The sequence below is a fragment of the Microbacterium sp. 4NA327F11 genome (genome assembly GCF_005503465.1).
Classification (GTDB): Bacteria; Actinomycetota; Actinomycetes; order Actinomycetales; family Microbacteriaceae; genus Microbacterium; species Microbacterium ginsengisoli.
Map to the genome: position 1 here is coordinate 1 of NZ_SCOB01000011.1, position 109,211 is coordinate 109,211.

Annotated in this window: 103 protein-coding genes and 1 pseudogene; 30 read left to right on the forward strand and 74 right to left on the reverse strand. The window is 69.8% G+C overall.

Annotated features, from left to right (window positions below; all coding sequences use genetic code 11):
* The 6 genes from FFS51_RS08640 to pgl all read left to right on the forward strand — a co-directional run.
* Positions 1-570, forward strand: a 570-nt coding sequence (locus FFS51_RS08640) for a transketolase-like TK C-terminal-containing protein (protein ID WP_283205731.1), incomplete at its 5' end; no start/stop codon positions are given.
* Positions 567-1,685, forward strand: a complete 1,119-nt coding sequence (gene tal, locus FFS51_RS08645) for a transaldolase (RefSeq protein ID WP_045245684.1) — start codon at positions 567-569, stop codon at positions 1,683-1,685. The genes FFS51_RS08640 and tal, both read left to right, overlap by 4 nt.
* A complete protein-coding gene (locus FFS51_RS08650) occupies positions 1,682-3,301 on the forward strand; it encodes a phosphoglucose isomerase-related protein (protein ID WP_137878111.1) in 1,620 nt (539 codons plus the stop codon). The genes tal and FFS51_RS08650 overlap by 4 nt, the downstream gene beginning before the upstream one ends.
* A gap of 34 nt (positions 3,302-3,335) precedes the next feature.
* Complete coding sequence (zwf, locus tag FFS51_RS08655; RefSeq protein ID WP_137878112.1) at positions 3,336-4,886, forward strand: glucose-6-phosphate dehydrogenase; 1,551 nt, start codon at positions 3,336-3,338, stop codon at positions 4,884-4,886.
* A complete protein-coding gene (locus FFS51_RS08660; protein ID WP_045246554.1) occupies positions 4,883-5,818 on the forward strand; it encodes a glucose-6-phosphate dehydrogenase assembly protein OpcA in 936 nt (311 codons plus the stop codon). Before zwf ends, FFS51_RS08660 begins: the two co-directional genes overlap by 4 nt.
* A gap of 8 nt (positions 5,819-5,826) precedes the next feature.
* Positions 5,827-6,612 (forward strand): 6-phosphogluconolactonase, encoded by a 786-nt coding sequence (pgl, locus tag FFS51_RS08665; protein ID WP_048809358.1) that lies wholly within the window; start codon positions 5,827-5,829, stop codon positions 6,610-6,612.
* Between the two features lie 70 nt (positions 6,613-6,682).
* Here pgl and FFS51_RS08670 read toward each other — a convergent pair whose 3' ends face one another.
* The 11 genes from FFS51_RS08670 to FFS51_RS08720 all read right to left on the reverse strand — a co-directional run bounded on the left by FFS51_RS08670 (position 6,683) and on the right by FFS51_RS08720 (position 18,554).
* The gene (locus tag FFS51_RS08670) at positions 6,683-7,039 is read right to left on the reverse strand and encodes an RNA polymerase-binding protein RbpA (protein WP_045246550.1); all 357 of its coding nucleotides are present in this window, start codon (positions 7,037-7,039) and stop codon (positions 6,683-6,685) included.
* A 6-nt stretch (positions 7,040-7,045) separates the two neighbouring features.
* Positions 7,046-7,297: a preprotein translocase subunit SecG gene (gene secG / locus FFS51_RS08675; protein WP_045246548.1), complete on the reverse strand. Its 252-nt coding sequence runs from the start codon at positions 7,295-7,297 to the stop codon at positions 7,046-7,048.
* A 105-nt stretch (positions 7,298-7,402) separates the two neighbouring features.
* Positions 7,403-8,194 carry a triose-phosphate isomerase gene (tpiA, locus tag FFS51_RS08680; RefSeq protein WP_045246546.1) on the reverse strand — a complete coding sequence of 264 codons (792 nt, stop codon included), beginning with the start codon at positions 8,192-8,194 and terminating at the stop codon, positions 7,403-7,405.
* A complete protein-coding gene (locus FFS51_RS08685; RefSeq protein WP_056209877.1) occupies positions 8,182-9,399 on the reverse strand; it encodes a phosphoglycerate kinase in 1,218 nt (405 codons plus the stop codon). The genes tpiA and FFS51_RS08685 overlap by 13 nt, the downstream gene beginning before the upstream one ends.
* A 5-nt stretch (positions 9,400-9,404) precedes the next feature.
* Positions 9,405-10,415 (reverse strand): type I glyceraldehyde-3-phosphate dehydrogenase, encoded by a 1,011-nt coding sequence (gene gap / locus FFS51_RS08690; RefSeq protein WP_045246543.1) that lies wholly within the window; start codon positions 10,413-10,415, stop codon positions 9,405-9,407.
* Between the two features lie 147 nt (positions 10,416-10,562).
* Positions 10,563-11,189: a superoxide dismutase gene (locus FFS51_RS08695; protein ID WP_045246541.1), complete on the reverse strand. Its 627-nt coding sequence runs from the start codon at positions 11,187-11,189 to the stop codon at positions 10,563-10,565.
* A 161-nt stretch (positions 11,190-11,350) separates the two neighbouring features.
* Positions 11,351-12,328, reverse strand: a complete 978-nt coding sequence (gene whiA / locus FFS51_RS08700) for a DNA-binding protein WhiA (RefSeq protein ID WP_045246539.1) — start codon at positions 12,326-12,328, stop codon at positions 11,351-11,353.
* Between the two features lie 35 nt (positions 12,329-12,363).
* A complete protein-coding gene (gene rapZ / locus FFS51_RS08705) occupies positions 12,364-13,245 on the reverse strand; it encodes an RNase adapter RapZ (RefSeq protein ID WP_045246537.1) in 882 nt (293 codons plus the stop codon).
* A 24-nt stretch (positions 13,246-13,269) separates the two neighbouring features.
* Complete coding sequence (gene uvrC, locus FFS51_RS08710; RefSeq protein WP_045246535.1) at positions 13,270-15,165, reverse strand: excinuclease ABC subunit UvrC; 1,896 nt, start codon at positions 15,163-15,165, stop codon at positions 13,270-13,272.
* Position 15,166: 1 nt separating this feature from the next.
* Complete coding sequence (gene uvrA, locus FFS51_RS08715; protein WP_045246533.1) at positions 15,167-18,064, reverse strand: excinuclease ABC subunit UvrA; 2,898 nt, start codon at positions 18,062-18,064, stop codon at positions 15,167-15,169.
* Positions 18,065-18,107: 43 nt separating this feature from the next.
* A complete protein-coding gene (locus tag FFS51_RS08720; RefSeq protein WP_137878113.1) occupies positions 18,108-18,554 on the reverse strand; it encodes a MarR family winged helix-turn-helix transcriptional regulator in 447 nt (148 codons plus the stop codon).
* A 22-nt stretch (positions 18,555-18,576) separates the two neighbouring features.
* Between FFS51_RS08720 and FFS51_RS08725 the strand changes: the two genes are divergently transcribed.
* Positions 18,577-18,810: a hypothetical protein gene (locus FFS51_RS08725; protein WP_137878114.1), complete on the forward strand. Its 234-nt coding sequence runs from the start codon at positions 18,577-18,579 to the stop codon at positions 18,808-18,810.
* 64 nt (positions 18,811-18,874) lie between these two features.
* Here the strand turns inward: FFS51_RS08725 and uvrB are convergent, their stop codons facing one another.
* The 9 genes from uvrB to FFS51_RS08770 all read right to left on the reverse strand — a co-directional run bounded on the left by uvrB (position 18,875) and on the right by FFS51_RS08770 (position 31,080).
* Positions 18,875-20,947, reverse strand: a complete 2,073-nt coding sequence (gene uvrB, locus FFS51_RS08730; protein WP_056209881.1) for an excinuclease ABC subunit UvrB — start codon at positions 20,945-20,947, stop codon at positions 18,875-18,877.
* Between the two features lie 60 nt (positions 20,948-21,007).
* On the reverse strand, positions 21,008-21,604 hold the full coding sequence (coaE, locus tag FFS51_RS08735; protein WP_056209882.1) for a dephospho-CoA kinase: 597 nt from the start codon (positions 21,602-21,604) through the stop codon (positions 21,008-21,010).
* Positions 21,605-21,640: 36 nt separating this feature from the next.
* Positions 21,641-22,825 (reverse strand): nucleotidyl cyclase domain-containing protein, encoded by a 1,185-nt coding sequence (locus FFS51_RS08740; protein WP_137878115.1) that lies wholly within the window; start codon positions 22,823-22,825, stop codon positions 21,641-21,643.
* Positions 22,822-24,456 (reverse strand): sensor histidine kinase, encoded by a 1,635-nt coding sequence (locus tag FFS51_RS08745; protein ID WP_137878116.1) that lies wholly within the window; start codon positions 24,454-24,456, stop codon positions 22,822-22,824. Before FFS51_RS08745 ends, FFS51_RS08740 begins: the two co-directional genes overlap by 4 nt.
* A gap of 9 nt (positions 24,457-24,465) precedes the next feature.
* Positions 24,466-25,662 carry a UbiA prenyltransferase family protein gene (locus tag FFS51_RS08750; RefSeq protein WP_137878117.1) on the reverse strand — a complete coding sequence of 399 codons (1,197 nt, stop codon included), beginning with the start codon at positions 25,660-25,662 and terminating at the stop codon, positions 24,466-24,468.
* Positions 25,659-27,461, reverse strand: coding sequence for a sensor histidine kinase (locus tag FFS51_RS08755; protein WP_137878118.1), 1,803 nt, complete (start codon positions 27,459-27,461; stop codon positions 25,659-25,661). The genes FFS51_RS08750 and FFS51_RS08755 overlap by 4 nt, the downstream gene beginning before the upstream one ends.
* A gap of 53 nt (positions 27,462-27,514) precedes the next feature.
* Positions 27,515-28,735 (reverse strand): MFS transporter, encoded by a 1,221-nt coding sequence (locus FFS51_RS08760; protein ID WP_137878119.1) that lies wholly within the window; start codon positions 28,733-28,735, stop codon positions 27,515-27,517.
* A 91-nt stretch (positions 28,736-28,826) separates the two neighbouring features.
* Positions 28,827-30,281 carry a 30S ribosomal protein S1 gene (rpsA, locus tag FFS51_RS08765; RefSeq protein ID WP_056209902.1) on the reverse strand — a complete coding sequence of 485 codons (1,455 nt, stop codon included), beginning with the start codon at positions 30,279-30,281 and terminating at the stop codon, positions 28,827-28,829.
* 190 nt (positions 30,282-30,471) lie between these two features.
* Entirely contained in the window at positions 30,472-31,080 is a 609-nt protein-coding gene (locus tag FFS51_RS08770; RefSeq protein WP_137878120.1) for a hypothetical protein, read from the reverse strand.
* A 67-nt stretch (positions 31,081-31,147) separates the two neighbouring features.
* On the opposite strand from FFS51_RS08770, the gene FFS51_RS08775 reads away from it, so the two are divergent.
* Both FFS51_RS08775 and FFS51_RS08780 read left to right on the forward strand, forming a co-directional pair.
* On the forward strand, positions 31,148-31,762 hold the full coding sequence (locus tag FFS51_RS08775; RefSeq protein ID WP_137878121.1) for a MarC family protein: 615 nt from the start codon (positions 31,148-31,150) through the stop codon (positions 31,760-31,762).
* 193 nt (positions 31,763-31,955) lie between these two features.
* Positions 31,956-32,444 (forward strand): FBP domain-containing protein, encoded by a 489-nt coding sequence (locus tag FFS51_RS08780; protein WP_056209908.1) that lies wholly within the window; start codon positions 31,956-31,958, stop codon positions 32,442-32,444.
* Positions 32,445-32,457: 13 nt separating this feature from the next.
* Here FFS51_RS08780 and FFS51_RS08785 read toward each other — a convergent pair whose 3' ends face one another.
* Together FFS51_RS08785 and FFS51_RS08790 are read right to left on the reverse strand one after the other, a co-directional pair.
* A complete protein-coding gene (locus FFS51_RS08785) occupies positions 32,458-33,219 on the reverse strand; it encodes an SDR family oxidoreductase (protein ID WP_045246510.1) in 762 nt (253 codons plus the stop codon).
* Positions 33,216-33,716 carry a GNAT family N-acetyltransferase gene (locus FFS51_RS08790; RefSeq protein ID WP_171006148.1) on the reverse strand — a complete coding sequence of 167 codons (501 nt, stop codon included), beginning with the start codon at positions 33,714-33,716 and terminating at the stop codon, positions 33,216-33,218. Before FFS51_RS08790 ends, FFS51_RS08785 begins: the two co-directional genes overlap by 4 nt.
* 70 nt (positions 33,717-33,786) lie before the next feature.
* Between FFS51_RS08790 and FFS51_RS08795 the strand changes: the two genes are divergently transcribed.
* Together FFS51_RS08795 and FFS51_RS08800 are read left to right on the forward strand one after the other, a co-directional pair.
* Positions 33,787-34,542, forward strand: a complete 756-nt coding sequence (locus FFS51_RS08795; protein WP_171006149.1) for a phosphatase PAP2 family protein — start codon at positions 33,787-33,789, stop codon at positions 34,540-34,542.
* A 28-nt stretch (positions 34,543-34,570) separates the two neighbouring features.
* On the forward strand, positions 34,571-35,605 hold the full coding sequence (locus FFS51_RS08800; RefSeq protein ID WP_137878123.1) for an LLM class flavin-dependent oxidoreductase: 1,035 nt from the start codon (positions 34,571-34,573) through the stop codon (positions 35,603-35,605).
* A gap of 35 nt (positions 35,606-35,640) precedes the next feature.
* Here the strand turns inward: FFS51_RS08800 and arr are convergent, their stop codons facing one another.
* The 3 genes from arr to FFS51_RS08815 all read right to left on the reverse strand — a co-directional run bounded on the left by arr (position 35,641) and on the right by FFS51_RS08815 (position 38,525).
* Complete coding sequence (arr, locus tag FFS51_RS08805; RefSeq protein ID WP_045246504.1) at positions 35,641-36,063, reverse strand: NAD(+)--rifampin ADP-ribosyltransferase; 423 nt, start codon at positions 36,061-36,063, stop codon at positions 35,641-35,643.
* Between the two features lie 92 nt (positions 36,064-36,155).
* On the reverse strand, positions 36,156-37,706 hold the full coding sequence (locus FFS51_RS08810; protein ID WP_212742801.1) for a carbohydrate-binding protein: 1,551 nt from the start codon (positions 37,704-37,706) through the stop codon (positions 36,156-36,158).
* A 252-nt stretch (positions 37,707-37,958) separates the two neighbouring features.
* Positions 37,959-38,525 carry a ribonuclease H family protein gene (locus FFS51_RS08815; protein WP_045247271.1) on the reverse strand — a complete coding sequence of 189 codons (567 nt, stop codon included), beginning with the start codon at positions 38,523-38,525 and terminating at the stop codon, positions 37,959-37,961.
* A 58-nt stretch (positions 38,526-38,583) separates the two neighbouring features.
* On the opposite strand from FFS51_RS08815, the gene FFS51_RS08820 reads away from it, so the two are divergent.
* Complete coding sequence (locus FFS51_RS08820; protein WP_137878124.1) at positions 38,584-39,027, forward strand: GNAT family N-acetyltransferase; 444 nt, start codon at positions 38,584-38,586, stop codon at positions 39,025-39,027.
* Between the two features lie 31 nt (positions 39,028-39,058).
* Here FFS51_RS08820 and deoC read toward each other — a convergent pair whose 3' ends face one another.
* Positions 39,059-39,724 (reverse strand): deoxyribose-phosphate aldolase, encoded by a 666-nt coding sequence (gene deoC, locus FFS51_RS08825; protein ID WP_137878125.1) that lies wholly within the window; start codon positions 39,722-39,724, stop codon positions 39,059-39,061.
* Positions 39,725-39,756: 32 nt separating this feature from the next.
* A complete protein-coding gene (trhO, locus tag FFS51_RS08830; protein WP_137878126.1) occupies positions 39,757-40,713 on the reverse strand; it encodes an oxygen-dependent tRNA uridine(34) hydroxylase TrhO in 957 nt (318 codons plus the stop codon).
* Positions 40,714-40,763: 50 nt separating this feature from the next.
* On the opposite strand from trhO, the gene FFS51_RS08835 reads away from it, so the two are divergent.
* Positions 40,764-41,714, forward strand: coding sequence for an aldo/keto reductase (locus FFS51_RS08835; protein WP_056209922.1), 951 nt, complete (start codon positions 40,764-40,766; stop codon positions 41,712-41,714).
* 100 nt (positions 41,715-41,814) lie between these two features.
* Positions 41,815-43,440: an acyl-CoA dehydrogenase family protein gene (locus FFS51_RS08840; RefSeq protein ID WP_137878127.1), complete on the forward strand. Its 1,626-nt coding sequence runs from the start codon at positions 41,815-41,817 to the stop codon at positions 43,438-43,440.
* A gap of 38 nt (positions 43,441-43,478) precedes the next feature.
* Here the strand turns inward: FFS51_RS08840 and FFS51_RS08845 are convergent, their stop codons facing one another.
* From FFS51_RS08845 to FFS51_RS08860, 4 genes are read right to left on the reverse strand one after another with little or no spacing between them, the layout of a single operon-like run.
* A complete protein-coding gene (locus FFS51_RS08845; protein WP_056209924.1) occupies positions 43,479-44,528 on the reverse strand; it encodes a zinc-dependent alcohol dehydrogenase family protein in 1,050 nt (349 codons plus the stop codon).
* Between the two features lie 46 nt (positions 44,529-44,574).
* The gene (locus tag FFS51_RS08850) at positions 44,575-45,168 is read right to left on the reverse strand and encodes a nucleoside deaminase (RefSeq protein ID WP_212742802.1); all 594 of its coding nucleotides are present in this window, start codon (positions 45,166-45,168) and stop codon (positions 44,575-44,577) included.
* 42 nt (positions 45,169-45,210) lie between these two features.
* On the reverse strand, positions 45,211-45,603 hold the full coding sequence (locus FFS51_RS08855) for a PPOX class F420-dependent oxidoreductase (RefSeq protein ID WP_045247263.1): 393 nt from the start codon (positions 45,601-45,603) through the stop codon (positions 45,211-45,213).
* 16 nt (positions 45,604-45,619) lie between these two features.
* Positions 45,620-46,264 (reverse strand): SatD family protein, encoded by a 645-nt coding sequence (locus FFS51_RS08860; protein WP_056209925.1) that lies wholly within the window; start codon positions 46,262-46,264, stop codon positions 45,620-45,622.
* Between the two features lie 73 nt (positions 46,265-46,337).
* Between FFS51_RS08860 and FFS51_RS08865 the strand changes: the two genes are divergently transcribed.
* The 3 genes from FFS51_RS08865 to FFS51_RS08875 all read left to right on the forward strand — a co-directional run bounded on the left by FFS51_RS08865 (position 46,338) and on the right by FFS51_RS08875 (position 48,786).
* Positions 46,338-46,823: a hypothetical protein gene (locus FFS51_RS08865; RefSeq protein WP_137878128.1), complete on the forward strand. Its 486-nt coding sequence runs from the start codon at positions 46,338-46,340 to the stop codon at positions 46,821-46,823.
* Positions 46,824-46,831: 8 nt separating this feature from the next.
* Positions 46,832-47,776: an FUSC family protein gene (locus tag FFS51_RS08870; RefSeq protein ID WP_431463228.1), complete on the forward strand. Its 945-nt coding sequence runs from the start codon at positions 46,832-46,834 to the stop codon at positions 47,774-47,776.
* A gap of 107 nt (positions 47,777-47,883) precedes the next feature.
* Positions 47,884-48,786: a 5'-3' exonuclease gene (locus FFS51_RS08875; RefSeq protein ID WP_137878130.1), complete on the forward strand. Its 903-nt coding sequence runs from the start codon at positions 47,884-47,886 to the stop codon at positions 48,784-48,786.
* 41 nt (positions 48,787-48,827) lie between these two features.
* On the opposite strand, the gene trpD is transcribed toward FFS51_RS08875, so the two are convergent.
* Positions 48,828-49,889: an anthranilate phosphoribosyltransferase gene (gene trpD, locus FFS51_RS08880; RefSeq protein WP_137878131.1), complete on the reverse strand. Its 1,062-nt coding sequence runs from the start codon at positions 49,887-49,889 to the stop codon at positions 48,828-48,830.
* A gap of 177 nt (positions 49,890-50,066) precedes the next feature.
* Here trpD and ctaE point away from each other — a divergent pair, with 177 nt between their 5' ends.
* From ctaE to qcrB, 4 genes are read left to right on the forward strand one after another with little or no spacing between them, the layout of a single operon-like run.
* Positions 50,067-50,705: an aa3-type cytochrome oxidase subunit III gene (gene ctaE, locus FFS51_RS08885; protein ID WP_045247258.1), complete on the forward strand. Its 639-nt coding sequence runs from the start codon at positions 50,067-50,069 to the stop codon at positions 50,703-50,705.
* A gap of 16 nt (positions 50,706-50,721) precedes the next feature.
* Positions 50,722-51,534: a cytochrome bc1 complex diheme cytochrome c subunit gene (qcrC, locus tag FFS51_RS08890; protein WP_056209929.1), complete on the forward strand. Its 813-nt coding sequence runs from the start codon at positions 50,722-50,724 to the stop codon at positions 51,532-51,534.
* Positions 51,535-51,578: 44 nt separating this feature from the next.
* Complete coding sequence (gene qcrA, locus FFS51_RS08895; RefSeq protein WP_045247256.1) at positions 51,579-52,637, forward strand: cytochrome bc1 complex Rieske iron-sulfur subunit; 1,059 nt, start codon at positions 51,579-51,581, stop codon at positions 52,635-52,637.
* On the forward strand, positions 52,634-54,430 hold the full coding sequence (gene qcrB, locus FFS51_RS08900; protein WP_056209930.1) for a cytochrome bc1 complex cytochrome b subunit: 1,797 nt from the start codon (positions 52,634-52,636) through the stop codon (positions 54,428-54,430). Before qcrA ends, qcrB begins: the two co-directional genes overlap by 4 nt.
* Before the next feature lie 66 nt (positions 54,431-54,496).
* On the opposite strand, the gene FFS51_RS08905 is transcribed toward qcrB, so the two are convergent.
* On the reverse strand, positions 54,497-55,768 hold the full coding sequence (locus FFS51_RS08905) for an extracellular catalytic domain type 1 short-chain-length polyhydroxyalkanoate depolymerase (protein ID WP_137878133.1): 1,272 nt from the start codon (positions 55,766-55,768) through the stop codon (positions 54,497-54,499).
* Between the two features lie 208 nt (positions 55,769-55,976).
* On the opposite strand from FFS51_RS08905, the gene FFS51_RS08910 reads away from it, so the two are divergent.
* Positions 55,977-56,390, forward strand: a complete 414-nt coding sequence (locus tag FFS51_RS08910) for a rhodanese-like domain-containing protein (RefSeq protein WP_137878134.1) — start codon at positions 55,977-55,979, stop codon at positions 56,388-56,390.
* 8 nt (positions 56,391-56,398) lie between these two features.
* Here the strand turns inward: FFS51_RS08910 and FFS51_RS08915 are convergent, their stop codons facing one another.
* The 6 genes from FFS51_RS08915 to FFS51_RS08940 form a co-directional block, all read right to left on the reverse strand.
* Positions 56,399-57,196, reverse strand: coding sequence for a PP2C family protein-serine/threonine phosphatase (locus FFS51_RS08915; protein WP_137878135.1), 798 nt, complete (start codon positions 57,194-57,196; stop codon positions 56,399-56,401).
* A gap of 5 nt (positions 57,197-57,201) precedes the next feature.
* Positions 57,202-57,636, reverse strand: a complete 435-nt coding sequence (locus tag FFS51_RS08920; RefSeq protein WP_045247251.1) for a cytochrome c oxidase subunit 4 — start codon at positions 57,634-57,636, stop codon at positions 57,202-57,204.
* Between the two features lie 3 nt (positions 57,637-57,639).
* Complete coding sequence (gene ctaD / locus FFS51_RS08925; protein ID WP_056520048.1) at positions 57,640-59,403, reverse strand: aa3-type cytochrome oxidase subunit I; 1,764 nt, start codon at positions 59,401-59,403, stop codon at positions 57,640-57,642.
* Position 59,404: 1 nt separating this feature from the next.
* A complete protein-coding gene (ctaC, locus tag FFS51_RS08930) occupies positions 59,405-60,298 on the reverse strand; it encodes an aa3-type cytochrome oxidase subunit II (protein ID WP_045247249.1) in 894 nt (297 codons plus the stop codon).
* Positions 60,299-60,442: 144 nt separating this feature from the next.
* Entirely contained in the window at positions 60,443-60,808 is a 366-nt protein-coding gene (erpA, locus tag FFS51_RS08935) for an iron-sulfur cluster insertion protein ErpA (protein ID WP_056209937.1), read from the reverse strand.
* Between the two features lie 76 nt (positions 60,809-60,884).
* The gene (locus FFS51_RS08940) at positions 60,885-62,279 is read right to left on the reverse strand and encodes a dipeptidase (protein WP_137878136.1); all 1,395 of its coding nucleotides are present in this window, start codon (positions 62,277-62,279) and stop codon (positions 60,885-60,887) included.
* A gap of 45 nt (positions 62,280-62,324) precedes the next feature.
* Here FFS51_RS08940 and FFS51_RS08945 point away from each other — a divergent pair, with 45 nt between their 5' ends.
* Positions 62,325-62,900, forward strand: a complete 576-nt coding sequence (locus tag FFS51_RS08945; RefSeq protein ID WP_056209939.1) for a DUF3043 domain-containing protein — start codon at positions 62,325-62,327, stop codon at positions 62,898-62,900.
* 42 nt (positions 62,901-62,942) lie between these two features.
* On the opposite strand, the gene FFS51_RS08950 is transcribed toward FFS51_RS08945, so the two are convergent.
* The 5 genes from FFS51_RS08950 to dnaE form a co-directional block, all read right to left on the reverse strand.
* Entirely contained in the window at positions 62,943-63,977 is a 1,035-nt protein-coding gene (locus FFS51_RS08950; protein WP_056209941.1) for a quinone-dependent dihydroorotate dehydrogenase, read from the reverse strand.
* 52 nt (positions 63,978-64,029) lie between these two features.
* A complete protein-coding gene (gene nrdR / locus FFS51_RS08955) occupies positions 64,030-64,503 on the reverse strand; it encodes a transcriptional regulator NrdR (RefSeq protein WP_045247244.1) in 474 nt (157 codons plus the stop codon).
* A gap of 12 nt (positions 64,504-64,515) precedes the next feature.
* Positions 64,516-65,817 carry a histidinol dehydrogenase gene (gene hisD, locus FFS51_RS08960; protein ID WP_045247243.1) on the reverse strand — a complete coding sequence of 434 codons (1,302 nt, stop codon included), beginning with the start codon at positions 65,815-65,817 and terminating at the stop codon, positions 64,516-64,518.
* Between the two features lie 37 nt (positions 65,818-65,854).
* Complete coding sequence (locus FFS51_RS08965; protein ID WP_056520055.1) at positions 65,855-66,820, reverse strand: hypothetical protein; 966 nt, start codon at positions 66,818-66,820, stop codon at positions 65,855-65,857.
* Between the two features lie 66 nt (positions 66,821-66,886).
* Positions 66,887-70,405, reverse strand: a complete 3,519-nt coding sequence (dnaE, locus tag FFS51_RS08970) for a DNA polymerase III subunit alpha (protein ID WP_082486430.1) — start codon at positions 70,403-70,405, stop codon at positions 66,887-66,889.
* Between the two features lie 69 nt (positions 70,406-70,474).
* Between dnaE and FFS51_RS08975 the strand changes: the two genes are divergently transcribed.
* On the forward strand, positions 70,475-70,951 hold the full coding sequence (locus FFS51_RS08975) for an NUDIX hydrolase (RefSeq protein ID WP_056520058.1): 477 nt from the start codon (positions 70,475-70,477) through the stop codon (positions 70,949-70,951).
* A 9-nt stretch (positions 70,952-70,960) separates the two neighbouring features.
* On the opposite strand, the gene FFS51_RS08980 is transcribed toward FFS51_RS08975, so the two are convergent.
* The 20 genes from FFS51_RS08980 to FFS51_RS09075 form a co-directional block, all read right to left on the reverse strand.
* On the reverse strand, positions 70,961-71,533 hold the full coding sequence (locus FFS51_RS08980; RefSeq protein ID WP_056209945.1) for a GNAT family N-acetyltransferase: 573 nt from the start codon (positions 71,531-71,533) through the stop codon (positions 70,961-70,963).
* A 48-nt stretch (positions 71,534-71,581) separates the two neighbouring features.
* The gene (locus FFS51_RS08985; protein WP_056209946.1) at positions 71,582-72,502 is read right to left on the reverse strand and encodes an RluA family pseudouridine synthase; all 921 of its coding nucleotides are present in this window, start codon (positions 72,500-72,502) and stop codon (positions 71,582-71,584) included.
* A gap of 1 nt (position 72,503) precedes the next feature.
* The gene (locus tag FFS51_RS08990; RefSeq protein WP_137878137.1) at positions 72,504-73,208 is read right to left on the reverse strand and encodes a signal peptidase II; all 705 of its coding nucleotides are present in this window, start codon (positions 73,206-73,208) and stop codon (positions 72,504-72,506) included.
* A 9-nt stretch (positions 73,209-73,217) separates the two neighbouring features.
* A complete protein-coding gene (locus FFS51_RS08995) occupies positions 73,218-73,811 on the reverse strand; it encodes a DivIVA domain-containing protein (RefSeq protein ID WP_056209948.1) in 594 nt (197 codons plus the stop codon).
* A gap of 105 nt (positions 73,812-73,916) precedes the next feature.
* Positions 73,917-74,219, reverse strand: a complete 303-nt coding sequence (locus tag FFS51_RS09000; RefSeq protein WP_045247237.1) for a YggT family protein — start codon at positions 74,217-74,219, stop codon at positions 73,917-73,919.
* 5 nt (positions 74,220-74,224) lie between these two features.
* On the reverse strand, positions 74,225-74,686 hold the full coding sequence (locus FFS51_RS09005; protein ID WP_056209950.1) for a cell division protein SepF: 462 nt from the start codon (positions 74,684-74,686) through the stop codon (positions 74,225-74,227).
* Between the two features lie 30 nt (positions 74,687-74,716).
* Positions 74,717-75,406 (reverse strand): YggS family pyridoxal phosphate-dependent enzyme, encoded by a 690-nt coding sequence (locus FFS51_RS09010; RefSeq protein WP_056209952.1) that lies wholly within the window; start codon positions 75,404-75,406, stop codon positions 74,717-74,719.
* A gap of 71 nt (positions 75,407-75,477) precedes the next feature.
* Positions 75,478-76,629, reverse strand: a complete 1,152-nt coding sequence (gene ftsZ / locus FFS51_RS09015) for a cell division protein FtsZ (protein WP_045247234.1) — start codon at positions 76,627-76,629, stop codon at positions 75,478-75,480.
* A gap of 235 nt (positions 76,630-76,864) precedes the next feature.
* Positions 76,865-77,938: an FtsQ-type POTRA domain-containing protein gene (locus tag FFS51_RS09020; RefSeq protein ID WP_056520061.1), complete on the reverse strand. Its 1,074-nt coding sequence runs from the start codon at positions 77,936-77,938 to the stop codon at positions 76,865-76,867.
* 2 nt (positions 77,939-77,940) lie between these two features.
* Entirely contained in the window at positions 77,941-79,344 is a 1,404-nt protein-coding gene (gene murC / locus FFS51_RS09025) for a UDP-N-acetylmuramate--L-alanine ligase (RefSeq protein WP_056209954.1), read from the reverse strand.
* Positions 79,345-79,411: 67 nt separating this feature from the next.
* Complete coding sequence (locus FFS51_RS09030) at positions 79,412-80,485, reverse strand: UDP-N-acetylglucosamine--N-acetylmuramyl-(pentapeptide) pyrophosphoryl-undecaprenol N-acetylglucosamine transferase (protein ID WP_045247231.1); 1,074 nt, start codon at positions 80,483-80,485, stop codon at positions 79,412-79,414.
* Positions 80,482-81,762: a putative lipid II flippase FtsW gene (gene ftsW, locus FFS51_RS09035; protein ID WP_137878138.1), complete on the reverse strand. Its 1,281-nt coding sequence runs from the start codon at positions 81,760-81,762 to the stop codon at positions 80,482-80,484. Before ftsW ends, FFS51_RS09030 begins: the two co-directional genes overlap by 4 nt.
* The gene (gene murD / locus FFS51_RS09040) at positions 81,716-83,266 is read right to left on the reverse strand and encodes a UDP-N-acetylmuramoyl-L-alanine--D-glutamate ligase (protein ID WP_056209958.1); all 1,551 of its coding nucleotides are present in this window, start codon (positions 83,264-83,266) and stop codon (positions 81,716-81,718) included. The genes ftsW and murD overlap by 47 nt, the downstream gene beginning before the upstream one ends.
* Positions 83,263-84,372 (reverse strand): phospho-N-acetylmuramoyl-pentapeptide-transferase, encoded by a 1,110-nt coding sequence (mraY, locus tag FFS51_RS09045; RefSeq protein ID WP_045247228.1) that lies wholly within the window; start codon positions 84,370-84,372, stop codon positions 83,263-83,265. The genes murD and mraY overlap by 4 nt, the downstream gene beginning before the upstream one ends.
* Positions 84,369-85,781, reverse strand: a complete 1,413-nt coding sequence (locus FFS51_RS09050; protein ID WP_056520064.1) for a UDP-N-acetylmuramoyl-tripeptide--D-alanyl-D-alanine ligase — start codon at positions 85,779-85,781, stop codon at positions 84,369-84,371. The genes mraY and FFS51_RS09050 overlap by 4 nt, the downstream gene beginning before the upstream one ends.
* Before the next feature lie 4 nt (positions 85,782-85,785).
* The gene (locus tag FFS51_RS09055) at positions 85,786-87,576 is read right to left on the reverse strand and encodes a peptidoglycan D,D-transpeptidase FtsI family protein (RefSeq protein WP_056209964.1); all 1,791 of its coding nucleotides are present in this window, start codon (positions 87,574-87,576) and stop codon (positions 85,786-85,788) included.
* A gap of 4 nt (positions 87,577-87,580) precedes the next feature.
* On the reverse strand, positions 87,581-88,183 hold the full coding sequence (gene ftsL / locus FFS51_RS09060; protein WP_056209966.1) for a cell division protein FtsL: 603 nt from the start codon (positions 88,181-88,183) through the stop codon (positions 87,581-87,583).
* A complete protein-coding gene (rsmH, locus tag FFS51_RS09065) occupies positions 88,180-89,133 on the reverse strand; it encodes a 16S rRNA (cytosine(1402)-N(4))-methyltransferase RsmH (protein WP_056520068.1) in 954 nt (317 codons plus the stop codon). Before rsmH ends, ftsL begins: the two co-directional genes overlap by 4 nt.
* A 99-nt stretch (positions 89,134-89,232) precedes the next feature.
* Positions 89,233-89,664 (reverse strand): division/cell wall cluster transcriptional repressor MraZ, encoded by a 432-nt coding sequence (gene mraZ, locus FFS51_RS09070; RefSeq protein ID WP_045247224.1) that lies wholly within the window; start codon positions 89,662-89,664, stop codon positions 89,233-89,235.
* 204 nt (positions 89,665-89,868) lie between these two features.
* Positions 89,869-90,234 (reverse strand): SCO2097 family morphological protein, encoded by a 366-nt coding sequence (locus FFS51_RS09075; protein WP_056209968.1) that lies wholly within the window; start codon positions 90,232-90,234, stop codon positions 89,869-89,871.
* 65 nt (positions 90,235-90,299) lie between these two features.
* Here FFS51_RS09075 and FFS51_RS09080 point away from each other — a divergent pair, with 65 nt between their 5' ends.
* Positions 90,300-91,382, forward strand: coding sequence for a polyprenyl synthetase family protein (locus tag FFS51_RS09080; protein ID WP_056209970.1), 1,083 nt, complete (start codon positions 90,300-90,302; stop codon positions 91,380-91,382).
* 28 nt (positions 91,383-91,410) lie between these two features.
* On the opposite strand, the gene FFS51_RS09085 is transcribed toward FFS51_RS09080, so the two are convergent.
* Positions 91,411-91,761, reverse strand: coding sequence for an Rv2175c family DNA-binding protein (locus FFS51_RS09085; RefSeq protein ID WP_048809147.1), 351 nt, complete (start codon positions 91,759-91,761; stop codon positions 91,411-91,413).
* 176 nt (positions 91,762-91,937) lie between these two features.
* Between FFS51_RS09085 and FFS51_RS09090 the strand changes: the two genes are divergently transcribed.
* Positions 91,938-92,918 carry a LysM peptidoglycan-binding domain-containing protein gene (locus FFS51_RS09090; RefSeq protein WP_056209972.1) on the forward strand — a complete coding sequence of 327 codons (981 nt, stop codon included), beginning with the start codon at positions 91,938-91,940 and terminating at the stop codon, positions 92,916-92,918.
* A 70-nt stretch (positions 92,919-92,988) separates the two neighbouring features.
* Positions 92,989-94,935, forward strand: coding sequence for a Stk1 family PASTA domain-containing Ser/Thr kinase (gene pknB / locus FFS51_RS09095; protein ID WP_056209974.1), 1,947 nt, complete (start codon positions 92,989-92,991; stop codon positions 94,933-94,935).
* A 74-nt stretch (positions 94,936-95,009) separates the two neighbouring features.
* Here the strand turns inward: pknB and FFS51_RS09100 are convergent, their stop codons facing one another.
* Both FFS51_RS09100 and FFS51_RS09105 read right to left on the reverse strand, forming a co-directional pair.
* Complete coding sequence (locus FFS51_RS09100) at positions 95,010-96,347, reverse strand: class II 3-deoxy-7-phosphoheptulonate synthase (protein WP_045247219.1); 1,338 nt, start codon at positions 96,345-96,347, stop codon at positions 95,010-95,012.
* A 4-nt stretch (positions 96,348-96,351) separates the two neighbouring features.
* Positions 96,352-97,074 carry a lysophospholipid acyltransferase family protein gene (locus FFS51_RS09105; protein ID WP_045247218.1) on the reverse strand — a complete coding sequence of 241 codons (723 nt, stop codon included), beginning with the start codon at positions 97,072-97,074 and terminating at the stop codon, positions 96,352-96,354.
* A gap of 147 nt (positions 97,075-97,221) precedes the next feature.
* On the opposite strand from FFS51_RS09105, the gene FFS51_RS09110 reads away from it, so the two are divergent.
* Positions 97,222-99,069 (forward strand): AMP-dependent synthetase/ligase, encoded by a 1,848-nt coding sequence (locus FFS51_RS09110; RefSeq protein WP_137878139.1) that lies wholly within the window; start codon positions 97,222-97,224, stop codon positions 99,067-99,069.
* 51 nt (positions 99,070-99,120) lie between these two features.
* Here the strand turns inward: FFS51_RS09110 and FFS51_RS09115 are convergent, their stop codons facing one another.
* The 3 genes from FFS51_RS09115 to FFS51_RS09125 are packed head-to-tail and all read right to left on the reverse strand — an operon-like array spanning position 99,121 to position 104,534.
* Positions 99,121-99,612, reverse strand: coding sequence for a peptide deformylase (locus tag FFS51_RS09115; RefSeq protein WP_045247216.1), 492 nt, complete (start codon positions 99,610-99,612; stop codon positions 99,121-99,123).
* A 3-nt stretch (positions 99,613-99,615) separates the two neighbouring features.
* A complete protein-coding gene (locus FFS51_RS09120) occupies positions 99,616-101,076 on the reverse strand; it encodes a MinD/ParA family ATP-binding protein (protein WP_056209977.1) in 1,461 nt (486 codons plus the stop codon).
* Between the two features lie 50 nt (positions 101,077-101,126).
* The gene (locus FFS51_RS09125) at positions 101,127-104,534 is read right to left on the reverse strand and encodes a pyruvate carboxylase (RefSeq protein ID WP_137878140.1); all 3,408 of its coding nucleotides are present in this window, start codon (positions 104,532-104,534) and stop codon (positions 101,127-101,129) included.
* A gap of 92 nt (positions 104,535-104,626) precedes the next feature.
* On the opposite strand from FFS51_RS09125, the gene FFS51_RS09130 reads away from it, so the two are divergent.
* Positions 104,627-105,436: a ParA family protein gene (locus tag FFS51_RS09130; protein WP_045247213.1), complete on the forward strand. Its 810-nt coding sequence runs from the start codon at positions 104,627-104,629 to the stop codon at positions 105,434-105,436.
* Positions 105,437-105,543: 107 nt separating this feature from the next.
* Here the strand turns inward: FFS51_RS09130 and FFS51_RS09135 are convergent, their stop codons facing one another.
* From FFS51_RS09135 to FFS51_RS09145, 3 genes are all read right to left on the reverse strand, one after another.
* Positions 105,544-106,086, reverse strand: coding sequence for a MerR family transcriptional regulator (locus tag FFS51_RS09135; RefSeq protein WP_045247212.1), 543 nt, complete (start codon positions 106,084-106,086; stop codon positions 105,544-105,546).
* A gap of 97 nt (positions 106,087-106,183) precedes the next feature.
* The gene (ftsR, locus tag FFS51_RS09140; RefSeq protein ID WP_137878141.1) at positions 106,184-106,873 is read right to left on the reverse strand and encodes a transcriptional regulator FtsR; all 690 of its coding nucleotides are present in this window, start codon (positions 106,871-106,873) and stop codon (positions 106,184-106,186) included.
* Positions 106,873-107,364, reverse strand: coding sequence for an FHA domain-containing protein (locus FFS51_RS09145; protein WP_045247210.1), 492 nt, complete (start codon positions 107,362-107,364; stop codon positions 106,873-106,875). Before FFS51_RS09145 ends, ftsR begins: the two co-directional genes overlap by 1 nt.
* Positions 107,365-107,534: 170 nt before the next feature.
* Here FFS51_RS09145 and lpdA point away from each other — a divergent pair, with 170 nt between their 5' ends.
* Positions 107,535-108,935, forward strand: a complete 1,401-nt coding sequence (gene lpdA / locus FFS51_RS09150; RefSeq protein WP_137878142.1) for a dihydrolipoyl dehydrogenase — start codon at positions 107,535-107,537, stop codon at positions 108,933-108,935.
* A 62-nt stretch (positions 108,936-108,997) separates the two neighbouring features.
* On the opposite strand, the pseudogene FFS51_RS14675 reads toward lpdA, so the two are convergent.
* Positions 108,998-109,211 (reverse strand): annotated as a pseudogene (locus tag FFS51_RS14675) (CYTH domain-containing protein); the annotation flags it as partial.

Here is a 109,211-nt window from a genome sequence, read left to right on the forward strand (position 1 = left end):
TTCACCCTCGTCCGCCCCGCCGACGCCAACGAAACCGCCACCGCCTGGCTCGAACTCCTCACCCGCCACACCGGGCCCGCCGGCATCGCCCTCTCCCGCCAGAACCTCCCCGTGTTCACACGCGGAGAAGGCGACGCGACAGCAACCGAGCTCGCCTCCGCCGCCGGCGTCGTCAAGGGCGCCTACATCCTCGCCGACACCGACGACACCCCCGACGTCATCCTCATCGCGACCGGCTCCGAAGTGCAGCTCGCCCTCGCCGCCCGCGACCAACTCGCCACCGACGGAATCGCCGCCCGCGTCGTCTCCGCCCCCAGCCTCGAATGGTTCGCCGAACAAGACGACACCTACCGCGAACACGTACTACCCGCCGCCGTCACAGCCCGCGTATCCGTCGAGGCAGGCTCCGCCCTCAGCTGGCACGCGATCGTCGGCACCACCGGCCGCACCGTGGCGATCGACCACTTCGGCGCCTCGGCCGACTACAAGACCCTGTACGCGAAGTTCGGGTTCACCGCAGAGGCGGTCGTCGAGGCCGCCCGTCAGACCATCCAGGAGAACAACGCATGAGCACCCCCACCGAACAGCTCGCCGCAGCGGGCGTGAGCATCTGGCTCGACGACCTGTCGCGCGAGCGCATCGTGACCGGCAACCTCGCCGAGCTCATCCAGACGCGCACGGTCTCGGGCGTCACGACCAACCCGACGATCTTCGCGGGCGCCCTCTCGAAGGGTGAGGCGTACGCCGCTCAGGTCGCCGACCTCGCCGCGGCCGGGGCATCCGTTGATGAGGCCATCTTCCGCATCACGACCGACGACGTGCGCGACGCGACGGACATCTTCCGTCCGGTGTTCGACGCGACCGGCGGCGTCGACGGACGCGTCTCGATCGAGGTCTCCCCCGAGCTCGCCCACGACACCGAGGGCACCATCGCGCAGGCGAAGCAGCTCTGGGCGACCGTCGACCGCGCCAACGCGCTCATCAAGATCCCGGCGACCAAGGCGGGCCTCCCCGCCATCGCGGCCGTCATCGGCGCGGGCATCTCGGTCAACGTCACGCTCATCTTCAGCCTCGAGCGCTACGCCGAGGTCATCGACGCGTACCTGACAGGTCTCGCCGAGGCGAAGGCCGCCGGCATCGACATCTCGACGATCCACTCGGTCGCCTCGTTCTTCGTGTCGCGCGTCGACACCGAGGTCGACAAGCGTCTCAAGGCGATCGGCACCGACGAGGCCCTCGCGCTGGTCTCGAAGTCCGGTGTGGCGAACGCCCGACTCGCGTACGAGCTCTACGAGGGCGAGTTCGCCACGGCGCGCGCCACCGAGCTCGTCGCCGCCGGCGCCAACGTGCAGCGCCCCCTCTGGGCGTCGACCGGTGTCAAGGACCCGTCACTCCCCGACACCCTGTACGTCACCGAGCTCGTGGCCGCCGGCACCGTGAACACGATGCCTGAGAAGACCCTCGAGGCGACCTTCGACCACGGAGTCGTGACGGGTGACACCATCACCTCGAACTACGCGGACGCGCACGCCGTCTTCGCCGACCTCGCGGCCGTGGGCGTCGACTTCGCGGACGCCACGCAGGTGCTCGAGGACGAGGGCGTCGAGAAGTTCATCATCTCCTGGCACGAGCTCCAGGAGACCGTGCGCACCGCCCTCGCGGAGTCCGCTCAGGTCGCACGGTGAGCTTCGACATCCGCCTGTCCGGCGAGGTCGAGAGGATCGTCGCCCAGACGCTCCCCGGTCTCGTCGAGAGCCTGGTCGCCTCGGGCATCACCGCCGGGGACCCCACACTGTGGGGCCCGGCGGCGGAGGATGAGGCATCCCGTCGCCTGGGCTGGGTACAGGCGGTCTCGGTCTCGCGGCCGCTCGTCGCCGAAATCGAGGCGCTGCGCGCCGAGCTCGCCGAGCGCGGAGTGACCCGCATCGTGCTGGCCGGCATGGGCGGTTCCTCGCTCGCCCCCGAGGTGATCGCCGCGACCCTCGGGGCGCCGCTCGTGATCCTCGACTCGACCGCACCGGGTCAGGTGCTGGCGGCGATCGACGGGGACGCCGAGGCGGGCGGTCTCGCCCAGACGGCCCTCGTCGTCTCGTCGAAGTCCGGATCGACCGTCGAGACCGACTCGGCGCTGCGCGCGTTCGAGGCGGCCTTCGGCGACCTCGGCATCGACCCGGCCGAGAGGATCGTCGTCGTCACCGACCCGGGCTCCCCCCTGCACCAGAGTGCGGATGCCGCGGGCTACCGCGTCTTCGCGGCAGACCCCACGGTCGGCGGCCGGTACTCGGCGCTCACGGCGTTCGGACTGGTCCCCGCCGGCCTCGCCGGCATCGATCTGACCGAGCTGCTCGATGAGGCGGAGGCCACGCTGCTCGAGGTCGCGATCGACGATCCACGCAACCCGGCGCTCGTGCTGGCCGCGGCGATCGCCGCCGGCGAGGTGCGCCAGGACAAGCTCGGTCTGATCGCCGACGGCACCCATCTGCAGGGTCTGCCCGACTGGATCGAGCAGCTCGTCGCAGAATCGACCGGCAAGCAGGGCACGGGCATTCTCCCCGTCGTGCTGCTGCCCGTCTCCCCCGAGCTCGAGAGCCGTCCCGCCGACCTGCGCATCGTGCGCTTCGTCGACGAGGCCGACGGCGACCGCCTGTTCGAGCACCATCACGGGGAGATCCTCGTGAGCGGCTCGCTCGGTGCCCAGTTCATCGTCTGGGAGTATGCGACGGCGATCGCCGGTCGCATTCTCGGCATCAACCCGTTCGACCAGCCCGACGTCGAGGCCGCCAAGTCGGCCGCGCGCGCGCTGCTGGACGGTGCGCCGGATGCCACGCCAGCACTGTTTACCGAGAACGGCATCGAGGTGCGCGCCACCGACCCGTCGCTCGCGGCCTCCGGCACGGTGGCGGGCACGCTCGACGCTCTGTGGCAGCGCCTCTCACCCGACGGCTACGTCGCCATCCAGGCGTACGTCGACCGACTCGCGTCGCCCCAGCTCGCGGGCCTGCGCGAACTGGTCGCCGCGGATTCCGCGCGCCCCACCACCTTCGGCTGGGGTCCGCGCTTCCTTCACTCGACCGGCCAGTTCCACAAGGGCGGTCCCGCTGTGGGCGTTTTCCTGCAGATCACCGAGTCGACCGACGTCGACGTGGAGATCCCCGGCCGCCCCTTCACCTTCGCCCAGCTCATCGCGGCGCAGGCGGCCGGAGACGCCGCCGTGCTCGCCGAGCACGGGCGTCCGGTCGTGACGCTCACGCTCACGGACGCGCAGGCCGACGTGCTCGCGCTGTTCGAAGCCGCGCAGTAGCGACATCCCTTTCTGTACCCGGAGGACCCCTCACGTGACCGTGACCATCTCGCGCGACCACAATCCGCTGCGCGACCCCGACGATCGTCGCCTCAACCGCATCGCGGGGCCTAGCGCCCTCGTGATCTTCGGCGTGACCGGCGATCTGTCCCGCAAGAAGCTCATGCCCGCCGTCTACGACCTCGCGAACCGCGGTCTGCTTCCCCCGGGGTTCGGCCTCGTCGGGTTCGCTCGCCGCGACTGGGCGGACGAGGACTTCGCTCAGGTCGTCCATGACGCCGTGCGTCAGTACGCCCGCACCGAGTTCCGCGATGAGACATGGCAGCAGCTGCTGCAGGGCATCCGGTTCGTGCAGGGCGAGTTCGACGACCTCGAGGCGTTCCACGGCCTGCGCGAGACCGTCGAGCAGCTCGACGTCGAGCGCGGCACGATGGGCAATCACGCCTACTACCTGTCGATCCCGCCGAAGAACTTCGCCGTGGTCGCGCAGAAGCTGAAGGCCTCCGGCCTCGTGGACGACACGGCCGATGCGCCCGACCGCTGGCGTCGCGTGGTCATCGAGAAGCCGTTCGGCCACGACCTCGAGTCGGCGCGCGAGCTCAACGAATCACTGCGCAGCGCGTTCCCCGCTGACTCGATCTTCCGCATCGACCACTACCTCGGCAAGGAGACGGTGCAGAACATCCTCGCGCTCCGTTTCGCCAACGAGCTGTACGAGCCGCTGTGGAACCGCAACTACGTCGACCACGTGCAGATCACCATGGCCGAGGACATCGGCGTCGGCGGACGCGCGGGCTACTACGACGGCATCGGCGCGGCGCGCGACGTCATCCAGAACCACCTCCTGCAACTCCTCGCCCTCACCGCGATGGAGGAGCCGATCACCTTCGACGCCGCGCAGCTGCGCGCCGAGAAGGAGAAGGTGCTGGCGGCGGTCACCCTGCCCGCCGACCTCGCGTCGGCGACGGCCCGCGGCCAGTACGGCGGCGGGTGGCAGGGCGGCGAGCGGGTGCTCGGTTTCCTCGAGGAAGACGGGATGAACCCCGAGTCCACGACGGAGACATACGCCGCGATCAAGCTCGAGATCAACACGCGGCGTTGGGCCGGCGTGCCGTTCTACCTGCGCACCGGCAAGCGGCTCGGTCGCCGCGTCACCGAGATCGCCGTCGTCTTCAAGACCGCGCCCGAGCACCTGTTCAGTCGCAGCCAGACTTCCGGTCTCGGTCAGAACGCGCTCGTGATCCGCGTGCAGCCCGACGAGGGCGTCACCATCCGTTTCGGATCGAAGGTTCCGGGTGCCGGCACCCAGGTGCGCGACGTCACGATGGACTTCGGCTACGGCCACGCCTTCACCGAGGCGAGCCCCGAGGCCTATGAGCGCCTCATCCTCGACGTGCTCCTCGGCGACCCGCCGCTGTTCCCCCGTCACGAGGAGGTCGAGCTCAGCTGGAAGATCCTCGATCCGATCGAGCAGTTCTGGGCGGCCCAGGGCGGACCGCTCGAGCAATACAGCCCCGGTTCCTGGGGACCGCCGTCCGCCGACGAACTCCTCACCCGCGATGGACGCACCTGGAGGCGGCCGTGATCATCGATCTCCCCGAGACCACCGTCAGCAAGATCTCGCGGTCGCTCGTCGACGTGCGCGAGGAGGGCGGCGCTGTCGCGCTCGGCCGCGTGCTGACCCTCATCATCGTCTCCTCCGGCGGCGTCGCCGAAGAGGCGATCGAAGCCGCGAACGACGCGTCCCGCGAGCACCCGATGCGCGTCATCGTGCTGGTCGCGGAGCCGGACGCCGCCGAGCCCCGTCTCGACGCGCAGATCCGCGTGGGCGGCGACGCCGGTGCGAGCGAGGTCGTGCTGCTGCGCGCCTACGGGGCCGCGGCATCCAATGCGGAAAGCCTCGTGACCGGTCTGCTCCTGCCCGACGCCCCCGTCGTCGCATGGTGGCCGGGACGCACGCCCGGCGACCCGGCCTCGTCGGAGATCGGCAAGATCGCACAGCGTCGCATTACGGATGCCGCCTCCCAGGCGGACCCGGCGGCGGCCGTCGCCCGTCTCGGCGGCAGCTACTCCCCCGGCGACACCGACCTGTCCTGGACGCGACTGACGCGCTGGCGGGAACAGCTGGCCGCCGTGCTCGACCAGCCCCCGTTCGAGAACGTCACGGGCGTCGAGGTGCTCGGCGCCGCCGATTCGCCCTCGACGCCGCTGCTCGCAGCCTGGCTGCGACTCGCGCTCGACGTGGACGTCGCCTGGGCGTACCTGCCCGAGAGCGAGTGGGCGTCGGGTATCAAGTCGGTGCGACTGCGGCGGCCCGGCGGCGACATCCTGCTCGAGCGCCCCGAGTCCGCGGTGGCCACCCTCACGCAGCCCGATCAGCCCAGCCACGAGCTCGCGTTCCCCCGCCGCTCGCTGCGCGAGTGCCTGGCCGAGGAGCTCCGTCGCCTCGACGCGGACGTCCTGTATGGTCGAGTGGTCACTGAGGGGCTCGAACTGCTGAGCTCTCCCGCGTCTTAGGAGAAATCGTGGTCGATACCGCCGTCGACAAGCGCGTGGTCGTCCGCGCCACCCCGGCCGAGGTGGCCGCGGCCGTCGCCGAGCGTTTCGTCGCGCGGGTGGCTGCGCGCACGGAGAACCCCGGCAAGCTCGCCCACATCTCCCTGACAGGGGGATCGATGGGTCCGGCGGTCCTCGCGGCCGCCGCGCAGCTTCCGGCAGCGGCAACGGTCGACTGGAGCCGCGTGCATTTCTGGTGGTCGGACGAGCGATTCGTGCCCGCCGGCGATCCGGAGCGCAACGACACTCCGGTCTACCCGGTGTTCTTCGACGCCCTCGAGATCCCCCGCGAGAGCATCCACGCGATCGCGCCGAGCGACAGCGGGCTCGACCTGGATGAGGCATCCCGTGCCTACGCGGCGGAACTCGCTCGCTTCGCGGACCCCGGGGTCGGCGCCTGGCCGAGCTTCGACATCTGCTTCCTGGGCGTCGGACCCGACGGCCACGTGGCATCGCTGTTCCCCGATCGTCCCGAGATCCTCGTGACGGATGCCGCCACCCTCCCGGTGCGCGACTCGCCCAAGCCACCGCCGCTGCGCGTCACGGTGACCCGTCCCGTGATCAACTCGTCGAAGCGGGTCTGGCTCGTCATGACCGGAAGCGAGAAGGCGTCCGCACTCGGCCTCGCCCTCGCGGGCGCGAGCTACGCGAGTGTCCCCGCCGCAGGCGCCAAGGGCCGCAAGCGCACCGTGTTCTTCGTCGATGAGGCCGCCGCCGCCAAGGTGCCTGCGCAGCTCATCGACCGCGAATACTGACGCTCAACGACAACGCCCCGCTCCCGGATCCGGGGCGGGGCGTCGTCGTTCGTGAACGGATGCGGCCGAGTCAGGACTCGCCGCGGCGCTCGCGCAACTGACGCAGCGCGTCATCGAGGATCTGCTCGGCCTCTTCGTCGGAGCGACGCTCCTTCACGTAGGCCAGGTGGGTCTTGTAGGGCTCGGTACGGGCCAGCTCCGGCGGGTTCGCCTTGTCGCGGCCGGCAGGAAGCCCCGAATGCGGCGAGTCGATCGTGTCGGGGATCTCCTCGGGGGCGATACCCGCCGCGAAGTAACGCACGGTCTCGTTGCCCAGCGCGTCCCAGTACGACACCGCGACGCGCTCCGCGTGGTATCCGTGATCCTGCTCGCCCATCGGGCCCGCGCCGACGCGCGTACCCCGGATGGCGTTACCCCCAGCGGCCATGTTGTCCTACAGTCCCGAGTTGAACTTGGTGAGAAGGCCCAGTGCCACGATCGACACGAACCAGACGAGCGCCAGCACGACGGTGAAGCGGTTTAGGTTGCGCTCCGCCAGACCCGACGAACCGAGCGCCGAGCTCATGCCGCCGCCGAACATGTCGGACAGTCCGCCACCGCGGCCCTTGTGGAGCAGGATGAGGAGGGTCAGCAGCAGGCTCGTGATGCCGAGGAGCACCTGGAGCACGAACTCGAGGATCTGCACTTTCGAGACAACCTTTCCGAAGCGACCCGTCGGGACGCACAGACGTTCAGTATAACGGCGCGGTGACGCCCGCCAGGTGGCGGGCGTCACCGTGCGTCGTCGGGGTCAGACCCCGACGTGCTTCTGGAAGCGGATGATCGCCGCGAACTCGTCGGCCACCAGGCTCGCACCGCCGACGAGAGCGCCGTCGACGTCGGGCTCACGCAGGAAGCTGGCGATGTTCGAGGACTTCACCGATCCGCCGTAGAGGATGCGCGTGCGCGCGGCCGCATCGACGCCGAGCGCGTCGGCGATCACCGCACGCAGGGCGGCAGCGACCTCCTGCGCCTGCTCCGGCGTCGCCGCCTGGCCCGAGCCGATCGCCCAGACCGGCTCGTACGCGACGACGATGTCCGCGTCTGCGGACAGCCCCTCGAGTGCGATGCCGAGCTGCTTCACGGGCACGGCAGAGGCGCCGTACTCCTCGAGGTCGGCGGCCGTCTCGCCCACGCAGATCACCGGCACGAGACCGTGGCGCAGGGCCGCCTGGGTCTTGGCGGCCACGATGTCGTCGCCCTCGTGGTGGTACTCACGGCGCTCGGAGTGACCGATGATCACGTACGAGACATCCAGCTTCGCGAGGAACTGGCCCGACACCTCACCGGTGTACGCACCGGAGTCGTGGGTGGAGATGTCCTGCGCGCCGAGCGCGAACGGGATCTTGTCGGCGTCGATGAGGGTCTGCACGGGGCGCAGATCCGTGAAGGGCGGGAAGAGCGCGACCTCGACCGAACCCGACTCGTGCTTCGCGTCGCGCAGCGTCCAGTGGAGCTTCTGCACGAGTGCGACCGCCTGCAGGTGGTCGAGGTTCATCTTCCAGTTGCCCGCGATGAACGGGGTACGGGTCACTGCGCCCATCCGAGCACCTCCAGTCCGGGGAGTTTCTTGCCCTCGAGGAACTCGAGGCTGGCGCCGCCGCCGGTCGAGATGTGACCGAACGCGTCGTCGGAGAAGCCGAGCTGGCGCACGGCCGCGGCGGAGTCGCCACCGCCGACGACACTGAGGCCGTCGACCTCGGTGAGCGCCTGCGCGACGGCCTTCGTGCCGGCCGCGAACGGGGCGAGCTCGAAGACGCCCATCGGGCCGTTCCAGAACACGGTGCGGCTCGACCGGATGAGCTCCGCGAACTGCTCCGCCGTCTTCGGACCGATGTCGAGACCGAGACCCGAGGCCCCGAACGGGGTGTCCTCGAGAGCGTCGGCCGCGGCGACCACATGGTCGGCGTCGCCCGAGAAGGATGCCGCGACCACCGCGTCCACCGGGAGGACGAGCTCGACGCCCAGCTCCTGGGCGCGGGCGATGTAGCCCTTGACCGTCTCGATCTGGTCCTTCTCCAGCAGGCTCGAGCCCACCGGGTGTCCGAGCGCGACGAGGAAGGTGAACAGCATGCCGCCGCCCACGAGCACGCGGTCGACGCGCGGCAGCAGGTGGTCGATGACGCCCAGCTTGTCGCTGACCTTCGAGCCGCCGAGCACGACGGTGTAGGGCCGCTCCGGGTTCTCGGTCAGGCGATCGAGAACCTCGACCTCCTTCTCGATCAGGAAGCCCGCCGCGGACGGCAGCAGCTCGGCGAGGTCATAGACGCTCGCCTGCTTGCGGTGCACGACACCGAAGCCGTCGGAGACGAGCACGTCGCCGAGCGCCGCGAGCTGCTCGGCGAACGCACGACGGGTCGCGTCATCCTTCGCCGTCTCACCGGCGTTGAACCGCAGGTTCTCGAGCACCGCGACGTCACCGTCTGCGAGAGCGGCGACCGCTTCGGCCGCCGACTCCCCCACCGTGTCCTGCGCGAACGCGACCGGCGCTCCCAGCAGTTCGGAGAGACGCTGAGCGACGGGCTGCAGGCTGTAGGCGGGGTCGGGGGCGCCGTCGGGACGTCCCAAGTGGGAGACGACGACGACGCGAGCGCCCTGATCGATAAGGGCGTTGAGGGTCGGCAGCGTGGCCCGCACACGGCCATCGTCCGTGATGACCCCGTCCCGCAGGGGGACATTGAGGTCAGCACGGACGATGACGCGCTTGCCGGCCAGCGAACCCAGCGATGCGAGGGTGCGCAAGGCCATGACGATTACAGACGCTCGGCGACGTACTCGGTCAGGTCGACGAGGCGGTTCGAGTAGCCCCACTCGTTGTCGTACCAGGACGACACCTTGACCAGGTTGCCCGAGACGTTCGTGAGACCGGCGTCGAACACCGACGAGTGCGGGTCCTGCTGGATGTCGCTGGAGACGATCGGGTCGACGTTGTACTTCAGGATGCCGGCGAGGCGACCCTCGGCCGCCGCCGCCTCGTAGGCGGCGTTGATGGCCTCCTTGGTGAGGCCCTCGGTCGGGGTGATGATCGTCAGGTCGACGATCGAGCCGGTGGGAACCGGCACGCGGTAGGACGAGCCGCTCAGCTTGCCGTTGAGCTCGGGCAGCACGAGGCCGATGGCCTTGGCGGCGCCGGTCGAGGCCGGAACGATGTTGATCGCCGCGGCGCGGGCGCGGTGCAGGTCGCCGTGCGGGCCGTCCTGCAGGTTCTGGTCGGCGGTGTAGGCGTGAGCGGTCATCATGAAGCCGCGCTCGATGCCGAAGTTGTCGTTGAAGACCTTCGCGAGGGGGGCGAGGCAGTTCGTGGTGCACGACGCGTTCGAGATGATGTGCATCGTCTCGGGGTCGTAGAGGTCCTCGTTCACGCCGATGACGAACGTGCCGTCCTCGCCGGTGGCCGGAGCCGAGATGAGCACCTTCTTGGCGCCGCCCTGGATGTGCTTGCGGGCGTCGTCGGCCTTGGTGAAGCGGCCGGTCGACTCGATGACGATCTCCGCGCCGACCTCGCCCCACGGGAGGTTGGCGGGGTCGCGCTCGGCGAACACCTTGATGGCGGTGCCGTTCACGATGACGGAGTCCTCGGTGTACGAGACCTCGGCGTCGAGGCGTCCGCCCACCGAGTCGTACTTGAGCAGGTGGGCGAGGGTCTTGGTGTCGGTGAGGTCGTTCACCGCCACGATGTCGAGGTCCGCACCCTGCGCGAGAGCCGCGCGAAGGTAGTTGCGTCCGATACGGCCGAAGCCGTTGATGCCGATCTTGACAGACACGGTGTCTCCCGTTTTCTCGTCGCGCTGACGCGCATGTTTCCATCCGCGATCGGGTCGCGGAACGGGGTCGGCCCTGGGCGCCGATCCCATGGGAAGAGGATGCCGGAGCCCCCGCCAGAGCGAGGGCTCCGAGGCATCCTCACCTGGTCACGACACTACCAGCAGACCCGCAGTCTTCTCACGGGCGGTGGTGAAGCGCTGCTGCACGTCGGCCCAGTTGGCGATGTTCCAGAACGCCTTCACGTAGTCGGCGCGCACGTTCTTGTAGTCGAGGTAGTACGCGTGCTCCCAGACGTCGAGGAGGAGCAGCGGCACGGTGCCGGCGGCGAACTGCGCCTGCTGGTCGAAGAACTGCTGGATGATCAGGTTCTGACCGATCGAGTCCCAGAACAGACCCGCCCAGCCCGAGCCCTGCACGCCGAGGGCGGCCGCCGAGAAGTGCGCCTGGAACTTGTCGAACGACCCGAAGTGGTCGGTGATGGCCGACTCGAGCTCGCCGGTGGGCTTGTCGCCCCCGTCCGGCGACAGGTTGGTCCAGAAGATCGAGTGGTTGGTGTGTCCGCCGAGGTTGAACGCGAGGTCCTTCTCGAGCTTGTTGACGTAGGCGAAGTCGCCCTTGTCACGCGCTTCGGCGAGCTGCTCGAGGGCGGTGTTGGCTCCCGTGACGTACGCCTGGTGGTGCTTGTCGTGGTGCAGCTGCATGATCGTCGCGCTGATGTGCGGCTCGAGTGCTGCGTAGTCGTAGGGGAGGTCGGGCAGGGAGTACGTTGCCATGTTCTCTTCTTCCGAATCGGCGCCGGCCGTGTCCTCGGCGCGGCGAGGGTGACGAGTTCATCCTATTGAGGGGCAACGACGCCGCACGTCGGGTTGATTCCCGGGATGACGCGGTGTAACCGTTCGCGTGCGGCTCGCGGGGCGCCTCGCGCCCCGGTCGGTCACTCGATGGCGTCGGCGGGCACCGCCGCCTCGGTGCCCGGGACGCCGAGCTGCTCGGCCTTCTTGTCGGCCATCGCGAGCAGGCGGCGGATGCGACCGGCGACGGCGTCCTTCGTGAGCGGCGGGTCGGCGTGGTGGCCGAGCTCGTCGAGGCTCGCGTCCCGATGCGCGAGGCGAAGATCGCCGGCGGAGCGCAGATGCTCGGGCACGTCGTCGCCGAGGAGTTCCAGCGCGCGCTCCACACGCGCGCACGCGGCGACCGCGGCCTGCGCCGAACGGCGCAGATTCGCGTCGTCGAAGTTCACGAGGCGGTTCACGTCGGCGCGCACCTCACGGCGCTGCCGCAGCTGCTCCCACTCCGACGCCGCCTTGCGCGCGCCCATCTCGAAGAGCGCGAGTCGGATCGCGTCGCCCTCGCGGACGACCACGCGGTGCACGCCGCGCACCTCCCGAGCCTTGGACGCGATGCCGATGCGGGCGCCGGCTCCGACGAGCGCCATGGCCGCCTCGGACGACGGGCAGGCGATCTCGAGAGATGCGGACCGACCCGGGTCGGTAAGAGTGCCGGTCGCGAGGAACGCGCCCCGCCACACCGCGGCGAGGTCACCGCGGCTGCCGGTCGTCAGCTTGTTGGGAAGCCCGCGCACGGGACGTCGACGTTGGTCCAGGAGCCCGGTCTGGCGTGCGAGTGTCTCCCCCTGATCGATGACCCGCACGGCCACGGCGATCCCGGTGCGCCCACCCGACGCCTGCACGTGCGCCAGCTCGGGCCGCACGCCGTAGATCTCGGCGAGTTCGCGGGCGACGCGGCGCGCGAGGCGCTCGGAATCAACCTCGGCCTCCACCGCGACCCGGCCGGCGATGGAGTGCAGTCCCCCCGCGAACCGCAGCAGTGCGGTGAGCTCCGCGACCCTCGCCGTCGGGCGGGGGTCACGCAGCGAGACGAGTTCGGACTTCACATCGACCGTCAGCGGCACGGCACTCCTTCTGGGCTCGAGAACGACGTTCCAGCCTACTCGCGACCGAGGTCGCGGTGCGCCACGCGTGTCGTCACGCCCGGGACGTCGTCGAGGCGCTGGGCGATCTCGCGAGCCATGACGACTGAGCGGTGCTTTCCCCCGGTGCATCCGATCGCCACCGTCGAATGCCTTTTGTTCTCACGCTGGTACCCCTCGAGCACGGGGCGCAATGCTGCCGTGTAGGCGTCGAGGAACTCGCGCGCACCGGGCTGGGAGAGCACGTAGTCCCGCACCGACTCGTCCTCCCCGGTGAGGGAGCGGAGGTCCTCGACCCAGAACGGGTTGGGCAGAAAGCGCATGTCGGCGACGAGGTCGGCATCGGCCGGGAGCCCGTACTTGAAGCCGAAGCTCATCACCGTCACGGAGTGCCGCGCCGCACCGGACTCGGCGAAGAGGTCGGCGATCTTCGTCGTGAGCTGATGCACGTTCGAGTGCGAGGTGTCGACCACGAGGTCGGCGCTCTCCCTCACCCGGGACAGGCGCGCGCGCTCGCGACGGATTCCGTCGACCAGCGTGCCGTCCCCCTGCAGCGGATGCGGGCGACGCACAGCCTCGAACCGGCGTACGAGCACATCGTCCGACGCATCCAGGAACATGACGCGCAGGTGGCGGGCATCACGCAGCGATCGCGTGACCTCGGGCAGGCGCTCGAAGAGGTCGCGCCCGCGCACATCGAGCACGACGGCGACCCGCGGAACCGCCTCCTGAGCGAGCTCGGACAGCTCGAGCATCGGCTTGATCATCTGGGGCGGGAGGTTGTCGACGACATACCACCCGAGATCCTCGAGCGCGTTGGCGACGGTCGAGCGCCCGGCACCGGACATCCCGGTGACGACCAGCACTTCGCCGGTCACACCCGGTGCCGTCTGGTCCATCCGCGCCTCCCCGTCGTCTCCACCCTATCGAGCGATGAGGCGGGAATGGACGGCCGCGGCGAGCTTCGGCCCGATGCCGGGCAGGTGTGCGATCTCCTCGGGGCTCGCGGCGCGGAGAGCGGTGACCGAGCCGAAGTGTCGCAGCAGCGCCTTGATGCGCGCGTCGCCGAGGCCGGGCACTTCGGCGAGCACCGTGGTGATGTCGCGCTTGCGGCGCTTTCGCTGGTGGGTGATCGCGAACCGGTGGGCCTCGTCGCGCAGGCGCTGCACGAGGTAGAGAGCCTCCGATGTACGGGGCAGGATGACCGGGTACTCCTCTCCGGGCAGCCACACCTCTTCGAGGCGCTTGGCGATGCCGCAGAGGGCGATCTCGCTGTGGCCGCTGTCCCGAAGGGCCCGTTCCGCCGCCGCGACCTGAGGTCTGCCGCCGTCGACGATGAGCAGCTGGGGACGGTAGGCGAATCGGGGCTTCTGCCGCGTCACGACGACATCCTCGCCCTGGTCGGTCGCCTCGGGCACGGAGTCGTCGGGAGCGTCGTCGACGTGCGCGAGCCGGCGAGTGAGCACCTGGTAGATGGAGTCGGTGTCGTCGGATGTCTCGGCGATGCCGAACGAGCGGTACTGGTCTTTGCGCGGCAAGCCGTCCTCGAACACGACCATGGATGCGACGACGTTGGTGCCGGACAGGTGGGAGACGTCGTAGCACTCGATCCGCAACGGCGCCTCAGCGAGTCCGAGCGCCTCCTGCAGATCGGTGAGCGCCTGTGTGCGTGCGACGTAGTCGCTCGAGCGCCGGGTCTTGTGGAGCAGCAGCGCCTGTTGGGCGTTGATCGTCGCCGTGCGCATGAGGTCGGCCTTCGGGCCGCGCTGCGCGATGCCGACGGTCACGTTCTTCCCGCGCCGCTCGCGCAGCCACGCCTCGAGGTCGGCGGCGTCGTCGGGCAACTGCGGCACGAGCACCTGGCGCGGGATGTCCGCGGCATCCGCGCCGCCGTAGGTGCGCTGCAGCACCTGGTCGACGAGCTCGGCGCCCGCGATGTCGAGTTCTTTCTCGATGGTCGTCGCGCGCACCCCGCGTACACGACCGCCGCGGATCACGAAGTGCTGCACCGCCGCCGCGAGCTCGTCCTCGGCGATGCCGAACAGATCGGCGTCGGTGTCGTCGCTGAGCACGAGCGCGCTCTTGCCGAGCACCGCCTCGACCGCGCTGAGGCGGTCACGGTAGACGGCGGCCGACTCGTAGTCCATGGCTGCCGCGGCCTCGCGCATGCGCGCGGTGAGCTGGCGGGTGACCCGCTGATCACCACCGGCCATGAAGGCGACGAAGTCGTCGACGATCGCACGGTGCTCCTCGATGCTCACCCGCATCGAGCACGGGCCGCCGCAGCGCCCGATCTGCCCGGGGAAGCACGGGCGACCCGTCGCCATGGCCTTCTTGTAGGAGGCATCCGAGCACGTGCGGATCGGGAAGACCTTGATCATGAGGTCGATGACCTCGTGCACCGCCCACACCTTGGGGTAGGGACCGAAGTACTTCGCACCGCGGATCTTGCGGTTGCGGGTGACGATCACCCGCGGCGCCTCGTCGGCGAGGGTGATGGCCATGTAGGGGTAGGACTTGTCGTCCTTGTAGCGCACGTTGAAGGGCGGCGTGAACTCCTGAATCCACATGTACTCGAGCTGCAGGGCCTCGACGTCGCTGGAGACGACGGTCCATTCGACGCTCGCCGCCGTGGTGACCATGCGCCGCGTGCGCTCGTGCAGGGTGTGCAGCGGCGCGAAGTAGTTCGACAGGCGCGCGCGCAGGTTCTTCGCCTTGCCGACGTACAGGATGCGCCCCTGGGCGTCGCGGAACCGGTAGACGCCCGGGGTCGTCGGGATCTCGCCCTGCTTCGGGCGATAGGGCAGATCGGATGCCACGTCAGCTCGCCTTGCGCTCCGCGTCCTGTTCGAGGATCTCGGCGAGGAAGGCGCCGGTGTGGCTGCCCTCGGCGCGCGCGACCTGCTCCGGCGTGCCCGTGGCGATGATCTGCCCGCCGCCGGAGCCACCCTCGGGTCCGAGGTCGATGATCCAGTCCGAGGACTTGATGACGTCGAGGTTGTGCTCGATGACGATGACGGTGTTGCCCTTGTCCACGAGGCCGCCGAGCACCTCGAGCAGTCGGCGGACGTCCTCGAAGTGCAGGCCGGTCGTCGGCTCGTCGAGCACATAGATGCTGCGACCGTTGCTGCGCCGCTGCAACTCGGTCGCCAGTTTCACGCGCTGCGCCTCGCCGCCCGAGAGCGTCGTCGCGGACTGGCCGAGCCGCACGTAGCCCAGGCCCACGTCGACGAGGGTGCGCAGGTAGCGATGGATCGCCTGGATCGGCTCGAAGAAGTCGGCCGCCTCGGCGATCGGCATCTCCAGCACCTCGGCGATGTTGCGCCCCTTGTAGTGCACGCTCAGCGTGTCGCGGTTGTAGCGCTTGCCGTGGCAGACCTCGCAGTCGACGTAGACGTCGGGCAGGAAGTTCATCTCGATCTTGATCGTCCCGTCACCGGAGCACGCCTCGCAGCGCCCGCCCTTGACGTTGAACGAGAAGCGTCCCGGCTGGTAGCCGCGGGCCTTCGCCTCGGGGGTCTCGCTGAAGAGCGTGCGGATGCGGTCGAACACCCCGGTGTAGGTCGCAGGGTTCGAGCGCGGAGTGCGGCCGATGGGCGCCTGATCGACGTGCACGACCTTGTCGAGGTTGTCGAGCCCGGTCACCCGTGTGTGCTTGCCCGGGACCGTGCGCGCGCCGTTGAGCTTCTGGGCGAGCACCTCGTACAGGATGTCGTTCACGAGCGACGACTTGCCCGACCCGCTCACGCCGGTGACGGCCGTGAGCACCCCGAGCGGGAAGTCGGCCGTCACATTGCGCAGGTTGTTCTCCCGCGCCCCGACCACGCTGAGCATGCGCTTCTTGTCGATCTTGCGGCGCTTCTCGGGCGTCGGGATCGCCCGGCGGCCGGAGAGGTAGTCGCCGGTGAGGGATGCCTCGTCGCCCAGGAGTTGCGCAAGCGGACCCGAGTGCACGACATGCCCGCCGTCGACGCCGGCGCGGGGACCGATGTCGACGATCCAGTCGGCGGCGTGGATGGTCTCCTCGTCATGCTCGACGACGATGAGCGTGTTGCCGAGGCTCTTGAGGGTGAGGAGCGTCTCGATCAGACGCCGGTTGTCGCGCTGGTGAAGACCGATCGACGGCTCGTCGAGGACGTAGAGCACACCGGTCAGCCCCGACCCGATCTGGGTCGCGAGCCGGATGCGCTGCGCCTCGCCGCCGGAGAGGGAGCCGGCCGAACGGCTGAGGTTGAGGTAGGTGAGCCCGACCTGGATGAGGAAGTCGAGTCGAGCACGGATCTCGCGCAGCACCGCGGCCGCGATCTTCGCCTCGCGGTCGGTGAGCTCGAGGTCGGCGAAGAACGCCTGCGCGTCGGAGAGGCTGAGCCGGGATGCGTCGGCGATCGAGCTGCCGTGGACGAGCACCGCGAGCACCTCGGGCTTGAGACGGTCGCCGTTGCAGACCGGGCACGGCACCTCCCGCAGGAACTCCGACCACCGCTGTCGCTGCGTGTCGGACTCCGCCTGCACGTACTGGCGCTCGATGTAGGGCGCGACGCCCTCGAAGCCGGACGAGTAGCGCATCTCACGGCCGTAGCGGTTGCGGAACTTGACGGTCACCTTGTAGTTCTCACCGCGCAGCACCGCCTCTCGCACGTCGGGCGTCAGCTTCTTCCACGGGGTGTCGAGTGAGAAGCCGAGGTCGTCGGCGAGCCCCTCGAGCAGTCGCTCGTAGTACTGGAACAGCCCCTTGCCCTGCGTCGTCCACGGGATGATGACACCCTCGCGGATCGAGAGCTCCTCGTCGCCGAGCATGAGCTCGGGGTCGACGGACATGCGGGTGCCGAGGCCGGAGCACGCCGGGCAGGCACCGAACGGGGCGTTGAACGAGAAGGTTCGCGGCTCGATCTCGGTGAGCTGCAGGGGGTGGCCGTTCGGACAGGCGAGCTTCTCAGAGAAGGACTGCCACGCGGCATCCCCCTCTTCGTCGACGAAGTTGATCTGCACGACGCCGCCGGCGAGCCCGAGGGCCGTCTCGACCGAGTCGGTGACCCGGCTGAGGATGTCGGGCGAGGCGACGAGGCGGTCGACGACCACGGCGATGTCGTGCTTGTAGCTCTTCTTCAGCGTCGGCGGCTCGGAGAGCTGCACCAGATCGCCGTCGACGACCGCGCGCGCGTAGCCCTTGGCGGAGAGCTCTTTGAAGAGGTCGACGAACTCCCCCTTCTTCTGGGTCACGACCGGAGCGACGATCTGATAGCGGGTGCGCTCGGGCAGTTCCATCAGCTGGTCGGCGATCTGCTGCACGGTCTGGCGTTGGATCTGCTCGCCGCACTCGGGGCAGTGAGGGACCCCGATACGCGCCCAGAGCAGACGCATGTAGTCGTGGATCTCCGTGATCGTGCCGACGGTCGAGCGCGGGTTGCGGTTCGTCGACTTCTGATCGATCGAGACAGCGGGACTCAGGCCCTCGATGAAATCGACGTCGGGTCGGTCGACCTGACCGAGGAACTGCCGGGCGTAGGCGCTCAGCGACTCGACGTAGCGACGCTGGCCCTCGGCGAAGATCGTGTCGAACGCGAGGCTCGACTTGCCGGAGCCCGAGAGCCCGGTGAAGACCACGAGCGCATCGCGCGGGATGTCGAGGTCGACGTTCTTGAGGTTGTGCACGCGAGCGCCGCGCACCGTGAGCGTGGAGGTGTGGGGGCCGAGGTTGGACACGGGGACGATGGGCACCCGTCAAGTGTAGGAGCGACCTCCGACACCGGCTCCGCGCGGATCACGCGCTGGGCTTGGCCCCGGCGAACCGGGCGAGCGCGTCGCGGAGGGCGACCGCCTCATCGACCGTGAGCCCGGTGCGTGCGAGCACCTGCGCGGGCACCTCGAGGGCCTGTGCGCGAAGGGCGCGCCCGGTGTCCGTCACCGCGATGTCGAGCGTGCGCTCGTCACCCGGACGCCGCGTGCGGACGAGAAGCCCCTGCGCCTCGAGTCGCTTGACCAGGGGGGACACCGTCGCCGGTTCGAGGGCGAGCGCGGCGGCGAGCTCGCCGAGGGAGCGCGGATCGCGCTCCCACAGCGCGAGCATGACGAGGTACTGGGGGTGGGTCAGCCCGAGCGGCTCGAGCACCGGACGGTACGCCTGCACGATGTTGCGGGCGGCTGTGACGGCGGCGAAGCACAACTGGTTCTCCAGCGCGAGGATATCGGTGGTGGTCACTCTCTCCATTTTCCTTAGTACACTAACTATTATGCCACGAAGCAAAAAGCGCCCCCCGCTGCGCGACCGTGTGAACGCCGCGGGCGGATGGTACGCCTTCGTGAACGCCGCGCTCGTCCGCGCCGCCGGACCGGCCGCCGTCGGACCCTACACCGACGACGAGCCGCCCGCCCGCGACATCCAGCCCTGCCCGCTGTGCCGCCAGCCGATGCGCGATCACCGTATCGACCGCAACGGACCCAAACCGCTGCTTCGCTGCCCCTGATCGCGGCCGAGCAGGGCGGACGCGACCGGGATGTGCATCGAGAGCATGGGCGATCACCCGCAGATCAGGCGTGACCGGCCTTCTCCATCGCCCGCAACTCGCGCTTGAGCTCCTGCACCTCGTCGCGCAGCCGCGCAGCCAGCTCGAACTTCAGCTCGGATGCTGCCGCGAGCATCTGATCGCTCAGATCCGAGATCGTCGACTCGAGCTGGGCCGCCCCCTCTGCCGCGATTCCCTCGCGCCGAAGATTGGGCGTCGGCGCCTTGCCGCGACCCTGATCGCGGCCGCCGCGGGCGAGCATCGCCTTGGTGTCCGCCCCTTCCCGAGCGAGTGCGTCGGTGATGTCGGCGATCTTCTTGCGCAATGGCTGCGGATCGATGCCCCTCTCCGTGTTGTACGCGACCTGCAGTTCGCGACGACGGGCGGTCTCATCGATCGCCGAGCGCATCGAGTCGGTGACTGTATCGGCGTACATGTGCACCTCCCCCGAGACGTTGCGGGCCGCGCGCCCGATCGTCTGGATGAGCGAGGTGCCGCTGCGAAGGAAGCCTTCTTTGTCGGCGTCGAGGATCGCCACGAGAGAGACCTCGGGGAGGTCGAGACCCTCGCGCAGCAGGTTGATGCCGACAAGCACGTCGTAGACACCGGCGCGGAGCTCGGTGAGCAGCTCGACGCGCCGCAACGTGTCGACGTCGGAGTGCAGATAGCGCACGCGCACACCGTGCTCGCCGAGGAAGTCGGTCAACTCCTCCGCCATCTTCTTCGTGAGCGTGGTCACCAGCACGCGCTCGTCGCGCTCGACCCGCAGACGGATCTGCTCCAGCAGATCGTCGATCTGCCCCTTCGACGGCTTCACGACGATCTCGGGATCCACGAGACCGGTCGGTCGGATGATCTGCTCGACGACGCCATCGGCGATGCCCATCTCATAGCGACCGGGCGTGGCCGAGAGATACACGGTCTGGCCGATCCGCCCCTTGAACTCATCCCACCTCAGCGGCCGGTTGTCGAGGGCACTCGGCAGGCGGAACCCGTGCTCGACGAGTGTGCGCTTGCGCGAGGCATCCCCCTCGTACATCGCACCGATCTGGGGAACCGTCACGTGCGATTCATCGATGACGAGGAGGAAGTCGTCGGGGAAGAAGTCGAGCAGCGTGTGCGGCGGCTCGCCCGCCTCACGCTGGTCGAGATGACGCGAGTAGTTCTCGATGCCCGAGCAGAAGCCCAGCTGCTGCAGCATCTCGAGATCGAACGTCGTGCGCATGCGCAGGCGCTGCGCCTCGAGAAGCTTGTTCTGCTTCTCGAGCTCGGCGAGCCGATCGGTCAGCTCGTCTTCGATCGTGCCGATCGCACGCTGCACGACGTCGGTGCCCGCCACGTAGTGCGATGCCGGGAAGATGGGCACCGAGTCGAGCTTCTGCACCACGTCGCCGGTGAGCGGATGCAGCATGTAGAGCGCCTCGATCTCGTCGCCGAACAGCTCGATGCGGATCGCGTACTCCTCGTAGACCGGGATGATCTCGATGGTGTCGCCGCGCACCCGGAAGTTGCCCCGCGAGAAGTCGACGTCATTGCGGTTGTACTGCATCGCGATGAACTGTCGGATCAGGGCGTCACGGTCGTATCGCTCCCCCACCTGCAGCGCGACCATCGCGCGCAGATATTCCTCGGGGGCACCGAGACCGTAGATGCACGACACCGTGGAGACCACGATGACATCACGGCGCGACAGCAGCGAGTTGGTGGTGGAGTGCCGCAGCCGCTCCACCTCCGCGTTGATCGAGCTGTCCTTCTCGATGAAGGTGTCGGTCTGCGGGACGTAGGCCTCGGGCTGGTAGTAGTCGTAATACGAGACGAAGTACTCGACCGCGTTGTGCGGCATGAGTTCGCGGAACTCGTTCGCGAGCTGCGCCGCCAAGGTCTTGTTGTGGGCGAGGACGAGCGTCGGTCGCTGCACCTGCTCGATCAACCACGCCGTGGTCGCGGACTTGCCGGTTCCGGTGGCGCCCAGCAGCACGATGTCGGTCTCCCCCGCGTTGATGCGGGCCGCGAGATCGGCGATCGCCTGAGGCTGGTCGCCCGACGGCTCGTACTCGGAGACGACCTCGAAGGGTCGAACGGAACGTGTGGTCTGCACGTCTCCAGGGTAGGCGCGGCCGCCGACATCGGGGTGTGGTCCGGCCACCGGCCGACGGGGTCAGCCGCGCAGCCGGCTCCAGAGGGCGTCCACCTGGGCGATCGTCTCCCCCACCGTGCCGCTCGTGTCGATGACGTCGTCGGCGATCGCGAGCCGGGCCTCATCGGAGACCTGCGACGCGATGCGCGCACGGGCATCGTCGGGAGAGAGCCCCCGAAGCTCGACCAGGCGCTGCTCACGCAGAGCCGCCGGAGCGTGCGCCACGACGATGCGCTCCCACGGATCGTCGACGCGGGCCTCGACGAGCAGCGGCACGTCGTAGACCACGACCGCGGCGGGGTCCTCGGCGAAGGCCGCGGCGAACCGCGCCGCAGACTCCGCGCGCACTGCCGGATGCACGATCGCATTCAACCGGGCGAGCGCGGAACGGTCGCCGAACACCCGTGCGCCGAGCGCGGGGCGGTCGAGCGCTCCGGACGCATCCAGCACATCGGCGCCGAACACATCGGCGATGCGTGCGAGCACCGCGCTCCCCGGCGCCTGCACTTCGCGCACCAGTGCGTCGGCATCGACGACGACCGCGCCGTGCTCCCGCAGCCGCGCGGCGATCGTGGACTTCCCCGAGGCGATACCGCCGGTCAGCGCGATGAGTGGCATGTCACGAGCATGGCACGGGCCGCGGCATCCGTCGTCCTACTCCGCCCCACCGGCGTCGTCGACGCCCGCGAACATCACCGACGAATCCGGCATGGTCGGCGCCTTGCGCGACGCCGCGCGGGCCCCCGCGACCAGACGCTCGGTGTCGTAGCCGATCGTCTCGCTCAACGCGACGCCGACACCGACCACGGGGAGCACGCCCTGACCGCTGCGACCGAGGGCATCGAACAGCGCTCGGTGCGCACCCACCGCGACCCGGCGCACGGCCATCGGATCGGGAGCGAGCACCGTGAACAGCAGGCCGGGATCGTCGTCCTCGCCGATCAGAGAGGCGAGCGGCGCGTGCCGACGCACACCGTCCCGCAGCAGGTGCAGCGCGCTCGTGCGGACCTCCTCGCCGAACGCGTCGCCGATACGACGCAGATCGTCGATGCGCACCGAGATCACGGCGACAAGTCGCCCCTCCCACCTCGCGCGCTCGAGCAGATCGTCGAGAGCGCGCAAGAACGTCGGGTACAGGAACACACCGTCGCCGGCGATGCCGCTGTCGGACACCCACCCGTATCCGCGCAGCTGACTGCGGCTCGCGCGGAGCACGGAGGTCACGACGACGGCGACGATCGTCAGGGTGACCGTCAGGACGCTCGTCGAGATCGTCCCGAACCCCACCCGGAACAGATCCGAGTCGGGTCCCGACGCGACGAACACGACGGTGCGCGCGACGTAGTACGCGGACTGGATGCCGAGCACGACCGCCAGCGAGACGGATGACCGCAGCCGCCCGACCGGTCGCCGTCGCATCTCGACGGCTCCGAGTGCGGCGAACCCCGCGATGTTCACGAACATCACGAAGGCGCCCGCCCAGTCCCCTCCAGCCGGACCGCGCACGATCACCGCCGCCGCGCTCACCGCGACGCACAGTGCGACCAGCAGCACGGGTCCGCGTACGGCCCTCTGGTTGAACGCCCGGGCGCCGAGCCACATGCAGCCCGCGGAGGACACGAACAGGGCGTTGCCGATGGCGATCGGCACGAACCCGCCGACGCCGACCGCCCAGACCAGGTAGGCCGTGCTCGTGCCGATGCCGGAGAGGAAGGCGATCGCCCAGAACGCGCCGACCGCCTCGTCGCGGCGCAGCAGCGTCTCGGAGACGAACAGGATGCCGGCGACCGCGACAACGAGCGCGGTCATGACCGAGACACTGGCCAGATCGAGGGTCATGCGTGCAACTCGCGATCGCCCTGACCTCGAGGCTGGGCGGGAAGCCGGACGGTGAAGGTCGATCCCGTCCCCGGGGCGCTCCGCACGGTGATGTCGCCCCCGTGGGCGCGCACGATGTCCCGGCTGATCGACAGTCCGAGCCCGGAGCCCTCGACATCGCGCCTCGCCCGGAAGTACTGCTCGAACAGACGGCGCTGGTCCTCGGCGGAGATGCCGACGCCCGTGTCCTGCACGTCGATGAAGGTCGAGGTGCCATCCGACGACGTGCGCACGGCGATGCTGCCGCCATCGACGTTGTACTTCACCGCGTTGCTGACGAGGTTGTCGACCACCTGCCGGATGCGCGCGGCATCCGCCCAGGCGCTCGCCGGCAGCACGTCGGTCGCGTCGATGGAGATCGACGTGTAGGCCGCCCGGGCGCGCCACGCCTCGGCCGCCTGCTGCACGAGCTCGGCCACGTCGATCTGCTTCGGCGAGATGGTGAGGTCGATGGATCCGCGCGAGGTGCTCGAGGCGGCGAGGATGTCCGCGATGATCTCCAGCAGACGCTCGCCGTTCTTGGCGGCGACGTCGAGATCGCGGGCGGCGTCGTCGGGCCGGTCGAGGTGGTCGATGGCGAGGTCGATGTATCCGAGCACAGAGGTGAGGGGCGTGCGCAGCTCGTGCGAGATCGACGACACGAGTCGATCGCGCGCCCGGAGTGCAGTGAGCTCGGCGGTGACGTCGCGTGCGACGATGACGCACCCGGCGGGCGCGCCGTCACCCGAGCGCAGCTGGCGCGCCGTCATCGACAGCGCCGTTCGCGGCTGGTCGGGGGGACCGAACCAGATGACCTCGTTCTCGAACAGCTCGCCGCGCAGCGCGCGCCGCAGCGGGCGGTCCGGCTCCTCGATGAGGGTGACGCCGTCGGCCGCGTAGGCGTCCCCGATCGGACGATCGAGGCGACCGAAGCCGGGGATCGAGCGTTGGATGCGCCCGAGCGCCTCGCTGAAGACCGAGACCTCGCCGTCCGCGGTGATGCGGATCACGCCGAAGTCGACGGCATCGAGCACGTCGGTCATCAGCTCCTCGTGGCCCTGTGCGCGCGACAGCGCACCCGACAGCAGCGCGATCTGCTTGTCCAGCAGCACGCGCTGGGCGCGGTAGCGGCGGCTGCTCACGTAGCTCGTCACCCCGATGGCGACGATGACGGCGGCCGGGAGCAGGTAGCTCACCGCGCTGCCGGACGCTCCCGCCAGCGCGATGATCGCCCCGAACTCGACGAGCACGAGTGCTGCGGCCGTGAGGAACGCGGTGAGACCGAGGGTTGCCATCCACATCACCGGGAACGCCCACAGCAGCTCGATCCCGAGCAGGTGCTGCTCGGAGCGCGCGAGGCCGATCGCGACGATGTCTGCGAGTGGGATCACGTAGACCCACGCACGAGCGATCCGCGCCCACGGCACCACCAGGGTCGCCGCTCCCCCGGCCAGCACGATCACCGTCGCGACGAGCAGGAGTGAGTGGTCGGCCGCACGGTCGGTGACCGCGACCGCCAGTACGATCACGACCAGGATCACGCACAGCAGCAGCTGGTTGAGCATCGCCACCCGACCGCGAAGGTCGGCGTCACGGTCCTCGGTGGCGGCCATTCGACGACGTTACCGCGATGACGCGTGCGACACGCTCGGCGCGAAGACGACGGATGCCTCGTCGGTCGCGGCCGCGCGAGCCGCCGCCGCGCGTGCACCGTCGACCATCGCGGACGTCTCGAAGCCGACGGTGGTGCTCAGCGCCGCCCCGACGCCGATCGCAGGAAGCACGACGCCGTCCTCCTGCACGAGCGTCTCGATCACGCCGCGGTACAGCAGCGCCGCCTGGCGACGCGCGTCAGGCGGGCTCGCGGCCATCGCGCACGTGAGCACGACACCATGCTCGATGGCGAGCAGCGCGTTCGCGACGCTGTATCGACGAGCAGCGGCCGCGACGCTCGCCCGCAGCTCCGCGAGGACGTCACCGCCGAAGGAGGCGGAGATGTCCTCGGCCGCGTCGATGTGCACCGCGCACACGACGACGAACTCGGTGCGCTCGGATCCCTTGCGCAGCAGCAGGTCCACCATGCGGCGGAATCCTTCGGCGTCGAGGTACCCCTCGCGCATCCCGGGCATCACGGCTCCCGCCGAGAGCAGCGTCTCACGGGGACCGAGCACGTAGCGGAGGATGGATGTCGCGACCAGCACGACGACGGTGAACACGATGAAGAACGCGCTCACGGGGCCACTGCCGAGCCAGACTTGGAACAGCGGCTGCCCGGAGCCGACGGTGATGACCACGACGCCTCGCAGGATGTACACCACCGCCTCGGCGAGGAACGCGATGCCCAGCACCTTGCCGAATCCGAAGCGTGAGAGCCGGCCGCGTAGGCAATACCACGACCCCACCGCAGCGAAGATCCCGATGCTGAGGAACAGCCACGTGCCCCCGGCCCAGGCTCCCGCGTCCGGCCCGTCGACGAGCGTGGAGATCGCCGTCGCCACGCCGAGCCCGAGACCGAGCAGGAGCGGCCCGCCCGCGGGCCGGCCGTCGGCGACGCGGCATCCGATTGCGAGCGCGGCGGCCGCGGCGACCATCGTCGCGTTGCCGACGGCGAGGGCCGCCGTGCTCGCCCAGCCGGAACCGATGAGGGCGTTCCAGACGACGTACGCGATCACGCCGATCGCGCTGAGCAGGTAGCCGAGGGACCATAGCTGCACGGGGCCGCGGTCCCGACGCACCAGCGACGTGACCACGAAGATGGCGGCAGCCGTCAGGAAGATCAGACCTGAGACGAACGACGCGGTGAAGGCATCCAGGATCATGCTCCACGCTCCTTCCAGACCGATCCGACCTCCGCCGCGCGCGGGGAGCGCTGGGCGAGTTCGGTCAGGTCTGCGGGTGCCGGAGAGTCGAGCGCCTCGGCCGATGCGGGCAGGCGCACCGTGAAGACGCTTCCGATTCCGGGCGTCGATTCGACGGTGATGTCGCCACCGTGGGCGCGCACCAGGTCACGCGCGATCGACAGGCCCAGCCCTGTACCGCCCGTGCGGCTGGCGTCGGCGCGGAAGAACCGTTCGAACAGGCGACCGAGGGCGTCCCGCGACATCCCGATGCCGGTGTCGGTGACGGTCAGCCAGGTCGAGAGGCCGTCGGATGTCGCCGCGAGCGAGACGGTGCCGTCGTCGCGGTTGTACTTCACGGCGTTGCTCACGAGGTTGTCGAGCACCTGACGCATGCGGAGGGGGTCGGCGTAGGCGCGCACGTGGGCGATCTCGTCGATCTCGATCTCGATGCCTCGCTCGGCGGCGCTCGGGCGATAGGCGACGCCGCTGGCCCGCAGCATCTCGGCGACGTCGATGTCCTGCTGCGCCACGGTCAGGTCCGCCGACATCTCCGATCGACTCGAGGCCGTGAGGATGTCCGACACGATGCCGAGGAGTCGCTCGGCGTTGCGCTCCGCGACCTCCAGACTGCCGCGCGCGTGCGCGGGGACGTCGGGGTCGTCGATGGCGAGCTCGAGGTATCCGATGATCGAGGTGAGCGGCGTGCGCAGCTCGTGCGAGACGGACGCGACGAGCGAGTCGCGGGCGCGCAGAGCCGTGAGCTCGCTCGTGACGTCGCGGGAGACGATGACCGCCCCCGAGTCGGCTCCGTCGGCGGCGAAGGTGCGGCGCACCGACACGCTCAGCGCACGCCGGCGCGACCCCGGTGCGCCGAACCACACCACCTGGTTGTCGAACACCTCGCCCCGCGCGGCGCGCGCGAACGGGATGTCGTGCGCATCGAGCGGGGTGGCACCGTCGGCGGCGTAGACCGATGCGGTCCCGCTCGGGGTCGCGCTGTCGGCGACCCGCGCCGCGCGCTGCAACCGGTCGTGCGCCTCGTTCGCGACGGTGATCGAGCCGTCGGCGCCGAGTCGGAGCACGCCGAAGTCGATGGTGTCGAGCACCTCCGCCAGCAGCACCTCCTGTCGGAGGGAGCGCTGCAGGGTGATGGACATCGCATCGCGCTGACGGGAGAACAGCCGACGCTGAGCCGCGAGCTGTCGGGCACCGACGAGGCTGAGCGTCGCCACGATCAGGAAGACGAGCGGTGTCGTGATGGTCGCGAACCCGAGGGTCTGTCTCGCGTCGATCGTGGGGAGGATCACGAACAGCCCCACCACCGAGACGAGGGAGACGAGATACCCGGCAGCCCCGAAGAACACCGACAGCCAGATCACCGGCAGCACGAGCATGCCGCCGATACCGGCGGTGGGCGCCGCCTGCCGCATCACATAGACGGCGACGACGTCCAGCAGCGGAAGCGCAAGGCTCGCCCACGCGTTCAGACTCCCCCACGGAACGATGAACGCGGCGCACGTGGCCCCGAACAGCAGCACGAGGCCGACGGCGAACAGGCCCACGTCTCCCGGCAGCGGGAACAGGAACGTCCAGAGCGCGAGCAGGCCGATCGCCGCGAACAGCGTCGTCTGCAAGACGATCACTGTGCGCGCGCGAGCGCTCTCCAGCAGCGGAGGCAGACTGAACATCGTGACCGCCCGATGCAGGATGACCTGCAGGACGTCGTTCGCCTGGCTCCCCGGCGGAGTCGACCCCTCTCCTGCGCCAGTTGACGGCATAGTGCGACGTTACCGCCCCGAGACCCTCCGTGCCGACCGATCCGACGGGCGCGTCATGACGCCGCCTGCACCGGGCGGGCGCCGCGGCCCGGGAGGAGCGTCAGAGCGATGAGGGCGGCGGTCAGCTCCAGCGCGATCACGGCGGCCGCGAGGGCCGGCCAGCCGAGACCCGCGAACACCAGTCCGAGTGCCCAGCCGAACAGACTCGACCCGATGTAGTAGCCGAGGTTGTACAGCGCGGATGCCTGCGCGCGACCACCGGGCGCCGCTGACACGGGCGCCCAACCCGACGCGATCGCGTGCGCCGCGAAGAAGCCCGCCGTGAACACGAGGAGCCCGACGATCACCACCGGCAGCGACGGAACGACGGTGAGCGCGATGCCGACCACGAACATGCCGATCGAGGCGACGAGCACCCGACGCCGGCCGTGCCGTGACGCCAGCCGGCCCGCCCACGGCGAGGAGACCGTGCCGGCGAGGTAGGCCACGAAGATCAGACTCACGAGCCAGGCGGGCACGCCGTACGCCGGACCCGCGAGCTCGAAGCCGAGATAGTTGAACAGCGCGACGAACCCGCCCATCAACAGGAATCCCTGCGCGTAGAGCGCCCATTGCATGCGGGAGCGCAGGTTGCAGACGAGTGCCGCACGCACACGGGTGAGGGTCAGAGCGGATGCCGCGGCGAACCCGCGCGCACGGGGCGCGAGCACAAGGAAGAGCACCGCCGAGCCGGCGCACACGAGCGCGACCACGAACACCCCGATGCGCCAGTGACCGAGCTCCCCGAAGGGACCGGCGATGATGCGTCCGGCGAGTCCGCCGATCGTCGTGCCGGCCACGTACGATCCCGCCGCCGCGGCCGTATGCCGGGCGTCGACCTCCTCGGCGAGGTACGCGAGCGCGAGGGCGGGCACCGCTCCGAGAGCGATGCCCTCGACGAGGCGCGCGGCGAGCAGCAGCGGCAGCGTGGGCAGCAGCGGCGCGAGCAGTCCGAACAGGGTCGCCGCGGACACGCCTGCGGCCATAGCCGGCACGCGGCCGATGCGGTCGGCGACGATCGACCACGGAAGAACCGCGACCGCGAGGCCGAGAGTGGCCGCGGACACCGACAGTGCGGCGCCCGCGGCCGACACGGAGAAGTCGGCGGCGATGAACGGGAGCACGGCCTGCGGCGAGTAGAGCTGGGCGAAGGTGGCGACGCCGGCGAAGAAGAGCCCGGCGAGCAGGCGCCGGTAGGACCTGCTCCCGGGAAGGTGCCCCGAGAAGTCCGTCACCCCTTCACGCTACCCGTCTCGGTGTCCCGGACGACGACGCGGGCCGGAGCCCGTAGGCTCCGGCCCGCGTCGTGCTGCGGAATGGTGCAGGTCAGTTGCCGGCGAGCTTCTCACGAAGCGCGGCGAGAGCCTCGTCGTCGGCGAGAGTGCCCGAGGGGCCCTCATCGCTCGAGAAGGAGGACGGTGCGGCGTCGACCGAGCCGAAGCCGGCGGCCTCGGCCTCGAGCGTCTTCGCGACCTGGGACTTGTGAGCCTCCCAGCGCGACTGGGCGGCAGCGTATTCCTGCTCCCACTTCTCGCGCTGCTCCTCGAAGCCTTCCTTCCAGGCGTTGGTCTCCGGGTCGAAGCCCTCGGGGAACTTGTACTCCCCGTTCTCGTCGTACTCGGTGGCCATGCCGTACAGGGCCGGGTCGAACTCGGTGCCGTACGGGTCGACCGACTCGTTCGCCTGCTTCAGCGAGAGCGAGATGCGACGACGCTCGAGGTCGATGTCGATGACCTTGACGAAGACCTCTTCGCCGACCGACACGACCTGCTCGGCGAGCTCGACGTGCTTGCCGGAGAGCTCCGAGATGTGCACGAGGCCCTCGATGCCGTCAGCGACGCGCACGAACGCACCGAACGGCACGAGCTTGGTGACCTTACCGGGCGTGACCTGGCCGATCGCGTGCGTGCGGGCGAAGACCTGCCACGGGTCCTCCTGGGTCGCCTTGAGCGAGAGCGACACGCGCTCGCGGTCGAGGTCGACCTCGAGGATCTCGACGGTGACCTCCTGGCCCACCTCCACGACCTCGCTCGCGTGCTCGATGTGCTTCCACGACAGCTCGGACACGTGAACGAGACCGTCCACACCGCCGAGGTCGACGAACGCACCGAAGTTGACGATCGACGAGACGACGCCCTTGCGGACCTGACCCTTGTGCAGGTTGTTGAGGAACGTGGTGCGCGACTCCGACTGCGTCTGCTCGAGCAGGGCGCGGCGCGACAGCACGACGTTGTTGCGGTTCTTGTCGAGTTCGAGGATCTTCGCCTCGAGCTCCTGGCCGAGGTACGGCGTCAGGTCGCGCACGCGGCGCAGCTCGATGAGCGAGGCGGGGAGGAAGCCGCGGAGGCCGATGTCGACGATGAGGCCGCCCTTGACGACCTCGATGACCTGACCGGTCACGACACCGTCGTTCTCCTTGATCTTCTCCACGTCGCCCCAGGCGCGCTCGTACTGCGCGCGCTTCTTGGACAGGATGAGGCGACCTTCCTTGTCCTCCTTCTGGAGGACAAGCGCCTCGACGTGGTCGCCGACCTCGACGACCTCGTTGGGGTCGACGTCGTGCTTGATGGAAAGCTCGCGCGAGGGGATGACGCCCTCGGTCTTGTAGCCGACGTCGAGGAGAACCTCGTCGCGGTCGATCTTCACCACGGTGCCTTCGATGAGGTCGCCGTCGTTGAAGAACTTCAGGGTCTTCTCGACCGCGGCCAGGAAGTCCTCGGCAGATCCGATGTCGTTGATCGCGACCTGCTTGGTGGCCGGGGCGGTCGTTGCAGTAGTCATGTAGTGGGGTGTCCTAGTGGAGGGTGTTCTGGCCCCGGCACGCGTGTCTGCCCACGAGAAGCGGAGAGTTTTCGCGACGCCGCACGCCACGAGAGTGCGAGCGGATGCTTCGAGCCGGAGCGAAGCGGATTGTTGGCGTCCTCACGGGCGCGCGCGCAAACGCGCGTCACGTGGGTGACGCCTCAGGATATCAGAAGCGATCGGATGCCGCAGAGGTGCCGGGCCACCACGCCGGCAGGAGCGCTCTGGCCCGCTCGGCGGCCTCCGCCGTCTCGCGGTCGTCGACACCCGCGAAGGCGCGGATGAACGCGGCGACGCCGGCTCCGATGTACGCGGCCGCCTCACGACGGGCCGCGGCATCCGTCGGCGCACCCGCGACCGCGCGGACGGTGAAGGAGTGCAGCGCGATCTCGGCGCGGTCGGCGAGCCGCTGTGCGAGCATCCCCCCGAACACAGCGCCGGTCGGGCCCCCGAAGAGCGCCCGGTAGACGTCGCGCTCGGCGACGACCGCGTCGAGTGTGTCGACGAGTGCCGAGGTGTAGACGACCGCCAGCGCCTCGGCGTCGCCGCCCTGGGCGTCGGCGTCGACGGTGCCGAGTCGGTCGATCTCGCCGGCGAAAGAGCGCATCGCGAAGTCGAGCACATCGGTCGCGTGCCCGTAGAAGGTGGTGCGGTGCACGCCGGCCTCGCGGCACAGATCGGAGACGGTGATCTGGTCAAGGCGCCGATCTCGCAGCAGGGCGCGCAGCGCCGCGTCGAGCGCGGCGCGGGTGCGCACCTGGCGGGGGTCGTCGGCCATCCACCCATCATGGCGCCAATGACCGCCGATGCCGCGAGCTCGACCTCCCATCCGCCACAATGTGGGGGTGATCACCGTCTTCATCGCGACGCTCGCCGCCCTCCTGCCGATCACGAACCCCCTCGGCGCCGTCGCCGCGTTCGCCGGACTCACGTCGAGATTCGACGCACGCACGCAGCACGCGCAGGCGTGGCGCACGGGCCTTTACGTCGGCGGCATCCTCGTGGTCTTCACGGCGATCGGCACCGTGCTGCTCTCGGTGCTCGGAATCAGCCTCGCGGCCCTGCAGATCGCCGGCGGACTGGTGGTCATGCACGCCGGATTCAGCATGATCGTGCCCCGCGTCGTCGCGACCCCCGACGAGCAGGCCGAAGCCCAGACCAAGGCCGACATCAGCTTCTCCCCCATGGCCCTGCCGCTGGTCGCCGGGCCAGGTGCCATCGGCGTCGTGATCGGGCTCGCCGCGCGCAACCCCGACGTCCTCGACCGGGTCGCGATCGCCGCGGCATCCGTCGTGATCGCCGTGGTCGTCGCCCTCGTGCTGCGCTACGGCACCCCGCTGGTGGACAAGCTCGGACCGACGGGGATCGGGGCGCTCACCCGGGTGATGGGCTTCCTCATCCTCGCGATCGGGGTGGAGCTGGCCATCCACGGCGTGCTCGCCGCCGTCCCCTCGCTCTAATCCGCGCGGACACCGGCGGGCATAGACTGCCGCCGTGAACAACGGGAAGACGACGCCCTCGGGCGTGAGGAGGTCGCCGATGCCCCGTGCATCGGCATCGACGGCGCGCTGAGCGCATTCGTCGCGCGCACCTCTGCGAGTGCGCACCTCTTCCGCCGGCTCGCCGGATCGTCAATCTCGAAAGGTCTTCTCCATGCGTCCCCTCGACGACGCGCGCCTGCGCGCGTGTCTTGTCAATGCCTCCCTCTCCGAGCGGAAGAGCCTCGTGCTCCCCGATGATCTCGCCGGCCGAGACTGGTCCTCGCTCGACTTCCTCGGCTGGCGCGACCGCCGAGCGCCCCTCGTCGGCTGCGTCGTCGCCGACATCGACGGCGAGCCCGTCGGGGTTCTGCTGCGTGAGGCCGAGACCCGCACGCGCAGCCGCCCGCAGTGCTCATGGTGCTCCGACGTCGAACTTCCGAACGACGTGGTGCTCTTCACCGCACGCCGAGCGGGTGCGGCCGGGCGTCGCGGCGACGGGATCGGCACGCTCGTGTGCGCACGATTCGAGTGCTCCGCGAACGTGCGCCGACGCCCCTCTCGCTCGTTCGCCGGGTTCGACCCCGAGCTCGCCCGCACCGAGCGCATCACCGCGCTGCGCGCGCACGTCGACGCGTTCGTACGCGAAGTCGCGAGTCGCTGAGGGGTGGGCCGACTCAGCGGGTGCGCTGCGTCGCGAGCCAGGCGTCGAAGTCGATCGTGCCGACGATCAGCGGCGCGTCGAGCGCCGCGTCCGGCAGGTTCGCACCGTCGCGCATGCCCTTGAGCTGATCGGTCGCCGCGGGGATCGGAAACCGGATCCCCCGGTGACCGGTCGCGCGTGCCCACGCCTTCACGAGACGCGGAAGCTCCTCGACGCGGGGGCCGGCGACGTGACGGATGCCACCCGCCTCGGCGTCCTCGACGGCGTCCACCAGGATCTCGGCGAGCTCTCCCAGATCGACAGGCTGCAGGCGCGCCGGGAACACCGCGTGCACCGGGCCCCATCCGCCTGACGACCAGATCTGCCCGGCGAACTCGTGGAACTGCGTCGCGCGGACGATCGTGTGCGACACGGACGCGTCTGCGTAGACCCGTTCCTGTGCGAGCTTGCCGGCGTAGTAGCCGTGGGGGTTGCGGTCGATGCCGACGATCGAGAGCGCGACGACACGCGTCACACCGTGCTCGGCCGACGCGCGCACGATGTTCGCGGCCGCTGCCCGGAAGAACTCCGTCGCCTCCTGCGCGTGCAAGGTCGGCGTGTTCACCGCATCGATGACCGCATCCGCTCCGGCGAGCGCGTCACGCACCTGGTCGAGGACGAGCACGTCGACACCCGTCGCCCGCGACAGGGCGAGCACGTCGTGCCCACGGCGGGTGGCGGCATCCACGATCCGTCGACCCGCGGCACCCGTGGCCCCGAAGACTGCGACCCTCATCGCGTCGCCACCGCGTGCAGAGCGGCGCCCGACAGGCGCTGCGTCGTCCATTCGTCCATCGCCACGGCCCCCAGTTCCCGATAGAAGCGGATCGACGGTTCGTTCCAGTCGAGCACCGTCCACTCGAGGCGGGTGTAGCCCCGCTCCTCGCACACGGCGGCGAGCGCGGCGATGAGTGCCGTACCGTACCCGCTCCCGCGGTGCGCCTCGTCGACGAACAGGTCTTCCAACCAGATCCCGTGACGACCTGTCCACGTCGAGAAGGTGACGAACCAGAGGGCGATACCGACGATCACGCCGTCCTTCTCGACGATATGCGCGAAGGCCTGGGGCTGCGCGCCGAAGAGGGTGCCGGTGAGGTCGGCGAGCGTGGTCTCGACGGCGTCGGGCTCGTTCTCGTAGACCGCGAGCGCATGGATGCTCGCGAGTATCCCCGCCTCATCGCCCGGCCGCGCCCCACGCAGCACGACCCCGTCCCCCAGCGTGTGCTCGCTCATGGGCCGAGCGTACCGAGCGGCTTTGCGAGAATCGACAGCGACGCGTCGAACCGGCGAGGAAGGACATCGGATGCCGCACCCCACCCGCACGCGCCTTCCTGCTCCGCTGCGGCGGGCGGCGGCGGCGGTGCACCCCTACACGGCCCTTCTCCTCACCCTGGTGATCGGGGGGCTGCTCGCCTACGCGCTGAGCTGGCTGGCGGAAGAGGTGTACGACTCCGTCGCCGTGGGCAACGGCGAGGGGATCGCGGGCATCGACCGGCCGGCGCTCGACGTCGCCCTGACACTCCGCTCGCCGGTCGTCGACACCGTCGTGACGCTGTTCACCGATCTCGCCGGCCCGATCGTGATGCCGATCATCGCAGCGGTCGCTGCGCTTGTGCTCGGCCTGCGGCGCCGTTCCTGGACGCCGGTGATCCTGATCGTCGCCGCCGGAGTCGGATCGCTGCTGATGACCGTCGCCGGGAAGCAGGTGATCGGTCGGGAGCGACCGCCGCTCGAACAGGCCGTGCCGCCGTATGAGTACACGCCGTCGTTCCCCAGCGGTCACACGCTCAACGCGGTCGTGGTCGTGGGAGTCATCGCCTACCTCCTCATCCTCCGGCGGCGCACGCGGGGCGCGAAGCTCGCCCTCGGGATCGGAGCGGCGGCGTTCGCGGTGCTGGTCGGTCTCAGTCGCGCGTTCCTCGGCCACCACTGGCTCACCGACGTGATCGCCGGATGGCTCCTCGGTGGCGCGTGGCTCGCGGTCGTGATCACGGCTCACCGCGCGTCGCTCGTCGTACGGGATGTCCGGGGAAGCCGCGGCATCCATTCGTCGGAATAGAAACCGCACCTCGGAGGTTGCGTCAGACATGAAGAGCTTCGGCACACTCTCGTTCGGTCACTACGGCCCGCTCGGCGGCGGCCACCAGCTGAGCGCCCAAGACTCGCTGCTCCAGGCGATCGACCTCGCCCAGGGACTGGACGATTTGGGGGTGAACGGCATCGCGTTCCGCGTGCATCACTTTGCGCGCCAGCAGGCCTCTCCCATGCCGCTGCTCGCCGCCATCGCGGCGCGCACCTCGCGCATCGAGGTCGGCACGGGCGTCATCGACATGCGGTACGAGAACCCGCTCTACCTCGCCGAGGAGGCGGCGGCCGTCGATCTCATCAGCGACGGCCGACTCGCCCTCGGAGTGAGCCGCGGCTCACCCGAGACCGTTGTGCGCGGGTACGAGGCGTTCGGCTACACCGGGTCGGAGGATCCGCGCGGGGCCGACATCGCGCGGGAGCACTTCTCGCTGTTCCTGCGCGCCATCGAGGGCGAAGGGCTCGCCGAGCGCGACCCGTACAGCCCGTTCGGCGGCGGCACCGGGCTGCAGCGCATCGAGCCGCACTCCCCCGGCCTGCGCTCACGCATCTGGTGGGGCGCCGGCAACCGCGACAGTGCGGAGTGGGCCGGAACCGTCGGCGTGAACCTCATGTCGTCGACACTTCTCACCGAGGCCGACGGCACGCCGTTCGACGTGCTGCAGGCGCAGCAGATCGACGCGTTCCGCGGCGCATGGACGGCGGCCGGTCACCCCGGCGAGCCGCGTGTCTCCGTCTCCCGCAGCATCTTCCCTATCACGACCGCGGAAGAGGCGCGCTACTTCGGGGGCGGCGCGGGCGATGACCAGATCGGCGTCATCGACGGCATCCGCTCGACGTTCGGCAAGACCTACGCGGCGGAGCCCGACGCGCTCGTCGAGCAGCTGCGGCAGGACGAGGCCCTGCAAAGCGCGGACTCTCTCATGATCACGATCCCGAGCCAGCTCGGCGTCGCGTTCAATCTGCGCCTCATGGAGTCGTTCGCGACGTATGTCGCGCCCGCGCTCGGGTGGGAGCCGACCGTCGCGACGGTCTGAGCTCAGGTCGCGGAGGTCTGAGCTCAGGTCGCGACTCAGTTGAGGATCTCGCCGCCGCCTCCGGCACGGATCACCGCGAGCCGCTCCCGCCACGCGGCACGCGCGTCGGGGGCGAGTCGATTCCAGTCGGCGACCTCGTCGAGCACCCGCAGCGACGAAGCGCTGCGGAAGGAGCGCGTGGGGTTACCGGGGAACTTCTTGTCGGTGACGTTCGGATCGTTCTCGAACGCTCCCGTCGGCTCGACCGCATAGACCCTCGGCGTGGCGCCGTCGCCGGAGAGTTCGGCGGCGATCTCCGCCGCGAGCCCGGCGCCGTCGACGAGCGCCGTGAAGTAGACGTGGTTCATGACCACCTCGGGACGGTAGTTCGAGCGATGCCCGGCCGTGAGGAGATCACCCGGCTGCAGGTCTGCCGTCGTGCCGTGGAAGAAGGGTCCGGGGTCCAGGGGATCGACCATGCGGTGATCCTCCCACCAGACGGGCGCGTATGCGTGCGCAGTGCGGGAGGGAAGGGGGTGCCCGTGCCGGCGCACGGACACCCCCTTGTCTCTCAGCTCAGGGCGCTGAGGAACCCGTTGGTGTAGGCCAGCGACGACGTGCCTGACGACACCGAGTTGCACGTGGCAGACGCGGTCGAGGTCGGCGTAGCGCACGGGACATCCCGGTCGAGCGACCAGAAGTGCACGCCGGCGAGGCCCGCGCTCTTGGCGTAGTTCGCGACCGTCGTGATGTCGGCAAGGGTGAACACCTCGCTGGACACGTCGTTGACCCCGATCATCGGCGTGAGCTCGATCTTCGAGAACGGCACCCCGTAGCTGTGGTTCAGGTTGACCGCGGCCTGCACCGCCGAGCGACCCATGTCGCAGCTGCCGGAGACGACGACGCAGTTGGTCGCCGAGGCGGAGCCGAAGTCCATGGTCATGAGGTTGACCGTGTAGTTCGTCAGCGACGACGCCTGGATGGCCTGCACCACCGCGGCTCCGGTCGAGTTCAGGCCGCCGTAGCTGCCGTCGCTCGCCGCGAGGGTCGCGAGGGTGAACGAGAAGCGCAGGTTCGGGTAGGCGCTCTGCGCGCCGGCCGCCGACGCCACCAGGCTCGAGATCTGCGCCGGCGACTGACCGCCCTCGATGTCGAAGTCGATGCCGACGAGGTGGCTTGACGCATAGCGCGCGATGAACGACGTGAGGCCCGCCGCACTGCCGCACGTGAAGGTGCCGGCCGCGCCACCGGTCGAGATGACGTAGTCGACGCCGGCCGCATCGAGGGATGCGATGTTCGCGGCCGCGAAGGATGCCGCATCCACCCCTCCCCAGTTCTCGCCAGTGCAGGTGCCGGTCGCAAAGCCCAGGGTGACCGCCCGGAGGGAGGTCGCCGAACTGCCGAGCACACCACCCGCGCCGATCAGCGGTCGCGCGGTGCCGGTGACAGCCGTCTGGAGCTTCAGCGTGTTCCAGTTCATCGAGATGGTGGCGTCCTTGTACGGGCTGAACAGGAAGCCGGGCGCCGTGCCGGTCGACGGTGTGGGCGTCGGGGTCGGCGTCGGAGAGGCCGTCGGACTGGAGGTCGGCGTCGGGATCGGCGTGCTGCCACCGCAGCTGCCTGTGGCCGTCCAGGGCTGGCCGGTGCCGACGGTGCCGTTGTGGGTCGCGGGCTCGTCGCCGCGGGTCCACCAGTTGGCCCGGTACACGATGCCGCCTTCGGATGCCGTCTGGCCGCCGGTGTAGGTGTCGGTCGCCGACCAGGCAGCGACGCACGCCGCGCCGGTCGGGCTCGGCGTGGGAGTCGGGCTCGCCGTCGGCGAGGACGTCGGGACGGGCGTCGTGCTCCCGCCGCAGGCACCCTGGGACGTCCAGGGCTGGCCGGTGCCGGACGCGCCGTTGTTCGTCACCGGGTCGTCGCCCCGGGTCCACCAGTTCGCACGGTAGGTGACGCCGTTGCTGCTGGCGGTGTTCCCGCCGACATAGGTCGCGGTCGCACTCCAGGCCGGGGCGCAGGTCGTGTCCGCGAAGGCGGATGTCGCGACGATCGGGACGGCGACCGCGGCGACCACCACGGCGGTCACCACGAGCCCGATGCGTGCGCGAAGGGATGTTCTCTTCACAGTTGTCTCGTTCGATAGATGGCCGGGGCGAAGACCGTGCGGCTCCCCCGGCGGTGTCAGATGAACGACCGTCGTTCGTCACCGCCGCAGACCCTGCGCCGGCATCGGGCCGCGTGTCGACGATAGGGGCGAACCTTCAGTAAGACTGTAACTCCATGCTGGGAGAACGCTGGCGGTTTTCAGACATGACCGAAAACCGCCGAACATGCGGCAGAACGCGCCGTTCCCGCACCGTGATCGAGGGGCGCGCCGTCAGCGGCGCACGCGGTCCGCGGCGGCGCGCGGCGGGTCGACCGAGACATCCAACCGGTCGAGACCCCGATGCGAGGTCCACACCAGCTGCTCCCCGGCCGCGCCGTGCTGCGACGCACGCACCGCACGCTCGTCCGCCCAGCTGTTGAGCCGGTGGCCGGCGTGGCCGCGCACATGCTCCAGCACGACGTCCGGACGGCCGGCCGACCGGCGGGCGTCGCGCGCCGCGATGAGCTGCTCGAGGATGTCGCGATTGGCGACCGGCTTCTTCGCACTCGTGACCCAGCCGCGACGGCGGTGGCCGTCCATCCACGACGCATAGGTGTCGATCGCATACTTCGAATCCGCCTGCACGATCAGTTCGTCGACATCCGCGTGCGCGACGATCGCGTTCAACAGCGCGAGCAGCTCGCCGATGTTGTTGGTTCCCTCCGGCAGCGATCCCGCGGCCCACTCGCCGTCCTCGCCGACCCACGCCCACCCCGTGGGGCCGGGGTTCCCTTTGCACGCGCCGTCGGTGGCAACGACGTATCGACGGGCGGATGTCTCGGAGTTCTCGTCAGGCACGCCTTCCAGTCTTGCAGGCCCTCCGTTCCCACACGCCGCGCCCCCTTAGGCTGGCGCCATGGTCACGATCTCCCCGCTGCATCCCGACGACCGCCCCGCGTGGGAGCCGCTCTGGGCCGGCTACCTGGAGTTCTACGAGACCGACCTCGCCGCCGACGTGAGCGACGCCACCTTCACCGCCCTTACGACACCCGGCACCACCGTGCACGGCGCGATGGCGCGAGACGACGACGGCACGCCGATCGGCATCGTGCACTGGCTCACCCACGCCTCGACCTGGGCTCTCGGGGACTACTGCTACCTCGAAGACCTCTACGTCTCACCCGACGCCCGCGGCACGGGCGCCGGCCGCGCACTGATCGCGCACGTGCGCGACTGGGCCGCAGAACACGGCGCCGCGAAGGTCTACTGGCTCACCGCCGAGGGCAACACGACCGCGCGCACCCTCTACGACCGCGTCGCCGCCGACACCGGATTCGTGCACTACGAGATCGAGCTCTGACTCCCCCGCCGGACCCGCGCAGCGCCTGGGCTCAGTAGCCGGCCGCCGCGGTCTCGTCGGCGAGGATCGCGCGCGTGCTCGAGAGCCCGAGACGCGTCGCGCCGGCCGCGATCATCGCCTCGGCGTCCTCGCGCGTGCGGATGCCGCCCGACGCCTTGACTTCGAGGCGATCGCCGACCGTCTGCTTCATGAGGCGCACGGCATGCACCGTCGCGCCCCCGGTCGGGTGGAAGCCGGTCGACGTCTTCACGAAGTCGGCCCCGGCCCGCTCTGCCGCCTGGCACACGGCCACGATCGCGTCATCGGACAACGCGGCCGACTCGATGATGACCTTCAGCACCACCGGCCGGGGCGCGGCATCCCGAACCGCACGGATGTCGCCCTCGACGGCGTCGTAGAGGCCTTCGATCGCGGCACCCACGTCGATCACCATGTCGATCTCGTCGACGCCCTGCGACGCGGCGAGCCGAGCCTCGGCCGCTTTGATCGACGAGTGGTGCTTGCCGCTCGGGAATCCGACCACGACCGCGAGCTTGAGACCCTCGGGCACCTCGACCGGGATGACCGACGGCGACAGGCACACGCTGTAGGTGCCGAGCTCGGCCGCCTCCGCGATGGTCGCCGCCACATCAGCGGACGTCGCCTCGGGCTTGAGCAGCGTGTGATCGACGTAGCGGGCGAGGTTCTGAGTGGTCATGGTTCTCCTTGTGGGGGGGTGGACGAGGAAGCTCAGCGGGCGGCGACGACGGCGTGCGACGCGCACCGCGCGGCATCCGTCTCGCTGCAGGCGGCGCACTGCACGACCCGCACCTTGCAGGCGTCGTCGGCGCAGTTGACCATGCGGGACTCCGGCGCACCGCAGGCGGCGCATGCGCCGATCACGGCGGGCCGCTCGCCGAACGACACCGAGCCGCGTCCGTCGAAGACGTAGAGCGATCCGTCCCACAGGCCGGTGTTGCCGAAGCTCTCCCCGTAGCGCACGATGCCACCGTCGAGCTGGTACACCTCGCCGAATCCGCGGGCGACCATCAGGCTCGACAGCACCTCGCAGCGGATGCCGCCGGTGCAGTACGTCACCACGGGTTTGCCTTTGAGGTGGTCGTAGCGACCGGAGTCGAGCTCGGCGACGAAGTCGCGGGTGGTGGTGACATCCGGCACGATCGCCCCACGGAATCGGCCGATCTCTGCCTCGAAGGCATTGCGTCCGTCGAAGAACACGACGTCGTCTCCGCGCCGCGCCACCAGGTCGTGCAGGGCGCCCGGCGTGAGGTGGGTGCCGCCGCCGATCACGCCATCCGCGTCGACCCGCAGCTCTCCCGGCGCGCCGAACGTGACGATCTCGTCGCGCACCTTCACCGACAGGCGCGGGAAGTCGAGGCTGCGGCCGTCGGCGTCGAGGCCGGTGCCCTCCGACCACTTCAGGTCGATGCCGCGGAAGGGCGCGTACTCCTTGAGCTTGCGCGCGTAGCGCTTCATCGCGGCGAGATCGCCGCCGACGGTGCCGTTGATGCCCTGGGTCGAGAGCAGGATGCGCCCGCGCAGCCCGAGCGACTCGCACAGGTCGCGCTGCCACAGACGCACGGCCTCCGGGTCCGCGAGCGGCGCGAACCGGTAGAAGAGGAGGATCTTGGCGTGGGGCACCGAGCCATCGTACGGCGCCGGGGCGGCCGCGACATCCGGCGTCATCGTGGAGACATCCCGGGAATACCGCCCGGCCCGCCCGCCTTGTCGCGAGTATGACGCGCATCGGAACCAGCGACCTCGACATCCTCCCCCTCGCCCTCGGCGGCAACGTGTTCGGATGGACGGCCGACCGCGACGCCTCATTCGCCGTGCTCGACGCGTTCAGCGCAGGCGGCGGCGACTTCATCGACACCGCCGACTCGTACAGCGCCTGGGTGCCCGGCAACAGCGGCGGCGAGAGCGAGACGATCATCGGCGCGTGGCTCGCCGACCGGAAGCCACAGGGCGTGACCGTCGCGACGAAGGTCAGCCAGCACCCCGACTTCCGCGGACTCGCCGCGAGTACCGTCCGCGCCGCCGCCGAGGCGTCGCTGGGCCGACTCGGCGTCGAGGCGATCGACCTCTACTACGCGCACTTCGACGACGAGACCGTGCCGCTCGAGGAGACGGTCGCGGCCTTCGGCGCGCTCGTCAGCGACGGTCTCGTGCGCTACGTCGCCGTCTCGAACTACTCGCCCGAGCGCATCCAGCAGTGGATCGACATCGCCACGGAGACCGGCGTCGCCCTGCCCGTCGCGGTGCAGCCGCACTACAACCTCGTGCATCGCAACGACGTCGAGGCGGGCATCATCCCGGTCGCCGAGCGCAACCACCTCGGTCTCGTGCCGTACTACGCGCTCGCGAGCGGATTCCTGACGGGCAAGTACCGGTCGACGGATGCCGCGGGCCAGGCCTCGCCCCGCGCGCAGGGCGCGGCGAAGTATGCGACGACGCAGGGTCTCGCGATCATCGACGCGCTCGAGGGCATCGGCGCCGCCCACGGCGTCTCGATCGCGGCGACGGCACTGGCCTGGCTGCGTGCGCAACCGACGGTCGTCGCGCCGATCGCGAGCGCATCGCAGGTCGCGCAGGTGCCCGACCTGCTCGACGGCGCCCGTGTGGAGCTGACCGCGGCCGAGGTCGCGGAGCTCGACCGCGTCTCCACCTGGACGCCGGCCTCCTGACGACGTCGCGCGGGCACTGACCGACCCGCGCGGCGCGGGCGGCGACCGACCCCGATAGCCTCGACTCGCACGACCGACGCGACGAGGCGAAGGAGACACCGTGGCCACCCACACCGTGACGAATCAGGCGCCGCCGCGCACGGATCTCGACGAGTTCGGCACGAACGTCGCTCTCGTCGAGGCCGTGGTCCGCTTCGATGCGGGCGCGCACGTCGACGACCTGCACACGACCGGATGCCGCGTGGGCGCCGCCGCCTTCCAGGCCGACGCCGAACGGGCGAACGTGCGGGAGCCGCAGCTGGTCACCCACGACCGGTGGGGCAACCGCGTCGACGAGGTCGTCTACGACGAGGCGTACCACCGGGTGATCGCGGCGGCCGTCGCGGACGGCGCGCACACCGCGGCATCCGCTCGTCCGGGTCCCGGCGCGAACGTCGCCCGGGCCACGACGTTCATGCTGTACGCGCAGGTGGAGCCGGGCCACGCCTGCCCGGTGTCGATGACCCACGCGGTCGCGCCGGTGCTCGCCCAGCATCCCGAGGTGGGCGCCGACTGGATGCCGCGGGTGCACTCCCGCGCGTACGAGCCGGAGCTTCGGGCGGGCAAGTCGAGCGCGCTGTTCGGCATGGCGATGACCGAGAAGCAGGGCGGCTCGGATGTGCGGGCCGGCACGACGCGGGCGACGCCCGCAGCCTCCGGCACCGCCCGACTCACCGGCCACAAGTGGTTCTGCAGCGCACCGATGTCGGACGGCTTCCTGGTGCTCGCACAGGCGCCGGGTGGACTGAGCTGCTATCTCGTGCCGCGCGTGCTCCGGGACGGCACCCGCAACCCGTTCGCGATCCAACGCCTGAAGGACAAGCTCGGCAACCGCGCGAACGCGTCGAGCGAGATCGAGTTCGACGGCACCGTCGGGGTGCTCGTGGGCGACGAGGGACGCGGCGTGCGCACGATCATCGACATGGTCGCAGGCACCCGCCTCGACTGCGTGCTCGGGTCGACCGCCGGAATGCGACAGGCGGTCGCCGAGGCGGCGTGGCACGTGCGGCACCGCGCGGCGTTCGGCCGCACGCTCATCGACCAGCCCGCGATGACCGCGGTCATCGCCGACCTGCAGCTCGAGACCGAGGCCGCGACCATCACGGCACTGCACCTTGCGCGCGCCTACGACGACGACGCGGATGCCGCGGCCATCGCGTTCCGCCGCCTCGCCACCCCTGTCGCCAAGTACTGGATCTGCAAGCGCGGCCCCGCCCATGCCTATGAGGCGCTCGAATGCCTCGGCGGCAACGGCTACACGGAGGCCTTCCCGCTCGCACGGCGCTACCGGGAGCAGCCGGTGATGGCGGTCTGGGAGGGGTCGGGCAACGTCATCGCCCTCGATGTGCTGCGCGCGCTCGTGCGCGAGCCCGAGACCTGGGAGGCGTTCGACCACGAGGTGGGACGCGCCCGCGGGGCGTCCGCTCTGCTCGATGCCCACCTCGATCGCACCCGCGCGCGCGTGGCGGCGGCCGTCGCCGACCCGGCCTCGGCCGACATCTCGGCGCGCGCCCTGGTCGGCGCGCTCGCGCTCAGCCTTGAGGCCTCGCTCATCGCCCGGCACTCCCCCGCCGCGGTCGCCGACGCGTTCATCGCCGGCCGTCTCGGCGACGAACCCGCCGCGGGCGCGCTGTTCGGCGCACTGCCGTCAGGCGTCGACGTCGCCGCGGTCGCGGCGCGTGCCTGACCCCGCGGGGTCGGTTCGAGACGATCGGATGCCGCGGCTCACGGCCGCAGCAGCACCTTGACCGCGCGACGCTCGTCCATCGCGGCGTAGGCCTCGGCGGCCTCCGAGAGCGGGAGCTGCAGGGTGAAGACCTTGCCCGGTCGGATCGCTCCGGAGCGCACGTCGGGAAGCAGCTCGTCGATGTAGCCGCGCACGGGGGCGACACCGCCGTTCACGCCGACGTTGCGGTTGAACATGGTGCGCACCGGGAGCTCCGGACCGCCGTTGGGAACGCCGACGTAGCCGACCATGCCCCCGGGTCGCGCGGAGCGCAGCGCCTGGTCCATCGACTCCTTGGTGCCGACGCACTCGAGCACGCGGTCCGCGCCGATCCCACCGGTCAGGGCACGCACGGCCTCGATCCCGGCGTCGCCGCGCTCCTCGACGATGTGAGTGGCACCGAACTCGCGGGCGAGCGCCTGCCGATCAGCGTGACGCGACATCGCGATGATCGTGGTGGCCCCGAGTCGCTTCGCCGCGATGATCGCGCAGAGACCCACGGCACCGTCGCCGACGACCGCGACGCTGTCCCCGGGCTGCACGCCCGCCGACACGGCGGCGTGGTGGCCGGTCCCCATGACGTCGCTGAGGGTGAGGAGTCCGGGGATCTCATCCTCCGTGACGGGTCCGGGCACGACGGCGAGCGTTCCGTCGGCGAGCGGCACGCGCACGTACTCGCCCTGGCCGCCGTCGGCGAAGCCGCCCACCTGGTCGTCACTGCCCCACCAGCCTCCGTGCAGGCACGAGGTGCTGACGCCGTTGCGGCAGTTCACGCAGGTGCCGTCGCAGACGTAGAAGGGCGCGATGACGAAGTCGCCGGCGGCGACGCTCGTGACGTCGGGGCCGACGGCCTCGACGACGCCGATGAACTCGTGTCCGATGCGATGCGGCTCGGAGGTCGGCACGACACCGCGGTACGGCCAGAGGTCGGAGCCGCAGACGCAGGCTGCGACGACCCGCACGATGGCATCGCCTCCGGTGGAGAGCGTCGGGTCGGGCACGTTCTCGACGCGGATGTCGCGGGCGTCGTGGATCACGGTGGCGAGCATGTTCCGAGCCTACGCCCGGCGCAGGCGACCGCCGGCTGCCCGACGGCTACTCGGCGAGGCCGCGGGCGTTGTAGACGAGGGTGTCGGCGGCGCCGTAGGCGCGGTAGACGTCGAGGGCCTCGGCGCGCCGCACGCCCTCGCGCACGCGGATGCCGCGCGCCTCGAACTGCGCGTCCCAGTCGGTGACGACAGGACCCTCGTCGAAACCGGTGAGCTCTTCGAGTTCGGGACCGGAGCCGGCGACCACGAGGCTGCGCACGCCGCTCCACATCGTGGCGCCGTAGCACATGACGCACGGGCGCCAGTTGACCACGAGCTCGAGCTGGGCGCCGCCCTCGCCCAGATCCCAGCGGCCGAGGGTGCGCTGTGCCAGCCCCAGCGCCATGACCTCGGCATGCATCCCGCTGATGCCCGAACTCAGCACGACGTTGACACCGACGGATACCAGCCGGCTCGAGTCGGCGTCGACGACGATCGCGGCGAACGGGCCGCCGTTGCCGGCGCGCCAGTTGCGGTCGGCGAGGTCGTTGACGAGGTCCATCCGCTCCTCGGCGGTCGGCAGGACGTCGGGGAGCTCGGGCAGCAGAGTCAGCAGCCACTCGGGCAGCGAGGCATCGAGGGAGGTTGCGGGGAGAGTCACCCGGACATCATGCCGCGCCCAGATGACGAGGATGTGTCGGGGTCACTGCCCGCCGACGGCGTCTATGCGCATGACGAGCACGACCCGGTCGGCCCGATCGGCGGGCGGCTGCTGGTCCGCGTTCCCGTACCGCTTGCCGAGCACCACGAAGAAGTCGCCGCCCGGGTCGGGGCGCACCTCGACGAGCTCTCCGCGCAGCTCGACGTAGGAGTACGGGTGGTCGGGGTCGAACACCATGAGCGCCATCGCGGGGTTCTGCTGCAGGTTGCGGAACTTCTGTCTGCGTGTGGTGTGCGTGAACGCGATCGTGTCCCCGTCGAGCAGGAACCACATCGGGTTCACCTGCACGACGCCGTCGGGTCGCACGGTGCCGAGAGCCCCGTAGTTCGGCGCGTCGAGCAGGCGGCGCTGAGCGGGGGTGAGTGCGACGGTCATGGTGCTCCTCGGCGGGTCAGGCGTCGCGATCCACGCTAGACCCGCTGCGCAGGAGATGGAGTCCGGCGACCAGACTCGCTCCGCCCGATCGGCCGAGCATCTGCGACACCGCGGACTGGCTGACGCCTTCACGGCGAGCGAGGTCGGCCTGGCGCTCGCCGCGCCACGCCCCGAGGGCGAGACGGCGCGCACGGCCGGTCATCGTGGACACGATCTGGTCGCGCGTGAGCAGATAGGCGTTGACGGATGCCGCACCCGGCCCCTCGTACCACGATCGGCCGCCCGCCACACCCGACGCCGGGAGAGCGTGCGCACGTTCGATGGCACGGCGAGCCGCCCACCATGCACTTCCCTCGGAGATGCCGAGCTCCGGCTCGCTCGCGCGGCGCGAGGGTACCCGGCCGGCGTCTCCGGCACCGAGACCGAATCGGCAGTCGACCTCGTCGGGCAGCGCGAGGCGCAGGATGAGGGTCGCGGCGAGGGCGTCGTCGAGGCCGGCGTAGACGCCCTGCAGCTCGTCGCCGACGGTGGGCCGCACCGCGGTGAGCGGCGGGACGTCCTGATCGACGAACTCGAGGGCGTCATCGATGGCGCGCTGGGCTGCCGGACGGTCGTGGAGCGATCGTGAGCCGACGATATCGATGGTCACCGCGTAGGACATGCCATAAGTCTATGACTTATATGGCGAAAATATAAGTCACACACTTATGCACAACCGTGCCTATGCTGGACTCGTGTCGGACGTCCGCCCTCCTCTCGTCATCATCGGCCCCCGCGGACGGCTCGTGATCCTCGCGATCGCCTGTGTGATCGCGGCGGCGATGGGCATCGTGATCGTGCTGCTGAACCAGCAGAACCTGACAGCCCTCGTCGTCGGCGTCGCTGCGGTCGGTGTCTTCGGCGTCGGCGGCGGCTACTCGCTCATCGGCCAATGGCGGCGCAGTCGCCTGCTTCGCGTCGACGACGCGGGCATCCGTCTGGGCGACGGCGCGAGCCTCGCCTGGCGGGACATCGACCGCGTCGGTGTCGCCGGGCCCGCGCTCGGCATCCGCCTGCGCAGCGCCGATGCCTACCTCTCCCAACGACCTCGGGGGGTGAGCGTCGAGTCGCTGCAGGCCACTCGGCGCACCTGGAACGGATTCGACATCGTCTTCCCCGAGCGCGATCTCGGCATGACGGCGACGGCCGCCTCCGCCGCCGTGCGCGCACGCAAACCGTGATGCGTCCCGTGCCCACCGCCTTCGACGTGCGTTCAGCCACCCGCCCGTCCCTCCTGCAGGTCGGCAAGTCGGCCGTCGCCGTCGCCGTCGCATGGCTGCTCGCGGGCTGGCTCGTCCACGGCCCCGCTCCCGTGTTCGCGGCGATCGCGGCGCTTCTCGTGGTGCAACCGAGCCTCAATCAGTCGGTCGCCCGCGCGATCGAGCGCTCGGTCGGCGTGATCGCGGGCGTCGTGCTCGCCTCGGTGCTCGGCATCGCGTTCGGCCGTGCGACCGCGGTCGTCCTTGTCGCCGCCGCCGTCGGCCTCCTCCTCGCCTGGTCGCTGCGGATGACCGTCGGCACGGCGAACCAGATCGCGATCAGCGCGATTCTCGTCCTCTCCCTCGGCGCGACCACACCCGAGTACGCGGTCGACCGCATCATCGAGACGGTGATCGGCGCAATCGTCGGCATCATCGCGAACCTCGCCATCGTGCCCCCGGTGGCGCTCGCGCCGGCACGGGAGCAGGTGCGACGTCTGCGCGAAGAGCTCGCCCTCTCATTCGAGCGGCTCGCCGACGCCCTCGATCACCCACCCACGGCAGCGGGTCGCGAAGAACTCATGATCGGCGCCCGACTGCTGCGCCCGGTGCAGAGCCGGGCCAGTGACGCGCTCGCCGCGGCATCCGAATCGCTCACCTTCAATCCGCGCGGACGCAGCCTGCGCACCCAGGTCGCCGCCCTCCGCGATGACCTCGACGTGTTCACCCCGATCGTGACGCAGCTGATCGGGATGACCCGCGCCGTCTACGACCACGCGAGCGACGACGCCACACCCGACCCCGCTCTGCCGGCGATCGCGGTGCAGCTGCGCCGGGTCGCGCACGACGTGCGCCTGACGGGCGAGCAGGCGGATGCCGCGCCCGAGGAGCCCGCGCTGACCGCGCCGCTGGAACTGGTGCAGCCGGGCCCGTAGTGGATTCTGGTCGGCGCCATGCTGGAGGATCTGAAGCGCGTGCATCTCTCCCTGACCGAGCGCGCCTGACGAAGGGACGCGACGTGGCCGCGGCATCCGATCGACTCATGCTCCTGGACACCGCCAGCCTCTACTTCCGCGCGTTCTACGGGGTGCCGGAGTCCGTGACCGCCGCCGACGGCACGCCGGTGAACGCCGTGCGGGGCCTCCTCGACTCGATTGCGCGCCTCGCGACGCTCTACTCTCCGACGCACCTCGTCGCCTGCTGGGACGACGACTGGCGTCCGCAGTGGCGCGTCGAGCTGATTCCGAGCTACAAGACGCACCGCGTCGTGGCGGAGGTGGCCGGCGGCACCGACGTGGAGGAGGTGCCCGATCCGCTCGAGCGCCAGGTGCCGATCATCCGCGAGGCGCTCACGCGCCTCGGCATCCCGATCGTCGGTGCGGCCGAGCACGAGGCCGACGACGTGATCGGCACCCTCGCGACCGGCGCGGGCCTGCCGGTCGACGTCGTGACGGGCGACCGCGACCTCTTCCAGCTCATCGACGACGACGCGGACGTGACGGTCGTCTACACCGCACGCGGCATGTCGAACCTCGAACAGCTGCGCGACGCGGACATCGTGGCGCGCTACGGCGTACACGCCGGCCAGTACGCGGATTTCGCGACGCTGCGCGGCGATTCCTCGGACGGGCTGCCCGGCGTCGCCGGCATCGGGGAGAAATCGGCGGCGACGCTGCTCGCGGCCCACGGCGACCTCGCCGGAATCACCGCGGCCGCCGCCGGGACACGCGGCATGACCCCCGGCGTCGCGAAGAAGGTGCTCGCGGGCGCCGACTACCTCGCCGTCGCCCCTACCGTGGTGCGGGTCGTCCGCGACCTTCCCCTCCCCCGGCCGCAGCGACTCCACGTTCCCGACCCCGACGAGAGCGCCGCGTTCGTGGAGACCTGGCGCATCGGCACGTCGTTCCGTCGCGCCGCGGACGCCCTGGGGGCGACCGCGGGCTGAGCGGACCCGACCGGCACAGAACAGGGCTGAGCGGCGCGCCGTCAGGCCGAGCGACGCTGCGTCGCGTCGACCCAGCGCTCGAGCGTCGCGGTCGCGCGCCCGTCGTCGATGGCGGCTCCGGCGAGCTCCACGGCCTCGGCGAGCCGTTCGAGGATCGGCCGGTGGGCCTCGGTGGGCTGCTGGAACAGACGGTAGGCGACGATGCCGGCGGCCGTGTTCAGCAGCACGATGTCCCGCACCGGACCGGTCTCACCGGAGAGAGTGCGGCGGACGACGTCCGCGTTGTGGACGGGGTCGCCGCCCAGAAGGTCCTCGATGCGAGCGCGCGGGATGCCGATGTCGCGCGGGTCGAGGTCGTGCTCGTGCACATCGCCGAGCGAGACCTCCCAGATGCGGCTGTGGCCGGTCGTGGTGAGTTCGTCGAGCCCGTCGTCGCCGCGGAACACGAGCGCGGTGGCGCCGCGGGTGCGGAAGACGCCCGTGATCAGCGGCACGCGGTCGAGAGTCGCGACGCCGACGGCGTTCGCCTCGGCCCGCGCCGGGTTGCAGAGCGGTCCGAGGAAGTTGAAGACGGTCGGGATGCCGAGTTCCGCCCGCGTCGGACCGGCGTGACGGAACCCGGGGTGGAAGGCGGCCGCGAAGGCGAACGTGATGCCAGCCTCGCCGAGCACCTCGGCGACCTCGTCGGGCGCGAGGGTGAGATCGACGCCGAGGGCCGAGAGCACGTCGGACGAGCCCGACTTGGAACTGGCGGCCTTGTTGCCGTGCTTGACCACCGGCACTCCGGATGCCGCGGCCACGACGGCCGACATCGACGAGATGTTGACCGTGCCCCAACGATCTCCGCCGGTGCCGACGATGTCGAGCACGGCGGCGGGTACGGGCAGCGGAAGGGCGGCGTCGAGGATCGCGTCGCGGAAGCCCACGACCTCGTCGACGGTCTCACCCTTCGCGCGCAGGGCGACGAGGAATCCGGCGAGCTGGGAGGGGGTCGCGCGTCCCGCCATGATCTCCTGCATGGCCCACGTCGACTCCGACACGCTGAGGTTCTCGCCGGCGAGGAGGGCGGTCAGGATCGAAGGCCACGAGGGAGAGGTCGACACGGCTTCGATCCTACTGAAGGCGGCCGGTCGGGCCCCGCCGCGGCAGGGCGGGCAGCGTGCACGCCGCACCTCGGTTTTCCGAAGGCGCTTCGCCGCTGCTACTTAGGTTTCCCTCAGTCGCGCCACGGGCTCCGCCAACCTCGCGGGTGCAATACTCGGCCCGCAACATCGGTCATAATGGGGAGCGTGACGACCCCAGCGACGTACTCCCAGGCTCTGCGCACAGTGAAGCGCCCCGACCCTGTCGCCGTCGGAACCATCGTCTGGCTCGGTAGCGAGGTCATGTTCTTCGCCGGCCTGTTCGCGATCTACTTCACGCTGCGCAGCACGTCGCCGGAGCTGTGGGCCGAGAACAGCGCTCACCTGAACATCCCCTTCGCGACGGTGAACACGGTCATCCTCGTGCTCTCGTCGGTGACCTGCCAGATGGGTGTGTTCGCCGCCGAGCGCCTGCAGCCGTATTCGACGAAGAAGCGCGGCATCCTCGGATGGGGCATGACCGAGTGGTTCTTCCTCTCGTTCGCGCTCGGTGCGGTCTTCGTCTCCGGTCAGGTGTGGGAGTACGCCCAGCTCGTCACCGAGGGCATGCCCATCACGGCCAACGCCTACGCCTCCGCGTTCTACCTGACCACCGGCTTCCACGCCATGCACGTCACGGGCGGCCTCATCGCCTTCCTGCTGACGATCGGTCGCGCCTACGCGGTCAAGAACTTCGGCCGGAAGGAGATGACGACGGCGATCGTCGTCTCGTACTACTGGCACTTCGTCGATGTCGTGTGGCTCGTGCTGTTCGGCGTCATCTACTTCCTGAAGTAACTGGAGCGGCACCTTCATGGCACGAACCCCCAAGCCCCGCAAAGCAGGCCGTCGCAGCCCCCTGGCCGCTGCCGCGCTGATCGGAATCGGACTCCTGCTGACCGGCGGCATCTACGCCGGCGCCTCGGCAGCCGTCGCCGCGACCACCGACCAGACGAGCACGAGCGCCAAGGCGTCGACCCTCACCGTCGACGACGGCAAGAAGCTCTTCCAGGCGAACTGCGCCACCTGCCACGGTCTCGACCTCCAGGGCACCGCGAACGGACCGTCGCTGCTCGGCGTCGGCGAGCTCGCCGTGCACTTCCAGGTCTCGACCGGCCGCATGCCCATGCAGGCCAATTCGCCGCAGGCTCCGCAGAAGCCGGTGCAGTTCACCGACGACGAGATCGCAGCCCTCGCGGCCTATGTGCAGTCGGTCTCCCCCGGCCCCACCTACCCCGAGTCGCAGATCCTCGACGGTCAGGGCGATGTCGCGCACGGTGCGGAACTGTTCCGCATCAACTGCGCCATGTGCCACAACGTGGCCGGTGCCGGCGGCGCGCTCACCGAGGGCAAGTACGCCCCGAGCCTGCACTCCACGACGGCGCTGAACATGTACGCGGCGATGGTCACGGGACCGCAGAACATGCCGGTGTTCAACAACATGAACCTGAGCCCCGAGGACAAGCGCGACATCATCTCCGCCCTGCTCTACCTGCAGCAGAACGACTCGCCGGGCGGCTACGACCTGGGCGGGCTCGGCCCGGTCTCTGAGGGTCTGTTCATCTGGATCTTCGGAATCGGCGCCCTGATCGCCATCACGGTGTGGATCACCGCGAAGTCCAACTGACCCGCACCAACACAGCACAGCAGACGTAACGTACGAGGAGCACCATGGCACACGAGGTCGATCCGCTCGAGCACGAGAGGGCTTCCTGGAAGCCGTCGAGCGGTCTCGCCGTGGCCGAGACGGACCCGGTGACCAACCCGGGCCTCCCGCCGCACCGTGAGCGGATGACCGACAAGGACCCGGCCGCGCTGAAGCGGGCCGTCCGCACGGTCTACATCCTGTTCTACCTGTCGCTCGCCGGCTCCATCTGGGCCATCGCGGCGTACATGCTCTTCCCGATCGAAGACCACTCGCTCATCGCGGTGCGCGACAACAACCTCTTCGTCGGCCTGGGCATCGCCCTCGCCCTGCTCGCGATCGGCATCGGCGCGATCCACTGGTCCAAGGCGATCATGTCGGACAAGGAGCACATCGAGCCCCGTCACGCCACGCGCGGTCGCGACACGACGCGCGAGGGCGCGGTCGCCGCATTCGCTGCCGCGAACGAGGAGTCCGGCTTCGGCCGGCGCGCGATGATCCGCAACTCTCTGTTCGCCGCCGTCATCGCCTCGATCCTGCCGGGCATCACCCTCTTCCGCGGGCTCGCACCTCAGGACGTCGACCCGGTGGAAGCCCTCAGCCACACCATGTGGAAGCAGGGCATGCGTCTGGCGCACGACCCGAGCGGCGTTCCGATCAAGGCGTCGGACGTCACCATCGGCTCCGCCTTCCACGTCATTCCCGAGCCCCTCGCACAGCTGTCGCACGCCGACGGCTACCTCGACGAGAAGGCCAAGGCGATCGTGCTCCTCATGCGCCTTCCGCTCGACCAGCTGCACGAGGCCGATGACCGCAAGTCCTGGTCGTACGACGGCATCGTCGCGTACTCCAAGGTCTGCACGCATGTCGGCTGCCCCGTCGCGCTGTACGAGCAGCTCACGCATCACCTGCTCTGCCCCTGCCACCAGTCGCAGTTCGACGTGTCGAACGGCGCCGCGGTGATCTTCGGCCCGGCGGCGCGTCCGCTGCCGCAGCTGCCGATCGCCGTCGACAGCGAGGGCTACATCGTCGCGCAGAGCGACTTCCACGAACCCGTCGGCCCGAGCTTCTGGGAGCGTCATTGAGCACCGCATCCGCAACCACTGAGTTCCAGGCGGAGTCCAAGGAGAAGCCTCTGGGCGGCCGCTTCGTCGGCGCCGCGGCGAACTACATCGACGAGCGCACGAGCCTGTCGGGCCTCGTCAAGGAGCTCGGTCGCAAGATCTTCCCCGACCACTGGTCGTTCATGCTCGGCGAGATCGCGCTGTGGAGCTTCGTGGTGGTGCTGCTGTCCGGCACCTTCCTGACGTTCTTCTTCCAGGCGTCGATGGCCGAAGTGCACTACAACGGCAGCTACATCCCGCTGAAGGGCATCTCGATGTCCGCGGCGCTGGATTCGACGTTGCACATCTCGTTCGACGTGCGCGGCGGTCTGCTGGTCCGACAGATCCACCACTGGGCAGCACTCGTGTTCATCGCCGGTATCGGCGTGCACATGCTGCGCGTGTTCTTCACCGGGGCGTTCCGCAAGCCCCGCGAGCTGAACTGGGTGATCGGATTCATCCTGTTCGTCCTGGCGATGGGCGAGGGATTCACCGGCTACTCGCTCCCCGACGACCTGCTCTCGGGCAACGGTCTGCGCATCATCGACGGCATGGTGAAGGGCATCCCCCTCATCGGCACGTGGATCTCGTTCCTGCTGTTCGGCGGCGAGTTCCCGGGCGAGGCCATCGTCGGACGCCTCTACACGCTGCACATCCTGCTGCTGCCGGCGATCCTGGTGGGTCTGCTGGCGCTGCACCTCGTGCTCATGATCATCAACAAGCACACCCAGTTCGCCGGCCCCGCACGCACGAACTCCAACGTGGTGGGCTTCCCGATGCTTCCGGTGTACGCGTCGAAGATGGGCGGGTTCTTCTTCATCACGTTCGGCGTGATCGTGCTGATCGCCTCCCTGTTCACGATCAACCCGATCTGGAACTACGGACCGTACGACCCCTCTCCCGTGTCGGCCGGCACGCAGCCCGACTGGTACATCGGCTTCGCCGACGGCGCCCTGCGTCTCGTGCCGCCGCACCTCGAGTTCGTCTGGCTCGACCGCACCTGGTCGTTCAACATCATCCTGCCGCTGCTGGTGCTGGTGGTCTTCATCGTGCTCGTCGCCATCTACCCCTTCATCGAGGCGTGGATCACCGGCGACAAGCGCGAGCACCACATCGCTCAGCGTCCCCGCAACGCGGCGACCCGCACGGCGATCGGCGCGGCGGGTGTGACGTTCTACGCGGTGCTGTGGGCAGCGGCATCCTCCGACATCATCGCAACGCACTTCTCCCTCACGATGGAGGGGGTCATCCACACCCTCCAGGCGCTGCTGATCCTCGGCCCGATCCTCGTGTACTTCGTCACGAAGCGCACCTGCATCGCGCTGCAGAAGAAGGACCGCGAGATCGCTCTCCACGGCTACGAGTCCGGACGAATCGTCCGCCTCCCGGGTGGTGAGTTCATCGAGGTGCACCAGCCGCTCGACGAGTACGAGCGCTGGAAGCTCGTGGGCTACGAGACGGCCGCGCCGCTGGTGGTGCGTCCCAACGCTCAGGGCCAGATCCCGTGGCACGAGAAGTTCCGTGCGTCGCTGTCGCGCTGGTTCTTCGAGGACCGGCTCGCGCCCGTCACCCAGACCGAGCTCGAGGAGGCGGTGGCGCATCAGCACCACGAGCTCGAGCACCTCGCGCACGAGGAGGACGCCGAGATCCAGGCCTCGCACGAGCGTGCCGGTCACCCGGAGGCGCCGCTGCGCCCCGCTGACGAGCAGCACGGCGAGATCCCCGCTCGACCGACCTCGGTCCTCGCGGAAGACGACGAGAACCCCAAGAAGTAGCCTTCGGGCACGGCGAGGGCCCCGGGACCACGCGGTCCCGGGGCCCTCGCCGTCGGTGCGGATGCCTCAGCCGCAGGTGGCGACGACGGTCCAGGATGTCGCCGACTGCCGCTGCAGCGAGGTGGTCGTCGCATCACCCTGTCCCATGTATGCCAGCGAGCCGAGGGCGTAGTACGGGTTGTAGGGGTTCACCCCGTAGCTCGTCGCGCGTCCGGCCGCCTTGTGGGCGGCGTTCGTCGCGGTGACGCACGAACCATCGATCGGCGTCGGGGTGGGGGTGGGCGTCGCAGACCCGGTGGGCGACGGTGTCGGAGTCGGGGTGGCCGACCGATCGATGCGGCGGTTGTTGGCGAAGAAGAACGAGGTGACGTAGGCGGGGTAGTCGATGCTGTTGGCCGAGATGTACGTCCCTCCCGAGCCGGCGCCGGCCGGCCAGTTGTGTCCGAGCCCGGTGTTCTGGATCACCGAGACGCGCGGCCCCGTCCCATCGCTGTACAGGGTGCCGCTTCCCTGCGTGTTCGTACCGGCGAGGCCCGCAAGCGAGAACGTCGAGGTGTGGCTCGCTCCGTAGATTCCGGCGAGGACCTGCCCGTTGAGCGTGTCGTAACCGGGAGCCACCGTGGTGTCGTTGCTGCCGTAGACGATCGAGGCGAGCTGCGTCGCGAAGCCTGCCGTTCCCGTTCCCGCGAACGCACGGCACGTCTGGGTCGCCTGGGCCTGCGTCGTGGCGACGGAACCGATCTGGCTCGACGTGGTGCCCACTGTCGGGCCCGCGTTGATGCCGACACCTGCGAAGACCTGTGGGAAGAGGCATCCCATCACCATCGTCTCGCCACCGCCGGACGACAGCCCCGAGATGTACACCTGCGCCGGGTCGATGCCGAGCGCGGCACGTGCCGACAGCGTCTGGGCGAGCGAGAGCAGGTTGTCGTCGTGGCGGGCCGGCGCGCTCGAGGAGTGGTTCGTGTCGTAATAGTCCCAGCAGCCGAGCACGACTCCCCCGTTCGGCGCGTCGGGCAGCGCCACGACCATGCCGTAGCGGTCGGCGGTGGCGGTCCAGTTGCCGTTCTGCTGCAGGTCGGCGGCCTTCTGCACGCAGCCGTGCAGGCTGATCATCAGCGCGCGTCCGGCACCGGCGGTGGCGGCCGTGGCGGGCGTATAGAGGCGCACCGACATGCCGGCGATGGTCTCGGTCGACCAGGTCCCTGACGCGGCACTGGCGGGCGGGGCGGATGCCGCGACGAGGCCCACGGATACGAGTACGGCGGCCGCGAGTGCCGCGGTGAGGGTGGCGAGACTCCCGCGTCGACGGGTGGGAGGGGGCGTGGATGCGCGCATGGCATCTCCTTCACTGGGACGTCGTCGTCCCGTCACGGTGTCACCATCGACACCTGAATGGTCTTTCAGCTTTGACGGTAACGCGGAGGGGATGCCGCGGCCACCCGCCGCACATGAGAGTTCCCTCATGTCTGCTCTGGCGCAAATCCGCCGCCCCCTGGCGGACCCGCGACTGGGCGCGCACCTCCCAGCTCGGTACGGTCGGACCATGACCAGCACGGACTACTTCGACGCCCGCCTCCGCCACGAGACCGATCCCTCCGACGTCTACGCGGCGCAGCGCGCCGGCGAGCGGTTCGTCCTCGTCGACGTACGAGGCGACGAGGCCTGGCAGCAAGGGCGCGTCACCGGAGCCGTGCACCTCCCCTATCGCCAGATCGCCGATCGGGCACGGCAGGAGATCCCCCTCGACACACCCGTGGTCGTCTACTGCTGGAGCCCCGGCTGCAACGCCGGCGCGCGGGGCGCCCGCGAGTTCGCCGCGCTCGGCTACGAGGTGCGGGAGATGATCGGCGGCTACGAGTACTGGGTCCGGGAGGGGCAGCCGGTCGAGAACGACGAGGGGCCGCTCCCGCGCACGTTCGACCCGCTGGTCATGGTCGTGCGCGCGCCGGTCGAGTGAGCGAGCGATCAGCCCGCGGCATCCAATCCTTCCTGGAAGCGCTCGGCGGCCGCTCCCACGAAAGAGCCCTCCCGCGCGGGCGACGGCTCGTCGAGACGGATGTCGCACACCACCGCGGTGACGTTGTCCATCGTGCCCGCCTCGAGCGCGAGGGCGACGAGCGCGTCCGCCGCTGCGCGGGGTGATGCACTCGTCCGCAGGACGCGTACGACGTCGTCCATCGGGACGTAGTCACTCAGACCGTCGCTGCACAGCAGCCAGCGGTCGCCCTCGCGAGGGTCGAACTCGCCGATCGCCGCAGCGTCCCCCTCGGCTCCCGCGAACGACGCGGTGATGAGGTTGCGGCGAGGGTGCGTCGCGGCATCCGATGCCGAGATCACGCCGTGGTCGACCAGCGCCTGCACGTACGAGTCATCCCTGGTCTGCTGGGACAGCTCGCCATCTCGCAGCAGGTAGGCCCGGGAGTCGCCGGAATGTGCGAGCAGCACCGAGCCGTCCGCAGCTGCGAAGACCCCCGTGAACGTCGTGGCCATCCCCGCGAGCTCCGGCTCGCGCTCCACATGGGCGCGCAGGTCCCAGTTCGCCACCCTGAGATGGTCGGCGAGGCGCTGGGGCTCCGCAGCAGCCGACGGTCCTCCCGCAACGACACGATGCACGAGGGCCGCCGAGGCCAGGTCGCCGGACGGGCCGCCGCCGACGCCGTCGGCGACCAGAGCCGCCCACGCCGAAGCGTACGCCGCATCCTGATTCGTCGACCGATGCGGGCCGATGTCAGAGGCCGCGGCCGCGTCGAAACGCAGTGCCATGGACCTCAGCGCGCGAAGTAGCCGCGGTAGTACTCGTAGACCCAGCCCACGATGGCGACCAGGAACACTGCGAACCCGACCGGCACCATCCAACTGCCGACCGCGAGACCGATGACGGCGATCGCACCGGACGCCGCGAGGACGATGGGCCACCACGACCAGGGGCTGAACTCGCCGATCTCGGGGTCGCCGTCGTCGATGTCGGCGGTCAGCCGGTCCTCGGGCAGGTCGCCGCCCTGAGCCTTGAGCACGCGCTGCGTGTAGAAGGCGATCATGGCAGCCATGGCGCTCGCGAACAGCAGCGCGACCGAACCGACCCACTCGACCGCGTTGTACCACGGCAGCTGGGGGTGGGCCAGGATGTTCCAGCCGGTGTAGACGATCGTGATGAACAGGAAGAAGCCGACGAGCAGCCACCACAGTCCGACGTTGGTCTTCATGGGTTACTTCACCTCTCCGGAGGCGAGGTCGACGACGGGGGCATCGGGTGCATCCTTCGCAGGACCGACACCGACCGGCAGCGCCGCCTCGGGGTGGTTGAGATCGAACGCCGGACGCTCGCTGCGGATGCGCGGGATCGACGTGAAGTTGTGGCGCGGCGGAGGGCAGCTGGTCGCCCACTCGAGCGACGCTCCGTAGCCCCACGGGTCGTTGACGGTCACTCGCGGAGCCTTGCGCGCCGTGATCCAGACGTTCAGGAGGAACGGGATCATGGAGACGGCGAGGATCATCGAGCCGATCGTGGAGAGCTGGTTCTCCCACGTCCATCCGTCGGCAGCCGAGTAGTCGGCGTAGCGACGCGGCATCCCGTCGACGCCCAGCCAGTGCTGGATGAGGAACGTGGTGTGGAAGCCGATGAACAGCAGCCAGAAGTGCACGTACCCGAGGCGCTCGTTGAGCATCTTGCCCGTCCACTTCGGCCACCAGAAGTAGAAGCCGGCGAACATCGCGAACACGACCGTGCCGAACACGACGTAGTGGAAGTGCGCGACGACGAAGTACGAGTCGGACAGCGCGAAGTCGAGCGGCGGCGACGCGAGGATGACTCCGGTCAGGCCGCCGAACACAAACGTGACGAGGAAGCCGAGCGAGAACACCATCGGCGTCTCGAACGTCACTGAGCCGCGCCAGATCGTGCCGATCCAGTTGAAGATCTTCACACCCGTCGGCACCGCGATGAGCATCGTCATCAGCGCGAAGAACGGCAGCAGCACGGAACCGGTGACGTACATGTGGTGCGCCCACACCGCGACCGACAGCGCCGCGATCGAGATAGTCGCGTAGATCAGCGTCTTGTACCCGAAGATCGGCTTGCGGCTGAACGCGGGGAAGATCTCCGAGACGATGCCGAAGAACGGCAGCGCGATGATGTAGACCTCGGGATGTCCGAAGAACCAGAACAGGTGCTGCCACAGCAGCACGCCGCCGTTGTGGGGATCGTAGATGTGCGCGCCGAGCACGCGGTCGGCGGCGGCGGCGAGCATCGCGGCCGCGAGCACGGGGAACGCGATGAGCACGAGGATGCTCGTGATCAGCGCGTTCCAAGAGAAGATCGGCATGCGCCACATCGTCATGCCCGGGGCACGCATCGTGATCACCGTGGTGATGAAGTTCACCGCGCCGAGGATGGTTCCGAAACCGCTGAGGCCGAGCCCCAGCATCCAGAGATTTCCACCGGCTCCGGGCGTGAACGAGGCACTCGCGAGCGGTTGATAGGCGAACCATCCGAAGGATGCCGCACCCGCCGGCGTCAGGAAGCCGCTGACGGCGATCGTGGAGCCGAACAGGAACAGCCAGAAGGCGAACGCGTTCAGACGCGGGAAGGCGACGTCGGGAGCGCCGATCTGCAGCGGCAGCAGCGCGTTCGCGAAGCCCGCGAACAGCGGCGTCGCGAACATCAGCAGCATGATCGTGCCGTGCATCGTGAAGAGCTGGTTGTACTGCTCCTTCGTCGGAAGGATCTGCATGCCCGGCTCGAACAGCTCGGCGCGGATGATGAGGGCCATCACGCCGCCGAGCAGGAAGAAGATGAACGACGAGATCAGGTACATGTACCCGATGGTCTTGTGGTCAGTGGAGGTGACCCACTTGACGATGATGTTGCCCTTCTCCTCCACGCGGGAGCTGCTCAGCAGCGCCGCCTGGCGGGGAGGGAGGGTGCGGGCGCGGGGTGCACCCTGCTCCTGGAGCGGAAGCGTCGTCGCCATCTCAGTTGTTCCCCTCGCTCGAAGCGCCGGTGCCCGGCAGGTTGTTGAGGCGGTCGTACGCCGCATCGATCGGGCCGGTCTGACCCTTGGTCTTCAGCGAGGCCAGGTAGGTCTGGTACTCGGACTGGCTGACGACCTTGACGTTGAAGAGCATCATCGAGTGGTACTCGCCGCAGAGCTCCGCGCACTTCCCGGCGTAGGTGCCCTCGCGCGTCGGAGTGAAGGACCACGAGTTGTCCTTGCCGATGAAGAGGTCCTTCTTGTAGAGGAAGTCGACGATCCAGAACGAGTGGATGACGTCGCGCGACTGAAGGGTGATCTTCACCGTCTCGTTGACCGGGAGGTAGAGGGTCGGCAGCTGCGACTGGTCGATGTTGCCCTGCGCGTCGGGTTGGGCCTGGATGCCCATCGTCCAGACGTCGTCGGCACCCTTCGGGTCGGAGCCGTCGTACTGGAAGTCCCACGCCCACTGCTTGCCGATCGCTGTGATCGACACCTGCGGGTTGTCGTACTGCGTCTCGAGGATGTTCTGATCACGCGCCGTGAAGGCGAAGAAGCCCAGCACGAGGATGAGCGGCACGATCGTGTAGAAGATCTCGATCGGCATGTTGTACCGCAGCTGCACCGGGAGGCCGGTCTGCCCCTTGCGCCGGCGGTAGGCGATGATCGCCCACAGCATCAGGCCCCACGTGATGATGCCGACCGCGAGCAGCACGATCCAGGAGTTCACCCAGAGCGCCGCCACCATGTCGGTGTGGTTGGTGGCCGGTGTGCCGTCTTCCGTGAAGCCGGGAAGGAAACCGTGAAGCTCGGTGGGCGAGCATCCCGCGAGGGAGACGGCCACGGCGATCCCGACGGGAATCGCCACCCAGCGAAGGCGGCGGTGTGAAGGCACGGTGCACCTTTCGGAAGACGGATGAAGCTTCCTCAGTCTAAGGCAACCTCTCACCGGATTCAGGCCACGCGCCCAGCGCTCAACACGAAACGGCGCGGCCTCGCTCGTCTGTGACGAGGGGCCGCGCCGTTTCTATGAGGGGGCTCAGTGGAAGCTGTCTCCGCATGCGCACGAGCCGGACGCGTTGGGGTTGTCGATCGTGAAACCCTGCTCCGAGATGGTGTCCTTGAAGTCGATGGTCGCGCCGTCGAGGTAGGGCACCGACATGTCGTCGACGATGACCTCGACGCCGTCGAAGTCGACCGTCTGGTCGCCGTCGAGATAGCGCTCATCGAAGTAGAGCTGGTAGATCAGGCCCGAGCAGCCACCGGGCTGCACGGCGACCCGCAGGCGGAGGTCGTCGCGACCCTCCTGGTCGAGAAGGCTCTTCACCTTGCCGGCGGCGGCGTCGGTGAGCACGACACCGTGCGCCTGGGCGGACGTTTCGGTCGGCGTTGCGAGATCGGTCATGGCTTCTCCTCGACAGGGTCCCGGGGGGCTGTTGGTCCGAGTCTACGACGGGCCGCCCGCATCCGGGGCGGAATCGTCACTTCGTACGCGTCGCGACCTTCGCCAGCAGCAGCGCCTCGGAGATCGCCGCGCGCCGGAACGTGTCGACGTGCAGGGATTCGTTGGGACTGTGGGCGCGGGTGTGGGGATCCTCGACACCTGTCACGAGGATCTGCGCGCCGGGGAAGGTCTCGACCAGGTCCGCGATGAAGGGGATCGATCCGCCGACGCCGATGTCGACCGGCTCGACGCCGTATCCTTCGGCCAAGGCCTCGCGCGCGTCGACGACCGCCCAGCCGGACGTGTCCACCAGGAACGCGTTTCCGCAGTCGACGTCGGCGAAGGTGAGCTCTGCTCCGAAGGGCGCGTGCGCGCGCAGATGGGCCTCGATCGCCTCGTAGGCCTCGCGGGCGCCCTGGCCGGGAGCCACCCGTGCGCTGATGACGACCGAGATCTCCGGCGCGAGCGTGTTCGAGGCGGCCGCGACGGATGTCGCATCGATACCCGTGATGGTGATCGACGGTTTGTTCCAGATCCGACTGAGGATCGTGCCCGTACCGACCGGCTGCACCCCCGCCGGGAGACCGGCTTCATCGCGAAGCGTCGCCTCGGTGTATTCGGGCGTGTCGGAGTGGCGCTCGAACAGGCCGTGCACCGCGACCGCGCCGGTATCGTCCCAGAGCGTCGCGAGGAGCTTGACGGCGGCCATCGTCGCGTCCGGCACCGCGCCCCCGAACATCCCCGAGTGCGAGGCGTGGTCGAGTGTGCGCACGGTGAGGGTGAAGCGGGCGTTGCCCCGCAACGAGACCGTGAGCCCCGGTGTCGCGAGATCCCAGTTCCCGGAATCGGCCACGATGATCACATCGGCGGCCAGCGCCTCCCTGTTGTCGGACAGGAACTGCGCGAACGAGCGGGAGCCGTACTCCTCCTCGCCCTCGACGAACAGCGCGAGGCCGAGGTCGAGGTCGTCGCCGAACGTCTCGGCCAGTGCACGGACGGCGGCGATGTGCACGAGAACACCGGCCTTGTCGTCGGCGGCTCCCCGTCCGTAGAGACGGCCGTCTCGAAGCGTGGGTTCGAACGGCGGCGTCTCCCAGAGCGCCTCATCGCCGGTCGGCTGCACATCGTGGTGGGCGTACATCAGGACCGTCGGTCGGCCGTTGCGAGCGGCACGCGTGGCCAGCACCGCCGGCTGGCCCAGCTCGTCGGATCCGGGGATCGCTGCGCGCACCACGCGCACGTCGTCGAAGACCCCCGTCCCGGTCGCGAGGGCTGCCACGGCGTCCGCTGATCGCTGCACCTGCGACTGATCGAACGCGGGCCAGGCGATCGAGGGGATGCGCACCAGATCGCCGAGATCGGCGAGGGCTGCCGGGATGCCTCCTTCCACCGATTCGCGGAGGGCATCACGTCGGGCGGTCTCGGAGGTCATGCGGGTAATCTTAAGCACACCCCAGTTCGACCCCGAGGAATCACCGTGGCCAAGACTCCCGCCGCCCCCGCACCCAAGGACGCCCCTGCGGACTCCGACGACACCGTCAGCGGAAAGGGCCGTCCGACCCCCTCCCGTGCCGAGCAGGAGGCCGCGCGCAAGCGCCCTCTCGTGCCGGACACCAAGGAGGCGAAGGCCCGCGCCCGCGCGGAGCTCTCCGTGCAGCGCGAGAAGGCGCGGGTCGGCATGGCGGCCGGCGAGGAGCGCTACCTGCCGGTGCGTGACAAGGGCCCGCAGCGTCGGTTCGTGCGTGACTACGTCGACGCCGGATGGCACCTCGGCGAGCTCATCCTTCCCGCGATGGTGCTCGTGCTGCTGGCGATGGTCGTCAACAACTCCACCGTGCAGTTCTTCTCCTACATCGCGCTGTGGGCGTTCGTCGCCCTCGCCGTCATCGACATGGTCGTGCTCTCCGCGCGTATCAAGCGAGCGGCCCGCCGGAAGTTCGGCGCCGACCGCATCGAGAAGGGCCTCGGCTGGTATGGAGCGATGCGCTCGATCCAGATGCGCTTCATGCGCCTGCCCAAGGCCCAGGTCAAGCGCGGTCAGTACCCCTCCTGAGCGCGCGCACCCGCGGCATCCTTCCTGCGACGGAACGACCCGTCAGACGGATGCCGCGGCCCGCGGCAGCGCGCGGTTGATCTGCCGCGCCCAGAGCGGGCCGCGGTAGAGGAACGCCGTGTACCCCTGGACGAGGTCGGCCCCGGCGTCGAGACGCGCCTGCACGTCGTCCGCCGTTTCCACCCCGCCCACGGAGATCACGGCGAACGACGCCGGCACGGCGCCGCGGATCACGCGCAGGAGCGCGAGCGAGCGCTCGGCGATCGGGGCACCGGACAACCCGCCGTCTCCTGCCGCGGCGACGATCGCCGGGTCGGTGCGCAGGCCCTCGCGGGAGATCGTCGTGTTCGTGGCGATGATGCCGGCCAGTCCGAGGTCGACGGCGAGCCGGGCGATACCGAGGGCGTCCTCGTCGCTGAGATCGGGCGCGATCTTGACGAGCACGGGCGCCGCGCCCGCGGCATCCCGAACCGCCTCGAGCAGCGGGCGCAGCGTGTCGATCGCCTGCAGCCCGCGAAGCCCGGGCGTGTTCGGCGACGAGACGTTGACGACGAGATAGTCGGCGAGCGGGGCGAGCAGCGTCGCGCTCCGGACGTAGTCGCCGATGGCGTCCTCGACGGCGACCACGCGACTCTTGCCGATGTTGACGCCGATCACGGGGCGACGGCGACGGCGACGGGTCTTCTCCAGCCGTCGCGCCAGGGCGGCAGCGCCGTCATTGTTGAAGCCCATGCGGTTGATCACCGCGCGGTCGGCAACGAGCCGGAACAGGCGCGGTCGCGGATTGCCGGGCTGCGGCACGGCCGTCGCGGTGCCGACCTCGACATGCCCGAACCCGAGGGCGAACAGGCCGAGCGCGGCGGTGCCGTTCTTGTCGAAGCCCGCCGCGACGCCGAACGGGGAATCGAACCGGAGGCCCAGCACCTCGCGCGCGTGCTCGGGCACCGGAGCGGTGACTGCGCGGGCGATCCACGACAGCGGCGGCACCGCGAGGGCCCGGATCACGAGCATCGCCGCGTGGTGGGCGGACTCCGGGTCCATGCGGGTGAGCAGATGCCGGAAGAGGAAGGCGTACATCGCCTCCAGGCTACCGGGCGGCGGTGGGCGCGCCGCTCCGCCGGCGACCCCGTCAGTCGGCGCGGGGCGCGGGGCGCGACGCGTGGTCCGCGCGCAGCGCGGCGATAGACGACTCGAAGTCCTCGAGCGACTCGAAGGCCTGGTAGACGCTCGCGAACCGCAGGTACGCGACCTCGTCGAGCTCGCGCAGCGGGCCGAGGATCGCGAGGCCGATCTCGTTCGTGTCGACCTGAGAGGCGCCCGTCTGACGCACCGCCTCTTCGACGGCCTGGGCCAGCAACGCGAGGTCGCCCTCGGTGACCGGTCGCCCCTGGCACGCCTTGCGCACGCCCGACATGACTTTCTCGCGACTGAACGGCTCGACGACACCGGATCGCTTGATGACGTTGAGGCTCGCCGTCTCGATCGTGGAGAACCGACCGCCGCACTGCGGGCACTGGCGGCGACGACGGATGCTGAGACCGTCGTCGCTGGTGCGCGAGTCGATCACCCGGGAGTCGGGATGGCGGCAGAACGGGCAGTGCATGGCAGCGACAGACTACGCCTCGAAGCGGGCCTCGACGGCCTCGCCGTGCGCGGGGAGATCCTCCGCATCGGCGAGGGTGACGATCCCCCAGCGCACCTGCTCGAGCGCGTCGCGATCGTAGGTGATGACCTGCTGCGGGCGCAGGAACGTCGCCGCCGACAGGCCGGCGGCGTAGCGGGCCTGCCCCCCGGTCGGAAGCACATGGTTCGAGCCGGCGAGGTAGTCACCCAAGCTCACCGGTGAGTACGGGCCGACGAATATCGCTCCCGCGTTGACGAAGTCGGTGGGATCCGGCGCGACCAGGTGCAGCTCGAGGTGTTCGGGCGCGTAGGCGTTGCTGAACGCGGTGGACTGCTCGAGACCGTCGGTCAGCACGATCGCCGACTGATCGCCGTTCAGCGCTGCCCGGGCGCGATCGCCGTGCTTCGTGACCGAGACGCGACGCTCAACGGCGTCGCGCACGGCATCGGCGAGCGGCTCGCTGTCGGTGACGAGCACCGCGGACGCCTGCTCATCGTGCTCGGCCTGACTGACGAGGTCGGCCGCCACCAGGTCGGCGTCGGCGTCGCCATCGGCGACGATGAGGATCTCGGTCGCGCCGGCCTCGGCATCGGTACCGACAAGACCGGCGACCGCGCGCTTGGCGGCGGCGACGAAGTTGTTGCCCGGCCCGGTGACCACATCGACCGGGTCGAGGTCGAGCGTCGCGACACCGTGCGCGAAGGCGCCGATCGCGCCGGCACCGCCCATGGCATAGACCTCGTCGACGCCGAGGAGAGCTGCGGCCGCCAGGACGACCGGGTGCACCCGCCCGCCGTGCTCCCGCTGCGGGGGCGAGGCGAGCGCGACGACGCCGACGCCGGCGACCTGAGCGGGAACGACGTTCATCACGACGCTCGACGGGTAGACCGCTTTGCCGCCCGGAACGTACACACCCACGCGACGGACCGGCTGCCAGCGCTGGGCGACCACGGCACCGTCACCCAGCTCGACCGCCGAGGATGCGGGAATCTGAGCCGCCGATGCCCGGCGGACACGGGCGATCGCGATCTCCAGCGCCGATCGCACGGGCGTCTCGAGACCATCGAGCGCCTCGGTGAGGTGGTGGGCGGGAACCCTGATCGCGTGGTCGGTGACCCCGTCGAACCGGTCGGCCTGCTCCCGCAGCGCGTCTTCACCGCGGTGTGCGACGTCCTCGACGAGAGCGGATGCCGCGGCGAGGGCCTCGGCGCGGGCGGCCGTGGCGCGGGGCACGGCGGCGAGCAGGTCGGCGGTGCCGAGGTGCCGGCCGCGCAGGTCGATGGTGCGGAGCATCCCTCCAGCTTATCCGGCGCGCCGTCGCACGAGCGGATCAGCCGCGGACAGCCCCCGCCGACTCGTGGAGGAAGCCGACTCGGCCGTCGTCATGTCGGACGACGAAGACACCGTCGCGGTCCTCGATCACGAGCGCCCATGCGGCCGGACCGACGGTGAACACGGGCGCACCCTCGGCATCGACCACCGTGCGCTCGTCGGGGAGCAGCGCCCAGAAGGGCTGGCCCGTGCGCACGGCATTCGGCGTCGGCTCGGGGGCGGCCACACCCACGGCCGGCGCGACGGTGGGTGAGGCGACGACCGGCGCGGCGGTCTCGCCTGTCGCGACCGACCGGGCGACGACCGCCACCCGTGCGGGGCGCGGTGCGACGGGCCGGACGGGGGCGGCCGCCGGATGGGCGTCGGCACGCTCGCGTCCCCGGAAATCGTCCCTGGCGAACGGGATCAGCGGTGCCGCGACTGTCAGCGCGACACCCGCGAGGGCGAGCACGATCTCGATCCAGATCACGGGGGCAAATGGTGCGCCGCCGTACGTGCGCACCACAGCGGCGGCGTTCCAGAGCTGGGCGAGCCAGGCGACGAGCGAGATCGAGAACGCCACGGAGGCGAACTGGTCGAGGCCGAGCGAGCCGACGCGTCGGATCGCACCCGGCGAGAGCCGCCGCAGCGCGAGGAGGCCGACCGCCACGGTGGGAACGGCGATGGTCAGCACCCAGTCCAGGCCCACCGCCCAGATCGGGTAGGGCAGCGGCGGAAGATAGGGCAGGAAGGAGATCACGAACGCGAGGAACCAGACACCCCCGAGCACGACCTCGCGCACCGAGAACGGCCCGACACCGATCGGCGACGCGACCGGGACGAGCGACTCCGAGCGATCCGGTGCGGCTGCCCCCGTCTCGACCGGTGCGGGTAAGGTCGTTGCGACCGCGGTAGGCGCGGGCTCTCGCGTGGGCGAGCTGGGGTCGGGCCGGTCTGCGGGCGCGGTGGGGGCGGCGTCGGTCACGGGACCTCCTCGATGTGCGGGCGGATCGATCCTATCCGCGCGGTCTTCTCGTGGACCGGGCGAGGGTCACCCGAGGCAACCCGGTCCGAGCAGGCCCTTGAGCTCGCCGTACAGGTCGGCGGTGACAGTGACCGGATGCGGCACCTCGAACACCTTCGCAGTGCCGGCGCGGTGCAGTTTCAGTACCACCTCGGTGTCTCCGGGGTGACGGCGCAGGGTCTGGGCGAGCTCGCCGATCACTCGCTCCCCCGCGCGCTGCTCGTTCAGCACGAGCACGAGCGGGCCGGATGCCTCGACGGCGCCGAGGTCAGGCTGGAACGCGCTCTGCGCGTGAAGGTTGAGCCCGTCGTCGCGCCGTGACACGCGCCCCCGCACCACGAGGATCGCGTCGGCTTGGAGCATGCTCTGGAACTCGGTGTAGGTCTTGCCCATGAACATGACCGTGACCTCGCCGTTGAAGTCCTCGACGGTGATCATGCCGTACGGGTTGCCGCTGGCTTTCGCGACGCGGTGCTGCACGCTCGTCACCAGACCCGCCACGGTGACCTGCGCGCCGTCGTCGATGTCCTCGGACGCGAGCAGATCGTGGATGCCGATAGATGCGTGCTTGGCGAGCGGGATCTCCAGGCCCGCGAGCGGGTGGTCGGACACGTACAGTCCGAGCATCTCGCGCTCGAAGGCCAGCTTGTCCTTCTTCGTCCACTCCGGGCGCTCGGGCACCTTGGCGGGCAGTGCCTCCTCGGCCTCGTCGTAGAGGCTGTCGAAGTCGAAGCCCACGGCGCCCGTGGCCTCCTTGCGCTTGATGTCGACGGCCGCCTCGACAGCGTCCTCGTGGATCTCCAGCAGCGCGCGACGGGTATTGCCCATCGAGTCGAAGGCGCCGGCCTTGATGAGCGACTCGACGGTGCGCTTGTTCGCCGCGTGGACAGGCACCTTGTCGAGGAAGTCGTGGAACGAGGTGAAGCCGACGTCGCGGCGGGCGTGGACGATCGCGTCGACGACGTTGGAGCCGACGTTGCGCACCGCGCCGAGGCCGAAGCGGATGTCCTCCCCGACGGCCGCGAAGTAGTTGATCGACTGTCCGACGTCGGGCGGGAGCACGCGGATTCCCATGCGACGGCACTCGTTGAGGTAGAGCGCCATCTTGTCCTTCGAGTCGCCGACGCTCGTGAGCAGGGCGGCCATGTACTCGGCCGGATAGTGCGCCTTGAGGTACGCGGTCCAGTAGGACACGAGCCCGTAGGCGGCCGAGTGCGCCTTGTTGAACGCGTAGTCCGAGAACGGGAGCAGGATCTCCCAGAGCTTCTGCACCGCGTCATCCGAATAGCCGTTGGCGTGCATGCCCGCCTGGAAGCCCTCGAACTGCTTGTCGAGCTCGGATTTCTTCTTCTTGCCCATCGCGCGGCGCAGGATGTCGGCCTGTCCGAGGCTGAAGCCGGCCACCTTCTGCGCGATGGCCATGACCTGCTCCTGATAGATGATCAGGCCGTAAGACGTGCTCAGGATCTCGGCGAGCGACTCCTCGAACTCGCGATGGATCGGCGTGATCTCCTGCAGACCGTTCTTGCGAAGCGCGTAGTTCGTGTGCGAGTTCGCGCCCATCGGTCCGGGCCGGTACAGCGCGATGACGGCCGAGATGTCTTCGAAGTTGTCGGGCTTCATGAGGCGCAGCAGCGACCGCATCGGCCCGCCGTCGAGCTGGAACACGCCGAGCGTGTCGCCGCGCGCGAGCAGCTCGTACGACTCCGGGTCGTCGAGGCCGAGCTCTTCGAGAACCAGCGGCACGCCGCGGTTGGCGGCGATGTTGTCGAGGGCGTCGTTGATGATCGTGAGGTTGCGCAGCCCCAGGAAGTCCATCTTGATGAGCCCGAGGGACTCGCACGCGGGGTAGTCGAACTGCGTGACGATCTGGCCGTCCTGCTCGCGCCGCATGATCGGGATGATGTCGATCAGGGGCTCGGACGACATGATGACGCCCGCCGCGTGCACGCCCCACTGACGCTTCAGGTTCTCGAGCCCGACGGCCGTGTCGAAGACCGTCTTGGCTTCCGTGTCGGTGTCGATCAGCGCACGGAACTCGCTCGCCTCTTTGAAGCGCGGATGCTCCTTGTTGAACATGCCGTCGAGCGGCATGTCTTTGCCCATGACCGCGGGCGGCATCGCCTTCGTGAGCTTCTCCCCCATGCTGAACGGGAAGCCCAGCACCCGGCCGGCGTCTTTGAGCGCCTGCTTCGCCTTGATCGTGCCGTAGGTCACGATCTGGGCGACGCGCTCGCTGCCGTACTTCTCGGTGACGTACTGGATGACCTCGGCGCGACGACGGTCGTCGAAGTCGACGTCGAAGTCGGGCATGGAGACACGGTCGGGGTTGAGGAACCGCTCGAAGATCAGACCGTGCTGCAGCGGGTCGAGGTCGGTGATGCGCATCGCATAGGCGGCCATGGAGCCCGCGCCGGACCCGCGGCCCGGACCCACCCGGATGCCGTTGTCCTTCGCCCAGTTGATGAAGTCGGCGACGACGAGGAAGTAGCCGGGGAAGCCCATCTGCACGATCACGCCGGTCTCGTACTCGGCCTGGGCGCGCACCTCGGCGGGGATGCCGTCGGGGTAGCGGAAGTCGAGACCCTTCTCGACCTCCTTGACGAACCAGCTCTCCTCGGTCTCACCCGCGGGCACCGGGAAGCGCGGCATGTAGTTCGCCGCGGTGTTGAACTCCACGTCGCATCGCTCGGCGATCAGCAGCGTGTTGTCGCACGCGACCTCGTGGTCGCGGAAGATCTGCCGCATCTCGGCGGGCGACTTCACGTAATAGCCGTCGCCGTCGAACTTGAAGCGTTTCGGGTCGTCGAGGGTCGAGCCGGACTGCACGCACAGGAGCGCCGCGTGGCTCGACGCGTCGTGCTGGTGCGTGTAGTGCAGGTCGTTCGTCGCGACGAGAGGGATGTCGAGGTCTTTCGCGATCTTGAGCAGATCGGTCATCACCCGCCGCTCGATGGAGAGTCCGTGATCCATGATCTCGGCGAAGTAGTTCTCCTTGCCGAAGATGTCCTGGAACTCGGCAGCCGCGGCGCGCGCCGCCTCGTACTGTCCGAGACGCAGACGCGTCTGCACCTCGCCGGACGGGCAGCCCGTGGTCGCGATGAGCCCCTTGCCGTAGGTCTGCAGCAGCTCGCGATCCATGCGCGGCTTGAAGTAGTAGCCCTCCATGCTCGACCGGGACGAGAGCCGGAAGAGGTTGTGCATGCCCTCGGTCGTCTCGGAGAGCAGCGTCATGTGGGTGTATGCGCCCGAACCCGACACGTCGTCGTCGTTCTGTTCGGGCGTGCCCCAGCGCACCCGGGACTTGTCGGTGCGGTGGGTGCCCGGGGTGACGTAGGCCTCGATACCGATGATCGGGGTGATGCCGGCATCCTTCGCGGTCTTGTAGAACTCGTACGCGGCGAAGGTGTTGCCGTGGTCGGTGACCGCGAGCGCGGGCATGCCGAGGCGGACCGCCTCCTGCACCATCGGCCCGATGCGGGCCGCACCGTCGAGCATCGAGTACTCGCTGTGAACGTGCAGGTGAACGAAGGAATCGGCTGCCACGCGTCGAGTCTAGGTCGACCCTCGGACACGGCGTCGGCGACCCTCGTGCCGCTCCCCTATCGTGGGCCTGTGCCCACCCCCGACTTCGTGCTCGAGCTGCGCCGCTTCGTCGGCACCCGCCCCCTGCCGCTCGTCGGCGTGACCGCCGTCGTCGAGCACGAGGGGATGCTCCTGCTCGGCAGGCGCAGCGACAACGGCGCACTGACTCCCGTCACGGGCATCGTCGACCCGGGCGAGGAACCCGCCGATGCAGCGGTGCGCGAGGCCGCGGAGGAGGCCGGCGTCGTGATCGTCGCCGAGCGACTCGCGTCCGTGCACCAGATCCCGCGTGTGACCTACGAGAACGGCGACCAGAGCGACTACCTCGACCTCACGTTCCGGTGCCGCTGGATCTCGGGCGACCCGTTCCCCGCCGACGGCGAGATGACGGATATCGCGTGGTACCCGGCCGATCCGCTGCCCGCCGAGATCGGTCCCGAGATGCGGCGACGGATCACCGCCGCCCTCGCCCCTGAGGCCGAGGCGCGCTTCGAGGGCGGTCGCTGACCGTCGCGCTCACGCGAGCACGCGCCGTGCGATCACCCGGGGATGCCCGTCGAGCACCGACGCGGTCTCTGCCGCGCGGGTGAAGCCGTGCTGCTCGAAGAGGGCCAGCGTGCCGACATAGGCCATGGTCTGCTCGATGCGCGCGCCGCCGTTGTCGAGTGGGTACCCCTCGATCGCCGGAGCCCCGCTGTCTGCGGCGAAACGCACCGCTCCGTCGAGCAGGTGGTGCATGATCCCGCGCCGCTTGTGGCCGGGTCGCACCCGGAAGCACCAGACCGACCACACATCCAGATCGTCGAGGTGCGGGATGACGCGCGAACGCGCGAACGTGGTCTCACGCCGCGGGTGCACTGCGGCCCAGCCGACCGGCTCGTCGCCGTCCCACGCGACGACCCCCGGCGCCGGCTCGGCCGCGCACCACGAGCGGATGACAGCGGCCGCGCCGGCAGCATCGAGCTCGCGTCTCTCGCGCGACGGCAGCCGGTAGCTGAGGCAGGTGCACACCCGGGCCGTCGGACTCTTCGCGCCGACGAGCGTGAGCACCGCTGCGGCATCCGTCGCCGCGCGTACCTCGATCACCATGCGCCCAGTGTGGCCGCGGCATCCGACATCGACGTCAGCGCGCGCTCGTCAGTCGCCGCGCAGGACGGCCAGGGCGTGCGCGAGGTCGGGCGCGTAGGGGCTCTCGAACGAGACCCATTCCCGCGAGACCGGGTGCGTGAACGCGAGCCGATGCGCGTGCAGCCACTGCCGCGTGAGCCCCAGCCTCGCCGAGAGGGTCGGGTCGCCGCCGTACAACGGGTCACCCACGCACGGATGCCGGTGAGCGGCCATGTGCACGCGGATCTGGTGGGTCCGGCCCGTCTCGAGGTGGATCTCCAGCAGGGATGCCGCGGGAAACGCCTCGATCGTCTCGTAATGCGTCACGGAGTCCTTGCCGGCGGGCGTGACGGCGAACTTCCAGGAGTGCGAAGCGTGCCGCCCGATGGGCGCGTCGATGGTACCCGCAAGCGGATCAGGATGCCCCTGCACGACGGCGTGGTAGATCTTCTCGACCTCGCGCTCCTTGAAGGCGTGCTTCAGCTCGGTGTACGCGCGTTCGCTCTTGGCGACGACCATGAGACCGCTCGTTCCGACGTCGAGACGGTGCACGATGCCCTGGCGCTCGGGTGCGCCGGTCGTCGCGATGCGGAAGCCCGCGGCGGCCAGGGCGCCCAGCACGGTCGGGCCTTCCCAGCCGAGCGAGGGATGGGCGGCCACGCCCGCGGGCTTGTCGACCACGACGATGTCATCGTCGTCGTGAACGATGCCGAGATCGGGCACGGCCACGGGGATCACTTCGGGGTCGCGCTTCGGCTCCCACGCGACATCCAGCCATGCGCCGGCGCGCAGCCGGTCGGACTTGTCGATCACCGCACCGTCGACCAGCACGGTGCCGCCATCGATGACCTCCGCCGCGAACGTGCGGGAGAAGCCGAGCAGCTTCGCGAGCGCGGCGTCCGCCCGCGCGCCGTCGAGGCCGTCCGGAACCGGGAGGCTGCGGCTGTCCACGTCAGGCGCGCGTCGGCGTCGGGCCGGGCTCGTCGGCGGGCGGTGCAGGCCGTGAGGCGTCGTCCTCCCCGTCCGTCTCGACCTCGTCGGATGCGTCTGCGCCCGTCGGCTCCGCGCCCGACGCATCATCCCCGGCCGGCGAGTCATCGATCCCGTTCGGGGCGTCATCGTCCTCGTATGCCGCACCCGCACGGGGCTCACGTGTTCCGTCGAACCGACGACCCGTGAGGACGAGCAGGGCGACGCCGATCATCATGGTCGTGATGAAGATGTCCGCCACGTTGTAGATCGCCGGCATGAGCCACGGCGTCGAGATGAAGTCGACGACGTGCCCCACCGGGAAACCGGGGGCGCGGAGCACCCGATCGGTCAGATTGCCGAGCACACCGCCGAGGAGGAGCCCCAGCACGACCGCCCATGCGCGCGAACGCACGCGGGTCAGCGCGAGCCAGATGATGCCGAGGGCGACCAGCATGAGGGCGATCGTGAACACCCAGGTCACGCCCTCGCCGAGCGAGAAGGCCGCACCCGAGTTGCGGATCAGATAGAACCCGAGCAGATCGCCGATGATCGGCACGTTGCGCTCCGGGGGGAGCGTGAGAATCGCGAAGTGCTTCGCAAACTGGTCGGCGGCCAGCACCAGAATCGCGAGAATCGCGATGGTGGTACCGGCCGCCGCCGCACGAAGCGGGGGTCGAACCGTCAAGGAACGCCCTTACTGACCGATGGCCGAGACGGGCGTCTGGTCGGAGCCGCTGCTGGTCGAGTCGAGGTCGCGAAGCTTGCCCTCGAAGTAGCTCCGCAGCTGCGAGCGGTAGTCGCGCTCGAACTGGCGCAGCTCGTTGATGCGGGACTCGAGCGAGCCGCGCTCCTTCTCGAGGCGGGCGATCTCGTCACGACCGCGCGCCTCGGCGTCGCCGATGATGACGGCGGCCTGGGCCTTCGCCTCGGCCACGAGCTGCTCTCGCTGAGCCTTGCCCTCGGCGACGTGCTCGTCGTGCAGGCGCTGCGCGAGCTCCAGGATGCCGGCGGTCGCCGCCGCGCCCTCGACGGGGACGGCCGCGGGGGCCGGAGCGGGAACGGGCGCCTCCTCGACGGCGGGCGCGGGGGCCGGAGCGGCGGGGGCGGCGGCAGCGCCGGCCTCGAGCTCGGCGATCTTGGCCTTCAGCTCGTCGTTCTCGGTGAGCGCCTTACGCCACTCGACGACGATCTCGTCGAGGAAGTCATCCACCTCGTCAGGGTCGAAGCCCTCCTTGAAACGCACGTGCTGGAACTGCTTGGTGACGACGTCATCCGGAGTCAATGCCATGAGATCTTCCTCTTTCAGGTGGCGGCGGTCGGTAGGAGGGATGTGCCCGCTTCTCGGGCCGCTTCAGAAAAGCATAGCCCCGGGCTTCGGGGGGAGCGGAAGGACTCAGGACGACGCGAGATAGCTCGTCACCGACATCAGCACGAAGCAGAGCAGCAGGGTGATCGTGAACGCGAAGTCGATCGCGACGGGTCCGATGCGCAACGGAGGGATGACGCGCCGGAACATCCGGATGGGCGGATCGGTGACCGTGTAGACGATCTCCGCGACGACGAGCCCCGCCCCCCGCGGCCGCCAACCTCGGTTGAACATCGGGATGTAATCGAGGATCAACCGGGCGAACAGGACGAAGACGAACACCAGCAGCAGGATGTTCGCCACGGATGCGACGAGGCGGACAACCTCCACGGCGATTAGGGCGCGAACGGGACCGACTCGGGGTCGGCCTGGGCGATCGCGCCGTCGCCGGAGACGGCGATGTTCTCGGGGGACAGCAGGAACACCTTGCTCGTCACGCGCTCGATGCGTCCGAACAGACCCATCGCGAGCCCGCTGGCGAAGTCGATCAGACGGCGCGCGTCGGCGTCGCTCATCTGGGACAGGTTGATGATGACCGGCACACCGTCACGGAAGCTCTCGGCGATGTTCTGCGCGTCGCGGTACTGCTTCGGGTGCACGGTCAGGATCTCGTTCAAGGATGCCGCAGCGGGCTGTCGTACGATGGCCGGACGGTGGATCGGGGTCACGGGTGCTGCCGCCTTCTCGACATGACGCTCCTCCTTGCGGGACGCGCGAGGAGTGGGCTCCTCCTCGTAGACCTCTTCCTCGTCGGCGAGGCCCAGGTACACCATGGTCTTCTTCAGCGGGTTCGACATCGCATCCTCCGTTTGCTGTCTGGATCGAGGCTAACCGCGCTCGGGCCGCGGACCCGTGATTGCCGAGCCGATCCGCAGGTGTGTCGCGCCGGCGGCGATCGCCTCCTCGAAATCCCCCGTCATTCCGGCGGAGATCCACCGGGCGTCGGGGTCGATCGCCCGCAGGCGCTCGGAGAGCCGGGCGACACGCGCGAACGCGTCGGCCGGCGCCTCATCCAGAGGCGCGACCGCCATGAGTCCGCGCAGGCGGAGGGTGGGGCATCCGCCCACGTGCTCGGCGAGACGCTCGAGGTCGGCGGGGGCGACGCCGCCGCGCCCCGGGTCGTCCGTGAGGTTGACCTGCAGCAGCACGTCGAGGGCGGGATCGCCCTCCTCCGCCGCCGCGTCGAGCGCGTCGGCGAGCCTGTCCCGGTCGACGGAGTGCACGACCTGCGCGGCCGCGCGCACGGCGCGCGCCTTGTTGGTCTGCGCCTGGCCGATGAAATGCCAGCGGATGCCCCGTGCGGCCCCGATCTCGTCCGCTTTGAGGGTGAGCTCCTGCTGACGGTTCTCGCCGAACTCGGTGACGCCGAGCGCCAACAGGTCGCGCACGAGGTCGGCGGGGTGGAACTTCGTGACGACGATGCGGGTGATCTCCTGCGGCGCTCGGCCGGAGGCTACCGCCGCGGCGGCGATGCGCTCGTCGACGACGGTGAGGCGCTGGGCGAGGGTGTCGGGCACGGTGTGCTCCCGGGTGGAGATTCTCCGGCGGGCGGCTCGGGCTCACGCCCACCGGAGAACGGCGAACGGACCTACTTGAGGAAGTCCGGGATGTCGAGGTCGTCCTCGCCGAAGGCCGAGTCGTACGGCGCCGGGTCGGAGACACCGGCGTGCACGGGCACGGCGAACGAGGTGTCGTCGTCGCGCGGGTCGTCGACCGCTGCGACGGCCGCCGTCGGCGCGGGCGCAGCGGCGGCGCGCGCGGAGCCGAGCACGGGCTCCAGGCGCGGCGACGGCTCGCCGCCGTCGAATCCGGCGGCGATGACGGTGACGCGAACTTCGTCTCCGAGGGTGTCGTCGATGACGGTTCCGAAGATGATGTTGGCTTCGGGGTGCGCGGCCTCCTTGACGAGCTGCGCCGCATCGTGGATCTCGAAGATGCCGAGGTTCGAACCGCCCTGGATCGAGAGCAGCACTCCGTGCGCGCCTTCGATCGATGCCTCGAGCAGGGGCGACTCGACGGCGAGCTCCGCCGCCTTGATCGCCCGGTCGGCGCCGCGTGCGGAGCCGATGCCCATGAGCGCGGATCCCGCGCCCTGCATGACCGACTTGACGTCGGCGAAGTCGAGGTTGATCAGGCCCGGGGTGGTGATGAGGTCGGTGATGCCCTGCACACCGGCGAGCAGCACCTGGTCGGCGGTGGCGAAGGCCTCGATCATCGAGATGCCGCGGTCGCTGATCTCGAGGAGTCGGTCGTTGGGCACCACGATGAGGGTGTCGACCTCTTCCTTGAGGCGTCCGACGCCCGCCTCGGCCTGGCTCTGGCGACGACGGCCCTCGAACGAGAAGGGCTTGGTCACGACGCCGATGGTCAGCGCGCCGATCGATTTCGCGATCTTCGCGACGACGGGGGCACCGCCGGTGCCCGTGCCGCCGCCTTCGCCGGCCGTCACGAACACCATGTCGGCGCCGGCGAGGGCCTGCTCGATCTCGTCGGCGTGATCCTCGGCGGCCCGGCGGCCCACCTCGGGGTCGGCGCCGGCGCCGAGACCGCGGGTCAGTTCGCGGCCGACGTCGAGCTTGACGTCGGCGTCGCTCATGAGCAGAGCCTGTGCGTCGGTGTTCACGGCGATGAACTCGACGCCGCGCAGGCCGAGCTCGATCATGCGGTTGACGGCGTTCACGCCGCCGCCGCCCACGCCGACCACCTTGATGACTGCGAGGTAGTTCTGGTTCTGGCTCATGCCGGCCTCCGTCTCGTCCCGAACCCTGTTCCGGCACCCGGGCCGTCAACCTTCACGTTCAACATGAACGTTAAAGAATTGCCCGGTATGCAATTTCTCACTCGAAGGTAAGCGGCCGGAACGCGGCGCGGTCGCAGCGCGCGCGCGTGTCGCGACATCCTTCTCGGAAATCGATGCGGCGACGCTCGCTCACCCGTCCCGACCGTTCCGGCCGTGTCGCCGTCGAGTCAGCGGGTCACTGCACGACGATCGCGCTCGGAGACGACACGTCATACACGTGCACCCCCTGCGGCGGCCTCGACACCATCATCGTCTCGAGCACCTTCGCCTTCTCGGCGCTCTCGTCGGCGCTCCCCCATACGATCCGGGTCCCGGTGCCGCCGATCGTGAGCGTCACGTCGTCGGCGGTCTGCGCGCTGCCCGCCGTGACGATCGAGCGCAGCTGCGCGGGCAACGCCCGGATCACCGCACCGAGCGCACGGAACGCCGCCGACGAGGTGTCGCTCACCGTCAGCGCGGGATAGCCCGACGGCGGCGTCGACGACATCGACAGCTGCACGCCGGCCGCATCCACCAGCGCGTACCCCGACGGGTACTGGATGAACCCGACCGGGGTGCGCTCGACGATGCGCACCACCAGGTCGTGCGGAGGCTGCGCCTCCACCGTGTACGTCTCGATGAGGGGGAACTGCACCAGAGCCGCTTTCACGGCCGACTCGTCGACGGCCGCCAACGGGGTGCCGATCTGTCCGGAGAGGGCGTGTGCGACGGTCTGCGCGTCGAGCTGGGAGGTGCCGACCACATCGACCCGCTGCACGGCGAACAGCGGACTGTACGCCGAGCCGATGCTCGCCGCGATGAGCAGCACGACGGCGGCGACGACCGACAGCCACACGATGCGCCTGCGACGCTGGCGAACGGTGAACCGACGCACCTCCGAGCGGATCGCGCGCCGCCGCGCACGCGCGGACCGCCACACGTCGCCGAGACGAACCGTCGACTCCGCCGCCGCCGGCGGCTCCGCGGGAGCGTCGACGGGGACCGCTTCCCGGTCGACGGGCCGCAGCGGTTCGGGCGCGAACAGCGGTGCGTCGTCGATCCACTCCGGCATCGGCGCGGTCTCCTCCACCGCCGGCTCCGACGGGCGTCGTCGAGACGCGGACGCACGGGCCGGGATCTCCCGCCGCTGCGCTTCCGGCGCCGACGCCGGTGCCGCATCGGATGCCGCGCCACGCGCGGATCCGCCGCGATCGGCCGCGGCGCGGCGCGGCGGCTCCTCCGGCGTGGGCAGCGGGGTGGGCCGTCGCACCGTCAGACCCCCGCGGGCTCGGTCTCGAGAGCGGCCAGCACCTGCGGGATGATCCGGTACACGTCCCCGCAGCCGAGGGTGATCACGACGTCGCCGTCGCGGGCGACGCCGGCCGTGTAGTCGGCGGCGGCCTGCCAGTCCGGGACGAACGCGACATGCGCGGCATCCGTGAAGTCGTCGCTGACGAGTCGGCCCGTCACTCCCGGCACCGGATCCTCGCGAGCCCCGTACACGTCGAGCACAACGGTGTGGTCGGCCAGACTCTCGAGCACCTCGGCGAACTCGCGGTGCATCTCCTGCGTGCGCGAGTAGGTGTGGGGCTGGTGCACGGCGATGATGCGTCCGCCGTCGGCGAAGGTGCGGGTCGCGGCCAGGGCCGCGGCGACCTCGGTCGGGTGATGCGCGTAGTCGTCGAAGACTCGCACACCCCGGCGTTCGCCGTGGAGTTCGAGGCGCCGCACGGTGCCGGCGAACCCGGTGACGGCGTCGGCCGCGGCGGCGAGCGGGTAGCCGAGCGTCAGCAGTACAGCGACCGCACCGGCGGCGTTGATGGCGTTGTGCACGCCGGGAACGGCCAGACGCACCGAGGCCGACTCCCCCGCGTGGTGCAGCGTGAAGGCCACCGGACCGTCCGTGCGCACCTCGGCGACGCGCACGTCAGCGTCGTCGGCGAGGCCGAACGAGATCACGTGAGGATGCGTCGTGGCCGCCCGCACGCGCAGCGCGCCCGGGTCGTCCGACGAGATGACGACCGCCCGCGTGGCCGCGTCGGCGAAGCGCACGAAGCCATCGAAGAAGGCATCGCGGGTGCCCCAGTGGTCGAGATGATCGGGGTCGACATTCGTGATCAGCGCGATCGCGGTGTCGTACAGCAGGAAGGTGCCGTCGGACTCGTCGGCTTCGATGACGAACAGGTCGTCGGCACCGGACCCGCTGGAGACGCCGCGGTCGGCGATCACGCCACCGCTCACGAAGTTCGGGTCGGCGCCGAGCGCGCCGAGCGCGGTCACGATCATGCCGGTCGAGGTCGTCTTGCCGTGGGCACCGGCCACCGACACGAGCGGGCGCGAGCCGATCAGCCAGTGCAGCGCCTGCGAACGGTGGATGACCGCGAGACCGCGCTGCTTCGCCGCCACGAACTCGGGGTTCTCGGGCCAGATCGCCCCGGTGTGCACGACGGTGTCGGCGTCGCCGAGGTGCGCGGCGTCGTGACCGACGTACACGGTCGCGCCCGCCTCAGCCAGCGCGCGCAGGGCGGCGCTGTCGGAGCGGTCGGAACCCGACACCCGGATGCCGCGGGCCAGGAACATGCGGGCGAGGCCGGACATCCCCGAGCCGCCGATGCCGATGAAGTGCGCGGCGGTGATGTGCTCGGGAATCGGCAGGGTGAGGTCGGGTCTGATCATGACCCGTCAATCCTAGGCTCGCCGATCCTGCACGAGCCGCGGGCGCGCGGGCGCCGCCGCGAGACTCTCAGCGACCCAGTGCCCGGTCGATGAGGGCGACCACGTTCTCGGCGCCGTGCCGGGTGCCGACGAGGGAAGCGGCATCCGTCATCGCCTGGAGCGCCGCGGCATCGGCGAGCAGCGGTACGACCTCGGACCGCACCCGGTCAGGGGTGAACTCCCCGTCGGCGATCAGCCTCGCGGCACCGGCGCGCACAGCGGAGGCGGCGTTGAGCGCCTGCTCGCCGTTGCCGACCGCGTAGGGCACGTAGACCGCGGGGATGCCGAGCGCGCTGATCTCGCTCACCGTCGCCGCGCCCGACCGCGACACGATCGCGTCGGCCGCGGCGAACGCGAGGTCCATTCGGTCGACGTAGCGCCGCAGCGCGTAGCCCGTCGCACCCGGGTCGGCGAGATCGGAGCGCTCCCCCGTCACGTGCACCAGCTGCCAGCCGGCATCGAGCACGTCCCGCCAGGCGCCGCCGAACGCCTCGTTGAGCCGCTGCGCGCCGAGCGAGCCGCCGAACACGAGCAGCGTCGGGCGCGCCGGATCGAGCCCGAACGCCGCCGCACCCTCGGCCCGGCGCGCCGACCGGTCGAGATCGACGATCTCGCGACGCAGCGGCATCCCGACGACCTCGGCTCGCCGCAGCGGCGTGCCCTCGAACGCGACCCCGACGGCGGCCGCGCGGCGCGCGCCCAGCACGTTTGCGAGCCCGGGCTTCGCGTTGGCCTCATGCACGACGAACGGCACGTGCTCGCGGCGCGCGGCGACATAGGCGGGAGCCGCCGCGTACCCACCGAACCCGACGACGACATCGACGCCGCGCTCCCGGATGTCGCGACGCACCGCCCGCACCGCCCGCGCGAAGCGACGCGGGAAGGCGAGGGCCGCGCGGTCGGGGCGGCGCGGGAACGGCACTTTGTCGATGAAGAGCAGCTCGTAGCCGCGCAGCGGCACGAGGCGCGCCTCGAGGCCCTCACGGGTGCCGAGAACCAGGACGGATGCCTCGGGTTCGCGCGCGCGCAGCGCGTCGGCGACGGCGAGCAGCGGGTTCACATGACCGGCGGTTCCCCCGCCGGCGAGCAGGTAGGTGGTCACCGCGCGACATCCTCCACGGGTCGGCGACCGCGCGGGGCCGGGGCCGCGGCGGTCGTGACGACCGGGGAGGTGAGCGCGACCGGCTGCGGCAGCGATCGCGTGAACGACAACAGCACGCCCGACGCGAACAGCACGGACACGAGGGACGTGCCTCCCTGCGAGACGAACGGCAGCGGCACGCCCAGTACCGGGAAGATGCGCAGCACGACGGCGATGTTCATGAACGCCTGCGCGGTGATCCACGTCACGATCGCGCCCGACGCGACCCGCACGAACAGGTCGTCGGTGCGACGGATAATGCGGAAGATGCCGACCGCGAGCACCACGAACAGCGAGAGCAGAAGGAGGCATCCGACGAGGCCGAGCTCCTCCCCGACGATTGCGAAGATGTAGTCGTTGGGCGCGGCCGGCAGCCAGTCGTACTTCTCCTTGGAGTTGCCGAGGCCGAGACCGAAGATGCCACCTCCTGCGAGACCCCAGATGCCGTGCAGCGGCTGGTAGCACTCGTTGTAGTAGCACGACGCGGTATCCGGATTCAGGAAGCTCAGGATGCGCGCGAGACGGTTCGAATTGGTCACGGCGAAGACGAAGCATCCGGCCACGAAGACGACGAGCGGGAGCACGAAGATGCGCAGCTTCACGCCCGAGAAGAAGAGGGCGCCGATGAGCAGCGCCACAAGCACCATCGTGGTGCCGAGGTCGCCGCCGGCGAGCACGGTGCCCATGGCGAGCAGTGCTCCCGGAACGACCGGCACGTACACGTGGCGCCAGTTCGACAGCAGCGGGCCCTTGCGGGCGAGCACGGCCGCGATCCACAGCGCCATGCCCATCTTCACGAACTCGCTGGGCTGCGCCTGGAACGGACCCACCTGGATCCAGGCCTGGTTGCCTCCGGCGTGGACGCCGAGGCCGGGGACGTAGACGAGGAGCTGCACGAGGAGGGCGAAGATCAGGAACGGCCAGGCCATGCGCTTCCAGAACCCGACCGGCATCCGCGAGGCGATGAACATCAAGGGGATGCCGATCGCCGCGAACAGGGCCTGCTTCAGCACGGCCGAATAGGGGTTCCCCCCCGACTCCGTCGCTGTCGCGGAGGTGGCGGAGAGGATCATGACCAGCCCGAACCCGGTGAGCACCAGCACGGTCGAGACGATCAAGAGGTATTCGCCCGGAAGCGGCGTGAACACGCGCCCCAGATGGATGCGGGCGGCGATCCCGCGCCGCCCGGGGTCAGTGTCCGGAGGTGTCGCCGGGGGTGTCTGGGTGCGATCCTCCACCGGCGTTCCTCTCGATCCAGTCCTTCACCGCTGCGGCGAACTTGTTGCCGCGGTCGGCGTACGACGCGAACTGGTCGAAGGATGCCGCGGCGGGGGCGAGCAGCACGACGTCCCCGTCACGGGCGACCTCGCCGGCAGCCTGCACCGCGCGCGCCATGACGCTCTCAGTCTGAGCGTGGTCGACCTCGATGAGGGGCACCTCGGGCGCGTGTCGCTGGAACGCCGCGACGATCGCCGTCCGGTCGACGCCGATCACGACGACGGCTTTCGCGCGACCGCCTCGCGTGGCGACGAGCTCCCCGATGTCGACGCCCTTCAGCAGTCCGCCGACGACCCAGATCGCGCCCGGGTATGCGGCGAGCGACGAGGCCGCGGCATGAGGGTTGGTCGCCTTCGAGTCGTCGACCCACACGACACCGCCGGCACGGCCGACGACCTGGATGCGGTGCGGGTCGAGCGTGAAGTTCTCGAGGGCGGTGCGGATCGCGGCGGGGGCGACATCGAGCGAGCGGGCGAGGGCGCTGGCGGCCAGGATGTTCGCGACGACGTGCGGGGCGGCGAGGTCGCGGGCGGCGAGGTCGGCGACGGTCGTCAGCTCGAGGGCACTGGTGCGGCGCTCCTCGAGGAACGCCCGGTCGACGAGGATGCCGTCGACGACGCCGAGGTCGCTCGGGCCGGGCACGCCCAGGTCGAAGCCGATGGCTCGGGCACCCTCGACGACCTCGGCCTCCTCGACCATGCGGAGGGTCGCGGCGTCTGCCTTGTTGTACACGCACGCGGCCTTCGTGTGGCGGTACACGACGGCCTTGGCGTCGCGGTAGGCCTCGAAGGAGCCGTGCCATTCGAGGTGGTCGTCGGCGAGGTTCAGGCAGACCGCGGCGTGGGGCGACAGCGGCTCGGGGCCGCTCTGCAGCCCGAGATACCAGAGCTGGTGACTGGAGAGTTCGACGACGAGCACGTCGAACCCGAGCGGGTCGCGCACGGCGTCGAGCACGGGCACGCCGATGTTGCCGCAGGGCGCCGCACGCAGCCCGCCCTCGACGAGCATCGTCGCGGCGAGCCGGGTCGTGGTGGTCTTGCCGTTGGTGCCGGTGACGAGCACCCACTCGGCCGGCGTGCCGTCGGCGCGCAGCACCTTGTCGCGCACCCGCCAGGCGAGCTCGACGTCTCCCCACAGGGCGATGCCCGCGTCGCGCACGGCCTCGATGACCGGATGCCGCGGCGAGAACCCCGGGGATGCGATGACCACATCGGGCGCGAAGTCGGTGAGCGCCGCAGGCAGGGCGTCGAGCGGACCGAGGTGGAGGGCGGCGCCGATGACGGGCAGGAGTGTCGCGTACTCCTCATCGGCGTTCTCCGTCAGCACGAGCACCTCGGCACCGAGCTCGGCGACCGTGTCGGCGACGGAGAATCCGGTGACCGAGAGGCCGAGCACCGCGACGCGCACGCCGGACCAGTCGGCGTGCCAGCTGGTGAGGGTGTCGAGCCGCGAGGCGGCCGTCACAGGCGCACCAGCCACTCCACGTAGAACAGGCCGACGCCGGAGAGTGCCAGCAGGCCCGCGATGATCCACATGCGCACGACGATCGTGATCTCCGCCCAGCCACGCATCTCGAGGTGATGGTGCAGGGGGCTCATGAGGAACAGCCGCTTGCCTCGGGTCAGTTTGAAGTAGACCCGCTGGAGGATGACGGACCCGGAGGCGATGACGTAGACGCCGGCGATGACGACGAGCAGGATCTCGGTGCGGGTGAGGATCGCGAGGGCGGCGATGACTCCGCCGATCGACATCGACCCGACGTCGCCCATGAACACCTTCGCCTTCGGCGCGTTCCACCACAGGAACCCGACCAGTGCGCCGATGAACGAGGCGGCGATGATCGCGAGGTCGAACGGGTCCCGGGTCTGATAGCAGGCCTCGCTGAGTCCGGCGTGCGCCGTCACGGCGTCGCAGGGCTGCTTGAACTGCCAGAACGCGACGAGGGCGAGGGCGCTCGTGACGAAGATGGCCGAGCCCGCCGCGAGGCCGTCGAGCCCGTCCGACACGTTCACGGAGTTGGAGCTCGCCACGCCGAGCAGGGCGATCCAGGCGAGGTACAGGATCCATCCGATCACCGCGCCGAGCGCCATGAACGACAGCCACGGAACATCGCGGAAGAGCGAGACGAACGGGCTTGCGGGGGTCTGTCCGTCGCCGTTCGGGAAGTTGAGTGCGGCGATGCCGAAGACCACGACGACGACGCCCTGGCCGGCCACTTTGCGCCAGCCGCTGAGACCCAGGCTGTTCTGCCGCCGCACCTTCATGAAGTCGTCGATGAACCCGACCACACCGAAGCCGACCATCATCCAGATCACCAGGAGCCCGGAGATCGTCGGCGGATTCCGGCCGACGAACGTGCCGATGAAGTAGCCGACGAGCGTGCCGACGATGAAGATCGTGCCGCCCATGGTCGGCGTGCCGCGCTTGGCGCCGTGGCTCGGGTTGTGGATGTTCTCCGGGGTGCGGATGACCTGACCCCAGCCCCATCGGCGGAAGAGGCGCAGGAAGACCGGCGTGAGGAACAGCGTGAACGCGAGGGAGATCGCGGCGGCAGTCAGCAGGGATCTCACGAGAACGATTCTCCCAGACGGTCGCCCAAGAATCGCAGACCCGCCGAGTTCGACGACTTCACGAGCACGCGGTCGCCGTCGCGGAGCTCGGTGAGCAGGTAGTCGTAGGCCTCGTCGGCGGTCGCGAAGAACACGGCCTCGTCGCTCCACGACCCCTCCGCCACGGCGGCGAGGAACATCCGTCGGGCGGCGGCACCCACGATCACGATCCGCTGGATGCGCAGTCGCACCGCGAGTTCGCCGATGCGGTCGTGCTCCTCGCCGGCGTACTCGCCGAGCTCGCTCATCGCGCCGAGAACCGCGACTGTGCGCTCGCCCTCGCCGGTGATCTGGGCGAGGGTGCGCAGAGCCGCGACCATCGAGTCGGGGCTCGCGTTGTAGGCGTCGTTGATGATGCGCACACGGTCCGAGCCGAGCGGCTGCATGCGCCAGCGCTCTGCGAGCTCGAGGGTCTCGAGGCGGGCGATGGATGCCGCGAGCTCGACACCGAGCGCGCCGGCCGCCGCGATCGCGGCGATGGCGTTGTTGACGTGGTGGGCGCCGAGCACCCGCAGCCGGACCGGCAGCGCCTCTCCTCCGGCGTGCACGGTGAAGGCGGTGCCGGACGCGGAGACCGAGACATCCGTCGCCTGCACGTCAGCCTCTGCGGAGTGGCCGAACCAGCGCACCTCGCCGTCCTTCTCGAGGGCGATCGGCGCCATGCGGCGCACCCGCTCGTCGTCGCGGTTCAGCACGGCGACGCCGCCGCCGCGCATCGCGTGGACGAGCTCGGATTTCGCGATGAAGGTCGCCTCGATGCCACCGAAACCGCCCGCGTGGGCCATGCCGACCATGAGCTCGACGACCACGTCGGGGGTGACCAGCCCCGCGAGTCGGGCGATCTCGCCCGGTCCGCTGGCACCGAACTCGCTCACGAGGAACCGCGTGCCCGCCGTCACCCTCAGCATCGTCAGCGGTGCACCGACCTCGTTGTTGAACGACGCGCGCGGCGCGACGGTCTCCCCTTCGGCCTCGAGGATGCGGGCGAGCATGTTCTTGGTCGTGGTCTTGCCGTTGGATCCGGTGATGCCGACGATCCGCAGATCCCCCGCCGCCCGCACGCGCCCGACGACCTCGCGGGCGAGTTCGGCGAGGGCGACGACGACGTCGGCGACGACGATCTGGGAGACGGATGCCGCCACCTCCCGCTCGACGATGGCGAGCGCCGCGCCCGCGGCGACCGCGGCGTCGACGAACAGATGACCGTCGGTGGTCTCGCCGGGCTTGGCGACGAAGATGTCGCCGGGTGCGATCTGGCGGGAGTCGGTGTCGACGAGCCCGGACACCACCGTGTCAGCGGCGTCGGAGGCGGCCGTCACGAGGCGGCCATGCAGGACGTCGGCGATCTCGCCGAGGGTGAGCGCGATCATCCGCTCAGCCGAACTTGGGCAGCGTGACCGGCTGCGCGTCGTCGGGGAGCACCCGGTAGGTCTTCAGAACCTGGGTCATCGCCTTCTGGAACCCTTCTGCGTTGGCCGCCGACGAGGTTATCGTCTGGGGCTCGTTCAGGGTAATCGCGACAAGGTACTGGGGGTTGTCGGCGGGGGCGAACCCGATCAGGGTCGTGAAGTACGCGCCGACCTTGTAGCCGCCGGTCGCGGCGTCGTACTGCTGACCGGTTCCGGTCTTGAACGCGAGGACGTACCCCGGGATGGAGACGGCCTTGGCGAGCGGGCCCTGGGTCGCGACGTTCTCGAGGATGTCGGTGACCTGCTGAGCGGCATCCGTGCTCATGACCCGGGTCGCGGCCGGCTCGGCCGGGGTGGTGACGGTGCCATCGGACGCCGTGCAGGACTGCACGAGCTTCAGCGGGATCTTCTCGCCGCCGTTGGCGATCGCCATGTAGGCGGTGAGCAGCTCCGGGACGGTCGTGGTGAGGCCCTGGCCGTAGGTCGTGTCGTAGATCTTCTGCCGGTCCCAGGCGCTCACCGGCGGCAGATCGCCCTTCGCCTCGCCGATGAAGCCGACGGCGCTGCCCTGTCCGATGCCGAACTTCTGCAGGTAGCCGTAGCGCACATCGGGAGCGAGCTGGGATCCGAGGATCGACGCACCGACGTTCGAGGAGTCCATCAGCACTCCGGCGAGCGTGTACAGCTCCGTGCGGTGGTTCGAGTCATCCACCACCGTCGCCCCGTTCGGGAAGGTGATGCGTCCGGGAACCGATGCCGTCGAGGTGGCGGTCGAGGTGCCCGAATCGATGAGCATCGAGGCGGTGAGGGCCTTGAAGGTCGAGCCGGGTTCGAACGTGTCGGTGAAGATGTGGCTGCGCCAGTACTCGGGCGCGGTCGCGTTGATGTTGTTCGGGTCGACCGTCGGGTACTCCGCGGCCGCACGGATGTCGCCGGTCTTGATGTCGACCACGGTGATCGTTCCGCTGACGGCGGCGCGTTTCTGCACCTGTTCGGCGATGAGCTGCTGCATGTACCACTGCAGATCGCGATCGATCGTGAGAGTGACGGTGCCGCCGTCCACGGCGGGTGTCGTCTCCTCCGTACCCGGGATCATGACACCGTCTTTGCCGCGCTGATAGCGCACGACGCCGTTCGTCTGCTGCAGGCACGACTGCTGCGAGAGCTCGAGACCGGCGAGTGCCTGCTCGTCCGAGCCGACGAATCCCACGAGGTTGCCGGCGACCGCACCGTCGGGGTAGGTGCGCACGGGGTGGGTCGGGAAGGAGAGGTAGGGCAGCCCGAGAGCGGAGAGCTTGGTGTACGCATCGGTGTCGACGGCTTTCGCGAGGATCGCGTACTGCGATTTCGGGTTGACAGCGAGCGCGTCGCTGACCACCTTCTCGACGTCGGCCGGGGTCTTGCCCAGGATCGACGCGATCTGGGCGGCGGCGGCCGACCAGCCGATGCTCGCCGTCGTTCCGTCCGACTGCTTCTGCGACACGGTCGAGCTGGTCGTGCTCGGGTCGATCTGCACGTCGTAGCGGGTCACGGTGCCGGCGAGCACGTTCCCGTTCATGTCGACGATCGAGCCGCGGGTGCCGTTGACGGTGCGCTCGACGCCGTAGCCGAGGGTCATGGCCTGCTGCACGTTCGCATCCGCGTTGACGACCTGGATGTCGACGAGCCGGACCGTGAAGACGGCGAGCACGGCGAGCACGATCGCGAAGCCGACGACGGTGCGACGCCGCGTGCTGCGGCTGTTGCGGGACGTCATGGATTCAGTGTGTGGCCGGGGTCGGCAGCCCGTCGGTCAGCGCGGGGGGTGTCGCCGGATTCGCAGCCGCCGCAGAGGCGGCCGGGTCCGGCGTGGGCGCGATGGCTCCGTTGATCGTCGCCTGCGCGTTGCTGACGAGCGGCGTCGTGGCGATGAGGGCGTTCGGCACCGAGCCGTTGCCGAGAGCGTCGAGGGAGGATGTCGCGTTCGATGCGCGCTGCGGTCCGAGAACCGCGCCGTCGCTCAACCGCAGGTAGCTGGGGCTCTGGCCGGTGACCATGCCGAGTGCCGCGGCGTTCGCCGCAAGGTACTGGGGCGAGGTGAGACCCGTGATCTTGTCGTTGAGCACCTGCTTCTGCAGGTTGAGCGTGCGCTGCTGCTGCGCCACTGACGAGATGTCGAAGGTCGACTGCGTGGTCAGGATGGACAGTCCCATCTGAGCGCCGGCGATCAGCAGCGCCCCGATGACGGCGACCACGGCATAGGCCACTCGCGGCCGGCGGCGTCGCGCCGGCGCGACGACGCGGAGCGGGCGGGGGGTGGAGACGAGGAGGTCCTCGTCGAGAAGGTGGGGATGCGCGACCGGCGCGACGGTGGCGGTGCTCATGCGGCGTCACGGATCCTCTCGACGGCGCGCAGGCGCACGGGTGCGGAACGAGGGTTGCGGGCGCGCTCGGCGTCGGACGCCTGCTCGGCCCCCTTCACGAGCAGACGGAATCGAGGGGCGAACTCCTCGAGCTCGACCGGGAGCCCCCGCGGCGCGGTCGATGTCGATGCCTCGGCGAACACACGCTTGACGAGCCGATCCTCGAGCGACTGATACGACATCACCACGAGGCGTCCGCCGACACGCAGCGCATCGAGAGCGGATGGAATCGCGCGCTCGAGCACGCTGAGCTCGCTGTTGACCTCGACCCGCAGGGCCTGGAACACCCGCTTCGCGGGGTGCCCCGCATTCAGGAGCGCAGCCGGCGTCGCGGCCTGCAGGATGTCCACGAGCCGTCCGGAGCGATCGATGGGCGCGTCGCTACGCGCGGCGACGATCGCGCGCGCGTAGCGTCCGGCGAGCTTCTCCTCGCCGTAGCGCTCGAAGATGCGGCGGAGGTCGCCTTCGCCGTAGCCGGCCAGCACATCGGCCGCGGTGACGCCGGCGGACTGATCCATGCGCATGTCGAGGGGCGCGTCCCGCGCGTAGGCGAAGCCGCGGTCGACCTCGTCGAGCTGCAGCGAGGAGACGCCGAGGTCGAACAGCGCACCATCGATGCGTGCGATGCCGTTCGCGGCGAGGGCCGCGGGGAGGCCGTCGTAGACCGTGTGGACGAAGATGACGCGGTCGGCGAAGGGTGCCAGGCGTTCGGCGGCGATCGCGAGTGCGTCGGTGTCCCGGTCGAGACCGACCAGGCGCACGCGCGGGTGGCGCTCGAGGAGCGCCTCGGCGTGACCGCCCATGCCGAGCGTCGCGTCGACGACGACCGGCGCGTCGGCCTGGAGCGCAGGCGCGAGCAGCTCGAGGCAGCGCTCGAGCATGACGGGGGTGTGGATGTCGCGGAGGTCCATGTCTGCGGGGCCGGTCCCCCGACCCCGATTCCCAACCGCGTCGACCTGGCACCGGGGAAGTGCGCCAGGGAGAGGCGGGTGGGGATCGCGGCCTGGGGCTCAGAAGAGGCCCGGGATCACCTCCTGCTCCAACTCGGCATAGCTCGACTCGTTGGCCTCCGCGTAGGCGTTCCACGCGGCGGCGTCCCAGATCTCGGCGTGAGCGCCGACGCCGGTGACGATGAGCTCACGCTCGAGTCCGGCGTACGTGCGCAGGTGCGGCGGCACGGTGATGCGGTTCTGTCCGTCGGGCTTCTCCGCGCTCGCACCCGACAGGAACATGCGAAGGAAGTCGCGCGCCTGCTTGTTCGTGAGCGGCGTCTCCCGGATGCGCTCGTGGATGCGCTCGAACTCGACCTCGGCGAAGACGTACAGGCAGCGCTCCTGTCCGCGGGTGATCACGACTCCCGCCCCGAGGTCGTCGCGGAACTTTGCGGGGAGGATCACGCGGCCCTTCTCGTCGAGTTTGGGCGTGTGGGTGCCGAGAAGCATCGGAGCGGCACCCCCTTCGTCCGGCCAGCGAAGAATTTTGCCCCACTTTACTCCACTGTCCTCCACTTCACTACCCAATTCGGCCTCGATATGGGCGAGCACTCCCCCGGCGTCGACAGCGGCATCGCCGGACGTGTGCGGCATCCGATCTGCGGGCACAAAAAAACACCGACCCTCGCGGGTCGGTGTTTCAGTGGATCGGGATCAGCTGCCCTGCTGGCGGCGATCCCATCGATCGTTCATGCGGTCCATGAAGGAGCGCCCGCTCTGTCGCGGGGTGGCGGCCGAGGGACGGCTCGCGCGCACGCGCCCGGCTCGCGTCGGAGTCACGGCGAGGATGACCCCCGCGAGCATGACAGCGAAGCCGATGACGCCGATCACGATGAGCTGGGTCGAGACACCCGCGACGACACCGCCGAGGCCGACCACGAACAGGAGCACACCGATCACGATGTTGCGATAGCTCAGCGAACGCGCACCGCCGCCGGCCGTGACGACATCGGCGTCGTTGCTCATGAGATGGCGTTCCATCTCGTCGAGAAGACGCTGCTCCTGCTCGGAAAGAGGCATCGGAACCCCCTGTAGGTGAAAGTCACCGCGATTCTACGCGGCGTGGCGATCACTAGGCTAGGCCCGTGTCGAGCAGCACGGAGGCGATCGCGGCGGTTTCCCAGCGACTGGAGAAGTTCCTCCTCACGCAGGCAGAGGAGCTGAGCGGGTGGGGCGACGAGGCGCAGACTCTCCACGACGTCGCGGTCGGCGCCCTCCGCGGCGGGAAGCGGCTTCGCGCACGTTTCCTCCTCGCCGGGTTCCGCGCCTGCGGCGGCACCGCTGAGCGCGCGGACGCCGCCACCTCCGTCGCGGCCGCGCTCGAGGTGTTCCATGCCGCCGCCCTCGTGCACGACGACGTGATCGACAACTCCGACACACGCCGTGGACAGCCCGCGGCGCACCGCGCCCTGGCGGGCGCCCACGCGGCATCCGGCTGGACCGGCGACGCCGAGGCCTTCGGTCGGAACGGCGCCATCCTGCTCGGAGATCTGCTCGTCGCCGGCAGTGACGACCTCGTCGAAGCCGGACTCGAGGGCCTGCCCGCAGCGACGGCCCAGCGCGCCCGCGCGCAATACGCGCAGATGCGCCGCGAGGTCACCGTGGGCCAGTTCCTCGACATCGCCGAAGAGGCAGCCTGGATCACCGCCCCCGCCGACACGCACGCCGAACGAGCCCTGCGGGTGGCCTCGCTGAAGTCCGCGCGCTACAGCGTCGAGCAGCCGCTCCTCATCGGCGCCTCCCTCGCAGACGCCGACACCGCGCAGCGCGCCGCCCTGGCCGCCTTCGGACACCCGGTCGGCATGGCGTTCCAACTGCGTGACGACGTGCTCGGCGTGTTCGGCGACGCCTCCGTGACCGGCAAGCCGGCGGGCGATGACCTGCGCGAAGGCAAGCGCACCGTGCTCGTCGCCTTCGCACGTGAGGCGCTCGACGACGACGGTCGCGCGGCACTGGACGCCACGCTGGGCGACCCGGCGCTCGACGACGCGACCGTGGAGCGCATGCGCCGGGTGCTGGTGGACACCGGCGCCCTCGACCGGGTGGAAGAGCTCATCGCCGGATACATCGCGGATGCCGACCGGGCACTCGCTGCGGCCCCGTTGCGCGTGGACGCGCTCGACGAGCTGCGCGCGCTGGCCGCGGCATCCGCCGACCGCGTGACCTGACGCCTTCCGCGAGCGGGGTCGCCCGGGGTCAGGCGAGGGTCTGGGCGACCCGACGCACCTCGCTCTTCCGGCCCGCCCGCAGCGCCTCGATGGGGGCGATGCCGATCGATTCCTCGGGGGCGAGAAGCCAGTCGATGGCCTCGTCGGCGCTGAAGCCGGCGTCGAGCAGCACGAAGATCGTGCCGCGCAGCGATGCGAGCGGCGCGCCGTCGACGAGGAACAGAGCCGGCACGGCGAGAGGCCCGTTCCGCCGCGATCCGAGGAGGACGTTCTCGTCGAGGAGTCGACGCACGCGGCTGAGCGGTTCACCCAGCATCTCGGCGAGGTCGGGAAGGGTGAGCCATTCCGTCGTGGCGGGTCCTGATGCTGCATCGGTCACTCGTCCACTATCGCATTCCGCTCGCGGCCGCCGCACCGTCCGCCCCGCGCACAGGCGGCCGCGACCCGGACGGCTGTCACATACGCCACATCCGTCCCGATGATTGACTCTCGTCCCAGCCCGTGGGACCGTGGATCGATCTCGCCCCCTCACGGCGGCGGAGGCAGGAGGACGACATGACGCCTCGGCGCGCGACGACCACGATCTCTCCCCTGCGCTGGTGGGCGGTCCCCGCCGTCGTCGGCGGCATCGCCCTCGCGCTCGCTCCTCAGCCTGCGCAGGCCGCGGAGCCGCGCGAGACATCCGGTCCCGTGCTGCCCGACGCCACGCGTGCCGCTGGCACGGTCGCGGCGGCGGCTCGCGCGGCGGCCACCGCGGCGGCAGGCCAAGCCACCGTGACGGTACGGGCCGGCGACACGGTGTGGGCGATCGCCCGACGCCACGGTCTCGACATCGGCGCCGTACTGCGGGCCAACGGACTGGGGTGGCAGTCGATCATCCGGCCCGGCGATGTGCTCGTGCTCCCCGCCCCCGCCGCAACCGTCGCCCCGACGACGACGACGGCGGCGGCGACCCCCGCCCCGACCGCACATACCTACCTCGTACAGCGCGGCGACACCCTCACAGCGATCGCGGCCCGACAGCACACGACCGTCGTCGCCCTGCTCGGCGCGAACGGACTCACCTGGTCGAGCATCATCTACCCCGGCCAGCGCCTGACGATTCCCGCAACGGATGCCGGAGCCACCGGCCTCGACGAGGAGCAGATCGCCAACGCGAGACTCATCATCCGCATCGGCCGAGAGCTGGGCGTTCCCGACCGTGGCATCACGATCGCCCTCGGCACGGCGATGCAGGAGTCCTGGCTGCGAAACCTCGACGGCGGCGATCGCGATTCACGCGGGCTCTTCCAGCAACGACCGAGCACCGGGTGGGGCACCGCGGCACAGGTTGCGGAGCCGGTGTACGCGATCCGCGCCTTCTTCCTCGGCGTCGACGGGCCCTCCGGCCCGCTCACTCGGGGCCTGCTCGACATCCCGGGGTGGCAGAGCATGACATACGCGGATGCCGCGCAGGCCGTGCAGATCTCGGCCTACCCGGACCGCTACGGACGCTGGGAGTCCGCCGCGACGCAGTGGCTTCGGGCCCTCGGCTGACCGACACCAGGTCGCCCGCAGGGGCGAGCCGTTCCCGGGGCTCCCAGGCCGTCGTCCGTAGACTCGATCCGTGAATACGGGCCAGCGCGCGGATCCGCTGATCGGCCGTCTGGTCGACGGCCGGTACCGCGTGCGCGCGCGCATCGCGCGGGGGGGGATGGCGACGGTCTACGTCGCCACCGATCTGCGCTTGGAGCGACGTGTTGCGCTGAAGGTCATGCACGGGCACCTCAGCGACGATGCGGTCTTCCAGAGTCGGTTCATCCAAGAGGCGCGCTCGGCCGCCCGGCTCTCCGACCCGCACGTGGTGAACGTGTTCGACCAGGGGCAGGACGAGGACATGGCGTACCTCGTCATGGAGTACCTGCCCGGGGTGACGCTGCGCGAGCTCATCCGGGATCAGCGCCGCATCGGTGTCGCGCAGGTCGTGACGATCATGGACGCCATCCTGTCGGGACTGGCGGCGGCCCACCGGTCGGGTATCATCCACCGCGACGTGAAGCCCGAGAACGTGCTGCTCGCGGAGGACGGCCGCATCAAGATCGGCGACTTCGGGCTGGCCCGAGCGGCGACCGCGAACACGGCGTCGGGGCAGATGCTGCTCGGCACCATCGCCTACCTGGCACCCGAGCTGGTCACCCGCGGAACGGCGGATGCACGCAGCGACATCTACGCGCTCGGCATCGTGCTGTACGAGATGCTCACCGGCGAGCAGCCGTACAAGGGCGAACAGCCCATGCAGATCGCCTACCAGCACGCGACCGATTCGGTGCCTCGCCCGAGCGCGAAGAACCCCGACGTGCCAGAGCCCCTCGATGAGCTCGTGCTGTGGTCGACCGAACGCGACCCGGAGGCGCGTCCGCGCGACGCCGGTGAGATGCTCGCGCGGCTGCGCGAGATCGAGGCCCAACTGGGCATCGCACCCCAGGTCGCGCGGGCGATCGCCGTCGGCGGACCGACCGTCGCGTACGACGGCCTGGACTCGGGCGAGGTCACGAAGGCGCTTCCCGCCGCGACCGCCGTGCTCACGCCGGCCCGCGGCGTGCCGATCGACAATGCGGCGCTGCTGCGCGCCCGGTCGCGCCGCCGCGCCTCCCGCGGCGGATGGCTCGTCGCACTCGTTCTCGTGCTCGCTCTCGCGGCGGGCGGAACCGGCTGGTGGTTCGGTGCCGGGCCGGGATCGAAGATCGCGATCCGCGATCTGACGAATTTCACGTTCGCGGATGCCTCGACCGCCCTCGGGGCGGACGGGCTCCAGGCCGTCGAATCCGATGTGTTCAGCATCGACGTCGCCTCCGGCCTCGTCGTCGCGACGGAGCCGGGGGCGGGATCCCGCGTCGACAAGAAGAGCACCGTCACCGTGCTCGTCTCCAAAGGTCCCCAACCCCACGACATCCCCGCTCTCGCGGGCCAGCCGCTTGCGACCGCGCAGTCGGCCTTCGCCGCGGCGACCGTCACGCTCGGCGCGACGGCCTACCAGTTCACGCAGAACGATCCCGATACGGTGCTGTCCGTCGCCGTCACACCGCGCGGTGCCTCATCGGCGACCGACTGCAGCAACGGCTGCACGGTGCACGAGGGAGATTCCGCGGTGATCACGGCGTCGAAGGGGCCGGTGCCGGATGTCGCGGGCATGAGCATCACGGATGCCACGACTGCCCTGACCGGCGTGGGCCTCCAGGTCTCGTCGACCCCGGCTCAGGAGTTCAGCGACTCCATCGCATCGGGAACCGTGATCGGCATCGGCAAACGCGGCGGCGGGGGGAACTGGGCGCCGGGAGACACGGTCACCCTCGTCGTGTCGAAGGGTCCGCAGCTCTTCCCCGTTCCCGATGTGACGGGAAAGACCCTCGCGGACGCGAAGCGCATCCTCACGGCCGCCGGTTTCGTGCCCGCCTATGCCCTGTACTGGGATGCGGTTCCGACGATCGCGAAGGTCACGTCGCAGGGCCCCGACAGTACGACCACCCAGCCGAAGGGCACCAAGATCAACCTCGTCCTCAGCCTGACCGGCTAGCGGCGGAACGCCAGGACGCAGAACGAGGGGGTGGATGCCGCGGCATCCACCCCCTCGCTGTCTCTCCGCGAGAGTCAGCGCTTCTCGAGCTCCTCGGCCACGAGGAACGCGAGCTCGAGCGACTGCATGTGGTTCAGGCGCGGGTCGCACAGCGACTCGTAGCGGGTCGCGAGGGTGGCCTCATCGATCTGCTCGGATCCGCCGAGGCATTCGGTGACGTCGTCGCCGGTGAGCTCGACATGGATGCCGCCGGGGAACGTGCCCACCGCGCGGTGCGCCTCGAAGAAGCCGCGCACCTCGTCGACCACGTCGTCGAAGCGACGGGTCTTGTAGCCGTTCTGCGATGTGATGCCGTTGCCGTGCATGGGGTCGGTGACCCAGAGCGGGGTCGCTCCCGAGTCGCGCACGGCTTCGAGCAGCGGCGGCAGCGCGTCGCGGATCTTGCCCGCGCCCATGCGCGTGATGAAGGTGAGGCGTCCGGGCTCCCGCTCGGGGTCGAGCTTGTCGATGAGCGCGAGAGCGGTGTCGGTCGAGGTCGACGGTCCGAGCTTGACCCCGATGGGGTTGCGGATCTTCGAGAAGTAGTCGACGTGTGCGCCGTCGAGATCACGGGTGCGCTCCCCGATCCACAGGAAGTGCGCCGACGTGTTGTACGGCGTGCCCGTGCGGGAGTCGATGCGGGTCATAGGGCGCTCGTAGTCCATGAGCAGACCCTCGTGACCCGTGTAGAACTCGACGCGGCGCAGCTCGTCGAAGTCGGCACCGGCCGCCTCCATGAACTTGATCGCGCGGTCGATCTCGGCGGCGAGACCCTCGTAGCGCTGGTTCGCCGGGTTCTGCGCGAAGCCCTTGTTCCACGAGTGCACCTCGCGCAGGTCGGCGAAGCCTCCCTGCGTGAACGCGCGGATGAGGTTCAGGGTCGAGGCGGCCGTGTGGTAGCCCTTCAGCAGACGCTGCGGGTCGGCGATGCGGGAGGCCTCGGTGAAGTCGTAGCCGTTCACGATGTCGCCGCGGTAGGCGGGCAGTGTCACGCCGCCGCGGGTCTCGTCGTCGCTCGATCGCGGTTTCGCGAACTGACCCGCCATGCGGCCCATCTTCACGACCGGCATCGAGGCGCCGTACGTCAGCACGACCGCCATCTGCAGCACCGTCTTGATGCGGTTGCGGATCTGGTCGGCCGTCGCCCCCGCGAACGTCTCGGCGCAGTCGCCGCCCTGCAGGAGGAAGGCGTTGCCCGATGCCGCCCGCGCGAGACGCTCGCGCAGGAGGTCGACCTCACCGGCGAACACGAGTGGAGGCAGCGACGCGATCTCGTCCGAGACCGCGGCGACGGCATCGGCGTCGGGCCAGGACGGCTGCTGCTTGATGGGAAGCGAACGCCACTGATCGAGGGCGTCGAGCTGCTGGAGCATCCGCTCAGTCTAGTGGCGCGCCCGAGGTGACCGGCTCCGTGTTGCGGGCCTGCTCGAGGCGCTCCTTCACCGCCGACGCGTAGACGTCGTCGTAGCGCTGGCCGCCGATGCGCTGCAGCGCCACCATGATCTCGTCCGTGACCGATCGAAGCACGTAGCGGTCGTCCGACAGCCCGGCGAACCGGGTGAAGTCGAGGGGCTCGCCGATGACGACCCCTACACGCCCGATGCGCGGAATTCGCCGCCCGATCGGCTGGATCGCGTCGGTGTCGACCATGACGACGGGGATGACGGGCACCCCGGCTTCGAGCGCCATGCGGGCGATTCCGGTGCGACCCCGGTAAAGGATGCCGTTCGGACTGCGGGTGCCCTCGGGGTAGATGCCGAGCAGGTCTCCACGCCCGAGCACCTGGAGACCGGTGTTGAGGGATGCCTCGGATGCCTTGCCGCCCGATCGGTCGATCGGGATCTGCCCGGTGGCCTTGAAGAACATCTTCGTCGCCCACCCCTTCAGACCTCTGCCCGTGAAGTAGTCGCTCTTGGCGAGGAAGCTCATCGGGCGGTCGATCATGAGCGGCAGGAAGATCGAATCGGCGAACGAGAGGTGGTTGCTCGCCAGGATGGCCGCGCCGCGTGCGGGGATGTTGCTGCGGCCCACGACCCAGGGTCGGAAGATCGCCTTGATGACCGGACCGATCACCACGTACTTCATGAACCAATAGAACACGCGGGATCCCTTCGCGTACGCTCAGGGGAAGCAGTCTACAAGCGAGCGCATCCCCCCGATCGTGCCGCCCGTGTCAGTGAGACTCGGTCTCGCGCAAATGTAGACTGAGTTTCAGCACGAGCAACCGGTATCGAAGGAGCTGCCGCCATGAGCACTGTCGCCGCAACGGCCGAGGTCTACACCCCTCCGCTGGTCACCCCGGACCCCGACGCGAACATCACCGACCTGCTGGAGCAGCGGGTCGCCAAGGACCCGAAGGGCGCCCTGTTCGCCGTACCCGACGGATCCGGCGGGTGGCGCGACATCGCCACCGCGGAGTTCCGCCGCCAGGTGGTCGAGCTCGCGAAGGGATTCGTCGCCGTGGGCATCCAGCCCGGCGAGAAGGTGGGCTTCCTCGCGAAGACGACCTACGAGTGGACACTCGTCGACTTCGCCCTCTTCTACGCGGGCGCGGTCATGGTGCCGATCTACGAGACGAGCTCTGCGAGCCAGATCCACTGGATCCTGTCCAACTCGGAGGCGATCGCCTGCCTCGTCGAGTCCGCCGATCATCAGGCAAAGCTCGACGAGATCGCCGGCGACCTCCCCCTCGTGCGCGCCACCTGGCAGATCGAGAGGGGCGCGCTCGACACCCTCCGCCGCGAGGGCGCCGGCGTCGCCGACGAGGAGATCGAGCGCCGCCGCGGCCTCGCGGTCGGCTCCGACATCGCCACCCTCATCTACACATCCGGCTCGACCGGCCGCCCGAAGGGCTGCGTGCTCACGCACAGCAACTTCGTCGAGCTCGCCCGCAACGCGACCCAGTCGCTCGAGAACGTGGTCACGACCGAGGGCGCCTCGACCGTGCTGTTCATCACGACCGCACACGTGTTCGCCCGGTTCATCTCGGTGATCAACATCCACGCCGGCGTGAAGACGGGCCACCAGCCCGACACCTCGAAGCTCATCGACGCGCTCGGCTCGTTCAAGCCCACGTTCCTGCTCGCGGTCCCCCGCGTGTTCGAGAAGGTCTACAACTCGGCCGAGCAGGTCGCCGAGTCGGGCGGCAAGGGCAAGATCTTCCGCGCCGCGGCGGCCGTCGGCATCCAGTACGCCAAGGCTCGTCAGGCAGGAGAGAAGATCCCGTTCTCGCTGCGGGTGAAGTTCCGTCTCTTCGACCGCCTCGTCTTCGCGAAGCTGCGTGAGCGCATGGGCGGCAACATCCAGTACGCCATCTCGGGGTCGGCGCCCCTCGGCGAGCGGCTCGGCTACTTCTTCGCCGCGCTCGGCGTGAAGATCCTCGAGGGGTATGGACTCACCGAGACCACCGCCCCCGCCACCGTGAACACCCCCGACCGCATCAAGATCGGCACGGTCGGCCCCGTGCTCCCGGGAGTCGGCGTGCGCATCGCCGAGGACGGCGAGATCGAGGTGCGCGGCATCGACGTGTTCAAGGAGTACTGGCGCAACCCCGAGGCGACCGCCGAGGCGTTCGACGGCGAGTGGTTCCGCACGGGCGACATCGGTGAACTGGACGCCGACGGCTTCCTGAAGATCACCGGCCGCAAGAAGGAGATCATCGTCACGGCGGGCGGCAAGAACGTGGCGCCGGCCGCACTCGAAGACCCCATCCGGGCGAACATCCTGGTCAGCCAGGTCGTCGTCGTCGGCGATCAGAAGCCGTTCATCGCCGCACTCGTCACCCTCGACCCCGAGATGCTGCCGACGTGGGCCGCGAACAACGGACTTCCGACCGACCTCACGCTCGCACAGGCTGCCGAGAACCCCAAGGTGCGCGACGAGGTGCAGAAGGCGATCGACCGGGCGAACCAGGGCGTCTCGCGGGCCGAGTCGATCCGCAAGTTCACGATCCTGCCCACCGAGTGGACCGAGGCGAGCGGACACCTCACGCCGAAGCTCTCGATCAAGCGCAACGTGATCCTCTCGGACTTCGCCGACGAGATCCGCGCTCTCTACGAGGTGCCCGTCAACACCACCAACGTCTCACTGCGCTGACGCGGCGGGACGCGGCATCCGATCCGCGGGAGCGACCACTGACCGAAAGCGTCAGAACCAGTCGCTCTCGCGGATCTCGCGCATCGCCACCCGGCGGGTGGTCGGCTCGAGCCGGTCGAGATAGAGCATGCCGTCGAGATGATCGGTCTCGTGCTGCAGCGCCTGGGCCATGAGACCGTCACCCTCGAGCACGATCTCGGCGCCGTCGAGCCCGATGCCGACGACCTTCGCGTGCGGATAGCGCAGCACGTCGTGCCACAAGCCCGGCACGGACAGGCACCCCTCGCCGGTCAGCACGGGCTCCCCCGCCACCTCCACGAGCACCGGGTTGAGCACGTAGCCGATCTCGCCGTCCACGTTGTAGCTGAACGCCCGCACGCCGACACCGATCTGCGGCGCGGCGACCCCCGCCCGCCCCGGCAGCTGCACGGTGTCGATCAGGTCGCGCACGAGCGCCTCGGTGCCCTCGTCGATCTCGCCGACGGGCGCGCTGACGCTCTTCAGAACCGGGTCGCCGAAGACCCGGATGCCTCGTACCGCCACGGTTCAGGCGACCTTCGAGACCGACCGCAGCCCCTCGACGACCGATGCGGCGAGCAGGCGCGCGGCCTGACGGGTGGCGGGCAGCAGCTCGCGGAAGGAGATCGGTCCGCCGACGGCGATGGCCGGGTCGTAGGGCACCCGCACGACGTCGCGCACACGGGAGCGGAAGTGCGCCTCGAGCTCGGCTTCCCTCACGGCGGACGCGCCCGGACGGGACGCGTTGATGACGACGACGGCACGGCGCACGAGATCTGCGTATCCGTTGGTCTCGAGCCACGTAAGCGTCTCGCTCGCGAGGCGCGCCTCGTCGACGCTGAGACCGGCGACGATCACGAGACCGTCCGCGAGGTCGAGGGTCGCCCCCATCACCTCGTGCACGATTCCGGTGCCGGTGTCGGTGAGCACGACCGAGTAGTAGTGCGCGGCGAGAGTCGCGACATCCCGATAGTCGGCGTCGTTGAAGGCGTCGGAGACGCGCGGGTCGGCGTCGGAAGCGAGCACATCGAGGCGGGTCTCGTCGCGCGCGACGATCGAGGAGATCTCGTTGAAGCCGCTCACGACGGCTCCGGCGCGCGCAAGATCACGCACGGTCTTGCCGCTGGGGCGTCCGATGCGCTCCGCGAGAGTGCCGCGGTCGGGGTTCGCGTCGACGGCGATCACACGGTCGTCGCGTGCCGATGCGAGTGCCATGCCGAGCAGCGTCGTCACGGTCGTCTTGCCGACCCCGCCCTTGCGCGACAGCACGGCGACGAATCGCGCACGACCTGAGAGCGGCGCGGCGATCTTCTGGTCGAGCTCCTTGCGGGCGCGGGCGCGACGGTTGTCGCCGAGATTGATGCGGCGGCCCGACAGCGCGAACACGAGCGAAGGCCACAGGCCCTCGGGCTCGGGGCGCGCCACCTTGACGTTCTCGAGCAGGCGGTCGGCGCTGAGCAGATCGGATGTCCCGCGGTCGCCGGCGACCTCGCCCGCGCGGCGGGCGACCAGCTGCACCGGGTCGGTGGTGCGACGGGGTTCGCTCACGGCGACGGCGGCGACCGCCGCGGCGACGGGAGCTGCCGAGTCGGTGGCGGCTACGGGAGCCGGCACGGGGACGTCGATCACCTCGGGCGTCGAGTCGATCACGGCGTCGTCGGTCGTCTCGTCGGGCACGGGGGTCTCCTCGTCGTCGACGGGGCTCTCCTGGTCGTCGATCTCGTCGCCGTCACGCTCGTCGTCGTCTGCCGCACCGTCATCGATGACCTCCGCGGCGATCGTCACCTCGATCTCGTCTCCGTCGTCGACGAGTTCACCCGATCCGTCGTCGTCGAGCTCGTCGTCGTCGGTCGATGCGGGCAGCACGATGGTGACCTGCGCGGTCTGGCTGCTGAACAGGTCGAGATTGGATGCGTCGATGCTGACGGGGGCCGCGACGACGTCATCGTCGCCGTCGTCGCGGGATGCCGGATCCGTGCGTTCGGTCATGAGTTCTGGGGCTCCTGGCGTCACAGGGACGGTGCCACGCCTCCCCCAGGCTAGTGCGCGGGCCGGATCACGACCAAAAGGTCTCCCGCGTCGACCTGCGCGGTCGGGGCGATGACGATCCGCTCCACCACGCCCTCGATCGGCGCCGTGATGCCCGCCTCCATCTTCATCGCCTCGATGGATGCCACGGGCTGCCCGGCCTCGACGCGGTCGCCGACGGCGGTCTTGATCGTGACGACGCCGGAGAACGGCGCGGCGATCTGACCGGGCTTGGTCGTGTCCGCCTTCTCCGTCTGACGGCTCTCGACGGTGATGCTGCGATCCCGCACGAACACGGGGCGCAGCTGGCCGTTCAGGGTCGTCATGACCGTGCGCATGCCCTTGTCGTCGGCCTCGCCGATGGCCTCGAGTCCGACGAAGAGCTTGACGCCGCGATCGATGTCGACCGCATGCTCCTCGCCGGCCGCGAGGCCGTAGAGGTAGCCGGTTGTGTCGAGCACGCTGAGGTCCCCGAACACCTCCCGGGTCTGGGCGAACGCGCGAGTGGGTGCCGGGAACAGCAGCCGGTTGAGGGTCTGGCGGCGTTCGGCCGCGTCGCCGTTGAGCGCGCGCTCGTCGTCGACGCTGAGCGGGGTGAGAGAGATGTCGACGGTGCGTCCGGCGAGCACCTTCGAGCGGAAGGGCTCGGGCCAGCCGCCCGGCAGATCGCCGAGCTCGCCCGCCATGAAGCCCACGACCGAATCGGGGATGTCGTAGCGCTGCGGGTTCTCCTCGAAGTCGGCCGGGTCGGCCTTCACGGCCGCGAGGTGCAGCGCGAGATCGCCCACGACCTTCGAGGAGGGGGTGACCTTCGGCACGCGCCCGAGGATGCGGTTGGCGGCCGCGTACATGTCCTCGATGAGTTCGAAGTCGTCGGCGAGCCCCAGGGCGATCGCCTGCTGACGGAGGTTGGAGAGCTGGCCACCCGGGATCTCGTGGTGGTAGACGCGGCCGGTCGGCGAGGGAAGTCCTGACTCGAACGGCTTGTAGAGGTGCCGGACGGCCTCCCAGTAGGGCTCGAGGCTCCCCACCGCGTCGAGGTCGAGTCCCGTGTCGCGCTCGGTGTGGGCGAGCGCCGCGACCAGCGACGACAACGACGGCTGGCTGGTGGTGCCGGACATGGGCGCGGCCGCCGCGTCGACGGCGTCGGCTCCGGCGGCGCTGGCGGCGAGGAGGGTCGCGAGCTGCCCGCCGGCGGTGTCGTGGGTGTGCACGTGCACGGGCAGATCGAACCGGTCGCGCAGCGCGGAGACGAGCTTCGCTGCGGCCGCGGGCCGCAGCAGCCCCGCCATGTCCTTGATCGCGAGCACGTGAGCGCCCGCGGCGACGATCTCGTCGGCGAGGGACAGGTAGTAGTCGAGCGTGTAGAGGTCCTCGGCGGGGTCGAGCAGGTCGCCGGTGTAGCACACGGCCACTTCGGCGACCGCAGTGCCGGTCTCGAGCACGGCCTCGATCGCGGGGCGCATCTGCGCGACGTCGTTGAGCGCGTCGAAGATGCGGAAGATGTCCACCCCGCTGCGCGCCGCCTCGGCGACGAACGCGGAGGTCACCTCGGTGGGGTACGGCGTGTAGCCGACCGTGTTGCGGCCGCGCAGCAGCATCTGGATGGCCACGTTGGGCAGTGCGGTGCGCAGCTTGTCGAGGCGCTCCCACGGGTCCTCGCCGAGGAACCGCAGCGCGACGTCATAGGTGGCACCGCCCCAGGCCTCGACCGAGAGCAGCTGCGGAGTGAGACGCGCGACGTAGGGCGCCACCGCGACCAGGTCCTTCGTGCGCACCCGCGTCGCGAGCAGCGACTGGTGGGCGTCGCGGAAGGTCGTGTCCGTCACGGCGAGGGCGGTCTGGGCACGCAGCGCCGCGGCGAACCCGGCGGGACCGAGCTCCTGCAGGCGCTGACGGGATCCGGGCGCGGCATCCGTCGTCAGATCGATCGTCGGGAGCTTGAACCGCGGCTCGATCGTGAGGGGGTTCTCGCCGTTGGGCTTGTTCACCGTGACATCGACGAGCCAGTTGAGGATCTTCGTGCCGCGGTCCTTCGATTCGCGCCCGCGCAGCAGCTGCGGGCGCTCATCGATGAAGGAGGTGCTGACATCCCCGGCGACGAACGACGCGTCGTCGAGCACCGCCTGCAGGAACGGGATGTTGGTGGCGACGCCGCGGATACGGAACTCCGCCAGCGCGCGCCGGGCGCGGCTCACGGCGGCACCGAAATCCCGGCCGCGGCACGTGAGCTTCGCCAGCATCGAGTCGAAGTGAGGACTCACCTGCGAGCCGGCGGCGGTCGTGCCGCCGTCGAGACGGATGCCGGCACCGCCCGGCGAGCGGTAGGTCGTGATCGTGCCCGTGTCGGGCCGGAAGCCCTGCGTGGGGTCCTCGGTCGTGATGCGGCACTGCAGCGCCGCGCCGCGCAGGCGGATGTCGCTCTGCTCGAGTCCGAGCTCGGCGAGCGACTGGCCCGCCGCGACGCGGATCTGCGTCTGCACGAGGTCGACGTCGGTGACCTCCTCGGTCACCGTGTGCTCCACCTGGATGCGCGGGTTCATCTCGATGAAGACGACCTCTCCCGTGCGGGGGCCGGCGGTCTCGAGCAGGAACTCGACAGTGCCCGCGTTCTCGTACCCGATCGACCGGGCGAACGCGATCGCGTGGGCGTGCAGCTGCTGCCGAATCTCGTCGTCGAGGTTCGGGGCAGGAGCGATCTCGATGACCTTCTGGTGGCGGCGCTGCACCGAGCAGTCGCGCTCGAACAGGTGAACGGTCTCGCCCGTCTTGTCGGCGAGCACCTGCACCTCGACGTGACGGGGGCGCTGCACCGCCTGCTCGAGGAACATGCGCGGGTCGCCGAACGCGCTCTGCGCCTCGCGCATCGCCTCGGCGAGGGCGGGGGCGAGCTCTTCGGGCTTCTCGACGCGACGCATGCCACGCCCACCGCCTCCGGCCACGGCCTTCGCGAAGATGGGGAATCCGATGTCGGCGGCCTGAGCGACGAGGGCGTCGACGTCGTCGGATGCCTCGGTCGAGCGCAGCACCGGCACGCCGGCCGCGATCGCGTGCTCCTTCGCGGTGACCTTGTTGCCGGCCATCTCGAGGACGGATGCGGGCGGGCCGATGAAGGCGATGCCGTGGGCAGCCGCCTTCTCGGCGAGCTCGGGGTTCTCGGAGAGGAATCCGTAGCCGGGGTAGATCGCGTCGGCGCCGCACTCCAGGGCGACCCGGATGATCTCGTCGACGTCGAGGTAGGCGCGCACGGGGTGCCCGATCTCCCCGATCTGGTAGGCCTCGTCGGCCTTCAGGCGATGCAGGGAGTTGCGATCCTCATAGGGGAAGACCGCCACGGTGCGGGCGCCGACCTCGTAGGCGGCACGGAAAGCTCGGATCGCGATCTCGCCCCGGTTGGCGACAAGGATCTTCTGGAACATCAGACCTCTTCGTGTGTCGCGGCATCGAGCGCATCGCGGGGACTCTCTGCCTGAGTGTGCTCACAGCCTAGGGGACGGTAACGTAGACCTCCGTGCACGTGCTCTCCGTCAGCTCCCTCAAGGGCGGCGTGGGTAAGACCACCGTGACGCTCGGTCTCGCGTCAGCCGCCTTCGCGCGGGGTGTGCGAACCCTCGTCGTCGATCTCGACCCGCAATCCGACGTGTCCACAGGTATGGACATCCAGGTCGCGGGTCGCCTCAACATCGCCGATGTCCTGGCCAACCCCAAAGAGAAGGTCGTCCGTCAGGCGATCACCTCGAGCGGGTGGGCGAAGGTTCATCCCGGCACGATCGACGTGCTCATCGGAAGCCCGTCGGCCATCAACTTCGACGGCCCGCACCCCAGCGTGCGCGACGTCTGGAAGCTCGAAGAGGCCCTCGCCGCCGTCGAGGCCGACTACGACCTCGTGCTCGTCGACTGCGCCCCGTCGCTGAACGCCCTCACGCGCACCGCGTGGGCGGCGAGCGACCGCGTCATCGTCGTCACCGAGCCGGGCCTGTTCTCCGTTGCTGCCGCCGACCGCGCGCTACGCGCCATCGAGGAGATCCGCCGGGGCCTCTCCCCCCGCCTCCAGCCGCTCGGCATCGTGGTCAACCGGGTGCGCCCGCAGTCGATCGAGCACCAGTTCCGCATCAAGGAGCTGCGCGACATGTTCGGTCCGCTCGTGCTCACCCCGCAGCTGCCGGAGCGCACCTCTCTGCAGCAGGCGCAGGGCGCGGCGAAGCCGCTGCACATCTGGCCCGGAGATTCCGCACAGGAGCTCGCAGCCGACTTCGACTCCCTGCTCGACCGCGTCATGCGTGCCGGTCGCATCCCGACGCCGGGTGACGCGACCGTCTGAGTCCGCCGACGACACCGCCCGTCGCATCGTGAACGGACTGCCGGCGATTTCTGCGCGGGCGCACGGATGCGGCATCCGCTCTCACGGATGCGGCGACGACCCCTCGCTCAGGCCGAGCGCTGCGCGCGACGTGCGGCGAGCTCGTCCGCCGGGTCCGGCGCCTGCGGATCGAAGTCGAGCAGAGTCGACTCGACCTCGTGCAGCACCTTGCCGACGGCGATGCCGAACACACCCTGGCCGCGGCTGACGAGGTCGATGACCTCGTCGTTCGACGTGCAGAGGTAGACCGAGGCGCCGTCGCTCATGAGCGTGGTGCCGGCGAGATCGCGGATGCCGGCAGCTCGCAGCTGCTCGACGGCGGTGCGGATCTGCTGCAGCGAGATGCCGGTGTCGAGCAGGCGCTTGACGAGCTTGAGAACCAGGATGTCGCGGAAGCCGTAGAGGCGCTGCGACCCCGATCCGGTGGCGCTGCGCACAGTGGGCTCGACGAGCTCGGTGCGGGCCCAGTAGTCGAGCTGACGATAGGTGATGCCGGCCGCGCGCGCAGCCACGGCGCCGCGGTAGCCGACCTCGTCATCCATCGCGGGGAGGCCGTCGGTGAACAGCAGGCCCTCCGAGAAGGTGCCACCGATGGGTTCGCCAGCGTTCATGCTCGCGTCCTCCTTCTGCTGTTCGGGTGATTCCACGCTAGAGGAGCGACCCTGCCCGAGCAACGACATCCGAAGTTGGGGCCCCGGCGTGTCGCACTCAGATCCCGAGTTCGTCGAGTCCGCGTCGAACGAGCGCCGAGCGCACTTCGTCGAGTCGACGGGCCAGCTCCGGCGCCGCCTCGCCTGCGCGTCCGCGTGCGCTCGCATCGGTGCGGTGCAGCAGCGGCGCGAGCGCCGATTCGATGAGCGCGATGTCCCGCTTGGCTCCCTGCATGAGCGCGCGCAGGTGACGCGGGCCGATGCCGTGTCGGTCGAGGCCGACGAGCGATCGCAGCATGGTCAGCGCGCGGTCGTCGAAGGGGTCCGCCGGCGGGATCAGGCCTGTGGTCACGGCGTCGTTGAGCAGCTGCGCCGGAGCCCCGGCTTCGCGCAGCAGTTCGTCGCGCCGGTAGCGGCGGGCCGGGGTCACGATCGCGGACGGGACGCTCACCGGGATCTCAGGGGTGCGACCGGCGTCGAGATCGTCGAGGTAGTCGCGGATGACGCTCAGAGGCAGGTAATGATCCCGCTGCAGCGTCAACGCGAGACGCACGCGTTCGACATCGGATGCCGCGAACTTGCGGTATCCGCTGTCGGTGCGGCGCGGCGCGACGATTCCCTGCATCTCGAGGAAGCGGAGCTTGCTCGACGACAGCGACGGGAAATCAGGAGCGAGTCGCGCGAGCACCTGGCCGATGCTCAGAAGCCCGCTCGGCGCACTGCTCGAGCGGGAGGCGCCGACCGCCATCACGCCTCCGGCGCGGCGGCCAGATCGGCGGGCGAGCCGAAGAAGTTGAGTCGGAACTTTCCGATGCGCACCTCGTCGCCGTTCGCGAGTGTCGCGCGGTCCACCCGCTCGCCGTCGACGTAGGTGCCGTTCAGAGAGCGCTGGTCGACGATCTCGAACGCCGCGCCAACCCGGGTGATCTCGGCGTGCCGGCGGGAGACGGTCACGTCGTCGAAGAAGATGTCGGCATCGGGGTGACGACCCACGGTCATCACATCGGCGTCGAGGAGGTAGCGGGCGCCCGCCGTGGGACCGGAGCGCACGATGAGCAGTGCCGAGCCGGTCGGAAGGGCCTCGATCGCCGCCATCTCCGGTTCGGTCAGCTCGCTGCCGAAGGGAACGAAGGACAGGTCGGAATCGTGACCGAACGTCTGCGTCGTGTCGTGCGCGGGTCGCTGCGCGTCGCTGGCGCCGCGCCGGATGTCGCCGGCGCCGGGCTGGTTCTCGTCCACGGTTCTGCTCCTCCTTCCCGTCCAGACTATCCGATGCGATCCAGTCGACCGCGCCCGGTTCGCCGGTTCATTCCCGCTCGATAGTCGCGCTGTCCGACGCCATGACGGAGCGGTTTCGCACGGCGGCCGACGCGGCATCCGATGGTCCCGGGCGGACTAGGCTGGGAACCATGCCTCATTACGACGTCGTCATTCTCGGCGCGGGTCCCGGCGGTTACGTCGCGGCCGTTCGGAGCGCCCAGCTCGGTCTGTCCACCGCGATCATCGAGGAGAAGTACTGGGGCGGTGTGTGCCTGAATGTGGGGTGCATCCCCTCGAAGGCGCTCCTGAAGAACGCGGAGCTCGCCCACACCTTCACCCACAAGGCGAAGCTCTTCGGCATCGAAGGCTCCGTCACCTTCGACTACGGGGTCGCGTGGGACCGCAGCCGCGAGGTGGCCGACGGCCGCGTCAAGGGCATCCACTACCTGATGAAGAAGAACAAGGTCACCGAGTACGACGGCCGCGGGACCTTCGTCGACGCGAACACGATCGATGTCGCCAAGGCCGACGGCCAGACCGAGCGCGTCACGTTCTCGAACGCGATCATCGCGACCGGCTCGACCGTGCGTCTGCTCCCCGGGGTCACCCTGAGCCAGAACGTGGTGACGTACGAGGAGCAGATCCTCGCGCGCGACCTGCCGCGCTCGATCGTCATCGTCGGCGCCGGCGCCATCGGCATGGAGTTCGCGTACGTGCTCTCCAACTACGGCGTCGAGGTCACGATCATCGAGTTCCTCGACCGTGCGCTCCCGAACGAGGACGCGGACGTCTCCAAGGAGATCGCGAAGCAGTACAAGAACTACGGCATCACCCTGCTCACCTCCACCAAGGTCGAGTCGGTCGTCGACTCGGGCGACAAGGTGACCGTCACCTACACCGACAACAAGAGCGGCGCGCAGGGGTCGGTCGAGGCCGACAAGGTGCTCATGTCGATCGGCTTCGCGCCGAACGTGACCGGCTTCGGACTCGAGACCACGGGTGTCGCGCTCACCGACCGCGGGGCGATCGGCATCGACGAATACATGCGCACCAACGTGCCGCACATCTACGCGATCGGTGATGTCACCGCCAAGCTGCAGCTGGCCCACGTGGCCGAGGCGCAGGCGGTCGTGGCGGCCGAGACCATCGGCGGCGCCGAGACCCAGACGCTGGGCGACTACCGCTTCATGCCGCGCGCGACGTTCTGCTCGCCGCAGGTCGCCTCGTTCGGCCTCACCGAGCAGCAGGCCAAGGACGCCGGTCACGACATCAAGGTCGCGACCTTCCCGTTCATGGCGAACGGCAAGGCGCACGGCCTCGGCGAGCCGGTCGGCTTCGTGAAGCTCATCGCCGACAGCGAGCACCTCGAGCTGCTCGGCGCCCACATGATCGGGCCGGATGTCTCGGAGCTGCTGCCCGAGCTGACGCTCGCCCAGAAGTGGGACCTGACCGCGCTCGAACTGGCCCGCAACGTGCACACGCACCCGACGCTGTCGGAGGCGCTGCAGGAGGGCTTCCACGGTCTCGCAGGACACATGATCAACTTCTGATCGCCATACGACGACGGGGCCGCCGCGGAATTCCGCGGCGGCCCCGTCGTCGTACGGGTGGGTCAGAATCCGAGGGCGCGGGCCAGTTTCGAATCGGATGCCGCCACCCGCCCGCCGGCCGCCGCCACCGCGGCGTCGATGCGGGCGAAGAATTCTGCCGGGGCGACGGGGCTCTCGGGGGTGAGCTCCACCTCCCACTCACGCCAGGCGAGCTCGCGTCCGGTGCGCTCGTCGACCGTCTGCACGCGGTCGTCGACGAGCTCGGCGACCGGGGTG

Excerpts from the sequence above, each read along its gene's own strand:
- tal (WP_045245684.1), top strand. The coding sequence starts at position 567 with ATGAGCACCCCCACCGAACAGCTCGCCGCAGCGGGCGTGAGCATCTGG.
- FFS51_RS08670 (WP_045246550.1), bottom strand. The coding sequence starts at position 7,039 with ATGGCCGCTGGGGGTAACGCCATCCGGGGTACGCGCGTCGGCGCGGGC.
- tpiA (WP_045246546.1), bottom strand. The coding sequence starts at position 8,194 with ATGGGCGCAGTGACCCGTACCCCGTTCATCGCGGGCAACTGGAAGATG.
- FFS51_RS08685 (WP_056209877.1), bottom strand. The coding sequence starts at position 9,399 with ATGGCCTTGCGCACCCTCGCATCGCTGGGTTCGCTGGCCGGCAAGCGC.
- FFS51_RS08695 (WP_045246541.1), bottom strand. The coding sequence starts at position 11,189 with ATGGCAACGTACTCCCTGCCCGACCTCCCCTACGACTACGCAGCACTC.
- rapZ (WP_045246537.1), bottom strand. The coding sequence starts at position 13,245 with ATGGACCAGACGGCACCGGGTGTGACCGGCGAAGTGCTGGTCGTCACC.
- FFS51_RS08720 (WP_137878113.1), bottom strand. The coding sequence starts at position 18,554 with ATGGAGAGAGTGACCACCACCGATATCCTCGCGCTGGAGAACCAGTTG.
- FFS51_RS08725 (WP_137878114.1), top strand. The coding sequence starts at position 18,577 with ATGCCACGAAGCAAAAAGCGCCCCCCGCTGCGCGACCGTGTGAACGCC.
- coaE (WP_056209882.1), bottom strand. The coding sequence starts at position 21,604 with ATGCCACTCATCGCGCTGACCGGCGGTATCGCCTCGGGGAAGTCCACG.
- FFS51_RS08740 (WP_137878115.1), bottom strand. The coding sequence starts at position 22,825 with ATGACCCTCGATCTGGCCAGTGTCTCGGTCATGACCGCGCTCGTTGTC.
- FFS51_RS08745 (WP_137878116.1), bottom strand. The coding sequence starts at position 24,456 with ATGGCCGCCACCGAGGACCGTGACGCCGACCTTCGCGGTCGGGTGGCG.
- FFS51_RS08750 (WP_137878117.1), bottom strand. The coding sequence starts at position 25,662 with ATGATCCTGGATGCCTTCACCGCGTCGTTCGTCTCAGGTCTGATCTTC.
- FFS51_RS08755 (WP_137878118.1), bottom strand. The coding sequence starts at position 27,461 with ATGCCGTCAACTGGCGCAGGAGAGGGGTCGACTCCGCCGGGGAGCCAG.
- rpsA (WP_056209902.1), bottom strand. The coding sequence starts at position 30,281 with ATGACTACTGCAACGACCGCCCCGGCCACCAAGCAGGTCGCGATCAAC.
- FFS51_RS08770 (WP_137878120.1), bottom strand. The coding sequence starts at position 31,080 with ATGGCCGACGACCCCCGCCAGGTGCGCACCCGCGCCGCGCTCGACGCG.
- FFS51_RS08780 (WP_056209908.1), top strand. The coding sequence starts at position 31,956 with ATGCGTCCCCTCGACGACGCGCGCCTGCGCGCGTGTCTTGTCAATGCC.
- FFS51_RS08785 (WP_045246510.1), bottom strand. The coding sequence starts at position 33,219 with ATGAGGGTCGCAGTCTTCGGGGCCACGGGTGCCGCGGGTCGACGGATC.
- FFS51_RS08790 (WP_171006148.1), bottom strand. The coding sequence starts at position 33,716 with ATGAGCGAGCACACGCTGGGGGACGGGGTCGTGCTGCGTGGGGCGCGG.
- FFS51_RS08795 (WP_171006149.1), top strand. The coding sequence starts at position 33,787 with ATGCCGCACCCCACCCGCACGCGCCTTCCTGCTCCGCTGCGGCGGGCG.
- FFS51_RS08800 (WP_137878123.1), top strand. The coding sequence starts at position 34,571 with ATGAAGAGCTTCGGCACACTCTCGTTCGGTCACTACGGCCCGCTCGGC.
- arr (WP_045246504.1), bottom strand. The coding sequence starts at position 36,063 with ATGGTCGATCCCCTGGACCCCGGACCCTTCTTCCACGGCACGACGGCA.
- FFS51_RS08820 (WP_137878124.1), top strand. The coding sequence starts at position 38,584 with ATGGTCACGATCTCCCCGCTGCATCCCGACGACCGCCCCGCGTGGGAG.
- deoC (WP_137878125.1), bottom strand. The coding sequence starts at position 39,724 with ATGACCACTCAGAACCTCGCCCGCTACGTCGATCACACGCTGCTCAAG.
- trhO (WP_137878126.1), bottom strand. The coding sequence starts at position 40,713 with ATGACGCCGGATGTCGCGGCCGCCCCGGCGCCGTACGATGGCTCGGTG.
- FFS51_RS08835 (WP_056209922.1), top strand. The coding sequence starts at position 40,764 with ATGACGCGCATCGGAACCAGCGACCTCGACATCCTCCCCCTCGCCCTC.
- FFS51_RS08845 (WP_056209924.1), bottom strand. The coding sequence starts at position 44,528 with ATGCTCGCCACCGTGATCCACGACGCCCGCGACATCCGCGTCGAGAAC.
- FFS51_RS08855 (WP_045247263.1), bottom strand. The coding sequence starts at position 45,603 with ATGACCGTCGCACTCACCCCCGCTCAGCGCCGCCTGCTCGACGCGCCG.
- FFS51_RS08860 (WP_056209925.1), bottom strand. The coding sequence starts at position 46,264 with ATGTCCTACGCGGTGACCATCGATATCGTCGGCTCACGATCGCTCCAC.
- FFS51_RS08875 (WP_137878130.1), top strand. The coding sequence starts at position 47,884 with ATGCTCCTGGACACCGCCAGCCTCTACTTCCGCGCGTTCTACGGGGTG.
- ctaE (WP_045247258.1), top strand. The coding sequence starts at position 50,067 with ATGGGGAGCGTGACGACCCCAGCGACGTACTCCCAGGCTCTGCGCACA.
- qcrC (WP_056209929.1), top strand. The coding sequence starts at position 50,722 with ATGGCACGAACCCCCAAGCCCCGCAAAGCAGGCCGTCGCAGCCCCCTG.
- qcrA (WP_045247256.1), top strand. The coding sequence starts at position 51,579 with ATGGCACACGAGGTCGATCCGCTCGAGCACGAGAGGGCTTCCTGGAAG.
- FFS51_RS08905 (WP_137878133.1), bottom strand. The coding sequence starts at position 55,768 with ATGCGCGCATCCACGCCCCCTCCCACCCGTCGACGCGGGAGTCTCGCC.
- FFS51_RS08910 (WP_137878134.1), top strand. The coding sequence starts at position 55,977 with ATGACCAGCACGGACTACTTCGACGCCCGCCTCCGCCACGAGACCGAT.
- FFS51_RS08915 (WP_137878135.1), bottom strand. The coding sequence starts at position 57,196 with ATGGCACTGCGTTTCGACGCGGCCGCGGCCTCTGACATCGGCCCGCAT.
- FFS51_RS08920 (WP_045247251.1), bottom strand. The coding sequence starts at position 57,636 with ATGAAGACCAACGTCGGACTGTGGTGGCTGCTCGTCGGCTTCTTCCTG.
- ctaD (WP_056520048.1), bottom strand. The coding sequence starts at position 59,403 with ATGGCGACGACGCTTCCGCTCCAGGAGCAGGGTGCACCCCGCGCCCGC.
- erpA (WP_056209937.1), bottom strand. The coding sequence starts at position 60,808 with ATGACCGATCTCGCAACGCCGACCGAAACGTCCGCCCAGGCGCACGGT.
- FFS51_RS08940 (WP_137878136.1), bottom strand. The coding sequence starts at position 62,279 with ATGACCTCCGAGACCGCCCGACGTGATGCCCTCCGCGAATCGGTGGAA.
- FFS51_RS08950 (WP_056209941.1), bottom strand. The coding sequence starts at position 63,977 with ATGTACGCCTTCCTCTTCCGGCATCTGCTCACCCGCATGGACCCGGAG.
- nrdR (WP_045247244.1), bottom strand. The coding sequence starts at position 64,503 with ATGCACTGCCCGTTCTGCCGCCATCCCGACTCCCGGGTGATCGACTCG.
- hisD (WP_045247243.1), bottom strand. The coding sequence starts at position 65,817 with ATGCTCCGCACCATCGACCTGCGCGGCCGGCACCTCGGCACCGCCGAC.
- FFS51_RS08980 (WP_056209945.1), bottom strand. The coding sequence starts at position 71,533 with ATGGTGATCGAGGTACGCGCGGCGACGGATGCCGCAGCGGTGCTCACG.
- FFS51_RS08995 (WP_056209948.1), bottom strand. The coding sequence starts at position 73,811 with ATGGCATTGACTCCGGATGACGTCGTCACCAAGCAGTTCCAGCACGTG.
- FFS51_RS09005 (WP_056209950.1), bottom strand. The coding sequence starts at position 74,686 with ATGTCGAACCCGCTGAAGAAGACCATGGTGTACCTGGGCCTCGCCGAC.
- ftsZ (WP_045247234.1), bottom strand. The coding sequence starts at position 76,629 with ATGAGCCAGAACCAGAACTACCTCGCAGTCATCAAGGTGGTCGGCGTG.
- murC (WP_056209954.1), bottom strand. The coding sequence starts at position 79,344 with ATGATCAGACCCGACCTCACCCTGCCGATTCCCGAGCACATCACCGCC.
- FFS51_RS09050 (WP_056520064.1), bottom strand. The coding sequence starts at position 85,781 with ATGATCGCGCTCACCCTCGGCGAGATCGCCGACGTCCTGCATGGCCGC.
- FFS51_RS09055 (WP_056209964.1), bottom strand. The coding sequence starts at position 87,576 with ATGACGTCCCGCAACAGCCGCAGCACGCGGCGTCGCACCGTCGTCGGC.
- ftsL (WP_056209966.1), bottom strand. The coding sequence starts at position 88,183 with ATGAGCACCGCCACCGTCGCGCCGGTCGCGCATCCCCACCTTCTCGAC.
- rsmH (WP_056520068.1), bottom strand. The coding sequence starts at position 89,133 with ATGGACCTCCGCGACATCCACACCCCCGTCATGCTCGAGCGCTGCCTC.
- mraZ (WP_045247224.1), bottom strand. The coding sequence starts at position 89,664 with ATGCTTCTCGGCACCCACACGCCCAAACTCGACGAGAAGGGCCGCGTG.
- FFS51_RS09075 (WP_056209968.1), bottom strand. The coding sequence starts at position 90,234 with ATGCCTCTTTCCGAGCAGGAGCAGCGTCTTCTCGACGAGATGGAACGC.
- FFS51_RS09090 (WP_056209972.1), top strand. The coding sequence starts at position 91,938 with ATGACGCCTCGGCGCGCGACGACCACGATCTCTCCCCTGCGCTGGTGG.
- FFS51_RS09100 (WP_045247219.1), bottom strand. The coding sequence starts at position 96,347 with ATGCTCCAGCAGCTCGACGCCCTCGATCAGTGGCGTTCGCTTCCCATC.
- FFS51_RS09110 (WP_137878139.1), top strand. The coding sequence starts at position 97,222 with ATGAGCACTGTCGCCGCAACGGCCGAGGTCTACACCCCTCCGCTGGTC.
- FFS51_RS09120 (WP_056209977.1), bottom strand. The coding sequence starts at position 101,076 with ATGACCGAACGCACGGATCCGGCATCCCGCGACGACGGCGACGATGAC.
- FFS51_RS09125 (WP_137878140.1), bottom strand. The coding sequence starts at position 104,534 with ATGTTCCAGAAGATCCTTGTCGCCAACCGGGGCGAGATCGCGATCCGA.
- FFS51_RS09135 (WP_045247212.1), bottom strand. The coding sequence starts at position 106,086 with ATGAACGCTGGCGAACCCATCGGTGGCACCTTCTCGGAGGGCCTGCTG.
- ftsR (WP_137878141.1), bottom strand. The coding sequence starts at position 106,873 with ATGGCGGTCGGCGCCTCCCGCTCGAGCAGTGCGCCGAGCGGGCTTCTG.
- lpdA (WP_137878142.1), top strand. The coding sequence starts at position 107,535 with ATGCCTCATTACGACGTCGTCATTCTCGGCGCGGGTCCCGGCGGTTAC.